The 115343-nt window shown below is 46.5% G+C and carries 83 protein-coding genes, 1 pseudogene and 1 riboswitch (2 of these 85 running past the window's edge); of the genes and pseudogenes, 39 read left to right on the plus strand and 45 right to left on the minus strand.

What is annotated here, in order from left to right; all coding sequences use genetic code 11:
* Together FBF61_RS15855 and FBF61_RS15860 are read right to left on the minus strand one after the other, a co-directional pair.
* Nucleotides 1-820, minus strand: partial view of a FecR family protein gene (locus FBF61_RS15855; protein ID WP_138478901.1) — the 5' portion only. 281 nt of this gene lie to the left of the window's left edge; only the first 820 of its 1101 coding nucleotides appear in the window; the start codon lies at nucleotides 818-820; its stop codon lies off the left edge, out of view.
* A gap of 178 nt (nucleotides 821-998) precedes the next feature.
* Complete coding sequence (locus tag FBF61_RS15860) at nucleotides 999-1619, minus strand: RNA polymerase sigma factor (protein WP_138478903.1); 621 nt, start codon at nucleotides 1617-1619, stop codon at nucleotides 999-1001.
* Nucleotides 1620-2300: 681 nt separating this feature from the next.
* Between FBF61_RS15860 and FBF61_RS15865 the strand changes: the two genes are divergently transcribed.
* From FBF61_RS15865 to FBF61_RS15895, 7 genes and pseudogenes are all read left to right on the plus strand, one after another.
* Complete coding sequence (locus tag FBF61_RS15865; protein WP_229215071.1) at nucleotides 2301-5366, plus strand: SusC/RagA family TonB-linked outer membrane protein; 3066 nt, start codon at nucleotides 2301-2303, stop codon at nucleotides 5364-5366.
* A 6-nt stretch (nucleotides 5367-5372) separates the two neighbouring features.
* On the plus strand, nucleotides 5373-6899 hold the full coding sequence (locus tag FBF61_RS15870) for a SusD/RagB family nutrient-binding outer membrane lipoprotein (RefSeq protein WP_138478907.1): 1527 nt from the start codon (nucleotides 5373-5375) through the stop codon (nucleotides 6897-6899).
* Nucleotides 6900-6949: 50 nt separating this feature from the next.
* Nucleotides 6950-8647, plus strand: coding sequence for a gamma-glutamyltransferase (gene ggt, locus FBF61_RS15875; protein ID WP_374756617.1), 1698 nt, complete (start codon nucleotides 6950-6952; stop codon nucleotides 8645-8647).
* Between the two features lie 189 nt (nucleotides 8648-8836).
* Nucleotides 8837-9451 carry a TetR/AcrR family transcriptional regulator gene (locus tag FBF61_RS15880; RefSeq protein WP_138478909.1) on the plus strand — a complete coding sequence of 205 codons (615 nt, stop codon included), beginning with the start codon at nucleotides 8837-8839 and terminating at the stop codon, nucleotides 9449-9451.
* Nucleotides 9452-9502: 51 nt separating this feature from the next.
* Entirely contained in the window at nucleotides 9503-10867 is a 1365-nt protein-coding gene (locus FBF61_RS15885) for a TolC family protein (protein WP_138478911.1), read from the plus strand.
* A 9-nt stretch (nucleotides 10868-10876) separates the two neighbouring features.
* Nucleotides 10877-11920: an efflux RND transporter periplasmic adaptor subunit gene (locus tag FBF61_RS15890; RefSeq protein WP_205748289.1), complete on the plus strand. Its 1044-nt coding sequence runs from the start codon at nucleotides 10877-10879 to the stop codon at nucleotides 11918-11920.
* A gap of 18 nt (nucleotides 11921-11938) precedes the next feature.
* Nucleotides 11939-15019, plus strand: a pseudogene (locus FBF61_RS15895) (efflux RND transporter permease subunit).
* Nucleotides 15020-15425: 406 nt separating this feature from the next.
* Here the strand turns inward: FBF61_RS15895 and FBF61_RS15900 are convergent.
* Entirely contained in the window at nucleotides 15426-17765 is a 2340-nt protein-coding gene (locus FBF61_RS15900; protein WP_138478913.1) for a GAF domain-containing protein, read from the minus strand.
* 462 nt (nucleotides 17766-18227) lie between these two features.
* Here FBF61_RS15900 and FBF61_RS15905 point away from each other — a divergent pair, with 462 nt between their 5' ends.
* The 11 genes from FBF61_RS15905 (at nucleotide 18228) to FBF61_RS15955 (ending at nucleotide 36096) form a co-directional block, all read left to right on the plus strand.
* On the plus strand, nucleotides 18228-18785 hold the full coding sequence (locus tag FBF61_RS15905; protein ID WP_262712819.1) for an RNA polymerase sigma-70 factor: 558 nt from the start codon (nucleotides 18228-18230) through the stop codon (nucleotides 18783-18785).
* Nucleotides 18786-18869: 84 nt separating this feature from the next.
* On the plus strand, nucleotides 18870-19856 hold the full coding sequence (locus FBF61_RS15910) for a FecR family protein (RefSeq protein ID WP_138478917.1): 987 nt from the start codon (nucleotides 18870-18872) through the stop codon (nucleotides 19854-19856).
* 308 nt (nucleotides 19857-20164) lie between these two features.
* Nucleotides 20165-23695 (plus strand): SusC/RagA family TonB-linked outer membrane protein, encoded by a 3531-nt coding sequence (locus FBF61_RS15915; protein WP_138478919.1) that lies wholly within the window; start codon nucleotides 20165-20167, stop codon nucleotides 23693-23695.
* Between the two features lie 35 nt (nucleotides 23696-23730).
* Complete coding sequence (locus FBF61_RS15920; protein ID WP_229215072.1) at nucleotides 23731-25332, plus strand: RagB/SusD family nutrient uptake outer membrane protein; 1602 nt, start codon at nucleotides 23731-23733, stop codon at nucleotides 25330-25332.
* 63 nt (nucleotides 25333-25395) lie between these two features.
* Nucleotides 25396-28074: a PQQ-dependent sugar dehydrogenase gene (locus FBF61_RS15925; protein WP_229215073.1), complete on the plus strand. Its 2679-nt coding sequence runs from the start codon at nucleotides 25396-25398 to the stop codon at nucleotides 28072-28074.
* Between the two features lie 63 nt (nucleotides 28075-28137).
* Nucleotides 28138-29325, plus strand: coding sequence for a n-acyl-d-glucosamine 2-epimerase (locus tag FBF61_RS15930; RefSeq protein WP_138478923.1), 1188 nt, complete (start codon nucleotides 28138-28140; stop codon nucleotides 29323-29325).
* A 3-nt stretch (nucleotides 29326-29328) separates the two neighbouring features.
* Nucleotides 29329-30573: a sugar MFS transporter gene (locus FBF61_RS15935; RefSeq protein ID WP_138478925.1), complete on the plus strand. Its 1245-nt coding sequence runs from the start codon at nucleotides 29329-29331 to the stop codon at nucleotides 30571-30573.
* 161 nt (nucleotides 30574-30734) lie between these two features.
* On the plus strand, nucleotides 30735-31931 hold the full coding sequence (locus FBF61_RS15940) for an ROK family transcriptional regulator (RefSeq protein WP_138478927.1): 1197 nt from the start codon (nucleotides 30735-30737) through the stop codon (nucleotides 31929-31931).
* 209 nt (nucleotides 31932-32140) lie between these two features.
* Complete coding sequence (locus tag FBF61_RS15945; RefSeq protein ID WP_138478929.1) at nucleotides 32141-32614, plus strand: low affinity iron permease family protein; 474 nt, start codon at nucleotides 32141-32143, stop codon at nucleotides 32612-32614.
* 140 nt (nucleotides 32615-32754) lie between these two features.
* Entirely contained in the window at nucleotides 32755-35316 is a 2562-nt protein-coding gene (locus tag FBF61_RS15950) for a TonB-dependent receptor (protein ID WP_138478931.1), read from the plus strand.
* A gap of 63 nt (nucleotides 35317-35379) precedes the next feature.
* Nucleotides 35380-36096, plus strand: a complete 717-nt coding sequence (locus tag FBF61_RS15955) for an outer membrane lipoprotein-sorting protein (RefSeq protein WP_138478932.1) — start codon at nucleotides 35380-35382, stop codon at nucleotides 36094-36096.
* Nucleotide 36097: 1 nt separating this feature from the next.
* Here the strand turns inward: FBF61_RS15955 and FBF61_RS15960 are convergent, their stop codons facing one another.
* The 3 genes from FBF61_RS15960 to FBF61_RS15970 all read right to left on the minus strand — a co-directional run bounded on the left by FBF61_RS15960 (nucleotide 36098) and on the right by FBF61_RS15970 (nucleotide 42462).
* Nucleotides 36098-38788, minus strand: a complete 2691-nt coding sequence (locus FBF61_RS15960; protein WP_138478934.1) for a PAS domain-containing protein — start codon at nucleotides 38786-38788, stop codon at nucleotides 36098-36100.
* A 595-nt stretch (nucleotides 38789-39383) separates the two neighbouring features.
* Entirely contained in the window at nucleotides 39384-41009 is a 1626-nt protein-coding gene (locus FBF61_RS15965; protein ID WP_138478936.1) for an NADP-dependent glyceraldehyde-3-phosphate dehydrogenase, read from the minus strand.
* Nucleotides 41010-41109: 100 nt separating this feature from the next.
* Nucleotides 41110-42462 carry an MATE family efflux transporter gene (locus FBF61_RS15970; protein ID WP_138478938.1) on the minus strand — a complete coding sequence of 451 codons (1353 nt, stop codon included), beginning with the start codon at nucleotides 42460-42462 and terminating at the stop codon, nucleotides 41110-41112.
* A gap of 179 nt (nucleotides 42463-42641) precedes the next feature.
* Between FBF61_RS15970 and FBF61_RS15975 the strand changes: the two genes are divergently transcribed.
* The 3 genes from FBF61_RS15975 to FBF61_RS15985 all read left to right on the plus strand — a co-directional run bounded on the left by FBF61_RS15975 (nucleotide 42642) and on the right by FBF61_RS15985 (nucleotide 48985).
* A complete protein-coding gene (locus tag FBF61_RS15975; RefSeq protein WP_138478940.1) occupies nucleotides 42642-45116 on the plus strand; it encodes a TonB-dependent receptor domain-containing protein in 2475 nt (824 codons plus the stop codon).
* A gap of 140 nt (nucleotides 45117-45256) precedes the next feature.
* A complete protein-coding gene (locus FBF61_RS15980) occupies nucleotides 45257-45706 on the plus strand; it encodes a response regulator (RefSeq protein WP_138478942.1) in 450 nt (149 codons plus the stop codon).
* 75 nt (nucleotides 45707-45781) lie between these two features.
* Nucleotides 45782-48985 carry a PAS domain S-box protein gene (locus tag FBF61_RS15985; RefSeq protein ID WP_138478944.1) on the plus strand — a complete coding sequence of 1068 codons (3204 nt, stop codon included), beginning with the start codon at nucleotides 45782-45784 and terminating at the stop codon, nucleotides 48983-48985.
* Here FBF61_RS15985 and FBF61_RS15990 read toward each other — a convergent pair.
* Nucleotides 48960-49847, minus strand: coding sequence for a DMT family transporter (locus tag FBF61_RS15990; protein ID WP_138478946.1), 888 nt, complete (start codon nucleotides 49845-49847; stop codon nucleotides 48960-48962). The genes FBF61_RS15985 and FBF61_RS15990 overlap by 26 nt on opposite strands.
* 36 nt (nucleotides 49848-49883) lie before the next feature.
* Here FBF61_RS15990 and FBF61_RS15995 point away from each other — a divergent pair, with 36 nt between their 5' ends.
* Nucleotides 49884-50231: a DUF1801 domain-containing protein gene (locus tag FBF61_RS15995; RefSeq protein ID WP_138478948.1), complete on the plus strand. Its 348-nt coding sequence runs from the start codon at nucleotides 49884-49886 to the stop codon at nucleotides 50229-50231.
* An 11-nt stretch (nucleotides 50232-50242) separates the two neighbouring features.
* Here the strand turns inward: FBF61_RS15995 and namA are convergent, their stop codons facing one another.
* Genes namA through FBF61_RS16010 form a run of 3 tightly spaced genes read right to left on the minus strand, consistent with a single transcriptional unit; the run spans nucleotide 50243 to nucleotide 53866 of the window.
* Entirely contained in the window at nucleotides 50243-51316 is a 1074-nt protein-coding gene (namA, locus tag FBF61_RS16000) for an NADPH dehydrogenase NamA (protein ID WP_138478950.1), read from the minus strand.
* A 55-nt stretch (nucleotides 51317-51371) separates the two neighbouring features.
* Complete coding sequence (locus FBF61_RS16005; protein ID WP_310590277.1) at nucleotides 51372-51584, minus strand: YwbE family protein; 213 nt, start codon at nucleotides 51582-51584, stop codon at nucleotides 51372-51374.
* Nucleotides 51585-51628: 44 nt separating this feature from the next.
* Nucleotides 51629-53866: an FUSC family protein gene (locus tag FBF61_RS16010; RefSeq protein ID WP_138478952.1), complete on the minus strand. Its 2238-nt coding sequence runs from the start codon at nucleotides 53864-53866 to the stop codon at nucleotides 51629-51631.
* A 178-nt stretch (nucleotides 53867-54044) separates the two neighbouring features.
* Here FBF61_RS16010 and FBF61_RS16015 point away from each other — a divergent pair, with 178 nt between their 5' ends.
* From FBF61_RS16015 to FBF61_RS16025, 3 genes are all read left to right on the plus strand, one after another.
* The gene (locus FBF61_RS16015; RefSeq protein WP_138478955.1) at nucleotides 54045-54626 is read left to right on the plus strand and encodes an HPP family protein; all 582 of its coding nucleotides are present in this window, start codon (nucleotides 54045-54047) and stop codon (nucleotides 54624-54626) included.
* 90 nt (nucleotides 54627-54716) lie between these two features.
* Entirely contained in the window at nucleotides 54717-55028 is a 312-nt protein-coding gene (locus FBF61_RS16020) for a chloride channel protein (protein ID WP_166444548.1), read from the plus strand.
* Nucleotides 55029-55030: 2 nt separating this feature from the next.
* Nucleotides 55031-55585, plus strand: a complete 555-nt coding sequence (locus FBF61_RS16025) for a GNAT family N-acetyltransferase (RefSeq protein WP_138478959.1) — start codon at nucleotides 55031-55033, stop codon at nucleotides 55583-55585.
* Between the two features lie 69 nt (nucleotides 55586-55654).
* Here FBF61_RS16025 and FBF61_RS16030 read toward each other — a convergent pair whose 3' ends face one another.
* The 3 genes from FBF61_RS16030 to FBF61_RS16040 form a co-directional block, all read right to left on the minus strand.
* Nucleotides 55655-56179, minus strand: a complete 525-nt coding sequence (locus tag FBF61_RS16030; protein ID WP_138478961.1) for a ferritin — start codon at nucleotides 56177-56179, stop codon at nucleotides 55655-55657.
* Nucleotides 56180-56290: 111 nt separating this feature from the next.
* Nucleotides 56291-56638, minus strand: coding sequence for a hypothetical protein (locus tag FBF61_RS16035; protein WP_229215074.1), 348 nt, complete (start codon nucleotides 56636-56638; stop codon nucleotides 56291-56293).
* Nucleotides 56639-56791: 153 nt separating this feature from the next.
* On the minus strand, nucleotides 56792-58468 hold the full coding sequence (locus FBF61_RS16040) for a glutamine--tRNA ligase/YqeY domain fusion protein (RefSeq protein ID WP_138478963.1): 1677 nt from the start codon (nucleotides 58466-58468) through the stop codon (nucleotides 56792-56794).
* A 109-nt stretch (nucleotides 58469-58577) separates the two neighbouring features.
* On the opposite strand from FBF61_RS16040, the gene truA reads away from it, so the two are divergent.
* The gene (gene truA, locus FBF61_RS16045) at nucleotides 58578-59336 is read left to right on the plus strand and encodes a tRNA pseudouridine(38-40) synthase TruA (RefSeq protein ID WP_138478966.1); all 759 of its coding nucleotides are present in this window, start codon (nucleotides 58578-58580) and stop codon (nucleotides 59334-59336) included.
* On the opposite strand, the gene FBF61_RS16050 is transcribed toward truA, so the two are convergent.
* The 3 genes from FBF61_RS16050 to FBF61_RS16060 all read right to left on the minus strand — a co-directional run bounded on the left by FBF61_RS16050 (nucleotide 59317) and on the right by FBF61_RS16060 (nucleotide 64101).
* Entirely contained in the window at nucleotides 59317-60279 is a 963-nt protein-coding gene (locus FBF61_RS16050; RefSeq protein WP_138478968.1) for an AAA family ATPase, read from the minus strand. The two genes, truA and FBF61_RS16050, sit on opposite strands and share 20 nt — an antisense overlap.
* Before the next feature lie 65 nt (nucleotides 60280-60344).
* Nucleotides 60345-61715 carry a peptidylprolyl isomerase gene (locus FBF61_RS16055; protein ID WP_138478970.1) on the minus strand — a complete coding sequence of 457 codons (1371 nt, stop codon included), beginning with the start codon at nucleotides 61713-61715 and terminating at the stop codon, nucleotides 60345-60347.
* A 94-nt stretch (nucleotides 61716-61809) separates the two neighbouring features.
* Nucleotides 61810-64101 (minus strand): peptidylprolyl isomerase, encoded by a 2292-nt coding sequence (locus FBF61_RS16060; protein ID WP_138478972.1) that lies wholly within the window; start codon nucleotides 64099-64101, stop codon nucleotides 61810-61812.
* A 355-nt stretch (nucleotides 64102-64456) separates the two neighbouring features.
* On the opposite strand from FBF61_RS16060, the gene FBF61_RS16065 reads away from it, so the two are divergent.
* Nucleotides 64457-64939: a hypothetical protein gene (locus FBF61_RS16065; RefSeq protein WP_138478974.1), complete on the plus strand. Its 483-nt coding sequence runs from the start codon at nucleotides 64457-64459 to the stop codon at nucleotides 64937-64939.
* 11 nt (nucleotides 64940-64950) lie between these two features.
* Here the strand turns inward: FBF61_RS16065 and gloA2 are convergent, their stop codons facing one another.
* The 5 genes from gloA2 to FBF61_RS16090 all read right to left on the minus strand — a co-directional run bounded on the left by gloA2 (nucleotide 64951) and on the right by FBF61_RS16090 (nucleotide 70294).
* Nucleotides 64951-65337: an SMU1112c/YaeR family gloxylase I-like metalloprotein gene (gene gloA2, locus FBF61_RS16070; protein ID WP_138478976.1), complete on the minus strand. Its 387-nt coding sequence runs from the start codon at nucleotides 65335-65337 to the stop codon at nucleotides 64951-64953.
* Between the two features lie 41 nt (nucleotides 65338-65378).
* Nucleotides 65379-66569, minus strand: coding sequence for an acyltransferase family protein (locus tag FBF61_RS16075; RefSeq protein WP_374756618.1), 1191 nt, complete (start codon nucleotides 66567-66569; stop codon nucleotides 65379-65381).
* A 112-nt stretch (nucleotides 66570-66681) separates the two neighbouring features.
* Nucleotides 66682-68400, minus strand: coding sequence for a GMC oxidoreductase (locus FBF61_RS16080; RefSeq protein ID WP_138478978.1), 1719 nt, complete (start codon nucleotides 68398-68400; stop codon nucleotides 66682-66684).
* A gap of 68 nt (nucleotides 68401-68468) precedes the next feature.
* On the minus strand, nucleotides 68469-69068 hold the full coding sequence (locus tag FBF61_RS16085) for a gluconate 2-dehydrogenase subunit 3 family protein (RefSeq protein WP_138478980.1): 600 nt from the start codon (nucleotides 69066-69068) through the stop codon (nucleotides 68469-68471).
* Between the two features lie 230 nt (nucleotides 69069-69298).
* Nucleotides 69299-70294 (minus strand): acyl transferase, encoded by a 996-nt coding sequence (locus FBF61_RS16090; protein ID WP_229215075.1) that lies wholly within the window; start codon nucleotides 70292-70294, stop codon nucleotides 69299-69301.
* A gap of 192 nt (nucleotides 70295-70486) precedes the next feature.
* Between FBF61_RS16090 and FBF61_RS16095 the strand changes: the two genes are divergently transcribed.
* Nucleotides 70487-71011 carry a hypothetical protein gene (locus tag FBF61_RS16095; RefSeq protein ID WP_138478984.1) on the plus strand — a complete coding sequence of 175 codons (525 nt, stop codon included), beginning with the start codon at nucleotides 70487-70489 and terminating at the stop codon, nucleotides 71009-71011.
* 34 nt (nucleotides 71012-71045) lie between these two features.
* Here the strand turns inward: FBF61_RS16095 and FBF61_RS16100 are convergent, their stop codons facing one another.
* Nucleotides 71046-72323: a sensor histidine kinase gene (locus FBF61_RS16100; RefSeq protein ID WP_138478986.1), complete on the minus strand. Its 1278-nt coding sequence runs from the start codon at nucleotides 72321-72323 to the stop codon at nucleotides 71046-71048.
* A 268-nt stretch (nucleotides 72324-72591) separates the two neighbouring features.
* On the opposite strand from FBF61_RS16100, the gene hemA reads away from it, so the two are divergent.
* Nucleotides 72592-73851: a glutamyl-tRNA reductase gene (hemA, locus tag FBF61_RS16105; RefSeq protein ID WP_138478989.1), complete on the plus strand. Its 1260-nt coding sequence runs from the start codon at nucleotides 72592-72594 to the stop codon at nucleotides 73849-73851.
* A 600-nt stretch (nucleotides 73852-74451) separates the two neighbouring features.
* Here hemA and FBF61_RS16110 read toward each other — a convergent pair.
* The 7 genes from FBF61_RS16110 to FBF61_RS16140 form a co-directional block, all read right to left on the minus strand.
* On the minus strand, nucleotides 74452-75780 hold the full coding sequence (locus FBF61_RS16110; RefSeq protein WP_138478991.1) for a DEAD/DEAH box helicase: 1329 nt from the start codon (nucleotides 75778-75780) through the stop codon (nucleotides 74452-74454).
* A 119-nt stretch (nucleotides 75781-75899) separates the two neighbouring features.
* Nucleotides 75900-76535 carry a porin family protein gene (locus FBF61_RS16115; RefSeq protein ID WP_138478993.1) on the minus strand — a complete coding sequence of 212 codons (636 nt, stop codon included), beginning with the start codon at nucleotides 76533-76535 and terminating at the stop codon, nucleotides 75900-75902.
* A 169-nt stretch (nucleotides 76536-76704) separates the two neighbouring features.
* On the minus strand, nucleotides 76705-77781 hold the full coding sequence (locus tag FBF61_RS16120) for a hypothetical protein (RefSeq protein WP_138478995.1): 1077 nt from the start codon (nucleotides 77779-77781) through the stop codon (nucleotides 76705-76707).
* A gap of 29 nt (nucleotides 77782-77810) precedes the next feature.
* Nucleotides 77811-78725 carry a hypothetical protein gene (locus FBF61_RS16125; protein ID WP_138478997.1) on the minus strand — a complete coding sequence of 305 codons (915 nt, stop codon included), beginning with the start codon at nucleotides 78723-78725 and terminating at the stop codon, nucleotides 77811-77813.
* Between the two features lie 5 nt (nucleotides 78726-78730).
* Nucleotides 78731-79303: a phosphoribosylglycinamide formyltransferase gene (gene purN, locus FBF61_RS16130; protein ID WP_138478999.1), complete on the minus strand. Its 573-nt coding sequence runs from the start codon at nucleotides 79301-79303 to the stop codon at nucleotides 78731-78733.
* 138 nt (nucleotides 79304-79441) lie between these two features.
* Entirely contained in the window at nucleotides 79442-80137 is a 696-nt protein-coding gene (locus tag FBF61_RS16135; RefSeq protein ID WP_138479001.1) for a TapB family protein, read from the minus strand.
* 104 nt (nucleotides 80138-80241) lie between these two features.
* Nucleotides 80242-81123 carry a geranylgeranylglycerol-phosphate geranylgeranyltransferase gene (locus FBF61_RS16140; protein WP_138479003.1) on the minus strand — a complete coding sequence of 294 codons (882 nt, stop codon included), beginning with the start codon at nucleotides 81121-81123 and terminating at the stop codon, nucleotides 80242-80244.
* A gap of 179 nt (nucleotides 81124-81302) precedes the next feature.
* Between FBF61_RS16140 and bshA the strand changes: the two genes are divergently transcribed.
* The 3 genes from bshA (at nucleotide 81303) to FBF61_RS16155 (ending at nucleotide 84176) form a co-directional block, all read left to right on the plus strand.
* The gene (bshA, locus tag FBF61_RS16145; protein ID WP_138479005.1) at nucleotides 81303-82439 is read left to right on the plus strand and encodes an N-acetyl-alpha-D-glucosaminyl L-malate synthase BshA; all 1137 of its coding nucleotides are present in this window, start codon (nucleotides 81303-81305) and stop codon (nucleotides 82437-82439) included.
* Nucleotides 82440-82492: 53 nt separating this feature from the next.
* Nucleotides 82493-83800 (plus strand): NAD(P)/FAD-dependent oxidoreductase, encoded by a 1308-nt coding sequence (locus tag FBF61_RS16150; protein WP_138479008.1) that lies wholly within the window; start codon nucleotides 82493-82495, stop codon nucleotides 83798-83800.
* A gap of 127 nt (nucleotides 83801-83927) precedes the next feature.
* Nucleotides 83928-84176 carry a DUF4834 domain-containing protein gene (locus FBF61_RS16155; protein WP_138479010.1) on the plus strand — a complete coding sequence of 83 codons (249 nt, stop codon included), beginning with the start codon at nucleotides 83928-83930 and terminating at the stop codon, nucleotides 84174-84176.
* Nucleotides 84177-84254: 78 nt separating this feature from the next.
* Here FBF61_RS16155 and carB read toward each other — a convergent pair whose 3' ends face one another.
* The 5 genes from carB to nuoB all read right to left on the minus strand — a co-directional run bounded on the left by carB (nucleotide 84255) and on the right by nuoB (nucleotide 92226).
* The gene (carB, locus tag FBF61_RS16160; RefSeq protein WP_138479012.1) at nucleotides 84255-87098 is read right to left on the minus strand and encodes a carbamoyl-phosphate synthase large subunit; all 2844 of its coding nucleotides are present in this window, start codon (nucleotides 87096-87098) and stop codon (nucleotides 84255-84257) included.
* A gap of 268 nt (nucleotides 87099-87366) precedes the next feature.
* On the minus strand, nucleotides 87367-89208 hold the full coding sequence (locus tag FBF61_RS16165; RefSeq protein ID WP_138479014.1) for a BamA/TamA family outer membrane protein: 1842 nt from the start codon (nucleotides 89206-89208) through the stop codon (nucleotides 87367-87369).
* 114 nt (nucleotides 89209-89322) lie between these two features.
* Nucleotides 89323-91002: a hypothetical protein gene (locus FBF61_RS16170; protein ID WP_229215076.1), complete on the minus strand. Its 1680-nt coding sequence runs from the start codon at nucleotides 91000-91002 to the stop codon at nucleotides 89323-89325.
* Between the two features lie 105 nt (nucleotides 91003-91107).
* A complete protein-coding gene (locus FBF61_RS16175; protein ID WP_138479017.1) occupies nucleotides 91108-91680 on the minus strand; it encodes an NADH-quinone oxidoreductase subunit C in 573 nt (190 codons plus the stop codon).
* 21 nt (nucleotides 91681-91701) lie between these two features.
* On the minus strand, nucleotides 91702-92226 hold the full coding sequence (gene nuoB / locus FBF61_RS16180; RefSeq protein WP_138479019.1) for an NADH-quinone oxidoreductase subunit NuoB: 525 nt from the start codon (nucleotides 92224-92226) through the stop codon (nucleotides 91702-91704).
* Between the two features lie 317 nt (nucleotides 92227-92543).
* On the opposite strand from nuoB, the gene FBF61_RS16185 reads away from it, so the two are divergent.
* The 5 genes from FBF61_RS16185 (at nucleotide 92544) to FBF61_RS16205 (ending at nucleotide 101421) form a co-directional block, all read left to right on the plus strand.
* Complete coding sequence (locus FBF61_RS16185) at nucleotides 92544-93284, plus strand: hypothetical protein (RefSeq protein WP_138479021.1); 741 nt, start codon at nucleotides 92544-92546, stop codon at nucleotides 93282-93284.
* A 158-nt stretch (nucleotides 93285-93442) separates the two neighbouring features.
* A complete protein-coding gene (locus FBF61_RS16190; protein ID WP_138479024.1) occupies nucleotides 93443-99550 on the plus strand; it encodes an FG-GAP-like repeat-containing protein in 6108 nt (2035 codons plus the stop codon).
* A 1-nt stretch (nucleotide 99551) separates the two neighbouring features.
* Nucleotides 99552-100055, plus strand: a complete 504-nt coding sequence (locus FBF61_RS16195; protein WP_138479026.1) for a DUF3997 domain-containing protein — start codon at nucleotides 99552-99554, stop codon at nucleotides 100053-100055.
* A 20-nt stretch (nucleotides 100056-100075) separates the two neighbouring features.
* Entirely contained in the window at nucleotides 100076-100609 is a 534-nt protein-coding gene (locus FBF61_RS16200; RefSeq protein WP_138479028.1) for a DUF3997 domain-containing protein, read from the plus strand.
* Nucleotides 100610-100851: 242 nt separating this feature from the next.
* Complete coding sequence (locus FBF61_RS16205) at nucleotides 100852-101421, plus strand: T9SS type B sorting domain-containing protein (protein WP_138479030.1); 570 nt, start codon at nucleotides 100852-100854, stop codon at nucleotides 101419-101421.
* On the opposite strand, the gene FBF61_RS16210 is transcribed toward FBF61_RS16205, so the two are convergent.
* The 8 genes from FBF61_RS16210 to thiS form a co-directional block, all read right to left on the minus strand.
* Nucleotides 101418-101894, minus strand: coding sequence for an NADH-quinone oxidoreductase subunit A (locus FBF61_RS16210; RefSeq protein WP_138479032.1), 477 nt, complete (start codon nucleotides 101892-101894; stop codon nucleotides 101418-101420). The two genes, FBF61_RS16205 and FBF61_RS16210, sit on opposite strands and share 4 nt — an antisense overlap.
* 66 nt (nucleotides 101895-101960) lie before the next feature.
* Nucleotides 101961-102845: a sulfite exporter TauE/SafE family protein gene (locus tag FBF61_RS16215; protein ID WP_138479034.1), complete on the minus strand. Its 885-nt coding sequence runs from the start codon at nucleotides 102843-102845 to the stop codon at nucleotides 101961-101963.
* Nucleotides 102846-103206: 361 nt separating this feature from the next.
* Entirely contained in the window at nucleotides 103207-104262 is a 1056-nt protein-coding gene (gene moeB / locus FBF61_RS16220) for a HesA/MoeB/ThiF family protein (protein WP_138479036.1), read from the minus strand.
* Between the two features lie 64 nt (nucleotides 104263-104326).
* Entirely contained in the window at nucleotides 104327-105439 is a 1113-nt protein-coding gene (gene thiH / locus FBF61_RS16225) for a 2-iminoacetate synthase ThiH (RefSeq protein ID WP_138479038.1), read from the minus strand.
* A complete protein-coding gene (locus FBF61_RS16230; RefSeq protein WP_138479040.1) occupies nucleotides 105429-106196 on the minus strand; it encodes a thiazole synthase in 768 nt (255 codons plus the stop codon). The genes thiH and FBF61_RS16230 overlap by 11 nt, the downstream gene beginning before the upstream one ends.
* Nucleotides 106190-107548 (minus strand): thiamine phosphate synthase, encoded by a 1359-nt coding sequence (locus FBF61_RS16235; protein WP_138479042.1) that lies wholly within the window; start codon nucleotides 107546-107548, stop codon nucleotides 106190-106192. Before FBF61_RS16235 ends, FBF61_RS16230 begins: the two co-directional genes overlap by 7 nt.
* A gap of 9 nt (nucleotides 107549-107557) precedes the next feature.
* Nucleotides 107558-109441, minus strand: coding sequence for a phosphomethylpyrimidine synthase ThiC (gene thiC, locus FBF61_RS16240; protein ID WP_138479044.1), 1884 nt, complete (start codon nucleotides 109439-109441; stop codon nucleotides 107558-107560).
* Nucleotides 109442-109519: 78 nt separating this feature from the next.
* Entirely contained in the window at nucleotides 109520-109723 is a 204-nt protein-coding gene (gene thiS / locus FBF61_RS16245) for a sulfur carrier protein ThiS (protein WP_138479046.1), read from the minus strand.
* A gap of 70 nt (nucleotides 109724-109793) precedes the next feature.
* A riboswitch (TPP riboswitch) is annotated at nucleotides 109794-109889 on the minus strand.
* Between the two features lie 137 nt (nucleotides 109890-110026).
* Between thiS and FBF61_RS16250 the strand changes: the two genes are divergently transcribed.
* On the plus strand, nucleotides 110027-110530 hold the full coding sequence (locus FBF61_RS16250) for a GNAT family N-acetyltransferase (RefSeq protein ID WP_138479048.1): 504 nt from the start codon (nucleotides 110027-110029) through the stop codon (nucleotides 110528-110530).
* A gap of 91 nt (nucleotides 110531-110621) precedes the next feature.
* On the plus strand, nucleotides 110622-112541 hold the full coding sequence (locus FBF61_RS16255; protein WP_138479050.1) for an acyltransferase family protein: 1920 nt from the start codon (nucleotides 110622-110624) through the stop codon (nucleotides 112539-112541).
* A gap of 8 nt (nucleotides 112542-112549) precedes the next feature.
* On the opposite strand, the gene FBF61_RS16260 is transcribed toward FBF61_RS16255, so the two are convergent.
* From FBF61_RS16260 to FBF61_RS16270, 3 genes are all read right to left on the minus strand, one after another.
* Complete coding sequence (locus FBF61_RS16260) at nucleotides 112550-113656, minus strand: bile acid:sodium symporter family protein (RefSeq protein ID WP_138479052.1); 1107 nt, start codon at nucleotides 113654-113656, stop codon at nucleotides 112550-112552.
* Between the two features lie 21 nt (nucleotides 113657-113677).
* Entirely contained in the window at nucleotides 113678-114565 is an 888-nt protein-coding gene (locus FBF61_RS16265; protein WP_486273064.1) for an RraA family protein, read from the minus strand.
* A gap of 310 nt (nucleotides 114566-114875) precedes the next feature.
* Nucleotides 114876-115343, minus strand: the 3' end of a protein-coding gene (locus tag FBF61_RS16270) for a CocE/NonD family hydrolase (protein ID WP_138479056.1). 1329 nt of this gene lie beyond the right edge of the window; only the last 468 of its 1797 coding nucleotides appear in the window; its start codon lies beyond the right edge, outside the window; it ends in the stop codon at nucleotides 114876-114878.

Consider the following 115343-nt stretch of genomic DNA (forward strand, 5'->3'; position numbering starts at 1 on the left):
TCTTCATTTTTTGTTCTTCACGGTAATAAACCATCTGCTGGTTCGGAAGCAGTACAAGCTCATCTGCTTCGTTTTTCTGTTCCGCGTTGGGGCCGGGCGCTGTGGCTACGGTTACCTTTCCGGTTTTCACCACCACGCTTACATCACGGTCTTTTTCAAATGCCTTGACGGTAAAACTGGTCCCAAGCACCGTGGTCACGATTTCGCTGGTATAGACTTTAAAAGGACTTTTCGGGTTTTTGGTAACCTCGAAAAAAGCTTCCCCGCTCAGGAAAACTTCGCGTTCTTTTTTTACAAATGAATCGGGGTAACTGATGCGGCTGTCAGGGGACAGTCTTATCCTGCTGCCGTCCTGCAGAAGGATGGTTTTGATCGCTGTACCATTGTTGACAATCTCAACCAGTTTTTTCTGCTCGTTTTTCAGTGATTTGAAATCGGTGTATCCGTTGGTCAGCTGTTTTTGTCCCGGGTAAAAATGATATAAAACCATTGCACAGGCCATGATAACCATAAACACTGTGAGCTTGCCAAACCATGTGTTTTCCGTTTCCGCGTATTCTGTTTCAGGCGTTTCTGCCTTTCTTGCTTCGGAGAGACGGGCAAGTTCATGCCGGAGTTCTTCATCGGACAGGTAGTTCTGGGCGTGCTGGATTTCCACCACCAGATCCCTGGCTGCTGCGACGATCGTTGCCCGGTCGGGATTTTTCCGGATCCAGTTTTCCCAGAATGCGTTGTCTCCGGCCTGCTGGTGTAAAACCCACCTGCAAAATGCCTCATCCGCCAGAAAATCCTTAATATCATAGTTGCTGTAATCCTGCATGTGTACTTTCCATCTTGAAGTATAAAATGAAATAGTACGTGCCGGAGAAGCAATACTCTTTTTGTAAGAAAAATTTTAGAAATAATTTAAAGAAAAGAGGAATCGGGTTGCAATAGTGTGCTTGACCGGCCGGAGGCCTTGGAATAGCTGGCACGAAGCGGAGCTTCGCGCCGACCGCTCAGGAAAGGAAAAAGTAAATGAGCTGGGGAATGATGCGTGAAAATACCGGAAGGTCGTTTTTGAGCTGCCCGATGGCCCTGTACAGAAAATTGGCTACCGTCTGCCGCTCGATTTCCATCACGTTCGAAATTTCATCGTTGGACATCCCTTCATAAAATTTGAGAAAAATTACTTCCTGCTGCCGTTTAGGAAGGCGGCTGATTGCGCTGCGGATCTCCCGCTCCCTTTCCGTCATGGATTCGGAGCTGATCAGAATGGTTTCGACGGTAAGGTTATCGGTAAAGCGCTCACAGCTCTCTGTAATGTCTGCTGAACTGTCGAGCCGGCTATTGATCCTGATCTTGCGCAGGAGGTTGTTTTGGAGCGATTTTACCAGATACACAGTTACATATGGTGTTTCTGTCAGGCTGGCCCGGCGGTACCATAATTCCAGGAAAAGATCCTGAATACAATCCTTGATCAGTTCGGTATTTTTGGTAAACCGGGTCGCGTAGTTAAAGAGAAGCCTGTACCTGCGTTTGGTCAATTCGTCGAAAGCTTCCTCGTCACCCTGCCTGAAACGGCCCCACAAATCACTTAATAGTGGTTCGTCTTCCGGAAGATTTGCGGTTTTCCCCATTAGAGATCAGGTTGAGTAAAGGCTACTTATTGATAAATCAACAAATTATATTCGAATTTTATCAATCTTCAATATTTTCACTTAGATCTGAAAATAGTATCCTGTACCGTCCTGTAATGGCGATTTTTGTCCGGACCTTACGGAATTCCGATAAAAACCGGAAAGCAAGCGGCAGCCCATCTGTAATTTTTGTGCTCCGATTCCCCGGGAAAGCATTTTTTTGTATGTCACCGATCGGGCTTGATAAAAATATTTAAGTTTTATTATTTGTAAACTGCATATTTTCATTTGTAATCCTTCAACGGATGTTAAAGGTGTTTAAAATCGGGCATTTACATCTTTTTCATTAAAATTTGGTTAGTATTTCAAAAATCTGAATGTTCATTATTTGTCAACTTTTCATTTTAAACTTTCCTTTAAATTAACCCTTCCACATTTAACGGATTGATAATACAGGAAGCCGCACGGCGATGGTCTGCTTGTATACCTTTGTTTTGAGCTCAATGAAATAACCAGCTGACTTTACATTTTGAAACCTACCCATCCGGAGCAGGGTATGTGTGCTTGTGCCTAAGAAAAAACTATCTAATCCCTAATTTAACTTATGATCTTTTTTTAGTTATGAAAAAAATCTCGTCCAGGAGGGAACCCCGTTCAAGGCCTCTTTTAATTCGATCTATCATGGTGCTGGCGGCGGTTTTTCTGCTGTCAGGCTCAGGCTATGCGCAAATAAGGGTCACCGGTAAAGTGACTTCCAGTGAAGATTCTTCGCCGATGCCGGGCGTGAATGTGCTGATCAAAGGCACATCTGTCGGAACGATCTCGGACGGCAGCGGAAACTACGCCATTGAAGTACCCGGAGAAGGCACAGCGCTTTTGTTTTCTTCGGTAGGTTTTAATGCGCAGGAAATACTGGTCGGCAAAGCGGCCGTCATCCATGTGAGCCTCTCAGCCGATCCGAGGCAGCTTTCGGAGGTGGTAGTGACTGCCTTGGGTTTTTCCCGCGAGAAAAAAGCTTTGGGATACACGGTGCAGGAAATCAAGGGAAGCCAGCTCGACCAGGCGCGGGAAACCAACCTGATCAGTTCGCTGGCAGGGAAAGTGGCCGGCGTGAACATTACCGGCGGTTCCAATGCGCTCGGCGGCTCTGCCAGGGTGGTGATCCGGGGCGAAACTTCCCTGACGGGTAACAACCAGCCGCTTTTTGTAGTCGACGGTGTGCCGATCGATAATTCCTCACAAGGCAGCGGGCAGCGTGGAGCTACGATCGACTATGGTAATGCTGCTTCGGAGATCAATCCTGATGATATTCAGACAATTACCGTACTGAAAGGGCCCAATGCCGCGGCGCTTTACGGTTCAAGGGCTGCGAATGGGGTGATCCTGATCACGACAAAATCCGGAAAAGACAAGGCCGGTTTGGGCATTTCCGTGAATTCTACAACATCTTTTGAAAACCCTTTGAGACTGCCTGATCTTCAGAACAGGTACGGGCAAGGCCGCGGAGGCGTATACAATATAGGTGATGGTGGCCGGAGCTGGGGCCCTGCGCTCGACGGACAGATGATCGCGATCCCGGTCAATACCGAGTGGCCTCCCAAAAACGGCGAGCAGGCTCCGTGGCTGCCTTATCCGGACAATGTGAAGGAATTTTACGAAACGGGCCGCACTTTGAACAACAACATATCTGTTTCAACATCCAATGAAAACGGGAATGTGCGGCTGTCGTATACCAACCTCGACCAGACCGGTATGGTGCCCAATACCGACCTGAAAAGAAACACTTTTGCCATGAACGGGAGTTACAAACTGGGCAAAAAGCTGACTGTCACAAGTTCGATGAACTATGTCAATTCGTCCAGTGACAACCGTACTGTGGTGGGATATGGAAACGAAAGCATTGTGTATACCTGGCTATGGGAAGGCAGGCAGGTCAGGACCGACAAAATGCGGGACTACTGGGTAAAGGGCCTGGAAGGCAGGCAGCCGTTTACCTACAATTACAGCTTCAACGACAATCCTTATTACACCGTTTACGAGAATACCAACGGCATGAACCGCAACCGCGTGGTCGGCAATATTGCGGCTACCTATAATTTTACCAAAGAACTGAGCCTGATGGTGCGCAGCGGGATGGATTTCAGCAATGAAAGAAGAGACAGCCGCAGGACTTACGGAAGCAATGCTTTTCCGCTGGGCATGTACCGTCAGGAGCAGGTTTATTTCCAGGAACGGAACTCCGATTTCCTGCTTTCCTATGACAAAACGGTGAACAAAGACTGGTCGCTGAAAATATCGGCGGGTGGAAACCAGATGGACCAGCGCAGGGACTTTCTCAGTAACCAGGCGAACGAACTCAGCATTCCCGGAATTTACAATCTCGGAAACTCACGTATCCCGATCGTAGTCAACCAGTTTGACTCAAAATACCGGATCAGCAGCTTGTATGCATTGGGCCAGGTTGCTTTTCAGAACTCTGTTTTCCTGGACCTTACTGCCAGAAATGACTGGTCGAGCACGCTTCCTGTGAAAAACAATTCCTATTTCTATCCTTCGGTTTCACTCAGTACCGTTTTGACCAATTTCCTGCCGGTGCCCGATAAAGACATTCTTTCTTTTGCCAAACTTAGGCTGAGCTGGGCGCAGGTCGGAAACGACACAGATCCTTACAGACTGCGTAACGTTTATAACTATGCGTCACCGTGGCAGAGCCTTCAGGCGGTTACAGAGCCTGCATCCATTCCCAATTCGGGCCTGGTGCCGGAGGCTATCAATACTTTTGAGATCGGGGCCGATGTCCGTTTTTTCAAAAATCGTTTAGGTCTCGATGTGGCTTACTATGATACCCGGAGCAAAAACCAGATCCTGAATATCCCGATCGACGCGACCAGTGGTTATTCTTCCCGCTTTTTGAATGCAGGGGAGATCCGCAGCCGTGGACTTGAAATCGTACTGAATGCCACGCCGGTAAAACTGGATGCCGGTTTCCAATGGAATATCGACCTGAACTGGTCGGCCAACCGTGCCAAAGTGGTGAGCCTGGTGGACGGTATCGATACTTACGTGTTGAACAGCCGATATATTTCCAGCCAGGCCAGGGTAGGGGAACGCATGGGCGATATGTATGGACGCGGCACGCGCAGAGATCCTGCGGGGAATCCTGTGTACGTAAACGGCCTTCCGCAACAAACGACCGACCTTGTTAAGCTCGGTAATTACAATCCGGACTGGAGTGCAGGTTTGTCCAATACTTTTTCATACAAAGGGCTGATACTGGCAGGTTTGCTGGATTTCCGCAAGGGCGGTGCGATTTATACTTACACCCAGGTGCGTGGCAATGTGGCAGGTCAGCTGGTAGAGTCGCTCGACGGACGTGAAGGAAAGATATGGCCGGGGGTTATCGCCAATCCGGACGGTACCTATCGTCCCAACGACGTGAAAGTGACAGCCGAGCGTTACTATGAAGTTTTTTACAATGCCGAAGAAGCTACGCATGATGCTACTTATCTGAAGCTGAGAGAGCTGAAACTGGGCTACAAATTTCCTAACAGCCTCATGAAAAAATTCCCTGTACGCGACCTGACCGTTCAGATCGTAGGCCGGAATCTCGCGCTATGGACAAAGGTGCCGCACATTGATCCCGATACTTCCGGGTACACCAGCGGAGGGGATTTTCTGCCAGGGATCGAGGATATGTCGCTGCCTACGCCCAGAAGTCTTGGGTTCAATATCAACTTTAAATTATAAGAACTTATGAAAAACATACGCATGAATTTCATATGCAAGCTGCATGCATGGAGGCATTTTTTTCTGTGTGCACTTCTTTTGGTCGCTGTGTCCGGATGTGATAATACCCTGGAAGAAATCAACCGCAATCCCAATAACCCCGAAGATATCGAACCTGAACTGCTGATGGTGACAATCATCCGCGGGACGGTGAACCAGATGGTGGACGAAGGCTACAACACCGGAAATATTGTGGCGCAATTCTCCGCCCAGATCCGGGAACCGGGTACGGACCGTTACGTCTGGGGTTCGTTCAATACGTGGAGCAATGGTTATACCGTACTCCGCGACGTGATGAACCTGTACCATATCGCCGACGAGCGAGGTCTTAACAATTACAAAGGCATTGCGTTGGTGATGCGTGCGCTGATCTTTTCCCGTATGACGGATGCTTATGGAGACCTGCCATATCTGGAGGCATTGAAAGGCAAAGACGACTCACCGACCTATGCGCCGAAATACGATACCCAGCAGGAAATCTATGCGGGCCTATTGAAGGAATTGGAAGAGGCAAATCAATTGTTATCAGCGGATGGCGGCGCGATCCGGAATGATATCCTGTACGGAAATGAAAGTTTTGCAGGTGATCCCATCAAATGGAAGAAACTTGCCAACTCGCTGAAACTTCGTCTGCTGGTGCGGCAAAGCAACAAGATCGATCCCTCGCAGCAACTCGCTGAAATCCTGAACAATCCTGCGAAATACCCGATTTTCGAAAGTAATGCAGACCAGGCGACGTTGAAATACACGCAGTCGCCCAACCTTTTTCCGGTCACCGGCAACCGCATTGGGCACTGGCGCGACAGAAGGCTGAGTAAAACCGTGTCCGACTGGCTGAACAATACCAAAGATCCGCGCCTGAAAGTGCTGGCGATGCCGACTGTTGAATCCCAGGAAGCGTTCGCGGCTGGTACCGGACCGCTGGTCTGGGCAGGCGTGCGAAACGGGGAAGAAGACAAAAACCTGGGTAGTAATATCGATGACCGGGTGTCAGCTTTGGGGGAGATTTTTTACAAAGATCTGCTCGTGCCCGTGCTGGCACATGGATTGGTGATGACGTATGCCGAAGTCCAGTTTATCCTGGCCGAGGCTGCTGCAAAAGGCTGGATCACTGGTAACCCGGAGACACATTACCTGGCTGGTATCAAATCTTCGGTTGATTTTTACCGCACGGTTTCCGGGGTGAATATCGAGGCAACGGAGGATTTTCTCAAAATGCCGGGCGTGAAATTTGAAGCCGCCAATGCACTGACTTTAATTGGTACACAAAAATGGGTATCCCTGTTTTTCCATGACATGCAGGCCTGGCACGAGTGGAAAAGGACTGGTATCCCGGATATCAAACCGTCGATCGTGAACAATAATAACAACAGGATCCCGGTGCGGTTCCAGTATCCGGCAGCCCAGCAGGAAACCAATCGCGCAAACTACGAAGAGGCGGTAAAAAGGCAGGGAACGGACGATATCAATACCAGACTCTGGTGGCAGAAGTAAATCTTGCGATCCGATGAGCTGGTTTGTAAACTTTTATATTTCAATTGATTATGATAAAATTAAATAACTTAAAGCTGCTGCTTGTCTTTTTAATGGCAGGCAATATGGCAGCTGCACAGTTCCGGTTTACGGGGAGAAGTTTTGCGACCCGGTCGGAGACCATCGCCCGAAATGGCATGGCTGCCACAAGTCAGCCGCTTGCATCACAGGTAGCTATCGATATTTTGAAAAAAGGAGGATCTGCGGTGGACGCCGCTATCGCTGCCAATGCGGTTCTGGGGCTGGTAGAACCGACCGGAAACGGCATCGGGGGCGACCTTTTCGCGATTGTGTGGGATGCAAAAGCAGGCAAACTTGTCGGGCTGAACGCTTCGGGAAGATCGCCGAAATCCATGACCCTGGATTATTTAAAAGAAAAGGGAATGAAAAACATTCCCGGGTCGGGTGCATTGTCTGTTTCTGTTCCCGGATGTGTGGACGGCTGGTATGAGCTGCATGCGAAATATGGAAAACTTCCGATGAAAGACCTGCTGACCCCGGCGATCCAGTATGCGCGGGAAGGTTTCCCGGTTTCCGAAGTGATAGCGGCAGCCTGGCGCGGATATGCTTCTCGCCTGCACGTTTATGAGAATTACAAAAAGCTCTATATGCCCGGGGGAAACACCCCGGCAAAAGGGGAAATTTTCCAAAACCCGGACCTTGCCAATACGCTTGAAAAAATAATGAAGGAGGGAAAAGATGCTTTTTACAAAGGCGCTTTTGCCAAAACCATTGAAGCTACGGTCAAAAAGGAAGGCGGATTTCTGAGCGCAGCCGATCTGGCAGCGCACCGTTCCGACTGGGTACAGCCGGTATCGACCAATTACAGGGGCTATGATGTGTGGGAATTGCCGCCAAACGGTCAGGGAATCGCGGTTCTTCAGATGCTGAACATATTGGAAGGGTACGATCTCGCAGCTTACGGTTTCGGCAGCGCCGAGCACATTCATTTGCTGACCGAGGCCAAGAAACTGGCTTTTGAAGACCGTTCCGAATACATTGCCGACCCTGCTTTCGGAGAATTGCCGGTAGCTGAACTGATCTCGAAAAAGTATGCGGCCGAACGCCGGAAGCTCATCGATATGAACCGCGCCGGAAGTTACACGCCGGGCGTTATGGAGGTAGGAAGCAACACGATTTACCTTACCACGGCCGATAAAGATGGCAATATGGTTTCGTTTATCCAGAGCAATTTTGCCGGTATGGGATCGGGAATTGTGCCTGAGGGGCTTGGATTCAGTCTTCAGAACCGGGGTTCGTCTTTTAATCTTGAACCCGGCCATCCCAATTCATACGTTCCAGGAAAACGCCCGTTCCATACGCTGATCCCTGCTTTTATCACCAAAGACGGGAAACCTTTTGTGAGTTTCGGCGTGATGGGAGCAGATATGCAGCCGCAGGGACATGTCCAGATCGTAGTGAACCTGATCGATTTCAAAATGAACCTGCAGGAAGCCGGTGACGCTCCCCGGGTAAGTCATGCCGGTTCGTCGTCGCCAACCGGCGGCAAGTCGGGCGGCAGCGGAAACCTTCGCCTCGAAAACGGATTTTCGCCGGATACGATTCTGAAACTGCTTCGTATGGGGCATAAAACAGGTTATGATATGGGCGGCTTCGGAGGTTACCAGGCTATTATGTTTGACGAAAAGAACAAGGTTTACTACGGAGCTTCGGAATCGAGGAAAGACGGGTACGCGGCGGGGTATTGATTGTCATCCTGAGCGCAGGTCGAAGGATTTAGCGATATGCTACTGCCCTTCGGCTGCGTTTCAGGGTGACTTATTTTGTTGAATTTCAATTGCTTAATCTTATTTTGTATTCCAAAAAATAATAAAACATCAAAAATATTTGTTTTTACTAAACAGTGTTCATTATATTTACAATGTAATCATAATGTCATGGCGATCAAGGAAAGGAAAGAGCGGGAAAAGCAGGATATGAGAAACCTGATCATAGATTCGGCGACCGGGCTGTTTCTTAAACTGGGTTATGATAAAACGTCGATACGAACCATTGCAGAGGACATTGAGTACAGTCCTGCAACGATTTACCTGTATTTTAAGGATAAGGATGAGATTTTCTATGTGATCCACGAAAATGCTTTCGCGCTGCTTGACAAAGAGTTCAGGAAGCATGATGTGATTGAGAACCACTTTGAACGTCTGGCTGCGATATGTAGTACTTACATTAATTTCGCACTGAAGAACCCTGATTATTACGACCTTATGTTTATCATGAGGGCACCTTTGTCGCAGATCGCCTGCGAAGAAACCTGGACGGCCGGGAATTGCGCTTTTGATTATCTGCTTGATACCATGTCCGGTTGTGTGGATGAAAAGCTGATCAAAGGCGGAGATAAGTTTTTACTGGCGATGTCGGTCTGGTCGTTTGGGCACGGGCTGGTTTCTTTGTACGTCAGAGGCCGTTTCGATGTGATGAATATGCCGGAGGACGTAGTGAAGGATATGCTTGACAAGGCTGTTGCCAATTTTTTGAACAATCTAAAAGCCTGAATTTTTTTTGCCTGTTACTAAACACTGTTCACTAAGTAAACATCATTTACGATGACAATATTTTTTTCGTATTTACGAAGATGGCTTCCGGTTATCTTCTTCACCGCTGGTGTGCCCGGCATTCTGGCTGCGCAGGACACACTTTTACAGTCTTATATCGACCTTGGACTGCAAAATAACCAGGGCCTGCGACAGCAGGGTTTTATCCTGCAAAAGAGCATGTATGCACTCAAAGAGGCGAAGTCGTTTTTTCTTCCCGAAGTGAATTTCAACACTACTTACCTTGACTCGCGGGGTGGACGGAAGATCAGTATCCCGATAGGGGACCTGCTCAATCCGGTTTATACTTCTCTGAATCATCTGACCAATTCAACGGCTTTTCCTCAGGTGGAAAATGTAAACCAGACATTCAATCCCAACAATTATTACGATGCCAAATTCAGGACGTCGCTGCCGCTCTACAATGCCGAGATTACATACAATACACGGATCAGGAAGGAGCAGATCAATCTGCAACGGGCTGAAATGGAAGTGTATAAACGGGAACTCGTCAAGGACATCAAGCTGGGATATTATGGTTTTCTGCAGGCCAGAGAGTCGATTCAGATACTGGAAAATGCAGTGGCGCTGGCCCGGGAGAACCTGCGGTTTAATCAGGTACTTGTGAAAAATGATAAGGCGATCCGTACAGTTGTCAGCCGGTCGGAGAATGAACTCATCGGACTGGAAGCCAGGCTGGAAGATGCGAAGTATCAGCTGGTGAACGCGGGGGCCTATCTCAATTTTCTGCTGAACAGACCGCTGAATACAACCATAGAGGCGCAGCCAGCCGCGCAGGCTATTTTTCAGACGGAAATTTCGGCTTCATCCAGGCGGGAAGAACTTTTGAAACTGGAATCCGTGGAGCGGATCAATGTACTTTCAGGGCAACTGGCGAAGGCGGCTTCGCTTCCCAAACTGGCAACGTTTATTGACCTGGGTTCGCAGGGTGATTTCCTGAATTTTAACAATGATACCCGTTATTATCTGTTTGGCTTAACCCTCGACTGGCGGGTTTTTGCAGGGAACAGGACGCAGTACCGGATCAAACAGGCCGCACTCGACAGCAAGGCGACGGCCGAGCAGATCAGCCAGGTGGAACAGCAACTCGAATTACAGGCAGAAACGGCATCCAACAAGCTGAACGCGGCTTTGCAGATTTATCAGGCTTCCAAAAGCCAGACAGCATTATCGCAGCAATATTACCTCGACCAGCAGAAATTGTACCGGGAAGGGCAGCTTCTTTACATCGAATTGCTCGATGCGCAAAACAGGCTGATCAGCGACCAGTTGCAGCAAAGTATTTCCTATCTCAGTGTTCAGACCCGGGCAGCCGAGCTGGAACGGGCAAAAGCAGGTTATGTATTTTCTAACTAAAAAAATGAAATGAAAACTACTTTTAAAATAAGTTTATACACGCTTTCCCTGATTGCCACCATGCTGGTAATCAGCTGCAAGCAAGAGAAAAAAGTGGAGGAAACCGACAAGACGATCCCCGTTAAAGTGATCAGTTCGTCGGCCCTGAGCCAATCACAGGCTGTTGAAACATCCGGGCTGCTGGCATCGGAAAACGAGGCACGGTTGTCGTTCAAAATTGGAGGGATCGTCAGGGAGGTATTGGTGAAAGAAGGAGACCAGGTGCGGAAAGGTCAGCTGCTGGCGACATTGAACACCACCGAAATCTCTGCCCAGCTGAACCAGGCCGAGGAGAATTTTCTGAAAGCTCAGAGAGATGCAAAACGTACGGAAAATTTGTACCGCGACAGTGTGAATACAAAAGAACAGCTCGAAAACAGCCAGACTGTTCTTCGGGTAGCCGAAAAACAGCTGGAAATACTGAAATACAACCTGTCGCAAACACGTATTGTGGCCACCACCAACGGTGCCGTGATCCAGAAACTGGTGAATACCGGCGAGCAGGTGGAAGGCGGCAAGCCGGTACTGTTCATCAGTGGCACCAACAGCGCAGACTGGGTAGTGAAATGCGGGTTAACAGACAAAGATTGGGCGCGTTTGAAAGGCGGGGAAAAAGCAGAGATCGTTTTTGATGCTTTTCCGCAGACATTTACCGGCAGCGTAAAAAGCCTTTCACAGGGCAGTGATGTGACTTCCGGTTTGTACCAGGCCGAGATCCGTATCGACAGGCATGAGGCCAGACTGGCCAATGGATTGTTTGCCAAAGTCAGCATTTTCCCGCGCGAAAAAACAGACATGGTTTCGATTCCGGTGGATGCACTGATCGAAGGAGAGAACGACAGCGCATTTGTATTTGTGGCCCGCGGTAATATGGCGCAAAAGAAACAGGTGAAAATCGCCTATCTCGAGGGTGACAAAGCCTTTATACTTTCGGGCGTGGATGCCAGTTCAAAGGTGATCCGGGAAGGTTCTGCATACCTTGCTGACGGTTCGGTGATTAAAATAGTTCAGTAATCTTTCAAAGACATTATCATGAAATTACCTGAATTTGCAGTGAAAAATTACCAGTTTACGCTGGTCGTTTTTATGGGTGTGCTGGCCCTGGGCCTTTATTCACTTTTTACCATGCCCCGAAGCGAAGACCCCGACATACATCCGCCTCAGTTTACCGTCGTGGTCATTTATCCCGGAACCAATCCGAAAGATATGGAGCAGCTGGTGGTGGACCCGATGGAGAAGAAAATCAATGAGCTGGACGATATCAAACATGTAATTACCGACGTGAGCGACGGACTAGCCGTGATGCAGGTGCAATACAAATACAGTTCCGACCCGGACGACAAATACCAGGAGCTGGTGCGGGAAATCAATGCGCTCAGGAATAATCTGCCCGCTGATATCAACGACATCCGCATCAACAAACAGATACCTTCCGATGTGAGCATTTACCAGTATGCGCTCATCAGTGAAAATGCCAGCTATGCCCAGCTCAAAAAGTTTTCGAAAGCATTTAAGGAACGTCTTGAAAAAATAAAAACCTTAAAGAAAGTCGAATACTCCGGAGTACCGGAACGGCAGGTCCACGTTAACCTGAACCTGCAAAAGATCGCACAGCAGAATCTGACGCAAAATCAGGTGATAGCGGCCCTGCAAAGTGAAAACGTCAATATTCCGGGCGGGAGCATCACCATGGCGACCAAAAAGCTGAACATTAAAACGAGCGGCAATTACCGGACGCTTGATGAAATCGCCAATACGGTTGTGTCTGCCTCGGCGGGGAAAATTGTCTTACTGAAAGATGTAGCCGACATCAAAATGGGTTACGAAGATGAAACGCATATCACACGTCTGAATGGTTTCCGGTGCAGTTTTGTAAACCTCAGCCAGAAAGAAGGCGAGAATATCATTGCGGTCCAGGGACAGGTGGAGCCGGTGGTAGCGGCCTTTGAAAAAGAACTTCCGGCCAATATTGAGTTGGTCAAAGTATTTGATCAGGCCAAAAGCGTTGACATCCGGTTGTCGCATTTTGCACGTGATTTCGGGATCGCTATACTCCTGGTTTTGCTGACGTTGCTGCCGCTGGGTACGCGCGCATCGGTAGTGGTGATGATCTCCATTCCGCTTTCGCTGGCAATCGGGCTTACGATGATGAATTTGCTGGGCTATAACATCAACCAGCTGAGCATAGTAGGTATGATCGTCGCACTGGGGATCCTGGTGGATGACAGTATTGTGGTCGTGGAAAACATAGAGCGCTATCTGCGAATGGGTTACAATAGGGTGGAGGCATCGATAAAAGCATCTTCACAGATCGGGATGGCGGTGGTCGGCTGTACGATCCTGTTGATTTTTGCCTTTTTGCCGCTGGTGTTTTTGCCGGAAGGAGCGGGGGATTTTATCAGGAGTCTGCCGCTTTCGGTGATTACTACGGTGTTTGCGTCCATGCTGGTTTCACTTACTATTGTTCCTTTTTTATCAAGTGTGATATTAAAACGCCATGCGAGCGAAGAAGGTAATTTTTTGCTGAGAGGCATGAAAAGAGGCATTCACAAAACTTACGGAAGCCTTCTGGACAAAGCTTTGAAAAGGCCCGTCTGGACGCTGGTCATTGCCGGGCTGATCTTCGCCGGTTCGCTGGGCCTGGTGCCGCTGATCGGGAACAGTCTTTTCCCTAAATCGGAAAAACCAATGTTCCTGATCGATATTGAAACCCCTCAGGGGACCAACATCAAAAAGACAAACCAGGTAACCCGGTATGTGGAGGATATTTTGAAAAAAGAGCCGCTGATCACCTCCTTCGCTACAAACGTAGGAAAAGGAAATCCGAGAGTGTATTACAATGTGATCCAGCGGAATGAAAGTGAAAATTTTGCAGAGATCTTTGTACAGGTGGAAGGGCTGGAGACGCATGAAAAAGTGGAGGTGATTGAGCGGCTGAGGAAAAAACTGGAAAGGTATCCAGGAGCTGAAATCAAGGTAAAAGACTTTGAGCAGGGACCGCTGGTAGAGGCACCGCTGGCATACCGCATTTACGGGGAAGACCTGGAAGATCTCAGGAAAACAGCCTTCAAAGTCGCGGCTTTACTGGATAAAGTGGAAGGTACTATCTATGTCAATAATCCTTTGCAGGTGCAGCCGACGGATCTGAAGGTGAACGTCAACAAACAGAAAGCCGGTACGCTGGGAATTTCATCCGCGGATATCGACCGCACCGTGCGGCTTGGGGCTGCGGGTCTCAATGTGGCTACTTTTCGTGAAGATGTGGGCAAGGCGGATAATTACAATGTCAACGTTTCGGTGTCACGCAATGCTGCCACCCAGGACTATAGTGTTTTTGATAAATTGTATGTTCCTTCGGCTTCCGGGGCCAGTATACCGCTTAAAAATGTAGCCAAAATTGAGTTCGAAAGCTCGCCAAACTAGATCAGGCATTATGACAAAGACAGGTATGTGACCGTCTCGGCATTTGTGAAGCCGGGATACAACGTACAGCGGTTAAACGAAGGAATTACCGCCCAGCTGCAGCAGTTTAAATTCGAAGAAGGCCAAACCTTCAAAGTAGCGGGGGAGAAAGAAAGCCAGGAAGAAAGCTTTGGCGGCCTCGGGCTGATTATCCTGATCACCATATTTGGTTTTCTGGGCGTGCTGATCCTGGAATTCAAGACTTTTAAAAGTATACTGATCGTGCTTTCCGTTATTCCGCTGGGTATCGTCGGCGGACTCCTGATGCTTTTCCTGACGGGCGAAACATTGTCTTTTACAGCCACAATCGGCTTTATTGCATTGGTGGGTATAGAAGTGAAAAACTCCTTGCTGGTTGTGGATTTTACCAATCAGCTGCGGGAACAGGGCAAGGGAATTGAAGAAGCGATCATCGAGGCGGGCGAAATCCGGTTTGTACCCATTTTGCTAACCTCGCTTACAGCCATCGGCGGGCTGCTTCCGCTGGTAATTGAGTACAGCGCGCTTTATTCGCCGCTGGCCCTCGTACTCATCGGCGGATTGATCAGCTCCACGTTATTGTCAAGGTTGGTAACGCCGGTAATGTATAAGCTCCTGCCACCTGCGGTAGAGCGAAAGGATGTGGAGGTGCTGGAGGAGGCGATGGCGTGACTTTGTTTTGAATGAGTGATTGAGTGAATGATTGAATGAGTGAATGATTGAATGATTGAATGATTGAATGATTGAATGATTGAATGATTGAATGATTGAATGATTGAATGATTGAATGAGTGGAGGAAGGGGAGGAGGTTAGGGGTTGAAAGCAAATTCGCTGACAGCCCCTAACCAAATTTCCCAACGTCAATTATGATTATCCTTTCTGCCCCGAATATCCATAATCACCATAATCATCTTACTTGCTTGCGAGATTAGGAACCCCAGCCCGACGGGCTGCAATGCACCTAGCCATGGGCATCGCCCATGGGTATCTAGCCATAGGCATCGCGCATGGGTATCCGAGAGTAGGGAACCCCAGCCCGACGGGCTGTAATATACCCAGCCGTGGCATCGCCAGCGGCTAATGTAGCAATTTCACCCCCAGCCGTATCGCTTTCAGCCCTGTAAGTCCCTGTAAATCTTCCAGGTCCAGGTTTTCGTATTCGTATTCCAGGATCTCCGTTTCCTGAAGATACTGGATGTACGGCAGATAATCTTCTATGTCCTTTTTGTTAAAATAGACCAATGCGATCATGTCGGGCTGGGTCAGCCGTTCCTGTGAATTGCGGATACGCACTTTATCAATCCGTTTTTTGATCATCTGATAACGGATATTATATGCGCCCTCCACGTCGAATTTTCGCTCGTCGGTCCTGAAACTGATGTCGATTGTGTTGTTGTGGACAAATATCAGTTGGGTGGTCCGAAGCTCGACCGGCATTCCGGGCAGCAGCGAGTGGGTAAGCCGCGCAATAGCGGCCATAGACGACAGCTGCCAGAGCCGGACGTTCCTGAGGTGAAAATGGCTGAAAGGTTTATCGGGCGCAATAGACTGACCGATGTAAATATCATATTCCACACCATCTGTCCTGAATTTTTCAAAATAGCACGGGTATGACAACTGAAGTTCCTGCTGCTCTGCCTCCAGATAGTTGTTAATTGCATTGTTGAGCAGCTGCATCGAAGTTTCCAGAGCCTGCTCACGGCTTACGGCATCCCTGACCGTGTTGAAATAGGTCTGAATAATTTCTTCGGTTCTTGGTTCTGCCCCGGCAAGATGATCCAGATATTTGCCGGCTTCATTGTTCAGAAAAACACCCAGATTGTTTTCTTCCGTCGTAGTCAGCTGATCCTGTTCCGTCACTTTCTGCCAGGTTTTACAGCTGAAATTCATCTGTTCCAGCAGGGACGATTTATGAATAGCCCTTAACGCTGACAGTGTCTCTGCGAGTAGCCCGAGGCGATGGTCGATGTCGTGCTTGATAGCCTGGTTACGTTCAATGGTAGAGTTCCGGATATCTACTGCACCATACAAAGGATACATGTGACTGAAATGAACGGGTTCCGTTTCCATGATGGGTAAATTCTTCTTTTTTGCCCTCAGGTAATGCCAGGCCGCTTCATTGAATTTCCACTGTACCGATGGTTGTATCGAAGTGAATTTTTCCTTCACGATCTTCTCGATTTCCAGGTTAAATTCGTCGATATACACCTGCATCAGCAACGCAATCGGTTGAATAGCAGGTTCCAGCATTGCCATGGTGCCCACTTCAAACACATCCTCTCCCCAGGTATGGATCGCCACTATACCTACCACCGTCTGATTTCGAAATAATGGGAGCAATGCCAGTGAAGTCACATTTTGTGTAATAAAGCTGGCCAGAAATGAATATTGGGTCAAATCCTCCTGCCGGATATCCCTCGAATAAAATGACTGCGGGTCTATGGAATAGCTGTGCGCCCGCTGCTGGAATTCTTCCGGGCTCAGTGTTTTTTCACCCCACACATTGTACAAAACGCCGGTCCCGCCTTTTTCATAGCCAAAAACAAATTTGTCGTTCACCCGGACGAAAGGGAAAAAATCAAATTCGATTTTATCATTGCAAAGCAGCATTTTAAGCGAACGCGTAACAGTTCTGTACGTGGTTTCTTCGTTTCCGGGAGTCCTGGTCAGTCTTATTTTTTTGATGTTTTCAACCGCCTGTCTGCCCGTTACGTCGGTAACCGTGATCATGGCTAAGCCACGGAACCGGAACATATCCAGTGGCAGCAGGCTTTGCAGCATTTCAAAGCCCATGTTTTCACTGATGTATTCTTTCAGCTGCCTGAACTTGATCACCGGCAGTTCCCGCAGGGGTATGATCTCAATGAAATCCGTATTGATACTCGCTTCCAGGTACCTTTCCGCAGCAGTACCGGGATCTGTATGAATGTGGTATAGTTCCTTTCTGAGCACCGACTCAAAATGATACAATCTTTTAAGAATGAAACCGTAAATGACCCGAAGCCTTTCGTTAGTATAATCTTCAATGCTTTTGGTGACAGGTTTTTGTTTGTCTTTTTCGACCAGGCCAATCATCAGATCGTGCAGGGTATCGGTGCTGTAAACGATCAGCGGTTGCATGGGTTTGCACAAGCCCCATATCACCTCGTCCGCCCCCGACATTGTGGGCGACTGGCAGGCGTAGACCAGTTCGAGCAAGTGTTCGTACGCGTGGAGGTTGTTTTCAGTAAGCTCCTTGTTTTCCAGATCGGCTTTCGCAAACTCTTGGAGCACGATATCGAAGAACTGTTTTTTGGCAGTTTTTTCTTCGTTAGCTCTTTTTCTGAGGGAGTCGATAAAAGGCTTAAAAGAGAACGCCGTGTTGATCACCGGTGCGGAGCAATTGTTTCCGGAAACGTCAATAATTGCCTTTTTCATGTTTACGGAACGTAAGGAAGGGGGTGTTGAGAAGCCTTGGTTTTGACAAAAATAACAAAAGCAGGAGTAAAAATGCAAGCACCGTATTTAGTCTTAATAGTTCTGATTTTCAGTTATTTATAAATGTTTTTAGTAACCTCTTGCCGACTTCATCGTCTGTAAGAGTGCCAGGCTCCTGCATGCTCTGGTTTTTCAGAAATTGGTCCTGCCGCCGCCGCTCACCATATCGGGGTTATCTTAACGGAGTGACTGTTTTTTTGCCGGCGAAATTAGGAAGTAATGGTTTTGGGCCAGGGTTACAGTGCTGTCCTATCCGAAAACGAAGGTTTTGGTTTCAAAATATAGCCTTCGGGTTCTGTATTCCGCAATGCGGCACCGTAATACTGGTAATATTTGCTAAAATTGCAGTTTCTAAACCCATAAGCCATTCATTCCGCAGCCTCACACCAGGACGACCATCAGATCCTTTTCCGTCTCAGGGAAGGGGACAGGGAAGCTTTTGAGCAGTTGTACCGGAAACACTGGCGCGACCTTTTTAACTCTGCCTACAAAAGGCTTCTGCTGAGAGAGGAAGCAGAGGAAATTATTCAGGATCTGTTTGTGCAGCTGTGGGTGAAAAGGGAGTTGCTGGTTATTACTTCCACGCTGGAAGCCTACCTCTTCGGCGCACTACGGTACAGCATTTATAATTTTATCCGAAATCGCAAGGTACAGCAGGCCTATCTCGACCATCTGGCACATTCGTCAGAAATTGATCAGAATTATATTGAGGATTCGCTCTACTACGAGGAACTCTCCGAGGCGCTGGCAAAGAGCATCGAGAAGCTGCCCGAAAAGTATAAGAAGGTTTACCTGCTCAGCCGGTACGAGAATTTTACATACAGGGAAATTGCAAAACATCTCAACATCCCGCTGGATACCGTTGAAAAGCACATGGGAAAGGCATTGAAACTACTCCGGGACAGCCTCCGGGATTTTGCCGTCATTCTTTGCATCTGGGCCGGGAATTACTGGAATTGATTTAAAATTTGTGAAAATTTTGGCGGAGACAAACATGAAAAGGTACTTTATTATAATGGCGATCCGCAATGCCTTCTAAGAACAATGACAAACGAGCGATTACAATATCTGCTGGATCAACAGCATACCGGCAACATTTCGGAGCTGGAAGCAGCCGAACTAGACAGCTGGTACAGCCAGACGGAAGCCAGGGAAAACCTCACGGCCAGGCTGTCGGAAAATGCGGCCAGTGCGCTTGAAGTAAGGCTTTTAAGCAGGATCAATCATGAGATTGACAACACCGAAAATCCGGTGGAAAATTTGGAACCTTCCAAAAAGCTGTGGGAACCCGCGCGGCTTTACCGGATAGCGGCTGTTTTTCTGGGATTGCTCGTGGTAGGGGCAGGATTGTACATATATGATCCTTTCGCAGCGAAGCAGGTCAGTGAGGTAACCAAATACGGAGAAATCCGCACGGTACTTTTACCCGATGGTTCGGAGGTGATACTGAATGGGAATTCAGCAATTACCTACGCGGGAGATTGGAAAAATGATGATACCCGGGAAGTGCGGTTGAAAGGAGAAGCTTACTTCAAAGTGGTGCATACCAGCGATAACCGGAAGTTCAGTGTGAGTACCGATGAACATTTCAGTGTGGATGTACTCGGGACACAGTTTTCTGTGAACAGCCGGGAGAGCGGTACAAGGGTAGTGCTCAACGAAGGCAAGGTGCAATGCAACCTCGGAAAAGAACAAGGTGATGCGCTGATTTTAAAGCCGGGTGAACTGATCGAGTTCGATACCAAACCTTCAAAATATATCCGTAAAAGTGTGGAAGCAGATCAGTACTCCGCCTGGAAAGACCGCAAGCTGATCCTGAAAAATACCACATTGCGTGAAATCTCGGATATGCTGACCGAAACTTACGGGTTACACATCACCACCGAAAATCCCGACTTGCTGGGGCGCGAAGTTTCCGGATCCGTTCCGCTGGATAACGTGGAAACTTTGCTGGAAGGATTGGCGGAAGCCTGCGACCTGAACGTGCGGCGGGAAGGGGAAAATGTTTCTTTTGCACCACGCAAACGCTGAGCCGCCAGCGAATTTTAATAGCGCACATTTTATAACGGTTTGCTGTCTGATCAGCTTAAACTATATCTGTCAACTTAATATTTTAAATTATTATGTTGTGCATTAATTTATTTTAAATTTATAAATAACAGATAATAAGCACACTAGTGAATATTATATCGACCGATTTTTTATACCTTAATAAAAATATTTGCCGAAAGTTGGCGGAGGGTTTACGGAAAGGGTACTGTAGGGATAGATGACGAAATATAATATTACCATTTCACAAAAATGACCCATTTATTCCAACCCAATCTCAACAGTTGCCTATGAAACGAATCATCATTACCGTATGCATCATTGCACTGTGTTGTTACGGCGGTCTGACCGCGTCGGCCCAGGAGCTTGCAATGTCAAAACCGGACAGATCCCGCCCGAAAAGCATGGAGCCACGGCAGACCAAGTCACTCGAAAGTAAATTGCAGGATCTGGAAAAACAGTTTAAAGTCTCTTTCCTGTACAATTCGGGCTATGTGGATGGTAAAACTGTGAAAGAACCGCTGAAAAGTACGTCTCTCGAAAACTCGCTACGGCAGATCCTGGAACCGAACAATCTTGCTTTCAAAAAATTGCGCGAGAATTTCTATGTGATCTTCCTCAAAGAAGAAGGGAGCGAAAAACAGCCGGTGAAAGACGAGGAAAGAAAAACTTCTCAAAATTTCGGAGGGCATGAAAACACGCTTTCCGATGGCGTGAACAATGCACTGCCCATGTTGTCAGCTTCACTGGTGCGTGAGAAAGGCATCGCCGCCGCTGTTTCCCTTTCCGGTACTGTCACGGATTCCAACACCGGTGAGGCGTTGCCGGGTGCAAGTGTGATCGTGAAAGGCACTGAAAACGGTACTACTACGGATAACGACGGCAAATATCAGTTGCTGAACGTAGCTGAGAATGCAACCCTCGTGTTTTCATTTATCGGATACCTGCCTACCGAAGTGCCTGTGGATAAACGTTCGGTGGTCGACGTAAAACTGACGCTCGATTCGAAATCACTTTCGGAAGTTGTAGTCGTTGGTTATGGTACAGTAAGCAAAAAAAATGTGACGGGTGCCGTATCGTCCGTAGGTGGTGACGAGATCAAAAACATGCCCCTGCGTACGGCATCTGACGCTTTGCAGGGAAAAGCAGCCGGGGTTATGGTAACCCAGAGCAGCGGTAGCCCGGGTTCGGCTGGCGTGGTTCGGATCAGGGGGATCGGCTCGATCAACAACTCCAACGAGCCTCTTTACATCGTGGACGGACTTCCGCAGAGCAATATCGGCTGGCTGAACCCCAACGATATTGAAACCATGGACATTCATAAGGATGCTTCTGCGGCAGCTATTTACGGCTCGCGCGCGTCCAACGGTCTGGTGATCATTACTACGAAAAAAGGCAGTAAAAAAGATGCGATCAGCGTGTCGTTTGATGCTTATTATGGTCTGCAGTCGCCCTGGAAGCGGCCTCAGATGCTGAATGCAGAAGAATTTATCACTTACAAAAACCGCGCTGCCGAAGCCGCCGGGGCTACATTGCCGATCTCAGCTGCGATGAAAGACGAAGCGCTCCGTTTCGTAACTGCCAATACAGGCGCAGCCGGCACCGACTGGTGGAAACAGATCACGGATTCCAACGCACCGGTGCAGAGCTACAACGTGAACGTGTCGGGAGGCAGCAAAAAAGTGGATTTCGCTTCTTCGGTAGGGTATATGGATCAGAAAGGGATTATCAAGGGGTCGGATTATCGCCGTATTTCATGGAGAAATAACGTGAACGCGGAGATCAGCAACCGGGTCAAACTGGGCACGAATATGGCAGTGATCTATGAAAGCCGCCGGAATATCGATGAAAACAATCCCTATTCCGGAACGATATTCAGCGCAATGACCGCCGACCCGATCACGCCTGTATACCGCAATAACCTGACGGGGATTCCTTCTTTTTACCAAACCGTTATGACTGGCTACGATGCCAGTAACCCGTTCTCACAATATGCAGGAATACTTTATTCCAACAAACCGAATCCGGTTGCGCAGATCGAACGCATGCGCCAGAGCATCTGGGAAGGTATTGGTCTCAAAGGCGGGGCAAATCTTGAAGTGAAGATCATTGAGCCGCTGAAATTCCGGAGCAGCCTCGGTGTTGACATCAACCGAAGCATTTCCAAGGGTTTTACACCACAGTATTATCTCAACGGTTATGACTACGCAACATATAATACGGTAAGCAACTATTCGTATTGGTCAAACTATTTCGTCTGGGAGAACACCCTGGCATTTGATGAGACCTGGGGCAACCACCATGTTACCGGGCTGGCAGGCATGTCGGCTGAGCTCACAAAAGGGCTGGAATACGGAGCATCCAAGCAGGGAGTTGTGAACAACGATGATGACATGCGGATCATTAACGCGGCGACGATCAATCCGGGCGCGTCGGGTTATACTTATTCCAATGCACTGAACTCCTATTTTGGAAGGGTAAGTTATTCTTATGCAGGTAAATATGTGCTGACTGCCAATGTGCGCCGTGACGGTACTTCCCGTTTTGCCAAAGATTACCGTTGGGGAACATTCCCGTCCGTTTCGGCTGCATGGAATTTTACGCAGGAAGAATTTACCAAAAATGCCAATCTGAAGTGGTTATCGGAAGGAAAGCTTCGCGTGAGCTACGGGCTTATCGGCAACCAGAATGTCGGCAACGGAGCCTATCTGTCGACTTATGGAAATAACGGCCGCTATCTTTTCGGGAACAATTCTACCGGCTACATAGGCGCGGGCCGGTCGAGCATTGGTAACCCGCTGCTTCAATGGGAAACTTCAACACAAACCGACATCGGTCTGGATCTTGGATTTCTGGAAAATAAGCTGAGCCTGACGGTGGATTATTTCAACAAGGAAATTGATAACATGCTGCTGATCGTGCCATTGCCATCGACGCTCGGTTACCCGAATTCCCCTTGGTCGAACGCCGGAAAAATGGTCAACAAAGGCTGGGAATTTGCAGTCGGATATGATCATGCAGTTGGTGATTTCCAGTACAGTGCCAAAGCGACACTCTCTACTTTTACCAATACGGTAAGCACTCTGGGAGGCGGAGAGCCTATTTATGCTACTGCCCACCTGGGTGAAACCATTACCAAAACAGAGGAAGGAATGCCTGTGGGCTACTATTTCGGATGGCTGACAGACGGGATTTTCCAAACTCCGGACGAGGTGAACAACAGCGTACAGAAAGGACTTTCGACCGCAGGTGATATCCGTTTCAAGAACATCAACGGCGATAACCTTCTGAATGCTGACGACCGCACCAAGATCGGTAACCCATGGCCGGACTTCATCTATGGACTTACCCTGAACGCGAGCTACAAAGGTTTTGATCTCAGTGCTTTTATGCAAGGATCGCAGGGCAACGACGTCATGAACATTCTCCGCTATGATACCGAATCCGGAACGGGCTGGTACAATGCACCGAAAGGATTTCTTGACAAAGCATGGAACGGACCCGGCAGTACCAATGAATATTATAAAATCTCCCAGAATGCGGGTCTGAATACCAATGTTTCAAAATATTTTGTGGAAGACGGTTCTTACATGCGCATGAAAAATTTGCAGCTCGGTTACAGTCTGCCGCCTTCTATTCTGGAAAAAGCCAAGATCAAGCAGGTAAGGTTTTACGTGGGAGCGCAAAATCTCTTCACAATCACCAAGTACAGCGGCCTCGATCCTGAAATGGGTTCAACGGATCCGAAATTGATGGGCATCGACCAGGGATATTTCCCTCAGGCGCGCACCTGGCTGTTTGGTATCAATGCAAAATTCTAAGACCCTTTCCATCAAATTCTAAAATGCGGAATACAATGAAAAAACTTACCTATATCCTGTTGGTCTCGGTGCTGACGCTGATGGGAACATCCTGTTCGGAGGAATTTCTGGATCGTACCCCGCCGGGGAATCTTACCGATGAAACCTTTTACAAATCGCCTGACGCGGGTTTTAAATCCTTAATTACTTGTTATCGTGGATTTTACGATTTCTGGGGGTATGAAGCAGCACGCGCCGAGTTGGGCAATATGGCTACCGACGACGCCGACAAAGGCGGCTCCGATGCTGGTGACCGCCCGTTTGTGACCGACCTGGGTTTCGGAAGGACCATTTCTTCCAACGAAACTTTGCAGGGTTACTGGACCGCCCGCTACAATGCGATCGGAAACTGCAATGTGGCACTGGAACGTCTGCCGGATGCACCGCTGATCGACGCCGCTGGTTCGCCCCTGGCACCTGCGCTGAAAAACCGCTACCTCGCCGAAATCCGTTTTCTGCGTGCCCTGTTCTATTTTGAGCTGGCAAAAGTGTATGGCGGAGTTCCCCTGGTAACGCAGACATTAACCGTCGACGACCGTACCAAGCTCAACCGCGTTTCCAGCAAGGAAATGTTTGAGTTTATAGAAAAAGAACTTCTCGCAGCTGCGAATGATCCGGATATGCTTTCGGCAACGAACATTCAGGCCACTGAACTGGGCCGGGCTACCAAAGAGGCGGCCTGGGCAATGCTTGCACGTACCTATCTGTTTTTTGCCAAAGACGATCAGACGCTATTTGCAAAAGCAAAAGATGCGGCCAAAAAAGTGATCGACTCCAATGCTTTCGCCCTGCACCCGCAGTTTCAGGAGATTTTCCTGGAAAATGGTTACAAAACCAAAGAAGCTGTTTTCTCGATCATTATGGGTGACGATCCTGCGATACCGATTTATGGAAGTACTACGCCGGTTTACTGTTCCCCAAGAGGCGCGACCGGCGGCTGGGGATTTGATCTGCCAACGCAGGATCTCGTTAGTGAATTCGAGCCGGGCGATCCGCGACTTTTGTTCACAATCCTGCAATCGGGCGACATTTTTCCCAAGGTGAATGCTACCCAGGAAGTGTTGGATTTTTCAACTTATCCGAATACGGGTTATCATAACAGAAAAGTGTATTTACCCGAGTCACGCCGTGGCCAGGGCTGGGGGAATGATGCCTGGACTTACCATCCGATCCGGTATGCAGATGTGCTGCTGATGTATGCGGAAGGGCTGATCGAAAGCGGAGGTGACAAAGCCGAGGCGGCGACTTACATTAATATGGTACGTAAACGGGCATCCAATAGCTCGAAAAAAGACGTGGAGGCCGTGTCGCGCATTACAAAAATTGCCGAAACGCCGCTGTCAGATGTGAAAGCAACTGACGATCTTCGCAAAGCGGTGCGTCACGAGCGCCGGGTGGAACTGGCTATGGAATACCACCGCCTGTTTGACCTCATCCGCTGGAATTCATTGGTAGAAACGATGAAAGCCTATTCGCTGAAACCGCTTTCAAACGGAAAAGGCGGCAATTTCACCGCAGGTAAAAATGAAGTATTCCCGATCCCGCAGACAGAAATTGACAGGTCGGGAGGTTCCATCGTGCAAAACCCGAATTATTGAGAGAGCATTGTTCCCCTGAGCGCAGTTTTTTAATTTGTACCCAATACCAAGATTAACATTACAGTGAACTACATCAAATCCTTTTTCTGGCTGGCGTTCATGGGCGCGGCATCGGCGGTAACGCCATCGGAAAGACCTGTTTTCAGGCAAGTTGCGGCCGATAGTACGGGCGTCGATTCGAGCAGGTTTACCTATACCACCCTGGTTTCGGGGCTGGACGAACCGATGGGGATGGCGATCCTGCCGGATTACGACATTGTCGTTGCAGAAAGAAAAGGTGCGGTGCGTTATTATGACAATGAATCCAAAGAACTGAAAACCATTGCCCAGTTCAATGTGTTCAGCGGGATTGAGGACGGTTTGCTGGGTGTTGCCGCAGATCCGGGTTTTAAGGAAAACAACTGGATCTACTTTTATTACGGCGTAGGAGGTACTGAAAACATAAGCCATCTTTCACGTTTTGAACTGAAAGATGGCCAATTGATACAATCTTCGGAAAAGGTTATGCTCAAAGTCCCGACGCAGCGCACATACTGCTGTCACTCTGCGGGTTACCTCACTTTTGGGTCGGACGGACTGCTTTATTTGTCGATCGGGGACAATACCAATGCGGAAGAAATCGAAGGCCATAATCCCACCGACGAACGTCCGGGCAGGCATTTATCCGACGACCAGGGGACGACAGCCAACAGCAACGATTACCGTGGCAAAATACTCAGGATCAGGCCGGAAGCCGACGGCGGTTACAGCATTCCCGACGGAAACCTTTTTCCAAAAGACGGATCGCTGGGCAAGCCTGAAATTTTTGCAATGGGTTTGCGGAATCCTTTCCGGGTTTCGGTAGATCCCAAAACGCAGTATGTGTATTGGGGAGACGTAGGGCCGGATACGGAGATCAAAGCATCGGAAGGTAAGCTGAGCTATGACGAGATCAATCAGGCCCGGAAGCCGGGTTTTTTCGGATATCCGTATTTTCTGGGCGACAATGAGGTTTTTCCCAAATATGACTTTGAAACAAAAAAAGAAGGCCCCGGCAAAGACCCGCTCAGGCCGATCAACAATTCCCCGAATAATACGGGTGTAAAAGAGCTGCCGCCGGCACAGCCCGCATTCATCTGGTACGGAAAAGTGCCGTCCAAAAAATGGCCGTTGGTGGGAAAAGGCGGGGCTAGTGCTATGGCCGGTCCGGTTTACTACAGCGATCTGTACCCGAATGCCCCCTACAAGCTCCCGGAATATTACAACGGAAAGCTCTTCATTTACGAGTGGATCCGCAAGTGGATCATTGCCGTGACGATGGATGCCAATGGAAATTATGTGAGCATGGAGCCGTTTTTGCCCCAACTGAAAGTGGTCGCACCTATGGATATGCAGATCGCGAAGGACGGGGCGGTGTACCTGCTCGCTTATGGTACCAACTGGTTTGCCCGTAATACCGACTCGGGAATTATCCGGGTGGAATATTCGGAAGGCAACCGGAACCCGGTCGCGGCGGCAAAAGTCAGCAAAACGGTGGGCGCGGCTCCGCTGGCGGTGACATTGTCGGCAAAGGGATCGAAGGATTATGACCCTGGCGACAAGCTGAGCTATGAATGGAAGATCGGGGAGAAAAAACTGAATGGGGAGGAGCTTAAATATAGTTTCACCAAACCCGGCATTTACAATGTTGTGCTCACCGTCACCGATCAAAATGGCGGGAAAGGCTCCGCGACCACGCAAGTGAAAGTGGGTAACACGCCTCCTGCCGTTACGATCAGTTCGCAATCCAATAAGAGTTTTTACTGGGATAAGTCGTCTCTCGATTACCAGGTCAAAGTGCAGGACAAAGAAGATAAAGTGATTGACCCGAAAAAACTGAAAGTTAGTTTTAACTACCTCGCTTTCGGAAAAGACCTGGCGAGTGTGCTGTCTTCGGGTGAGCCGGGTAACCTGCAGTATGCCAATACTGAAAAACTTTACACTTCCTTGGACTGCAAGGCTTGCCATACATTGGAAACCAAATCCATAGGGCCGGCTTTGAAAGAGATTTCGAAAAGGTACGCGGAGAAAGCAGGAGCGCAGGAAACTTTGGCCGATAAGATCATCAAAGGCGGAAGCGGAAGCTGGGGCAGTTACCCTATGCCGCCGCATGCCGACCTGCCGAAAAAAGACGCTCAGGAAATTGCAGGCTATATATTGTCTCTTGGAAAACAGGAGGAAAATATTCCTTTGACAGGTAAAATTGCGCTGACAAATCACGTAGGCGAAGGAACCGAAGGGGCGTATGTTTTGCAGGCAGCCTACACCGACAAAGGGGCCAACGGGATCGCGCCGATTAAGAGCAGCAGCAACATTATCCTCAGAAATCCATTGATCCAGATGGAAGATTATGAAGAAGGAAACGTGGGCGTGGTGATCGCTACGTTGAATACAGGCTACATTTCGCACATCGCCAACATTACCGACGGGAAGTATACGCGCTTCAACCACATCGACCTCACGCGTATCAGAGGGATCAAATTTCAGGTGCAGGAAGCAGGTGCAGGCGGCACTATCGAACTCCGGCTCGACAGCAAGGATGGCCCGCTGGCGGGGTCTTTGGAGGTGAAAGCAGGGAAAGTGCAAAATCCCAAAACCGACTGGAAGGAAATGACACTGGCCGTTCAGCCTACTTCCGGTTTCCATGATCTTTATTTTGTATATAAGAATCCAACTGCAAAAGGCGCCCTGTTCCACCTGGACTGGATGTATTTTGAAAGGTAGCGGCTTACTATGGCCATATTAACGACTATTCCTAAATCCTTTAAACTGAAAGTACTGTAAAGAATGAAGCCGGAAGATTATATTGACTTATACAAAAATGCCCTGTTGAATGACGTTATCCCTTTCTGGCTTCAAAACTCCGGAGATTTCGAGGCGGGTGGCTATTTCACTTGCCTCGACCGGACGGGCAAAGTATATGATACCGATAAATTTATCTGGCTGCAATGCCGGCAGGTGTGGTGTTTTTCAATGCTTTACAATAAAGTAGAGCAAAAACAGGAGTGGCTGGATTTTGCAATCCACGGTGCGGAATTTCTTAAATCCCACGGACGCGACGGGCAGGGAAACTGGTACTTTTCATTGGAGCGTTCGGGTGCGCCGCTGGTGCAGCCGTATAATATTTTCTCCGATTGTTTTGCGGCTATGGGCTTCGGGCAATTGTATACTGCTACCCGGAACGAAGAATACGGAAAGATCGCGCTGGACACTTTTCATAATATATTAGGTAAGAAAAATAACCCGAAAGGGATTTACAACAAAGCAGTAGCAGGCACGCGGCCGCTGGAAAGCTTCGCATTGCCGATGATCCTGTGTAACCTGGTTCTTGAAATCGAGGAACTGCTGGATCAGGAGCTTGTTGAAAGGACGATTCGGGAAGGTGTTGATGCGGTGCTCAACAAATTTTACCAGCCGGATCGGGGCTTGATCCTTGAAAACATTTCACCGGACGGGTCATTTTCTGATTCTTTCGAAGGTCGGCTGGTCAATCCTGGACATGGACTGGAATCGATGTGGTTTATGATGGACCTGGCGGAACGGTCGGGGGATGGGGCGATGATGCGGCGGTCGGTAGATATTGCTTTGCAGATCCTTGAATACGGGTGGGACGAGGAATTTGGCGGTATTTTTTATTTTATGGATGTAAAAGGCGCACCGCCTCAGCAGCTGGAATGGGATCAGAAACTGTGGTGGGTGCACATGGAAACGCTGATTACCTTGCTGAAAGGGTACAGGCATACGGGCGACGAGCGTTGCTGGACCTGGTTTGAACGCGTGCACAACTACACCTGGAAACATTTTCCAGATCCGGAAAACGGAGAGTGGTTTGGTTACCTGACCCGTCAGGGAAATCCCCTGCTGACTTTGAAAGGCGGAAAATGGAAAGGTTGTTTTCATGTGCCGCGTGGACTGTACCAATGCTGGAATACCCTGCAAGCTATTGCACAGAAAAATGAAATTTTACAAAAATAACACATGGCCCAGATCCCCGTCAGTCAGATAGCTACTTCGGAAAACCCGGGCGCCGCACGCAATTATCTGCCGGCGCTGTTGTCGCTCGCGGCACTTTATTTCATGATGGGTTTTATAACCTGTCTGAACGATACGCTTGTTCCGTTTTTTAAAAATGGCTTTCATCTCACGTATACCCGGTCAGCGTTAGTTCAGTTCTATTTTTTCCTGACCTACGGGATCATGTCCGTACCGGCCGGGAGGATAGTGGAGAAAACTGGCTACAAGCGTGGCATGGTTACCGGTTTTCTGGTTGCTTCGGGCGGGGCTTTTCTGTTTTTCCCGGCGTCGGTTATGCATGAATATTATCTTTTTCTGGCTGCTCTTTTTATCCTGGCTATCGGGATCGTAATTCTTCAGGTGGCAGCCAATCCTTACATTACCATTCTGGGACCTGCGGACACAGCGTCTTCCAGGTTTACGCTCATACAGGGTGTAGGTTCTATCGGTACCACGGTAGCGCCGATATTCGGGACATGGTTTATTCTGTCTCCCCTGGGAAATTCTGAGGCATCGAGTGATGCGGTGAGGTTGCCTTATCTGGGCATTGCCGCTCTGCTGATCCTGATCGCCTGGGTTGTGAACAGTCTGCGGCTTCCCGAGATCAAACCCGTCGGAGATGTTGAAAAAGTGGAGGAGAACAGGAAGATATTTTCTTTCCGGAACCTTAAACTGGGCGTCTGGGCTTTGTTTTTTTACGTGGGCGCGGAAGTTGCGATCGGCTCGTTCCTGACCAATTATATTGCCGATACCCTTTCTGTTTCCGAACAATCAGCAAACAGCTATGTAGCTTTTTACTGGGGAAGTATGCTGGTGGGGCGGTTGGCGGGCTCGGTTTTGCTGAAATCCGTCAGGCCTCCGCTGGTACTTGCATTTTGTGCGGTGGCTGCGATGGTATTGATCGGAATCTCAATCGGTACGTCGGGTTACCTGGCAGTTTGGACGATGATCGGCGTCGGGCTTTTTAATTCGGTGATGTTCGCTACTATTTTTTCCTTGTCTGTAAATGGTTTGGGTAAATTCACCACCCAGGCGTCCGGATTGTTATCGACGGCGATCGTCGGCGGAGCTATTATTTCTTACGGACAGGGCTGGCTGATCGACCGTTTTACATGGCAGGTGGCTTTTACACTTCCGCTGTTGTGTTATCTGTATATCGTTTTTTACGGATTAGATGGATATAAGACAAAACCAATTTTAAATTCCTGAAAAGAAATTTTCGGGCATTTTATTTAATAAGTGTTTGAAAAAATGCCTGACTTAATGAATGGTCAGGTATTTTTCTATCGGCCGATAGTCTTTTTGACCCACAACCGGCTAAACTATTTAAAGGAAGTATGTAAGTTTGGGATCAAACACGCATTCTTTCTATGACCAGGCCCCTTCATATTTCCGGCAAAAAAAATACCGACCCGAAAAAAACTTTGCTCGGGCATTTCGTGAGGACCGGAGACATTACCATTCCCGAACTGAGCAAAGAAGCCAATATCAGCGTTCCGAAAGTGACTGTGCTGGTGAATGAACTGATCCGGGATGGGCTCATCCGCGACTACGGAAAAATAGAATCTTCCGGCGGCCGAAGGCCCAATCTGTATGGAGCTGTTCCGGAATCTGCTTTTTTCATTGGTGTTGACGTCAAGCAAAACCATATCAATCTGGGTTTATCGGATCTCCGGCAAAAGCTGGTGACTGTGTCTGAAAAAGTGCCGTATATGCTTGAAAACACACCGGAATCCCTGCAGGCACTGTGCAACCAGATCATTACTTTTATAAACGGGTTGAGTGTTCCGCGGGAACGGATACTGGGTGTCGGTATCAACCTTTCGGGCCGGATCAACTATGCTACGGGCCATAGCTACAGTTATTTTCATTTTGACGAGCGACCGCTGAGCAGCATCGTGGAGGCGGAAGTGGGCATCCCGGTTTATCTGGAAAATGATTCCAGGGCGATGGCTTTCGGGGAATTTTCGATGGGTGTTGTGGAAAATGAAAAGGATGTGTTGTTCCTGAACCTCGACTACGGAATTGCCGTGGGCATTCTGATGAACGGTCAACTGTATTATGGTAAGTCGGGGTATGCCGGTGAATTCGGCCACATGCCGATCTTTAATAATGAACTGATCTGCCGCTGCGGGAAAAAAGGCTGCCTGGAGACGCGGGCGTCAGGCTGGGCGCTGACCAGGATGTTCAGGGAAAAATTACGGGAAGGATCTTCTTCAGCCCTGTCGTCGAGAATTGTCAATCCCGACGAAGTGGAAATGGAAGATATCATCCAGGCTGCCCTGGCCGACGATGTACTTGCGATTGAGCTGATTGCCGAAATAGGTGAAAACCTGGGCCGCGGAATTGCCGCGCTGATCAACGTTTTTAACCCGGAGCTGGTGGTATTTGGCGGCAGCCTGATGGCGACCGGAGAGTATATCTGGCTGCCGATCAAGACTTCTGTTAACAAATATTCGCTGAGCCTCGTCAACAACGATACCCAGCTGAAAATCTCCAAGCTAGGTGAACATGCCGGCATTCTGGGCGCCTGCCTGCTTGTCCGAAACCGTGTGCTCGGACTTTGATATTGTGATCGGCATGCCCGCAGATACCAGCCGGAACGAAGGTTTTAAGTAAAATAGTCCCGATTGTTCTTTTTAATGTTTATCAGCTTATTGCTCCGCCTGGACAAGTTATTTCAAAGAAAATTCATTGTAGTTTTGGTAAAGGGGAAGGCATTTTGCTTTTCTCTTTCTTTATACATCAGGACTAACAATATTCAGGGCGCAAAACGATGAAGACCAAGAACCTTTTTGAGAAAATAGCTACAAAAATAACAGCCTGGACAGGTAGTTCCACCGCTTTTGCCGTGGCGTTTGGGGTAATTCTGGTCTGGGGGATCAGCGGGCCTGTATTCGGGTATTCCGATACCTGGCAACTGGTGATCAATACCAGCACGACCATCATCACATTTTTAATGGTGTTTCTGATTCAGAAATCTCAAAATAAGGACTCCAAGGCTATTCAGTTAAAACTCAATGAATTGATCGCTGCCAACAAGTATGCCAGCAACCGTATGGTGGATATAGAAGATCTCAGCGAAGCTGAACTGGATATATTGCATAAGTTTTACCAGCAGCTGGCCGACATCTCCAAGAAGGATCAGGACATCCATCAATCACATTCTATCGACGCTGCGCGGAAGCTTCACGAGCAAAAGAGCAGTTTGAAGAAACTGAAAGATTCCGGCAGGCTTTCAGGCGAATAGCAATTCATCTTCTGATAGAATTCGGGGTCTATCAGGGGATATTATACGCTTATCCTCCGAATTACAGACTTTGTCATATTTTCATTCCCGGTGATTTATTTCTGTCGCAATTTTATAGTGATAAAAATAAAACTCCTGCAATGAATAAAATTCTGCTTTTCATCATCATCCTGCTTTTTTGCCAGATTTCTCCGGTATCGGCCCAGTTTCCCGCGACTGGCGGAGCGGCAAAAACCAAAGCACTTCCCGGAACGGCGGGCGATCAGACCCCGAAAGGAAATTCGAAAATATCCGGTACCATTGTGGATTCTACCTCGCAGAAAGAAATAGAGTTTGCGAGTATTGCGCTTTATAAAAGTTCAGGACAGGCCGTTGACGGCACTGTTGCCGACGAAAAAGGTAAATTTGTTTTGAACAAAGTGGTGGCAGGTGATTACAAAATCCTGATCACATTCATTGGTTATGCGAATAAAACCATCACTGACATTGCGCTTGCCAAAGGTCAGGAACTGGATCTTGGCGCGATAAAACTGAGCTCCAATACCAAAACGCTGGACGAGCTCACGGTAACAGGCCAGGCCGCGCTGATTGAAGAAAAAGTGGACCGGCTTGTCTACAATGCCGAAAAAGATCTGACAGCCAAAGGTGGCGATGCTTCGGACGTTTTGCGCAAAGTTCCCATGCTTACTGTCGATCTGGACGGAAATGTTTCCCTGCGCGGAAGCCAGAATATCAGGGTTTTGATCAATAACAAACCCAGTACGATCATCGCCAGCAGTGTGGCGGATGCTTTGAAACAAATCCCTGCCGACCAGATCAAAACCGTTGAAGTGATCACGAGTCCTTCTGCCAAATATGATGCGGAGGGATCGGGCGGTATCATCAACATTATTACAAAAAAGAACAGCTTACAGGGTCTTAACCTGAATGTGGACGCGGGAGTTGGTAATCGCGGCTCGTCGTTGTCGCTGAACGGAAGCTACCGGAAAGGTAAGGCAGGGTTTAACCTGGGCGGTTTTGGGCGCGGCAACTACAATACCATTACCCGCACAGCCCTCGACCAGACCAGTATTGTCAATGACGTTTCCACACTTACGCGCCAAACCGGCGATGGAAGCAGCAAGGGGATATTTGGCCAGTATAATCTCGGGTTCGATTACGATCTTGCCAAAAATCAGAGTATCACAGCAGGGGTGCGATACGGGCTCCGCAACTTTGTCAGCCAGCAGGACCTGGTGACCAGATTATTCAACAATGGTGTGGCCGGAGAAGCGTCGGGGCGTAATGTGGAAGCAAAGAACCTTTCGGGCACGCTGGATGCCAATGTGGATTATTTGCATACGTTCAAGCCGCAGCAGGAGTGGAGCATTTCTACTTTGTACAGCAGGAACGATCTTACCAATAATTTCGATGCCGACCTGCTGACCAACACCGGGGAGCTGCGTAACCGCCAGCGGAACATCAACCTCAATGTCAATCAGGAATTTACGCTGCAAAGTGACTACCAGACTCCGATCAAGAAAAACCAGCTGCTGGAATTTGGCGGGAAAGGTATTTTCCGAGAAGTAACGAGCAACTACAAATACGAAATAGCCGAAGCAACGGGTGATTACAGGCCGGAAACCAATCAGCCTTCAGGGGAGCTGACCTATCATCAGAACATTGCCGCTGCTTACAGTTCTTATACTTATACCACCACAAAAAGGTATACTTTCAAAGGGGGCCTTCGTTACGAGCATACCTTTATCGATGCAAGTACGAAAGAGGACGGCATGATCGGGGTAGGCGATTATGGTGTATTGGTTCCGAGTCTGAATGCATCAAAGACTTTCAAGGGGACTACCGTGAAGCTGGGTTACAACAGACGTATCCAGCGGCCGGGATTGCAACAGCTGAACCCTAACTTCAACGCTGCCAACCCGCAGAACATAACCATCGGGAATCCGGAGCTGAGACCTGAGCTTACCAATAATTTTGAACTCGGTTTAAGTAAAAACATCAAGAAGACATTTGTGAACGCGACGTTCTTCGGACGTGTGACCAATAACGCGATTTCGCAGGTAAGGCAACCTTCGGATACGCTTGCAGGCGCAATCGTGACGACTTTTGAGAACGTAGGCCGCCAGCATGCTTATGGTGCGAATATTTTTGCCAATGTGGCTGTAACTTCGAAGATCAATGTTGGTATTTTTTCCAATGTGTTTTACACATCGCTCACCGGTAGGACAACCGGTGAGAACGGTCGGCAGCAAGAAATAACCAATACCGGAATGAATATCAGCGGAGGCTTATTTTCGCAGGCCCAGTTCAAAAACGGATGGGGTGCGCAGGCATTCGGTTTCATGCAGGGACAACAGGTGCAGCTGCAGGGGATCCAGGGCGGGTTCGCTTTTTATACTGTGGGTGTAAAGAAAGAATTCAAAAACAAAAAGGCAAGCTTGGGGTTGGCTGGCGAGAATTTTTTCAGCAAACGTTACAAGATCCATACGAAACTCAACAGTTTTCAGTTTGACCAGGTCAATGATGTGTATCTGTATAACAGAGGCGTGAGGCTTACTTTTACATATAAGATCGGGAAAATGACGATGGAAGCTCCGAGAAAGAAAGCGCGGTCGGTAAGCAATGACGATGTGAAAAGTGATGGCAACGGACAGGCACCGGCTGGTGGCGCGCCTGCCGGCGGTGGGGCGCAGCCCAGGTAGTTCTCTGTTTAAATAGCATAATATTTTCAGTAACAGGTTATTAACTCTAAATTAAATCGTAAAATGAAAACAAACAGGTTTTTAACAGTTGCGGCAGCGGCATTTCTGTCGGTCAGCGCTTATGCTCAGACGGTTGACGAAATCGTTGACAAACATGTCGCTGCGATGGGCGGCTTGGATAAGCTGAAATCAGTGAATACAATCATTACAGAGCGCTCTATTGCCGTACAGGGAATGGAGATTCCCAGCAAATCGACGCTGGTAGTGGGTAAATTCCTGAGAAGCGAGTCGACAATAATGGGCAATGCCATGGTGCAGGTGGTGGACGGAAAGACGGGTTGGATGATCCGACCGACCCAGATGGGCGGAACCGGCGAGCCGGAGGATATGCCTGCAGATCAGGTGAAACAGCAGGCGAGCCAGCTGGATCCTTTTGGTTCTCTGGTGAACTACAAAGAAAAGGGCAACAAGGTTGAGCTGGTTGGGAAGGAAAAGGTTGACAAGAAAGATAATTATCATCTTAAGGTCACTGGTTCGGACGGACAGTTGTCGGATCAGTTCATTGACGCGGAAACCTATCTGATCAGCAAAGTTAAAATGGACATGGGCGGAGAAACCGGAGAGATCGATTTTTCAAATTACAAGGAAGTAGACGGGATCAAATTCGCAAATACCCTTGAGATGTCCAATGCGCAAATGGGCCTCATTACGCTGCTTACCAACAAGGTTGTGATCAATGCGCAGGTGGATGAAGCACTTTTTAAAAAACCTGCGAAGTGATTTATAGTGCGACTCGGTGTTTTCCATGCAAGGCCATCTTGGCATGTAGTTCGGTCGGGTTAAAAGGCTTGGAGATATAATCGTTCATTCCTACCTGATATGCTATGTCTTTGATGTCCAGCATCGCCGATGCGGTAAGTGCAACAATGGGAAGCTCAGCATATTTTTTACCAGGCAATTTCCGGATTTCGGCAGTTGCCTGGTATCCGTCCATTTCGGGCATCTGCAAATCCATCAATACGAGGTCGTAATCATTTTTACGGACCTTTTCACAGGCGATCAGCCCGTTTTCTGCAATATCGTATTCCACCTCCCATTGTTTCATGAAGTTTTTCATGAGCACCACATTGATGACGTTGTCTTCCACAATGAGGACTTTCAATCCTTTCAGGCTGAAAGGATTATCGGAGTTTTTTTTGTCGTGATTTCCTCCGGCGTTTTTATCGCTTGTTTTCAGGTCGAGGCTGAAATAGAAAACAGAACCCTTCCCGACGGTGCTCTGAACCTGAATCTTGCTGTTCAGCAGTTCAAGGAGTTTTTTGGTAATGGATAATCCGAGGCCTGAACCACCGAACTTTCTTGTAGTATCAGAACTGGCCTGTGTAAAGCTTTCGAAGATTGCATCGATCTTTTCAGGCGGAATGCCTATACCTGTGTCTTTTATTTCGAAATCGATCGTGACATGCTCCTTTTCCTTTTTCAGCATGGAAGCGGAAATGGTCACTTTTCCCTCTTTAGTAAATTTAACTGCGTTGCTGACCAGATTGGTGAGTATCTGGCCCAGCCTCACCGGGTCCCCGATCAGTATCATATCGAGGTCAGGATCGACCATCAATTTCAGCTGAACTCCCTTTTCTTCGGCCTTCTGAAGAGTACCGGACCGGATGTTTTCCAACAGCGAAAGGACATTAAATTCAACTTCTTCAAACTCTATTTTTCCTGCCTCGATTTTACTGAAGTCAAGTATGTCATTGATGATCACCAACAAATTTTCCGCCGAAAATTTCAGGATATTCAGGTAATCCATCTGATCGGGTCGCGGGTTTTGCTGGAGGAGTAAATGAGTGAACCCGATCACCGCATTCATCGGCGTACGGATTTCATGGCTCATGGTAGACAGAAACTGGGATTTCGCGATAGCGGCACTTTCTGCCAGTTCTTTGGCGTTGATCAGTTCCTGCTCGGCTTTTTTTCGGGAATCAATATCCATAATTGCCCCGTAAAGCTTTGCAACTCTGCCCGACTGGTCGACCAACGGCTTTCCTATGGCGTGAATGAACTTTATCTTTCCATCTGGTAACACAATCCGGAGGTCAAAACTTGCCGGTGCTTTGTTACTGATTGCATTTTTAATGTGGGATACGTAGAGTTCCACATCCTCAGGATGAATCATCCTCGAAAATGTCTCTGTATCTGGCCCTTCACCCTCGGGTTCCAGGCCGAATATCCGGAAGGTTTCTTCAGACCAGTAATTTTTGCCCGTAACAACGTCGGACTCCCAACTTCCACTGTGTGTAAGCTGCTGCGATTCGGCGAGCATCGCCTGGTTGCGACGGATCAGTTCTTCGGCGTGTTTACGATGCGTAATGTCATGCCATACTACCAGTAATACTTTCTTGTTATTGATATGGACAGGATTGAGGGTTACCTCTACCGGAAACTCTTCGCCATCCATTCTTTTGTGAATCCACTCGAAACGATTGTAACCCGTTTCGTAGGCCAGCTTATCCATAATTAGCGATTTTTCTGCGGACAACTGCCCGTCCGGCTGGAATTCCGGAGAAAAAGTGGCGGGATGCATGGATAACAATTCGACCTTATCCTTACAGCGAAGCATTTCGATCGCGGCATTATTGCAATCAATGATGCCATGTTCATCAAGCAAAAGATGAGCGTCGGTGGAATGTTCAAAAATTACTCTCAGCTTCTCCTCGACCAGTTTGCTCTCGGTGAGATCTTGCAAAACGCCGTACAATTTTATAGGCTTGCCATCCTGGGAAATCACTTTGCCAATGGTCCGAATCCAGATATCCTTCCCTTTCGCGGATTCCATCCACAATTCCAGGTCCCAGGGGGTTCCATATTTGAATGCCTTGTCGAGGGCCTCTTGTATAATCGGCTTCGACCAGGGTTTATAGTAACTTAAAGCATCCTGCAGGTCTGGTTTCAGGCTTTCGTCAAGCTCGTGAATATCATATATTTCTGAGGACCAGGTTAGGTTCATTGTTTCGAGATCCAGTTCCCACACACCTATCTTGGCCAGGCGTCCGGCTTCTTTGATCAGGCTTTCATTCTTTAAAGTTGTGTTTCTCAATACAACGCTGTCGTGGATATCCGTAACAGAACCAACCATGCGCGCGGGTTTGTCATCTTCGAAAATAACATCTCCGCTGCACTCAAAATACCGGTACCCACTGTGTTTCGTTTTTAACCTGAAATGTACCTTGTAACGGATTTTATCTTCAACTTGCTCTTTTACCGCGTTCTCTACAATTGTCCTGTCTTCCGGATGAACAAGGAATTCCAGGAAATTATCATATCCCGGAGTGATTTCCTCCCGCTCGTATTCAAGCAATTCGTAAAGCCGGTCAGACCATATCTGCTGGCCTGTTTCTAAGTCCCAGTCCCATATTCCCGCATTGATCGCTGCAATGATCTTTTCAAGCGACTCGATTGAAAACTTCTGATTCATCTGTTGTTGATTGCATTAACGGATAAATTTAAAACAATTTGTAGAATTATTTTTATGCGCATAACTATATTGATTCTCTTGTTAAATCAGGCAACCTGCAGCTTACAGGAAGATACAGGCAGTTGTAATCAGGAAGGAATTGGCAATATGAAAAAAACAGATTAGGGAGAGCTCGCTTGAAAAATACTATAGCGTTTTGGAGCAGGAGAGAGGGGGATATATGCGGAAATTTGGAAATTTCTGCCGGCGGCATTCTTAACCGATGGATGTTAGGAATTATCAAATCAGATATTGTGACTACCAACAACAGAAGAGAGAAGCCCAAAGGGCTGACATTTTTGTAAATAGAACCACCTATAAAGGAATAAATTGAAATGGCAACTTTTAGATATGATTGTCTAGAATAAATTCACCCCGTTGGGTTTTACTATGCAGGAGTAGATGAGAAGACTTTTGTAATAAATATGATCGTCAGAGGATTTCTGTATAGGTATTTTATTCATTACATTTTTAAAGAGCAAGTGATATCCGCATTTATATAAATCCTTACCAGGCAAAACAGAGACCCGGCAAGGATTATATACATTTACTAAAATCAGAATATAAACTTCGTACTCAGGAAATTTGAGCTGTCTTTATGTACGATTTCATTGATTACCTGCTTATTAGTCTCATTCATTTTAAATGCTACGAGCGAGCGGATCGAGAATGCACGGATAGCGTCGGCGACTGACAATGTCCCCTCGGCGCTGTCTTTGCGTCCCGTGAAAGGAAACACATCCGGGCCTCTCTGGCATTGTGTGTTCACATTTACACGGCTCACCTGGTTTACCAGCGGGTCAATGAGAGAAGCGATTTCGTCGGCATTGTCACTGAAAATACTAACCTGCTGACCATGCGTCGATTCTATCAAAAACTCGATGGTTTCTTCCAGATCATCAAACGGTACGACCGGTACGATCGGGCCGAACTGCTCCTCATGGTATAGCTTCATCTTACTGTTTACCGGATACACCACAGCCGGATAGAAAAACGAAGCTGCAGAGGTGCCGCCATTTTCGTTCACGATTTCGGCACCATTGGCAATGGCATCGGAAATACATTCATTCAGATACTCTATCTTGTTGGTTTCCGGTAAAGGTGTGAGCGAAACGCCCTTTTCCCACGGCATTCCATATTTCAGCTGACCAACCGCAGCGTTGAACTGCCTGAGGAATTCGTCAGCCACACTTCTGTGCACCCAAACAATCTTCAACGCCGTACAACGCTGCCCGTTAAATGAAAGCGACCCGGTAATGATCTCCTTTACGGACAAACTGATATCGGCATGAGAAGTTACTATGGCCGCGTTTTTGGCGTCAAGCCCCAGCACAGCCCGCAGGCGGTTCACTTTCGGGTGGGATTTTTTCAGTTCATTGGCTACCTTGCTTGAACCGATCAGCGTAAGCACGTTGATCTTGCCCGAATGCATCAGACCGGGCACAATCGCATTCCCGCGTCCGTAAATCACATTTACGACTCCTTTCGGAAAACAGTCCCGGAAAGCTTCCTGCAAAGGATAATGCAGTAAAGTCCCGAATTTCGGAGGTTTGAAAAGAATGGTATTGCCCATGATCAGGGCCGGAATGAGTGTCGTAAAAGTTTCGTTCAGCGGGTAGTTGAACGGCCCCATGCAAAGTACGACACCCAGCGGCGAGCGGCGCACCTGCGCAGCGATGCCATCTACAATATCAAAGCCCGATGAATCCCTGTCCAGGTTTTTAAGGGAGTCAATAGTCGCATAAATGTATTCAACGGTCCGGTCAAATTCTTTGGTTGAGTCAGCGAAGGATTTACCGATCTCCCACATGATGAGCTTCACGATCAGGTCCTTTTGCTCGATCATTTTACCTGTAAACTGCTCCACACAGTGAATTCGTTCGGCGACACCCATCGTAGGCCATTCCCCACGGCCATTGTTGTAAGCAGCAACGGCGGCATCCAGCGACTGCTGTGCTTCCGCTTCCGTACAGATCGGATAACTGCCGATCAGCTTGCGTTCCAGGCCGTTTTCTGTTTTAATACAAATCGGGGAGAAAACTTCGTGAACCTGGCCGTTCCATGGCACCATTTCACCGTTGCTGAGGTATTCGCGCTGATGGATCTGGCTGGGAAGCAGAAATTCGGCAGGAATGTCTTTTTCTTCTACAAAGATTTTTTGTAAAGTGGAAGTGAAATCCATTGATTGAATTTGTTTGTAAAAAATGTGACAAATAGTAAGTTTTTTTGACGACGATGTTTTCCTGCAATATCCCTAAAATATTTCGCGCTGCGGGATAGATTTACAGATTTAATCCGCTTTCCTGTGCCTGTATGTTTCTCCTGGTCATTTTCAAAAAACGCGTAATAAGAAACACAGATGCCAGCGTAAGCCCGATGATCAGGCCCAGCCACATGCCGACCGCGCCCATTTCAAAACGAAAAGCAAGCAGATAACCGACAGGCAGGCCAATCACCCAATAGGCAATGCCGATCAGGAAAGTAGGTACTTTCACGTCCTTGATACCGCGCAAAAGTCCTGCGCCGATAGCCTGCGTACTATCTGAAATTTGAAATATCGCTGCAAAAAGCAAGAGAAGAGCAGCCATCTGCAGTACCTCGAAATTGTCATTAAAACCTCTGGGGATAACATTCCTTAAAACTGCAAACGAAATCGCGCAGAAAACACCGTAGATCAGGGCTGTGAGAATGGTACTCTTGCCGATTACAAAAATTTTTGCCCAATCGCTTCGTCCCAATGCATTGCTAACCCGGATCGAGCCTGCCTGCGCAAGTCCCATCGAGACCATGAATGTAAAAGAGGCACTGCTCAGGGCGATCTGGTGGGCGGCCTGGGCTATGGCGCCTATGGTCCCGATCAGAATCCCCGAAACTGCAAATGCACCGGCTTCCATACCGATCTGCAGGCTGCTGGGCACACCGATATGCAACAGTTCCCGCCAGGTTTTCGCTTTGAGTTTCCATTGATTGCTGCTGACAGCAATGTATTTTCTAAAAGTTTTATGTTTCAGGATCACCGCCGCCAGTGCGAAGAATATGATGCTTCGGGTGATCAGGGTAGCCCAGCCAGCGCCCAGCAGTTCAAGTCTCGGAAACCCCCAGTTTCCGTAGATGAGGAGCCAGTTTAGCAAAATATTGATGGGCATGCCGGCCAGTGACAGGATCATGGCAGTCCGGGTATATTCCAGACCGTCCGCAAACTGTTTTAATGTCATAAAAAGCAGCATAGGGATAATGGAAAGGCCCATTAGCTCCATAAAAGGGATTGCCAGTGTTACTACTTCGGGATCCTGGCCCAGGTGATGCAGTATGTCTTTTCCGAAAACAAGTGTCAGTGAAATCAACACGGCGGTGAGTGCGCAAAGGCAGAAACCATTGAAAAGGTAGTGTGAAACCAGCTGGGCGTCTTGGCGGCCATTCGCAAGGGAAACCATCTGGGATACTGAAATCGTCATACCAATACCGATCACAAAAGGAATATTCATGGCATTGATCACGAGTGCGGCGGCAGCAAGCTGCTTGTAACTGATCGCCCCCACCATGGCGCTGTCGATTAAGTGAAGGGCAATCTGGGCTAGTTCTCCGATAATGATTGGGAAGGCAAGTTTTAAAGTTTGTGATGCTTCGTTTTTCATGGAATTTGCAGGAAATGCTAAAAAGGATGCAAAGTTAGATAACTTTACTTCAACAACTCATACATATTCCCTCCGTATTCTTTCGTCTATCCACTGGATTGGTAGAGTAAAACGGCGGGAGAAAAAGGTTTACTAAAAGTATTTTCAGAATTATTGACAGAACAGTTACCAAAATTATAATGAGTATCAGGAAAAGATTGTTAAGAAACCGTTACGGGTGGGCAAAAGGGAAACGTGCGCTTTCACGGGGCCTGATTTTCGGTTTTATCTTTTGTAATTATTTCAATTCTTACGCACAGCGTGCGGATAAACTCAAAGTAACAGGTAAAATCATAGACAGCCAGAGCAGCGATCCGCTGGGTTATGCAAGTATCAGGTTGTTCAGAGCAGGGGACAGCACTTTCGTTGCCGGTGCCATTACAGATGAAACAGGCGGGTTTGTTGTAGATATTGCGGCCGGGTCGTATTATGCATTGTCAGAGTTTATCGGATACAAGGCGCAAATCACTTCGGGGATCAGGCTCACTGCTGCCAATTCCCCGTTGAATGTCGGCACGATCAAGGTTAATGTGTCGGCCCGTACATTGGATGAGGTAACGGTACAGGCTGAGAAAAGTTCGATGGAACTGTCGCTCGACAAAAAGATCTTCAACGTTGGCAAAGACCTCGCAAATGCCGGCGGGACTGCGGTGGATATCCTCACAAACGTGCCCTCGGTCGCGGTGGATGTGGAGGGGAATGTAAGCCTCAGGGGCAGCGGAAACGTACGTATATTAATTGACGGTAAACCTTCCGGACTGGTAAGCATTAAAGGATCCAGCGGGCTGCAGCAGTTGCAGGGCAGTATGATCGAGCGGGTTGAGATCATTACCAATCCTTCCGCCAGGTATGAGGCCGAGGGAATGGGCGGGGTGATTAATATCGTTTTGAAAAAAGAAAGAAAAGAAGGCATTAACGGTTCCTTCGATATCATTACCGGACATCCTACCAATTATGGCGCAGCGGCAAATGTGAATTACCGTAAAAAGAACCTCAACTTTTTTATCAATTATACGCTATCGTACCGTAATACGCCTGGGCGCAATTTTCTGTACCAGGAGCTCTACCGAAACGATTCCACATTCATCATGGAGCGTGATATGCGGAGTAACCTCAAAGGTATGAACAACAGTGCGAGGGGCGGGATCGATTACTATTTTAACCCCAAAAACATTCTGACCGGCTCATATACCTGGCGCACCAGCCGGGGAAAACGGTTTTCCACATTGAATTACCGCGATTACCTCACCAGCACCAGCAATATGACCAGCTACACCAACCGCACTCAGGACGAGACGGAAAGGGAGCCTAATTCGGAATATTCTGTGACCTATAAAAAGACTTTCGACCGCAAGGGACGTGAATTTACTGCCGACGTGCGCTACCTCGACAACTGGGAAAAGTCGGACCAGTACTATCATGAAAATGTTTACAAGCCAGACGGAAGCCCTTCCGGTATTCCGCCGCTTCTGCAGCGGGCTGTCAATGATGAGACGGAAAAGCAGCTTCTTTTTCAGGTTGATTACGTGCACCCATTCGGGAAAGACGGGAAGTTTGAAGCCGGAGCGCGAAGCAGTTCCCGTGACATGACCAACGATTATATTGTCACTGAGCAGACCGGCGATGGCGGCTGGATTCCGCTGGAAGGCCTGACAAATGACTTTTTATACGAAGAAAACATCAATGCGGTGTATGGTATTGTGGGCAATAAAACCGGGAAATTATCTTACCAGGCCGGATTACGTGCGGAGTGGACGGGTGTCACTACAGAATTGAAGCAGACGAAAGAAGTCAATGAAAGGAAATACGCCAATCTTTTTCCGAGCGTCCATGTCACTTATGATTTTGCAAAGCAGAATGCTTTTCAGCTCAGTTTCAGCCGGCGGGTCCGCAGGCCGCAATACAATGATCTGAGCCCTTTTGCTACGTACAGCGATAACCGGAATTACTGGAGTGGTAACCCGGACCTTAACCCTGAATTTACCAATGCCTTTGAGCTCGGACATATCAAATATCTTGCAAAAGGATCGGTAACCTCATCCGTTTATTACAGACATACCAACGGGAAGATTACCAGTATCCGCCGGGTGCAGGAAGACGGAAGTTCTTATACAAGGCCGGAAAACCTTGGCACAGAGGATGCCTACGGAGTTGAAGTTACCGGCTCGTTTACCCCGTATCCCTGGTGGAAGCTCGACGGCAGCGTTAATTTTTTCCGTGCGATAACGGACGGGACCGGACTGGATGAAGATTTTCAAAGCGATACTTACAGTTGGTTTGTACGGAAAACCTCCCGCTTTACTTTGTGGAAATCAGCCGATGTGCAGCTGAGAGGTAATTATGAAGCACCGCAGCAAACGCCGCAGGGCAGAAGGAAAGCACTGGCTACCCTGGATCTTGCTGCGACCCGTGACATTCTGAAAGGCAATGGCACACTTACGCTCAGCGTGATAGATGTGTTCAATTCGCGCCGGTACCGCAGCATTACTGAAGGCTCGAATTTCTATACACTGAACAATTCTCAGGGACGTTTGCGGCAGGTTAACCTCACACTGAACTATCGGTTGAGGCAGGCAAAAAAGAAGGCGAAAGAGGGGATGGAAGGGGAATTTTAATGGCTGAAATTTCATAAAAACCTTTTTAATAATTACCTTGTATGTAAATTCTGTAACTGTTTAGAGGTTTTTGATGTTCTTACATTTGTCAAAAACGTTGCTGATGTCCATTTTCCATTGAAAAGGCTTAATTGAAGGCTATGAACACAAAAACAAATAAATCCATATTCCTGGCAGATGACGATGCGGATGACTGCATGTTGTTTGAAGATGCGCTGAGAGAAGTTAGTTTTTCCACGGATCTGACTATGGCTAGTGATGGGATTGAGCTGATCAACCTTATGGAAGCAACAGTTCCCCCTTCGCCGGATGTGATCTTCCTGGATCTGAACATGCCCAGGAGAAACGGTTTTGAATGTCTGGAATTGATCAGGAACAAAAAACAGTGGAAGGATATCCCGGTTGTTATTTTCTCTACAAGCGGACAGGAAGATATGATCAGGAAAGTTTATGAACAGGGAGCCAATTATTTCATTAGAAAACCAGGATCTTTTCTAAAACTGAAACAGGCGATCCGCCAGATACTGGATATCGACTGGACCAAACACAGATGGACACCGATGTCTGAAAATCTGAAGTATCAATATTGAATCCTATTGTTCACATATTTCATTTGTAACACAAACTTCACTGCGGAGAGATAGGTGAGGAATCCATATACGGGCATGAATCCGATTGAGCTTGAGTTTGAGCGGGCGAAAGCGCGTCATATTTTATTCCAAACAAAATTAAGGTCAATTCTCTATGGTTCCGAAATCGATGCGGGACCAGTGCTTTCATCTACACAGTCCCCGTTCGGAAAGTGGATGTATGACCATGCATTAAAAAAATACGGGCACCTGCCTGAAATGCATGATCTTGAAAGAGTCCATCTGAGAATCCACGAATCAGCAAACAACATCCTGGCGCTTTATAAAAAGGGGAGGATAGAGGAAGCCCGTGAGAGGCTTTCCGAGATAGAAATGATCGCCGGAGATCTGCTAGCGCTGCTTGCGGTTATAGAAAGGAAGTTGACGACTGAAGCCGGTTTTGAAGGATTTTCCGGGGAAGAAAAAGATCGCTGCACGGATTTTATGCAACTGAATGAAGCTTTCACGGAGCTCGAACAACAGCTCAGGCGACATTCGGAAAGATCGGCTCTTGTCCGGAAACAGGTGCTTGATACTGAAAATAAATTCAGGAGTGTGATGATGCAGGCGCCGGTCGGCATAGCGATACTGAGGGGACTGGATTTTACGGTGGAATCGGCCAATGAAGCCTATCTCGAGATCTTTGGCAGGAAAGAAGATGAGCTGGTCGGGAAAGCATTGTTCCTTTCGCTCCCGGAGATCAGGGTGTTTGTTGAGCCTATACTCACAAACGTTTATAAATCCGGCATAGCATTTCATGGAAATGAATTTGAGGTGGTTATCAGGCGTTTCGGAAAAGCTGGAAAGTGTTACTTCAATTTTGTATACCAGCCGCTTGCGGAAGATGACGGAACGGTTTCGGGGATAATCGTTGTAGCGACGGAAGTAACCCAGCAGATAATGGCCAAACATGCCCTGGAAACGAGCGAAATACAGTTCCGGGACCTGGTTACCCAGTCGCAGTTTGCCAAGGCGATTTTCAAGGGAGAGGATTTTATCATCAGTATTGCCAATGAAAGTCTGCTTAAAAATATCTGGAGAAGGGAATTACATGAAGTTCAGGGCCGGAAACTGTTCGACGTTTTCCCTGAACTCGTCGATCAGGAATTTGCACAGATATTAAAAACGGTATATCATACAGGGATGCTGCACCGGGAAAATGAGGCGCTTGCTTTTGTAGACGGGCCAGACGGCGTAAGGCAGGAGTTTTATCTTGATTACCAGTACGCGCCGATTTTTGCGATAGATGGCCGTGTGTCCGGGATCATGGTTTCGGTAAATGACGTGACGGAAAAGGTAAAGTTCAGGCAAGAGATTTCAGAAAATGCCGAACGGCTTGCACTCGCCATTGAAGCAACGAAACTGGCTACCTGGGATCTCAATATCCCGACCAGACAGATGGTTTATTCCGCGCGTCTGGCTACGATATTCGGTTATCCCGAGACCGAGGTATTAAGTCATCAGGATCTTCGCGATCATGTTCATCCAGAGGACAGGCAGAACATTGTTGAAAAGGCTTTTGCGGCAGCGCTTGAAACCGGCAGTTATTATTATGAAGCGCGTTTGATCAGGAACGACGGATCAATACGATGGATCAGGACACAGGGCAAGGTAATTTACGATGCCGATCACAATCCTCAGCGGATGCTGGGTACCATGATGGATATAACGGATCAGAAACGTTCGGGGCAGATTATAGAAGAAAGCGAAAAGCGTATCCGTGACCTGATAGAGATCATGCCTGTTGCGATTTATACCGTGGACGAAAACGGGCTGGTGAACTTGTATAACAAAGCTGCCTCTGACCTTTGGGGACTTCAGCCGGAGATTGGAAAAAGCGCATGGTGCGGGTCGTTTGAAATATATTCTCTCGACGGGGAGTTTTTACCGAAAGAGCAAAGCCCGACGGCCGAGGCGTTGCGGGAAAAACGAGCGATAACCGAGGAAGTTTTTGTTAAAAGGCCAGATGACTCAGTGAAACACGTGATCATGAGCCCGAAGCCTGTTTACGACATGCACGGTAATGTCACGGGAGCTTTGAACGTAGTTATCGACATTACCGATCGCAAAGAGGCAGAACTTGCCCTGAAAACTAGCGAAGGTAAATTCAGAACGCTTGCTGATTCGATGCCGCAGCTTGTCTGGACAAGTGACGCAGAGGGTAACCTGAACTATTTTAATCAGTCTGTGTACAATTATTCAGGATTGACGGCAGATAAAATTAGTCAGGAAGGGCTGGTGCAGATGGTCCACCCGGATGATCTGCAGGAGTATCGCCGGTTGTGGAGCTTATCGGTTGAAAATGGGGTGGATTTTGTTTTTGAACACAGGTTGAGGCGGGCGGACGGTGTTTTCAGATGGCAGCTTAGCCGCGCAATTCCGCACAAAGGCGCGGACAAAAGCATTCAGATGTGGGTGGGGACGAGTACCGATATTCACAACAGTAAAATTTTCATTGACAAGTTGGAAGGAAAGGTGCAACAGCGCACCCGGGAGCTGACGGTTGCCAACAATGAACTGATCCGGACTAATATGGAACTTGCGCAGTTCGCCTATGTTGCCAGTCATGACCTTCAGGAGCCGCTGCGTAAAATCCAGACTTTCACGACACGTATCCTGGAAACAGAAAATGAGAACCTGTCGGACAGGGGCAAGGACTATTTCAGAAGGATGCAGGCATCTTCTACCCGGATGCAGCAACTGATCGTCGACTTGCTTGCGTTCTCCAGGGCCAATGTTACCGAAGAACATCTTGAGTATACAGACCTGAACGTTGTGCTGCAAAATGTGAAAGACCAGCTAAGTGACGTGATTCATCAAAAAAGGGCTGCCATTATCTCGGAAAATTTACCTTTCAGAAATGTGATCGTCTACCAGTTTGAGCAGCTTTTTACCAATCTGATTACTAATTCTCTGAAATTTGTTGCGCCTGACCGAGACCCTGTTATCCACATCACTACCGAAAAAATATCAGGAGCGCTGATCCCTCTGCCCGGCGCTGATCACGAAGCAACATATCAGTCCATATCTTTTTCAGACAACGGAATCGGTTTTGATCCGCAGTACAAGGATAGGATTTTCCAGGTTTTCCAGCGCTTGCACAACCGGAACGCTTACGAAGGTACCGGAATAGGTCTGGCTATTTGCAAGAAAATCGTCGACAACCACCGGGGACTTATTGGTGCGATGAGCGAACCTGGAAACGGGGCAGTGTTCACCATTTATTTGAAGGAAGATTAGTTTTTGGGGTAATCGTCCTGACTGTAAAAGTAACTGCGATACCGATTAATATAATAACACCTCCTATGATCATCTGAGGGGTTATTTTCTCATCGATAAAAATCCAGGCAAAAAGCCCAGTGACAAGAGCCTGGCTTAGAAGGCTCAGTGACACCCGGTTAGCATCCAGCTTTTTTGTAGCATAGCTGATGGTGAGCCATCCCAGGAGCTGGCAGATCAGCCCGTTTACAACAAAAACGCTCCAGACTGCCGGTGTAAAATTCCATAGCGGCTGCCTGAAAGCAACGCAGACGACGAGCAGGTAAACCGAAGAAACGGCCATGCTCACTGCCATAAAACTGACAATATCTATTTTGTTCAAAACGCTTTTGCTAATGATCATGTATGCGGCATAAAGAATGCCTGAAAAGACGGCGAGCAAAAAACCTTTGTCAAAACGCATTTCAGTAAACGCCTCCGGGCCGATCAGTACAACCATACCGGCCAACGCGATCAATGTTCCGATCCAGAACGCAGGTTTAGGTTTGTCAGGTAAAAACAGGAATGCGCCCACACCGACCCACACTGGTGAAAGATTGGTCAGCAGAGTAGCCTGGGTAGCATTGGAATAGTGGATTGAAAGGTTCCAGACAGCAATATCGGTAGCGAAAATGATACCGCATATCATTACGGGAAGCCAGAGGTTTTTGGGAGGCACTGTAAATTTTCGCGAAATGAGGAGGTAAGGCAGCAAAAACAGTAGACCAATAAACATTCTGTAAAATGCAGAAGTGATGCCCGATACCGGCGTCCATTTTACCAAAACGGGGAAAATACTGATGCAAAGAATTCCGATAATAAGGCAGAGACGCGAGCTGGGCATAGTAGAAATGATTCACGCAAAGATAAGGATTTGGCTATGCTGAAAGAAGCAGATTATTTTTTCGATACGCGGGAAGAGCCGGGAAGGAGCTGCCTGCAAGCGTTACGACAGCTGATTCTGCAGTTTGATAAGGATGTTGCCGAAGTATGGAGATACAGCATGCCTTTTTATATTTTTCGGGGCAAAAGGATTTGTTATCTCTGGGCTGACAAAAAAACCGGGTGGCCCTATCTGGGAATCGTCGATGGTAAGCTGATCGAACATCCGGCGCTGATTGCAGAAAAACGTTCGCGTATGAAAATCATGTTAATGGACCCGGAAGAGGACCTGCCGGTTGACACCATTAACATGATTTTGAAATCGGCTATTTCGGTATTGAAATAGCCCGGAAAAAGTCACAACGCTGGTTTGGCACGATCGTACTGGATCGGCCAGGCAATATCCTCGCCCAGTTTGTGGGATGCATGTAATGGAAAGTACGGATCGCGTAAAAGTTCGCGCGCCATCACAATCAGATCGGCTTCCCCGTTTTGCAATATTTCTTCGGCCTGGGCTGCTTCGGTAATAAGCCCCACGGCGCCGGTGGCCGCACCGGCCTCTTTTTTAATTCTGGCCGAAAAAGGAACCTGATAGGAGGGGCCTACCTGAATTTTCGCATACGAAACAAGTCCGCCGGAAGAAACGTCGATCAGGTCTACTCCTTCATTTTTGAGGATTTCTGAAAGCTTGACGGATTGATCTGTATCCCAGCCGTTTTCTGCCCAGTCCGTGGCGGAAATTCTGACTACAAGAGGCTGCTCATCGGGGCAAACCGATTTTACTGCACTTACTATTTCCAGTAAAAGTCTGATACGGTTTTCAAAACTGCCACCGTATTCATCGGTACGCTGATTGCTGAGCGGTGACAAGAACTGATGTACCAGATAACCGTGCGCGGCATGGATTTCGATGACTTTAAAACCCGCCATTAATGATCTTTCAGCGGCAGAAGCAAAATCTCGGATCACTTTTTGAATGCCTTCCCGGTCGAGTTCGAGCGGAGCATCTTCGTTTGGAAGGAATGGAATAGCCGAGGCGCTCACTGTTTTCCAGCCGCCCTGAGCCGCCGGTACTTGTCCACGGCCTTTCCAGGCTGGAAAAGTACTCGCTTTGCGACCCGCATGCGCAAGCTGAATACCCGCTACCGAACCTTGTGCGGACACAAAGTCAGTTATTTGTTTCAGCTTTTCGATGTGTTCATCTTTCCAAATTCCGAGGTCCTGAGGAGAAATGCGGCCTTCGGGCGACACTGCCGTAGCTTCTGTGATGATCAGCCCTGCACCGCCTACCGCCCTGCTTCCCAGGTGAACCAGATGCCAGTCATTGGCGAACCCATCCTCAGATGAGTACTGGCACATGGGAGAGACGACTATTCTGTTTTTTAAACTGATATTTTTTAATTTAAACGGAGTGAATAACATTGAGGACATTGCAGGCTTTTTTAAAGATGATTGAAGACTATGCCTGAATCAACGAACCTTCGGCTTAAACAATTCCTGTTTTGATCACTTTAACACGTCCTATTTCGCCGGTTTGCAGCCTGACCTTGATTCCGTGCGTGTGATTGGGTGCTTTGGTAAGAATATCTTTCACAACGCCGTCAGTAAGTTTGCCGCTGCGCTGGTCCTTTTTCAGGACGATTGAAACTGAGAGTCCGGGAGTTATATTTTTTCTTTCTGTGCCTGTCAACGTCGTCATGCCTGGATCATTTTTAGAGATCGGATCTTAAATTTCCGGCTAAGTTAGGCACTGACAGGTTTAATTTTTTGCAAAATCTTGATTTCATCGATGGTAATCGTACTGATCAGCTCAAAAAGACCATTGATCGTTTTTAGGTCCGATAACATTTTGCGGGCGGGGGACTGATCTGCCTTTTCAATCCCCAGCTCTTTGATTTCACGTTTTCTTTTCGTGAGCAGTTCCAGCAACTGCTGATTTTGCGGAAGGGATTCCCGCGTTATTTCGACACTGTTTCCGATTTTTCCGTCTATAACATCTGTTGCCGCCTGTAACTGCCGGTCGATCTGCCGGATCATCATTTCAAATTCAATTGAGAACTGCGAATATTCTAAAGTCTGCGCATAAGTCGACAGAGAGGCAATGTAGGAAGTCAGCATGTGGCTGGTGGCTACAAACTGGTGGTACTCTTCCATGTTCATCTGCCGGCGCTTGGGCTCGGAGAGCATTTTCTGAAAGTTATCGGACAGGTTGGCCATCGCAATGATAGCGTCTTTCCGGAGAACTTTTAATTCATTGATATCCAGATTTTTGCCTGCAAATTTGGCGGCCACGACGTCAAAATACTTACGGTTGGCCAGCAGTGCTTCCTTGATGTACTGGTTGATCTGGGTATGCTCCCATACGGGTAAAATGTAGGACGAGACGAAGTAGGCAATGATGGACCCGATGATGGTATCGATCATGCGGTCCTGCAAAACATCCGTAATATGTTGTGGGTTGAGGAAATTGAATGAAAGAATGACGTATAAAGTAATGTTTGTACAGGCTATGAAATAGTTGATTTTGAGGAAACTATAAGCCAGTATCATCGAAATCATCATGATGATGAAGAGTACAGTACTGTCCTTGATGAGATACAAAACCAAAAATCCCGACACTACGCCGATTATGGTCCCCTCGATCCGGTGCAGGTTGCGTTCCTTGGTAATACTGAACGCCGGTTTCATGATCGTCACTATAGTAAGCAAAATCCAGTACCCATGACCTAATTCGAAAAACAGGGAGGCCGTATATCCGATCAGCAGGGCGATAGTGACACGCACAGCATGCCGGAAATGGCTCGATTTGAGGGAAAGGTTGTCGAGCAGTATTCTTGGATGATATTCCTGCTTGGGGATAAAATTGTCCACTTCCACCGCCAGGTTGTATCCATTGCTTACGTCCGCATCGTACGTAGTGGTCCGGTGAAGCTTTTTTACCCGCTCGGTAACATCCTGCAAACTGTTCAGGATCTGCCGCAGCATGATGAAGTCCTCCATGTTCTCATGCGTCATTTTGTTTTCGCGCATTTTTTCAAAAGCCTTCTGGCACTTATTGAATGCTTCATCGAGATCGTGCCTGGAATGGGAATGAAAACCACTTTGGACGGCAAGCCCTATTTGCTGGATTTCTTCGGATAGCCAGGTGATATAGATCCCAAAGAGCCTCAGGATTTTCGTATCGTCAAAAGCCCGGTGCAGGTTCAGATAATTCTGTTGTGAGTTGAGGATACGTTCAAAGAGGTCGATACTGTCCAGGAACATCAGCATCAGTATCCGGCTGGTATTGGTCGATTCGGTTACGATTTCCCTGGTTTTGAACAAAATTTCGCGGAGGTTTTCGTGATTTTCCCGAAGAATGACCTGCTGGTGTATCATTTTGTTGAACAGATCGTCATAGTCGGGTTTTGCAAAATAGTATCCGGCTTTTATGGAGAGCAATTTTCCCAGTTCCGTAAAATTCTCGCCCAACAGCTGCTGTATCAGTTTGTAGGGAAGAAGTCTCTGTAAAATCATAAAAAGCACAAAATACCAGATCCCGCCTGCCGCAAAAGTAACGGCAGTCCTTAGTACCAGGTCCCCGGAAAGGTGGTCATCAATGTTAAATACAAAAACAAGCAGCGCAATGAGTCCGATGCTGTTAACCCTGTTTCCATACACCCCGATCAGCGAGAAGAGCATTCCGAAAATGATAATTTCGGCAAAAATGATAAAATGGATATGCCGTAAAAAACCGGTAATACACGCTACCAGAAAGCATATTCCAATGGCTATCAGAAGCGAGTTTCTCCGCCTGTGGTGAGGTCCCGGATTGTCTGTACTTCCGATAAGCAATGTGCCGAGCGGGAAAGCGATCATGTCGCCTAGGATGCCGTAATGCTGAAATATAAGACTGGGGATGATTGCACCCAGCGTTAACCTGACGCCGGTAGAGAGGTAATGACTGGAAATAAACTTCTTGAACTCGTCGAGGTAATTCATGAAAACGTGCCAACGGTGGGTTGTTGCAATACTAGTTTTTAATCGGAGAAGAAACAAAAGGTGTACCGAAAATTACCATATCTTTATGGCATTGCAGAATTTTATTTATCCAGGCCGCGAACCTTCACAACCTGGGCAAAGTTGTATTTGCAGTGGTAGTTATTAAGTTGATGTTGTTTTGAAAAAAAGGATTAAGAGAAACGCACGCCTCGTTAAGTATGTGATTTACAAGGAAACCCTGATCGATGTCAAAGAGCATATTTGGACATTTCTGGGTTCATTTCTAGGGATAGGGTTAATAGGCTTTCTGAATGAAAAGAGCTTTACCGAATCAGATAACCTCTTTCTGATCGGTTCCTTCGGAGCTTCTTCTGTTTTGATTTACGGGATCGTCAACAGCCCGCTTGCCCAGCCGCGTAATCTGATTGGCGGGCATGTGATCTGCGCGCTGGTTGGCGTTACTGTCCAGCTGGTTTTCCCGGATCAGATCTGGCTTTCGTCCGCCTTTGCGGTTTCATTATCTATAGTTTTGATGCAGGTTACCAAAACACTCCATCCGCCTGGTGGCGCCACTGCGCTGATCGCCAATATAGGCTCCGAAAAAATTAAAAGCCTTGGCTATTGGTATGTGCTGAGCCCTGTCCTGACGGGCGTCGTCATTCTTCTGATCGTTGCAATCGTCATCAACAGAACGGCAGCACACCGTAATTATCCTGCTAACAAAAACTGGTATAAAATCTGGACACGCAGATACCGATAAAAACCACTTCATCTTAGGCATCCAAAATCATCTTACCTGACTATTTTATTCAGAAATAAGCCGAACAAAGGTATCAAAGAGGTTTCTACTGTGATCGAAGCGTCTACGGTCGTAGCAACAAGCATCCATCGGCGCCCTGTCCAGCGGGAAAGTGGCCCACCTGAAAAAATACAGGCCGATCTGATCAGTGCCGGGCTCCCGGCAGGGGTAACTGCCCTTTTCAATGCGACTGTTACAGATTTTTTGTTTGCACTTGTAGTGTTCGTGAAGCGCAGGAGCAGGCTATTATTCATTCCTGTCACGCTGGCCTGTCTGATTTCCAAATTTATTGCGCATCTTGTTTTTCCATTTACTGTATATACTTATAAAGATGCAGCTCTGATTGCGGATAAACAGATGTAGCTATGCTTGCGCTTAATTTTGATCCCTTCCCCGTTCTTGAAACTGAGCGGCTGATCCTGCGTAAGTTTACGCCGGAAGATGCTACCGACGTGTATAATCTCAGGAGTAATCCGGAGGCGATGAGGTATATCGGCAAATCGTTGCTCCGATCTGTGGAAGAAGCCGAGAAACTGATCGCCTTTTATCTGAAAAATATATCGGAAAATATAAGTATCACCTGGGGGATAAACCTAAAAGGCGAAGGCGGGAGAGTAATCGGGACAATCGGCTACCATACTATTGACAAAGATCATTACCGGGCAGAGATCGGCTACATGATCCATCCCGACCTGTGGGGAAAAGGGTACATGAACGAAGCCATATCGGTACTGCTGCAATGCGGGTTAAACGATCTTGGTTTTCACAGCATTGAGGCGAAGGTCAATCCGGAAAATGAAAAATCCTGCAAGATCCTGTTGAAGCATGGGTTTGTAAAAGAGGCCCATTTTAAAGAAAACTTTTATTTCGAGGGTAAATTTCAGGATACCGCTATCTATTCGATTGTGAAGAAAGTGTGAATGTTCTAAAATAAAAAATGGCTGCTTTCCGTGAGGAAAACAGCCAAATGTGTGTCCAATGAAATAAGCTTAATCTTCTGAATTGATCTTTCCAATCGCTTTGTCGATCAGATACAGGCCGCTGCCATCCTCGCCGATTACCTCAAAAAGTTCGATAGCACGGCGTGCATTGTCTTCTTCTTCAATCTGCTCTTTTACAAACCATTGCAGGAAGTTTTCAGTCGCGTAATCTTCTTCCCTGCGTGTCTGGGTAACGATGCGGTTGATAGATTGGGTAACCGCAATTTCGCCTTGTAATGCAGATTCAAACACACTTTTGAAAGTTGCAAATTCCTGCTTTACAGCCGCTACTTCGGGAGATATTGCTGTTCCTCCAACCGTCATCAGGTAGTTGAAGATTTTCAGCATATGTGATCTTTCTTCGTCAGATTGTTTCAGAAAATAAGACGCGCTGTGTTTGAAACCGTTGCGGTCACACCATGAAGCCATAGCCAGATATTTGGCTGAAGCTTCTGCTTCCATTTTCACCTGATTGTTTAAAAGTATCTCTATCTCCTCTTTCAGGGAAGTTCTTTGTCTTAATAGATCTCTCATGGTTTACTAGCTTTTGCTTTACATTAGTAAGTGCAAATATCACATGAAAGTTCATCATTCCAAACTGAAAGAGAAATTTGGAATTGGTCTAATATGATCGGAATGAGCTATTTAGACTAATTCTGATTCCGTGAAGAGCAATGTATGAAGTAATGAATTGAGCTCAATTGCGAAGTGTGTCCCGTTCACAAGCTCGCGTAACTGGATCAGCTGGCACAGAGTGAGTTTCTGATAAATATTGAGCTGCGGAGCCTCGATAAACTCGTAGTCAGACTCGTCGGAGAGATCAAAGATCTTACTTCTGATATCAATGTTGTTAATTACCCGGCGGAAATTGAGGAAGTCCTGAATTCTGAAAGTTGCCTGAATTTCTTCAAAATGAAGGACAATTTTGGAACTTCTATCACATTGAAAGCTGTAACCTTTCGAGGTACTGAATAATTCATTCCGGGTATTCACTGAGGCAAAGTGTTTTGATCGTGGATATTGTTCCCCAAAGATAAAGCCAAACTCAGTGCAACGCAAGTTTATTTAAAAGCAATCTAAATATATTTAGTTAGCGTTTTAAAAACGCTGAAATGTTTGGGAGGTAGTGTACGCCTCCCTACTTGATTACTTGCTTTCCGAAGCCTTGGCCCAGTTATCGCGTAAGGTTACTGTGCGGTTGAATACCGGTTTTTCAGCTGTACTCTCTGCATCTGCTGCGAAATAACCTTTACGAAGGAACTGGAAAGAATCACCTGGGTTCGAGTCCAGCAATGCCGGCTCGGCATACCCTGTGATCACATGCAGCGAATCCGGATTAAGATACTCTTTGAAATCCAGCTCTTCGGAGGAAACGTCTTCCACTGAAAACAGCCGGTCGTAAAGCCGGATTTCTACCGGTGCGGCATGTGCAGCCGATACCCAGTGCAAGGTGCCCTTCACATTGATACCGGTTGTATCCTGGCCACTCTTACTGTTTTCTATGAATGAGCAGCGGACTTCGGTGATCTCCCCACTTTCATTTTTCACAAAATCGTCACATTGAATGATGTATGCGCCTTTTAGGCGTACCATTTTACCCGGTGCAAGGCGGAAATATTTCTTGGCAGGGATTTCCATGAAATCCTCTTTCTCGATCAATATCTCTCTTGAAAAAGGTATTTCGCGGACACCCGCAGCAATATCTTCCGGGTTGTTCTCGCTATGGCACATCTCGGTAACTCCTTCGGGGAAATTGGTAATCACAACTTTGAGCGGATCCAGCACAACCATTCTTCGCAAAGCCTTTTTATTCAGATCTTCTCTCACGCAGAATTCCAGCAAGCCCACGTCAATCATATTTTCCCGACGTGCGACCCCGATCCTGTCACAGAAATCACGAATGCTCTCAGGTGTATAGCCACGTCTTCTCATACCGCTGAGTGTTGGCATACGGGGGTCGTCCCAGCCGTTCACATATCCTTCCTGCACAAGTTGCAACAACTTTCTTTTGCTGGTAACGGTGTAGTTCAGGTTGCGTCGCGCAAATTCGTATTGGCGGGACGGATATATTTCTAGTTTTTCAATGATCCAATCGTATAGCTCGCGGTGGGGGGCAAATTCCAGTGTACAGATCGAATGTGTAACAGTCTCGATCGAATCGCTTTGGCCGTGGGCAAAATCGTACATTGGATATATGCACCAATTGTTGCCTGTGCGGTGGTGATGCGCGTGTTTGATCCGGTATAAAATGGGATCACGCATGAGCATGTTCATGTGGGCCATATCAATTTTGGCACGAAGCGTCAGGCTACCATCGGGGAATTCCCCGTTTTTCATGCGTTCAAACAGTACCAGGTTTTCCTCCACGGTACGGTCGCGGAAGGGACTGTTTTTCCCGGGTTCTGTTGGAGTGCCTTTGAGGGCTGCAATTTCATCGGACGTAGAATCGTCGACGTAAGCAAGGCCTTTTGTGATAAGCGTTAATGCAAAATTGTAAAGTATATCAAAGTAGTCGGAAGCATATAATTCGTGTTCCCATTCGAAACCGAGCCAGCGTATGTCGTTTTTAATGCTCTCCACATACTCTGTATCTTCGGTGACCGGATTGGTGTCGTCGAAGCGCAGGTTAGTATAGCCGGGAAATTTTTTTGTCAGACCAAAATTCAGGCAGATACTGGAAGCATGACCAATATGCAGATATCCGTTCGGTTCAGGCGGAAAGCGCGTTATGATTTGGGTATATTTCCCTGACTGCAAGTCTGCCTCGACAATTTCCTCCAAAAAATTCAGGCTCTTCTCTTCTTTTTTCTCTTCCGTAAACATACTAGGCTGCGAAAATTTTTTAATTGTCAAAGTTAACCTTCTTCGTAAGAAAATCTGCAATCCGTGGCGGTAAATCGCAAATCCGGGTCGTTTGCGTTATTTTTGCACCATGCGTTATTTTCTCGAATTCAGCTACAAAGGAACTGCCTATAATGGTTGGCAAAAACAAAAAAACTCACTTGGCATACAGCAAGTGCTTGAAGAAGCGCTCGCAAAGGTACTGAGAACGACGGTGGAACTTACAGGCAGCAGCCGTACGGATACAGGGGTTCATGCGAGTCAGCAGTTTGCGCATTTTGATTTGGAAAATCCCATTCCTGATACCGATATGCTGATATACAAGCTGAATGGGATAATTCCTCGTGATATTGCTGTCAAAAGGATACTGGCTGTACCTGAGGACGTTAATTCAAGATTTGCAGCTACGCACAGAAAATATGAGTACCGGATCAGTCGCTTGAAAAACCCTTTTCTGATAGACGAAGTTTATTTTCTGGCTGCTCCGCTCGACGTCCCAGCCATGAACAAGGCAGCAGCTTTGCTTTTGATTCATCATGATTTTGAAAGTTTCAGTAAGGTACATACCAACGTGAATAATTTCAGATGTACTATTTCTGAGGCAGTCTGGATCGAAAGGGATGACCTGTTGGTTTTTCACGTGCAGGCCAACCGTTTTCTCAGAGGAATGGTAAGAGCGCTCGTTGGAACGCTCCTCGAAATAGGAAAAGGCAAAAAGTCAATGGCCGACTTTGAAGATATTATTTTAGCAAAAGACAGAAAAAAAGCCGGAGCTCAGGCTCCGGCGGAAGGTTTGTTTCTGGTGGAAGTCGGTTATCCCGACTCACTGATCAAACCAGACGAGCAATAATATCATCGACGGAAATACCTTCTGCCTCCGCTTTGAAGTTTCTGATAATCCTGTGGCGGAGTACAGGCAGTGAAACAGCCTTGACATCTTCAATGTCCGGAGAATACTTTCCAGACAATAATGCATTGCACTTGGCTGCCAGGATCAATGCCTGAGAGGCGCGGGGGCCGGCACCCCATTCCAGATAGTCATTCGTGTCTTTTACAGCCAATCCCGAAGACGGGCGGGTTTTGTGGACAAGTTTTACCGCATATTCGATCACATGGTCAGTGACTGGCACTCTCCGTACCAAATGCTGAAAGTCCATGATTTCTTCCGCTGTAATCACTTTTTTTACCGTATAACGGCTGTCGCTCGTCGTGCTTTTCACAATGTTGACTTCTTCGGCATAGGAAGGGTAATCGAGCTGGATCATGAACATAAAACGGTCGAGCTGAGCTTCGGGAAGAGGGTAAGTTCCTTCCTGTTCGATCGGGTTTTGTGTAGCCAAAACAAAAAATGGGCGGTCAAGGGAATGTTTGGCTCCGGCAATCGTGACCGAATATTCCTGCATGGCCTCTAAAAGGGCAGACTGTGTTTTGGGGGGAGTACGGTTAATCTCATCTGCCAGAATAATATTGGCAAAAATAGGTCCTTTGATGAATTTAAAATTCCGGTTTTGATCCAGGGTCTCAGAACCAAGAATATCGGAAGGCATAAGGTCCGGAGTAAACTGGATACGGTTGAAATTTAGATCCAGGGATGATGCAATGGTTTGAATCAGAAGGGTTTTTGCCAGTCCCGGAACACCTACCAGCAGGCAATGTCCCTGACAAAAAATAGCGGTGAGAAGTCTTTTAACAACTTCATCCTGTCCAATGATCACATTTCCTATTTCACTACGGATTTTTTCATAAGCTACTTTCATAGCTTCTGCTGCTTCTACGTCCGATGAATACTTCACAATATGTATGATTAGATTTTCAACTCTTTTGTCAGGCGGTGTATTCCGTAATCAATATCAATGCATCAACTGTCGTCGCCGGTGGCCAGTCCTAGCACTTTGCAGTTTTTGTATTCAGGCTCAATGCTTATGAATACGTCGCCCTGGGCTTTTTTGAACCACTCTTCCAGCGCATTGTTACGCTTGTTGCTTAGCACGATCTGCGAAAGTTTTTCATAATCATCGCGGAGATTGGCGGTATGAGGTTCCGATTTGCTTTTGTACCACAGGATTCGCAATGCGCTTCTGCCGTCTTCGGTACGGTATGCAACCGGGTGGCTGAGATCTCCTACTTTCATGGTGTCGATCGCAAAGTACAGCGCGGGATCCATGGACGCATCAAGTGTAAGTCTTGCCAAGCCCGTACTTCTATCCTGGATCAGGCCGCCTGATTCAGCAGTTTCTTTGTCTTCGGAATTATCCAGGGCTGCTTTTGCAAATTTCAATGTATCGATTTCTATAAGATTTCTCAGACTGTCCAAAGTACGGAGCGCGTCTGTCATGTCTGTGCCTTTGTTATAATCAGGTCGCAAGAGAATGTGCCTTGCATGGTATTCAGCACCTCTTGTTTCTATGAGCTTGATAAGGTGAAATCCAAACTGAGATTCAACGATATCAGACATTTCTCCCGGTTTCAATGCCAGGGCAGCGCCTTCAAACTCCGGTACCATTGCACCGCGTTTTGCAAAGTTGAGGTCACCACCATTTTTTGCCGAGCCAAGATCCTCAGAATACACCTGCGCAAGGGTCGCAAAATCTTCGCCTTTTTCAGCCCGCTGTTTTAATTCCAGCAACTGCTGCCTCAGCTTATCCTTTTGTTCGCGGGTAACAGTTCCAAGCCGTACAATATGGCCTATTTCAACCTCGGAAGGAATGTATGGAAGGCTGTCCTTTGGGATTGAATTGAAAAACCTCCTTACCTCGCTCGGAGTGATTTTGACGTTGCCGGATATTGTCCGCTGCATCTTTTCTACAATCTTCTGCTCCTTGACCTGCTGGCGTAGTTCGCTCTTGAGGTTGTCGATACTTTTGCCATAGGCTTCAACGATGTTCTTTTCTGATCCGAAACGCTGGATCATATAGCTCATCTTGCCGTCCAGTTCATTGTCAACTTCTTTGTCTTCTACAAGCACGGAGTCGATTTCCGCTTTTGCAAGAAGCATTTTGTTGATAATCAGAGATTCCAGGAGCTGACATTTTTCAGGAGCTCCCCGGCCTTCGGACTTGTACTGGTTGTACATATCCTCCAGTTCGGAGTTCAGGATGTAGTGGTTATCAACACGTGCAATGATTTTGTCGATACTCACACCTTGCTGCCCCTGGCCGGAACCGGTCAGATTTAATACAAGGCAAAAAACAGCGGTTATTGACGCTGTGATCAGTTTATTTATTTTCATACGATTGTTTTGTTCCACTATTTCAGACCGCAGGGTTTTCTGTTTTGTACGTTTTAATTAAAGTCCGCACTTTTCCAAAATGCTAAAATACGTTTTAACGCTTAATTTTTTCTAATTCCGTAGCATTGACTTTCACAGGGAATTTTTGCTGCAGTCCGGACACCCATTGTTTTTCCAGCTCTTTTTGAAAATCATTGATCACGCTGCCTCTCGCTTCGGCAAAAGTTTTTCCTCTGGCAGGCTCTATTTTTTTAACATCGATCCAAAAAACCAGATTATTACCGGTAGAATTCTGAGTGCCGGTCTGCCATTTAAAACCGTTTGCAGCAAGTTTTTCTTTTGAGAAATAACCATCGTCAATCATAACGGAGCCGCCCGTTTCTGAATTATAAACCCTCTCTACATCTTTCCTCGACGAACTGTAAAATTGAAAGCTCACACGATGATTACGCTCAGATTCGGCGGATTGACGAAAAGAACCGTAATCTTTTTCAATGATACGCAGGATCGGGATGTTTTGTGCATTCAGATATTTGATAACATTCCTGATCCTGTTCGCAGAAGTAGCTTCGGTTTCGTCAGCCGACCGGTATCCCGCGATTTCAACAATGTAGTCAGGATTCTTTTCCATAACAATATAAAGATCGGAAAGGATGCCGGACTGCTCTTTGCTGATTTCTGTGACATTGACGGGGAACAGCAACTCTTTCGCTTTTCTTTCCAGTTTGTAAGGGCTGACAGCCAGTGTTTTTACAACCGCATTTAAAGTCTGTGTGTCAGGAGCTGAAACCATGGTTCCCAAGGCTCTTTCCGGGAATTTATATTTGTCTTTATACCTATCGTACAGGTTCTTTTGACCGACCGAATCGGACAATGAGCGCTGCCATACATTTTCTTCCATTACCTGAGAGAGCAAAACACCTTCCCGGATTTCATTCATCAGGCTGCGGAAGGCCGGACTGGTTTCTTCCAGATGCTCTTTTTCATAATTGGACAGCGATTCGGTGATAAATTCATTGTAATAACGGCGAAAAACAATCGAAGGGGAAGCATCCTTCGAGCGGGGCTGCTGCTTTCTCTTTACGTACTCAAGAAAAGACAACGCGGTGTAGGAACTCTGGTCAATCTTGAACAGAACACTACCAGCCCAGTCATTTGACACGGCGCGCATATAATCCCACTTGCCTGTAATAATAGTGCTGTCGCCCAAAATCGCAACGGCATTCCATTGGTCAGCGAATTCCTGCACGGCATATTTTTCTCTCAGCCTTTTAGCATTGAATTGCTCCAGTGCTTTTCCCCGGGAATCCGTTACTACTTTTTTGCTCAGTGCCGGGGCCATCACGCTGTAGGGTTCCAGGCTCTTTTTATCTACCAGCTTCAAAATATGCCAGCCGTACATAGTTAGCACGGGCTTGGAATAGGAGTTGATTTTGGTCAGACCGAAGGCCGTTTCTTCTATCTCGGGTACCATCTGGCCAGTACCGAACATGGGCAGCAACCCGTTATTTTTGCTGGATTGTTTATCATCTGAATATGCTTCCACAACACTGGCCCATTCGCTTCCGGATTGTAATTTTGCATAAGCTTCGTTGATCCGCAACTTCGCGGCTTCCTTTTTTGCTGCGGTTGCGGAGGTATCTGCCTGTACCATAATGTGTGCGATCTGGACCATCCCTCTGTTTGTCCGCTTATCGGTAACCTTGATAATATGATACCCCGATTTCGTTCGGACTGGCTGCGATATTTTCCCGACGGGCATACTGTAAGCAGCGGTTTCGAAAGGATATAGGGTCTGAAAAGCAGTGAAATAGCCGAGGTCGCCTTTGGTGACACGGGCCTGAGGATCTTTGCTGAACTTCGCAGCCATATCCCCGAAGTCAGAACCTTCTTCGAGCCGGCCTCTCAACACAGTCGCCGCGCGATAGGCCTCCAGCGTATCTGCCGGAGAAGCATCTTCGGATACCTTTATTAATATATGCGACGCCCTTAGTTCGTGTTTTAGCCGGTTGTAAGCTTCTTCGGTAAGCTTATCCACCTGGACTTTATCCACCAAGTGATTTTTTGCAAGCTGGTCGCGATAGGAGTTAATCTCTTCTTTGTAGTCGGAAGTAGTGTCCCTGCCCTCCTCTTTAGCCTGAAGGACTTTTATTTTGAGATCAGTATAAAGAGGAAGGTAGTCTTCCGGAGTCAGTGCTTTTCCTGAGTCGGACGCAAATTTGTTTTTGTTATATGACTCTTGATACTCTTCCAGTGAAAATTTTTCATTTCCTATTTCTACCAACGCAGATGCAGTTTGTTCTACCTGGGCGGGCGGAGCTGAGGTCTTGCAGGAGCTGGCAATGAAAGTAACAAAAAGACAAAACTTAAAGGGAATTTTAAACATGTTTTTAATAATTCGTATTCGTAGCGGGCAACAGGACGATGTTATTTAACCCATATAGCCTGCAAATATTGTAAGCCAACAAAGTTAGGCTGTTTCTTCCGAGTAAAAAATTTCAACTTTCAGGTATGTGATTTGTTGATTAAAATTCCCCAGCGAACCCCAAAAGTTATGGCAAATGTACCCCAATTAAATCTACGCAAGCCGGACAGTTTTCGTGACTGAAAATTTATTCAACGGCTTTTTATAATTTACGCATGGATTATTGTTGTGATAATCATAATGGTAGCCTTTGAGATACATTCGGGCACAATTGTTTTGTCTGATATTTTAAATTCAGCAATAAATGGTTCGGGAAATGGAAGACGCAAAAGCAAGTGAGTTTGTTCTCATGATCAGGGCATTATGGAATGAGCAAAAGAACAGAGAACTACTGTATCTGGAGGCGTTAAAGAAAGAGAGTATGGGTTCCTTTCGCAGGGTATTGAGCCAGGGCCATGTTAGTGCATTGCTTTTTCAAAAAGAAATACGTTGGATTTATGACTATTTCAAATGCTTTTTGAACGACCTTGAGCTTGGTGACACCAGTGCGATTGTATCCAAGAATGTATTGAGTACAATAGAAAGTGCGCATGAAAAAGAAGATATAGCGAAGTGTCTTAAAAAAACTGAAAGTGCAACGCTGCAACTGTACAAATCACTTCGTTCATACCTTGATAAAGACTCAGAGGCAAGAATTATGCTGGAAGAGCACCTTATAAGGATTTCCGAATTTTATGAGGCGCTTTCCAAACTGGAACGCGGGAACTTAAAAACGATCAGTTATACGGCTGCGGCCTGATCTGGTTGGTCCTATCGCTCGTAAAATTCAATTGGCAAGTTATCGGGATCAGCGAAAAATGTAAATTTTTTCCCGGTAAATTCATCAACTCTCACAGCTTCGGCGATTACATTTTTAGCATTTAGCTCAGAAATTGCCGCTTCAATGTTTTCAACCTGAAAAGCTATATGCCTGAGTCCGCAAGACTCAGGCATAGAAACGCGTTTGGGTGGGTTCGGGAATGAAAAAAGCTCGATACAGTAAAGTCCGTTCAGAGACAGGTCAAGCTTGTATGATTTCCTTTCTAAACGGTAAACCTCTCTTTCAATTTTGAACCCCAGCACTTCTGTATAAAAACGTTTAGATCTCTCGTAATCCGAACAAATGATCGCAATATGGTGAATGCCTCGTATCTGCATCTGGTGATTTATCTGTTAATGCATCAAATATAGCGCATTGCCTATATTTTAATAAAGATCTTTTTCTTGTACATCCAGTGCAATATCAGCCATTCGAATAGCAGGATCGTAGCTCCGCTTACCAGGGTCCGATATGGATCTCCCAAGATCAGGTCATAGTTTGGGCTGATATTGATCCGGAAAGACTGGTCGATGAAACTGTCAATGGTATGGGCGATGATATATGCGGCGATAGAGTTGGTCCCGATGACAATCAGCGGGATAAATAGTGATTTTTTTTGTAATACATCAACCAGGAAATAGAATGTTGCCAAAAGTAAAAAGCACCATCCGCCGCTAAACAAAGTCCATGCCGGTGTCCAGATTCTCTTGACGATCGGATTTACACCGGCAAAATGTAGCACCAGGGCCACTACAAACAAAATTGCAGAAGTTACAACCAGGCGTTTGATGAGCAGCATAGGTGAAGTTGAAGATTTGAGCCACTGCCCCGCAATCAGCCCGAGTATCATCGTTCCGAGTGTTGTTATAAAACTTAATGTGCTGTAACCTCCTCCATTGAAATGAAAGGCTTTCTCTCTTGGGAACAAATTCATAAACCACCTGTCGAAGGCCCAGGCGAAATTCGTGTTCTTATTCCAATGTGCTGCAAATCCTTTCAGGTTATGTTCCCAGTCAGCGGTAATACCTGTTTCGGACCAGTCGAAATAAGGGCCGGGCAACGGGTACAGCGCAAATGCGAGTCCGTAGAGAAACAAAATACTTACAAATGCGCCCCACTGAATTTTCTCAGATCCAAAACCCAGAGCAAATAGTATGGGGTAACCCAATCCGATTTGCGTAAGGGTGTCTTCAAATGTAAAATTGGTCTGGTTGGCGTGCATGGACCTCAAAAAAATACCGAGCAGGATCAGGATCAGGGAGCGTCGGATCGTATGGTACCACATTACGGAGGTGGACTGCTGTTTGCTGGCACGGCTTGCCATAGAGTAGGGCAGTGCCACACCAACCAGGAATGAAAAGGAGGGCTGTATCAGATCATGTAATGAGCATCCTATCCAGGGAACATGGCTTTGGTGGAAATCCAAAAAAGCCCAGAAAGTGCTTTCGGGAAACGCATCGGCAACTTTACCGAACCGGAGTACCTCCGCCATCATTAAAAACATTACAAATCCACGATAAGCGTCCACCGACGAAACGCGCTGGGGAGGAGGTAGGGTATAATCTTTCAAAGGGTTAGTAAATTAGATGGAGGAAAATTAATCAGATGATAAGTATAGAAAGAAAAAGCCCCGCCGGATATACCCGGAGAGGCTTTTTTCAACCAGTAACAGAAATTTTCTTCTAAATATTCATTTTCTTCAACTCCTTTACCGCGAAGTCGGCAGCACGGGCTGTCATCGCCATGTAAGTCAGCGATGGATTTACACAGGATGCCGAAGTCATGAAGGCGCCGTCTGTGACAAATACATTTTCCGCACCCCAAACCTGGTTGTTTTTATTCAAAACTGAGGTTTTAGGGTCATTACCCATGCGAGCGGTCCCCATTTCATGAATACCGATTCCGGGATGCTTAGACTCGTCATTGTATGGAGATACGTTTGTCAAACCTGCGGCTTCCAGCATTTCCGCGGCATCGTTCATCATGTCCTTCCGCATTTTTTTCTCGTTGTCGCCATAAGCAGCATCGAAAACTACGATCGGTAAGCCCCATTTATCTTTTTTCGTAGGATGCAGCGTAAACCTGTTTTTCTCATCCGGGATCATTTCTCCGAATCCACCCAGGTTCATAGTCCACGCCCCCGGTTCAGAAAGCTTTTTCTTGAAATCAGCACCGAAACCTTCAACACCGGCTCCACCGCTCCAGCTATCGCGGCTTGCCCCGCCCTGGTAACCGAAACCTCTGAGATAATCCCTTTTGTCATTGCCCCAGTTGCGGTAGCGCGGAACGTAAATGCCGTTAGCCCTGCGGCCGAAATAATATTTATCCTCAAATCCGGGCATTGTACCTCTTGCTCCCACCGCAAGGTGGTGGTCCATAATGTTACGGCCCAGCTGATCACTTTCGTTACCCAGACCATTCGGGAACCGCTTGGATTTTGAATTCATCAGAATCGACGCTGAAGGAATAGCTGACGCATTCATGAAGATGATTTTTGCATAATATTCCTTGGTCTCCATCGTGTTCTGGTTGATGATCCTTACACCGGTAACTTTGCCAAGCTTGTCATCATAAATCACCTCAGAAACAATGGAATCAGGCACAAGCGTTAAATTGCCAGTCCTTTGAGCAGCAGGAAGTGTAGCCGCCTGCGTGCTGAAATAAGCACCATAAGGACATCCTCGCATGCACATGTTGCGAAACTGGCAAGCAGCACGCCCCAGTTCTGTATGGACAGCGTTGGGCTGGCTCAAATTGGCGGTACGGCCAATGATGATATGGCGTCCACCAAACTTTTTCTCGACCTCTCCCTTCACGTGTTTTTCAACGCAGTTCATCTGCATGGGAGGAAGGAATTGACCGTCAGGAAGTACATCCAGTCCATCTCTGGCGCCACTGATACCAGCAAATTTCTCCACGTAGTCGTACCAGGGAGCGATGTCATTGTAACGGATCGGCCAGTCGATGGAGATCCCGTCTTTTGCATTGGCTTCAAAATCCATCGGATTGAGGCGATAGCTCTGGCGTCCCCATAGGAGCGAACGGCCTCCGACGTGGTATGCACGGATCCAGTCAAATTTCCTGGTTTCATCGTACATGTTTTCCTTATCGTTTTCGAATAGGTATCTATGCTCTTCATTGGCGGTATATCCCGTGCGCATACCTGCCCAGTATTCCTCCTTTGCAACCGTGGTCACCCGCCCCCGGTGTTCAAACTCCCATGGGGCCAGTGTTGCAGTTTTATAATCAGTAATGTGTTTAAGATCCCGGCCTCTTTCGAGCATAACCACTTTCAGACCTTTTTCGCACAGTTCTTTCGCGGCCCAGCCTCCGCTAATCCCCGAACCTACCACAATCGCATCGAAAGTGGCTTGTTTTGTTGCCTTAATATTTAAATTCATGATGAACGATTTTTTCAATTTTGATTAAACGATCCCGGAATATTCCTTCTTCCGATACACCGGCAAGATTACATTGCCCAGGCTTTTTGTCCTGGTTTCAGATCCACGCAGCCGTCGTACCTGCCAGGCACCGCTACATATTCCAATGCCTGTGTGGCGCCTTGCTCAGAAGTGAAATAACCCAAAAGCGTGAGTTCTTTAATCAGACGGAAAAACGGCACACCGGCTTCAGTATATTCTTTGCCGGCCTCGGTATATTTTTTCTTCTCTTCGCCTGCTTTCGCCATTTCTTCCCGGGTAGCTGTTTCCATTTCTTTAAGAATGGAAGTTTGCTCCGCTGGTGAAGCCTTAAGGAAATCCTTTTTCTCAAGCTCTTTCAATCCTTTCTCGAAGCTTTCCTGATCTTTGTTGGCGTAGCAGTCTTTCAGCATCAGTTCTATAAACTCACCCACCTTCGCATCCTTTGCGCCAGGAGTATCTGTCTTTGGAATAATGAGTTCGGCAACTTCCGAAACTATCGATTTTCTATCCGCTGAAAACGGGAAAGTCATCGCACTGGAAGTTTCATCTGCGGATCGGCAGCCTTCCAAAAAAGCCATCAAGGTAGGAGCGGAGAGTGCACCACCCATCATTAGCGCCACACGGCCTAAGGCATCACGTCTTTTCATTTGATTATATGAATAAGTTAACAATCCAAAATGTAATATTTCATTTGATAAGTGCAATTTAAATCGCTGTGCGAATTTATGAAATATTCTTTGTTGCTAAGATCTTAGAACAATTCTATATAGTAGTTTTTATGTATAAAATGTTAATACATAATTCAATAGAGGTATTAAAATGAGATTAATGTTGCGCAGGATAGTATAATCTTGCAGCGGGCGGGAAATTATTTTTACTATAAAACCATGAGATTGCAGCCTCGGATATCTGAATTGTCAAATCTGCCCATCACATAAAAGGTCCCCGACGCCTCTCCGAACCTTCCAAGATCCTGTGTTTCGATAAAAGAGCAGCTATCGAGATTTGCGAGGTCGATCACATTGATCCCGCCTGTTTTTGTAGCATTAATATTATGGTCAAAGGTCGAAAACGGATCGTTGACATCCCGCAGCAAAACACGCATGGAAAACCCAGGTTCAAATAGGCCCGAACCGTAGGAATAACCCTGTGAGAGCAATTCGGTCATTCCATATTCGGAATGTATCCGGGGTACGAAAAAGTTTTTTGTCAGAATATCATGTACTTCTTCTCTCAGAAGTTCCTGACGGCGGCCTTTCATCCCGCCTGTGTCCATTACAGTAAGGTTGGACATGCTTTTTAAAAAGGAAAGATCAGTCCCGCTTTCAGCCAAATCCAGCAAGGCGAAGGTCACACCAAGAAGAAGTACGTTTTTCCCGTCAGGATTTTTGGATAACTGTTTAAGCCTTTCCAACATTTCATCGATGTTATGCAGATAAAAACCGGATAAGTCTGAGTCTGTTTGGTCAATAAAATGTTGCATCATATACACCAGCGAAGAGTTGTTTCGTTCAAGGTATGATGGTAACAAAGCAAGAATATGGAAGTTTTTCAGATCGCCATATTTTTCATTGAAAATCCTTGAGGCAACCATTTCATACAAAGGAGCGTCATACAAGGCATGTCGGCTTGCGGAGTGACCGGTAGTGCCGCTGCTTTGAAAAATAACGGTGGGGTCAGATGGCTGCCCGGTCCTGATCTGATGGTTTTTGAAAAATTGGATGGGTAAAAATGGAATTTCGGTTAGCTCGCTGATGTTTTCGGGCTTGATGTTGAGATGAGCAAGATACTCTTTATAAACGGCATTGTACTGCGCCTGATAAATGAAGATTTTTAGTGCCAGGCTCTCAAAATCAGCAGGTTGTAAAAGCATGATTTGATTCCTGAGCCCGTCCCTTATTTCGCCGGAAGATTTGTTGTTTTGAAGTTCCAATACTGTTACTTTCGTAGAATTAAGGTGTAAAGTTATATGGTAGCTGTTTTAAATTAACGACGTATAATCAAAAAATCGATAATTGAGTAAGGCTCCAACCGTTCTGAAATCTGTTTTTAAAATAGTTTTAATATGAAATTCAAAGTTTTCCTCTTCGTGATTTTTGCGGTTACCGCGGCAGGCTGTGTGGATATTCCCGACTTCGAGGATTCACCTGTCATTTACTACAATGGTATCGACCATTATACAGGGCTCAGTGATTTGGGGGCAAAGATTGAATACGTTACGATCACCGTTGATTTCGAAGACGGTAACGGTGATTTGGGGGTATCTGCGGAAGAACGTTCGGACACGGTTTTTACCTTACCTTATGGGGGCTGGGGGAATTATGAACTTGTTACGGCGCGTCGGGGTGCCGATGGCAAATGGACGGAATCTATCCTCTCCACAGATCAGGTTATGTGGATGCCTATTTTAAAACCAGATGGCAAACCAGGACCAATAAAGGGGAAGCTTGATCTCAACACCAAATTCCCTTACTCGAACAGCTCGGTACAAAGTTGGGTGCGGTTTAAGGTAAGGATCAGGGATCGGGCGTTGAACGTGAGTAACCAGATTTCCACGGACAGTATTTTGGTTCCCATATCCGCTCGGTAAAAATTGGAGTTGATAATCTTATAAAGAGGTACTGCTATTCGATGATCTGTGCATTCAGCACGATCCTGAATGTGGTACCTTTTCCTATTTCTGAGCTTTTGACGAAGAGTTTCCCCGAGTGATAATTTTCTATAATCCTTTTAGCCAGTGTCAAACCCAACCCCCAGCCTCTTTTTTTCGTGCTGAACCCAGGGTTGAAAATTTTATTGATATTGGCCTTGCTCATTCCTTTCCCTGTATCGGAGATATCAATCCAGATTTCCTTGGCCATAGGAGGTGCCTGCAGGGTAACATTAATCTCTCCGATACCTCCCATTGCATCCACTGCGTTTTTACAAATGTTCTCAATAACCCATTCGAACAGATTTTTATTCAGAAGTGCGGTTTGCTGTTCTGCAAGTTGATTGAAGACATGAAATTTCACTTTTGATGAAACCCGTTTTTCCAGGTAGCTGATAAAATTGGTAAGGACTTCCGAAACAGGTTCGTCTCTCAATGTCGGAACAGAACCGATATTTGAAAAACGGGTAGTGATCATTTCCAGCCTGATTACATCTTTTTCAATTTCCTCCGCTATTGATGGGTCAATAGTGGGATCGCTGCGGAAATATTCTACCCAGGCCATCAGTGACGACAATGGTGTTCCGAGCTGGTGAGCGGTTTCCTTAGCCAGGCCAACCCAGACTCGGTTTTGCTCCGCCTTACGCGCCGAACTGAATGCCAGATAAGCGAGATAGCCGATCAAAAGCATGACAGACAGCTGCAAAAAAGGATAATACCTCAACTGGGTAAGCAGGAAAGAATTGCTGTAGTAGATATAGCCGGTTTTTCCTTTGCCTAGCTCAACCGGAATTGCAGGGTGTTCGGTTTTCATGATTTCCAGCTTTTCCTGAATGATCCGTTCCCGTTCCTGAGGACGAATACCTTCCGGAAATTTGATGTTATTGTTCGGATTTGCCAGATTGTTCTCATTTACATAGATAACCGGTATCTGGTAAAAAGTGACGGCGTCCTGGATAACCTCGTATATTACATTAAAATTTTCGTCAAGCGGGCTGTTGAAAATGTAGCGAAGCCCCTCCGCATATAGTTGTACTTCCCGTTCTTCCCGCTGCTCGAGTTCTTCTACAAGTTTATCGGTATAGTAAAGTGATCCTATACTTAGTAAAAGCAGTATCAGGCCGATTACATATTTATAAAAGCTTTTCTGGTCATAAGTATCCATAAGCGACCTGCGAAGTCGCTGGCTGTTCAGTATGGCGACCGGATGCAGACGAAATCGGGGCTTTTGTTTTGGGGTGTCGCTGATCATTTGGTTAAGCAGGCACTCGTCACCTGAAATTGATGTTGTTGCCTACAAATAACGTAAAATATTTGTGCTTAGTCGCTTTGGGTTCAATTCAATGTAAATACTGGGTGGAAAGCCTGCAAAAAGCCTTATTTCGTAATTCCTGCTCGGCGAGATGGCCGGTTTATAGTTTTAATTATTTATATGATTTCTAAATAGCAAACATGCCTTTCATTCACTTTCCTATTGTAGATTTTGTAGAGTATTTTTGTTGATCGAATTAGACCTAGTGATGTATAATCAGTTCAAATCAATAAGTTTATCACATCGGAATGCTCCTCTGGCAATAAGGGAACAACTTGCATTGAATGAGGCGGGCGCGAAGAGTATGATGCTCCGGCTGAAAGATTTTTTTGATGTTTCCGATGTTTTGGTCGTCTCCACCTGTAACCGTACAGAAATATATTATTCTTCATCAACCGATCTCAATGAAGACATTATAAAAATGCTTCTGATCGAAAAAGGAATTTCTGACATAGAGTCCTTTACGAGTTATTTTGAAAGATTTTCTGAGGGAGAAAATGCTGTTCAGCATTTATTCCAGGTAGCTACCGGGTTGCATTCCCAGGTAGTCGGGGACATGCAGATCCCGAATCAAATTAAGCACGCTTACCAGTGGTCTGCGGATCTCAACATGGCGGGGCCGTTCTTGCACAGGCTTTTACATACGATATTTTTTGCAAACAAAAAGGTCGCCCAGGAGACGTTTTTCCGGGATGGTGCCGCGTCTGTTTCCTATGCTTCGGTCGAATTGCTCGAAAGCCTTATGCCGAACCCGAAAGTGTTGATCGTGGGCCTTGGTGAAATAGGGACAGATGTCTGCCGTAATCTTGAACAGTCATCTACAGCCGATGTGACCATCATTAACCGCACGCGAAGCAAATCCGATAAGCTTGCCGCCGAGCTCGGTTTCAAGGTTGCCGATTTTGCCGACATCGAGGCTGAAATCGCCCATGCTGATGTAATTGTTTCTTCAATTACCCGCGACGAGCCTTTCTTCACGAAGGAAATGATGGTGCGTTTGCGAGGTATGTCATTCAAATATTTTATTGATCTTTCTGTTCCCCGCAGTGTTTCGCCTGAGGTAGAGGAAATACCGGGTGTGATGCTTTATACCATTGACTCCATCAGGTCGAAAGCAGACGAAGCGCTTCAGCGCCGACTGGAGGCCGTTCCTCACGTTCAGGGGATTATTGATGAAGCGGTTACGGAATTTAATGACTGGTCCAAAGAAATGATCGTTTCGCCAACCATTCAGAAGCTGAAAGGGGCACTCGAGCAGATCCGTAAAGAAGAATTGACCAGGTTTACCAAAAGTCTTAGTGATTCGGAACTTGAAAAAGTGGAGCGTATTACTACCAGTATGATGCAGAAAATACTTAAGTTGCCCGTATTGCAATTGAAAGCAGCCTGCAAGAGGGGAGAAGCAGAAACTTTGATAGATGTGTTGAACGATCTTTTCAATCTGGAAGCCGATAAAACGACCCATTGACGTAAATCATATCATATAAAGAGCCCCGGAGTCATCGAATTCCGGGGCTCTTTTTTATTGCTGCCTGAATGAGACTGGGCTACAAAAAAGATCGGATGGCTTTGGCCATCCGATCTATGTATTACCTTACCCTCCACAATAATTAATTGTTTCTTATTATATCGCTATAAATTCTTTAAGTCACGTTTTTCAGTCCTTTTTTAAAATTCCGTTCCACCGTTTTTAGCAATGTTTCCGGCAATACCCGGATATTTTTAAGTACATACGATGGCGGCTCGTGTTTGGATTCATTGATTTAAAAAATATTTTGACAAAAATGATATCCAGTTTTTTAATAATTGTACTTAATATGTAAAATAACGTCTTTTTTGGTCGTAATGTTGAATTATTCAACGAATAATAACTTAGAATTTTTTTTTATTTTTCTTTAAATTTTTAGATCCCCGCAGATTTTAGGTTAAAATATAACTGATAAAAAATAGGCGTATTCGGGATGCCTGACGTGCTGTTGTATATAAAACTGCTCTTCGGAATTATTATAAAAAAACTGTGGGAAATAATTGCCACAGTTTTAAATCGGTTGGGTTCAGACAGGCTAGCCTACTTTTTCCCTGAGCGTTTGATCGGTCTGCCGTACTTCTGCATTTTCTCTTGCGCGTGATTTCTTCTTACGTTGACTTTTTTGTTTTTATCCAGCTTCTCATGAAATGCAGCACCCACAGAATCTCTCTTTGGAAGCTTTACATCGATGCTCTTCATGAAAATTTTCGGTTCTTCGTCCGGTGTGAGTATTTCTGAAATTTTCAAATTGTCAGGAAGCGGCAGCTTTGGGATCTGATAGTTCATCAACCCCTCGATTTCTTCCAGAAAATCGTGCTCTTTTTCAGTAATAAAAGATATTGCAATTCCCCGCTTATCGGCACGGCCGGTCCGTCCAATCCGGTGGATATAATTTTCCGGGATCTCCGGAATATCGAAATTGATAACATGGGACACTTCTGCAACATCCAATCCCCGTGCAATGATATCAGTGGCGATCAGGATTCTGTAAGTTCCTTCATGGAATTGCTTGACGGAATTAAAACGATGATTTTGTTCCTTGTTGGAATGAATAACCCCGATTTTATTGAGATATCCCAGCTCAAGTTGTGCATAGAGCTGGTCAGCAAGCTTCTTCGTAGCAACGAAAATCAGTACCTTATTCATATCTTCGTTCTGATCGAACAGAAGATCAAGCAAATTGACCTTGGTATAAAAGTTCGGAACGAAATAGGCCTGCTGTTCGATATTTTCAAGAGGCGTACCCACCGGCGCTGCTTCTATCCTCACCGGATTGTTGAAGTATGTCTTCATCAAATTCTCCACTTCCTCCGTAATCGTGGCAGAAAAAAGCAGGTTTTGTCTTTTTTGCGGTATGAGGTCAAGGATGTTTCTTAGCTGCGTCCGAAATCCGAGATTCAGCATTTCATCCACCTCGTCGATAACAAGCTTCTTTATGGCTTTGGTTTTCAGAGATCCGTTTAATGCAAGGTCAAGAAGTCTTCCAGGTGTGGCGATAACGATATCAGCACCATTTTTGAGTTCGGCCATTTGTACCTTGATATTCCCTCCGCCGTAAACGCCCACTACTTCGAGAGTCATGTAGGCACTCAGCTTTTTGACTTCCTCTACAACCTGGACAACAAGCTCGCGCGTTGGAACGAGCACAAGAAGTTGAGGGAGCCGGTCTTTGGAGAATTCAATCTGGCGGAGTGTAGGCAAAAGATATGCGAATGTTTTTCCGGTTCCGGTCTGTGCAATCCCGCACACATCTTTACCCGACATCATCACAGAAAATACCTTTTGCTGAATGGTCGTTGGGGTAGTATATCCCAGATCGGCCAGCGCATTTAGCAAAGGTTTGTTGAGATTTAATTCTTCAAAAGTCATGTTACAAGTTCCTTATAAATGACAAAGGTACTTTTAATCTCGAAGCCAAGGGCTCTTGTGATCAAAAATACCAATGTGGTTTGTCTCGGAACGCTAATCCGAACGGTCGCTTTCTACATTCAGCGCGTTCTTAGCCTGCCGGTGTTTTTATCGAACGTTCCCAGTGGGAAGCTGAGACCGGCGTTAAAGCCCCAGTTGTTGTTTTTGATATTCTGGTTGTTAGCGCGCGTTATATCCAGCAATCCCAATCCATAGCGGACATCCAGATTAAGCCATATTTTTCGCTGTAACCTATAATTGAGCCCACCCCCGAAAGTGAGTCCGAGATCAAACGGATTATAGACCCGGTTGTTGGTATCGCCGTTAATATTGTTGCCATTTTTATCCCTCGCACCAACCAAAAAATTCAGACTCGGTCCCAGGAAGATTTTCGGGCGCAGTTTGTCTCCGAAACGGCCAAAGAAAAAAGTGGCCAGAAGAGGCGCCTGAATGTAATTGAGGTTGGTTTCAGCGGTTTTATTTGAATTTTGGGCACCCATTTGTGTAAAAAGAAGTTGTCCGGAAAAACCAAAACCTGTTTTAGCGCTGTAATTATAGAAGCCACCAATGGTCAATCCGGGTTTCCATTTTGTATCCGAAACGTCTCCTCTAAAATTAGCCAGCGAAAGTCCCGCGATGGGGCCGATAGATACATTTTCCTGAGCATGTGCGAAAGAGGAACATAGTGCGATCAACAGAATAATACAATTTTTCATTTTAATGATTTGAATAAAGTTCGCTAGCCAGACTACAAATTACATTCCTGTGTGACAATCTGGGCGTCTGTTCTGCTAAACCTCTATCTGGTAGTTCTCTTGTTGGTTTTATTCGTTAATTTATATTTACGAATATCGGGGCGAAACGTGGAAATTTGTCTACAACCGATCACTGCCCTTCATCTTCCTCAAACGGCTGATTGGGAATCTGGTATGTTTTCAGATACGCTTTTAGCTGGGATGGCACCTTCCAGTGTTTCAGGAGGTTTTTGATGTTTTTGATCTCGGTTTTCATTTCATTCACATTTGTATTGAATTTTACAATAACTGTCGTAAGTGAATTTGCGTGCTGGTAGGGAAGTCCGCAAATTGCTGAGATCTCCTTCTGGATTTTTTCCTTTTCCGTTTCAAGGTCTTCTACCTGCTGCCGGAGGATTTTGTTGTAATAATTTAGCTGATTTTTAGTGAGGTTCTCCAGATGGTCCTGGTCTATTCTTTCAAATTCGATCTGAAGTTTCAACAACTGCAACATATTGTTTTCCTGATATGCTTGCGTAACACGCTGCATGATTTCCGTTTTACGCAGTTTTTCGGTTTCATCCTTTTCGCGATCCGGGTGAAATGCCTTGACAAGGTCCATATATACATTTCGGACAGACTTAGTGATTTTCTGCATATCCTTGCGTTCCTTTCCCTCGGCAATTTGCTGTCTCACACGCTCATTTCGTTGTTCTTCCCTGATACGCTGCTGATCTTCAACCGGAAGTTCGTGAAAAGGTCGGTTTAGGTCTGGTTCTTTTCCGGCTTCATCTTCAAGCAGGAAGGCAGGGTCTGTTATTTTTTGACCATCTACTGCTCGTTCCTGTGCCAGGATAGTTTCAATATCGACCTCGCTGTATTTATTAAAAACCGGCTTCAGTTCTGCAAATCCATGGTTTGAGATCAAATCTAGCGCACTTTCCGTGATCAGATAAGCCAGCTTGGTCTGATATGCTTTGCGAAAAAGATCACCGGAATAAGTCCGGTCCATGAGAAGTACGATTTCTGCCCGGTAGGTCTGATATTCTCTGATCAGTGGATTAAGGTCTGTTGGGATGCGGCTGATCATTTGCTCGCAGGCAGCTTGCAGCTCAGGTATCAGGCGGTCAAGCTGTTCGATTTTTTCAGAAAGCTGATTAAATTCTTTCTGTCGTTTGTTGAGAACGGAGGCAGATTCACCAATATATAATACAGATGTTTGAGACATAAGGGGGAGATGTGAATTGTGGTGTAAAGTTATAACCCCAATTCCTGATAAGAAATTAAAATGATCGCGACAACGGCGAGAATAAGGCCAAGCTTGTTGAGTTTGCTAAGCTGCTCTTTGTATATAAGCCAGGCGGCGAACGCGGAAACAAGCATGGTTAGGATGTTATAAATCGGAAACACATAGGCTGCGCTGTTTCCGAAAGAAGCCAATGCGAGCAACAAAAAATACAACGAAAGGAAATTGGGTATCCCCAGAATCATCCCTCCGACAACGCCGCGCACCTGTATTGTCTCACCGTTAAAGATAAGTTTGTAAAGCAATAACGTAGAGCCTATTATGACTGCACCGATACAGGCAATAATCATGAAAACCGTGGTTTGTCCGGGCAGGTAATATTTTACAGACAAATAATTGATCAGGGTATTGTTGGTGCCTGAAGCCAGAAAAGTGAGTGCAGGGAGAATCAAGAGCCAGTTAGCCGGGGAGGTTGTCCCATTTTGGGCTGTACTTGTTTTTTCTTTTTTATGGATAGCACCTAATGCCAGTGCTGCCAGAGCCAGTATCAAGCCTGCATAGTTGACTGCGGTGAAGTTTTTATTGTTATTTTTAAACACAAAAAGCCCGAAGATAACCGGTATTACCAGCGACATATTCCCGGCAAGCGACGCTGCTGTCACGCTCACTTTCTGAGCTGAAAGCCCTATGAGCATGAATGCTGTAACAAACATGCTGCCGAGTGCGAGCGTAAGTAATGTACCTTCTGAATGCCAGGAAACATGACTGAAAGCGTCTAAATCAGGTGTCAGGACCAGGCCGGTGAGTACGCATGAATAATAGTTGAAAACAACGGCATGAAAAGAATTTACCTGATAACGCGGATATGCACGCATGATCAGGTAAAGAGTTACGGTGAAAAAAACCGACAACAGAAAATATAACATATTAATTAAGGCTGACCGGAAAGGATCTGGTCTATGACACGTGGATAGTTTTCGTGTTCCAATTTATGAATTTTATTGGCTACATCATCCGGAGTGTCCGAAGGGTCGATGTCACAGGATGCCTGGAAAATGATATCCCCTTCGTCGTAGTGATGGTTAACATAATGAATGCTGATGCCCGATTCTTTTTCTCCGGCTTTCACGACCGCTTCGTGCACGTGATGGCCGTACATACCTTTACCGCCATATTTGGGTAACAATGCAGGATGAATATTGATCATACGTTTCGGGAAGGCATCCACAAGAAAGGGAGGTACTAGCATCATAAACCCAGCAAGCACAACCAGATCTATACCCTCGTTCTGTAAAATCTGCTGGATCTTCCCGGTTTCGTAAAATGTCTTTTTATCAAAAAAAACTACCGGTATCTGTAACTTACAAGCTCTTTTAATGACGCCGGCCTGCGGATTATTGGTAAAAATGAGTGATACTTCCACATCATCCCGGTGTAAAAAGTACAAGCAGATTTGTTCTGCGTTTGAACCGGATCCTGAGGCAAAAATGGCAAGTCTTTTCATTATGATTGGATGTAGTATTAGAATAAATTTTATTTCAAGTAATATTTGTTCTACAAAGCTATAAAAAAGAACGACTTTCGGCGTGCAAACGAAAGTCGTTCCTGTCATTTATTGTAAAATCAGGCGCTAATTCATCTATTAGTAGATTTTGGTGAGCTCGCTGTAACCCATCAGCTTTCCTTTCCGGTAGGTTTCAGTTTTTAAATCCCATATCACACCAGGCGCACGGTAAGATACACTGGACATTTCCATCTTTACCGGAAAACCCATTACCATCTCCATATTCAGATCTGAATTGATTTTATATGCATCAAACGTCCCGGCCGGAATAGTTAGTTTTTCCTGGCTTGCTACGTTCCGATTTTTAATATACATATTAAAGTTAACAGCCATCGGTCCCGACGTACCAGTGCCTTTTACAGATGCATCTTTTAATTTTTCGCCTACCGTATATTGGGCAGGAAACTCGATATTATCATAAGTGAACTTCATCTCCATGTTCTGGAATGATTTAAGTTGTTCCTGGCTGATCAACGAATTGGCATCCAGGATCAGTGTTTTGCCGTCACATATCATTTTGTAGGTATTCTTGATTTCCGACTTTCCTTTGTTATTAAACGATTCCATATCAATCGTAATAACCGTGTTGCTTCCCTGCGTTTCTACTTTTGCGATCTTGTAATCCAGTTTTCCGATCGATTTCCCTTTTGCATCGTAGTTGTTCATTTCGAATCCGCCGCCCTGTTTCATTTTGATCCCTGCGCATTCCTGGGCCGCAACCTGCATGCTCGTGATGATCAAAAGAAGGAAACTTAATAGTGTATGCTTTTTCATAGTGCTTGTGATTGATTTTATTGTTAAGAGTAAAGATACCTTTTCGGGTCAGTATTTTTTACCGCCGGTTACGTAAATTGATTAAACGGAAAACACGGGTTTTTCTACGTCCAGATCATCGTAATGAGGCCCAGCAGCATAATGACCTTGCATAAGTTGCTGATTTGCCGGAAGTCCTTTCGCGTGTCGGCCCGTATCAGTTTGACAGCCAGCCAGGAAACAGGGATAAGCAGCAGCGAGAAGAGTAAAACCAGGAGATTATTGTCGAGCGCACGCGCCATGATGAACAGTGTCATGACAAAAAGTGCAAGTACTGCATAAAGGAAATTTTTTGTACGGCGGATACCCCAAACAATCGGAAGTGTCCGGCAGCCGTGGGCAGAATCCCCTTTTATATCCTCCATATCTTTGACAATTTCACGGATAAGCGATATGAAAAAGGAGAAAACCGCATAAATGAAAACGAGGTGGCGGTTCGCAGGGTATTCCACCGTCAGGATCAGGAGTGTGAAGCCGGTTAACAATGACACGATAAGATTCCCGATGAAGGGCAGGCGTTTGTACCGCTCGGAATAAAACCAGAGCAAGGTGATCGAAAATACATTGATAATAAATATATAAGGACTCACAAACAAACCCATAATGGCGCCCAGGACATTTAGTACCTGATGTGCGCCCATTGCCCACCTTCGTTTGAGGTACCGGCCTACCACTACACGTTCCGGTTTGTTGACAATATCAATTTTGATGTCGAAATAATCATTGATAATATACCCCGCCGCTGCGATGCAAACGGTGGATAAGGATAAGACAAACATATCTGCATCGGTGATAATGCTGCGCCAGTCCTGTCTTGGGCCAATCAGGAGAATGCGTGTAAGATATTGTGTAAGTGCAACAATGACAAGGTTCGACATGCGTACCAGTCGTGCACTTCCGGCAATATAATCCCGCAATCTGATTTTTGGTCTGGAAGACACATTCATGGAGGTTATTCAAAATAGAAGGTTGGGACGATAAAATTATTCATTTAAAAGCATTAACGATAATTCTTGACATCTTTATCCATTTGTGTGGGATAAAAAAGAGGCATTTGTTGTTAGCTGTTTACGATCTGTAAATCGCAGATCTGTCTGACGTGACTTTCAACTATCAAAATAAAATTATGAAAATTGGTATTGTATGCTATCCTACCTTCGGAGGAAGCGGTGTGGTAGCTACCGAACTTGGGAAAGCACTTGCAAAAGCTGGTCATCAGGTTCATTTTATTACGTACTCCCAACCTCAGAGACTCGACTTTTTTAATGAAAACCTTTATTACCATGAAGTAAATATACCTTCATATCCACTGTTTCAATATGCTCCTTACGAGTCGGCGCTTTCCAGCGAAATGGTGCATGTGGTGACCAATGCAGGTCTTGATTTATTGCATGTGCACTACGCTATACCCCATGCTTCGTCGGCATATTTGGCCAAACAGATCCTTGCGCAGCAAGGGATCCATATTCCGGTCATCACTACTTTACATGGAACAGATATCACGCTGGTTGGAAAAGACGCATCTTTTGAACCTGTTGTGACGTTCAGCATTAACCAGTCAGATGGCATCACGGCTGTTTCTGAATCCTTGAAAGCCGATACATACGGTCATTTCAATATTACCAAGGACATCGAGGTGATTCCCAATTTTATTGATCTGGACCGTTTCAACCGTCAGAAAAAGGAACATTTTAAACTGGCCATTTGCCCGAACAATGAAAAGCTGATCGTACATACTTCCAATTTCAGGAAAGTGAAAAGGATCGATGACGTCATCATGGTATTCAGCAAGCTGAGAGAATTACTCCCAAGCAAGTTGCTTTTGGTTGGCGATGGCCCGGACCGTGCGCGTATCGAACGTTTGTGCAAAGACCTTGATATGCTTGCTGATGTAAGGTTTCTAGGAAAGCTGGATGCGATCGAAGAAGTACTTTCAGTAGCAGACCTGTTCCTGATGCCTTCAGAATCGGAAAGCTTCGGACTGGCGGCTCTGGAAGCATTAGCCTGTGAAGTTCCGCTGATCACTTCCAATGCAGGAGGTTTACCAGAACTGAACTTGCATGGCGTTACCGGGTTTTTGAGCAATGTAGGTGATGTGGACGATATGGTACGTAATGCAGCTTATGTGTTGCATGATGATAATCTGCCAAGATTCAAGGTCAACGCGCTCGCGCGGGCAAAAGAATTTGATGTTGCCAGGATATTGCCGCATTATGAGGCATATTATGAGCGTGTTGTAGAAAACAGCAAGGCCGCAATCTGAGGCGGGTATAATATTTTTAGGTCTGGCGCTTTAACACCATAAAGCGCCAGACTATGTTACCCAATATTCCGTATACCAGTTTCAAAAGAGTAGTGATAGTCGGGGCGGGATTTGGCGGCCTCTCGCTTGCCAGGGAAATCGCAAAAAGAGAAGATTTGCAGGTTGTGCTCATCGACCGAAATAACTACCATCAGTTTCAGCCACTCTATTACCAGGTTGCCATGGCCGGGCTTGAACCCAGCTCCATTTCTTTCCCGCTTCGAAAAATTTTCCAATCCAAAACAAACGTGCACATTCGTATCACGGAGGTGCATGGCGTAAATCCTGACAGGAAATCCATAGATACCAGTCTGGGTGAAATCACATACGATTACCTTGTGATAGCCACGGGCGCGTGTACCAATTATTTTGGAATGAAAGAAATCGAAGAACGGGCGATTCCAATGAAAACGGTATCCGAAGCGCTGGCCCTCAGAAACCGGATATTACAGAATTTTGAGGACGCTTTATCTGTGGATTCAGAAGATGAGCGGCAAGGTTTGATGAGCGTGGTGGTGGTAGGGGGCGGCCCTACCGGCGTTGAGCTTTCAGGTACTTTGGCTGAAATGAAACACTTTATTCTCCCGAAAGATTACCCCGAAATGGATTTCAAGGCCATGCAGATATACCTTCTGGAAGCAGCGGATGAATTGCTGGGCGCGATGTCCGATGAATCGTCAAAAAAATCGATGGAGTATCTTGAGAAAATGGGCGTAAATGTTGAGACCGGGCAGGTTGTTACTTCTTTTGACGGTAAATATGTTACCACCAAGCAGGGAATGCGGATTCGTGCAGACAATCTTGTATGGGCAGCAGGTGTAAAAGCCAATCCTTTGAAAGGATTGGATCCAAAAGTGATTGTACGCGGGGGTCGCATCAAAGTTGATACCTACAACCGGGTTGAGGGCTATGATACAATTTTTGCATTGGGCGATGTGGCCCACATGAGCGAGGGAAAATGGGAAAACGGTCATCCGCAGCTAGCTCAGCCCGCGATACAGCAGGGCAAGGCGCTCGCACGAAATGTATGGAGGGTAATGGACGGGAAGAAGGCAATTCCGTTTAGTTACAAAGATTTAGGTTCTATGGCTACAGTGGGGCGCAACAGGGCCGTTGTGGATCTGCCATTTGTTAAATTTCAGGGATTTCTTGCATGGCTGACCTGGATGTTCGTACACCTTATATCAATAGTCGGGGTAAAAAACCGGGTTCTGATCCTGATCAACTGGCTTTGGAATTATGTAACCTACGATCAGTCACTCAGGCTGATATTGCGACCGAAATCCATGGATAAAAATCTCAAGAATGAAGAAGTTGTGTGAGAAAACCGCTCGTAACATCATGAAACCTTTCCCGTGCCCGATTGGATCATTCGCTAGGTTTTAGTTATCTTCGTGTGTTATTCTTTGTTAGGTTTGCGTTATACATAGCGTATTAAACTATTGAAAAATGAAACTCGTATTCAACATAATCCTCATATTTCTGCTCCTGATAGCGTTTGTACCTTTTTTCCGGAGATTTATTTTCCATTTGCTGGTAGGACGGCAATTAATCAAGGAGCAAGAAAGGCAGTTCAAGGCACAGCAACAGCAGCGAAATACCAATCCTGGTGTGAAAGTCGATAATGTTCCGCCGGATCAGAATCCATCGTCCCGCTACCGTGGAGGTGAATATGTCGATTATGAAGAAGTGAAATAATAGATTTTAGCACCAGTATAAAGCAGAATCGCCCGGGAATTTCCCGGGCGATTCTGCTTTAATATTATATCCGGATAACTACCGGCTCAGATATAGGTTACGTTCGCCGTAAATCTTCTGAAAAAAATCATCCTGCAAGTCGTCTATGAAATAAATGGCCTCTCCGGTAGATTTCATTTCCGGGCCGAGCTCTTTGTTCACATTTGGAAACTTGTTGAAAGAGAATACCGGAATTTTAATCGCCCAGCCTTTTTTGACAGGGTTAAAAGTGAAATCTTTCACTTTTTTGGCACCCAGCATCAGTTTCGTGGCGTAGTTGACATAAGGTTCCTGGTATGCCTTACAAATAAACGGAACGGTTCTGGATGCTCTGGGATTTGCCTCAATTACGTAAACAACTCCATTTTTGACAGCAAACTGCACATTGATCAGCCCTTTAACACTCATGGCCAGTGCAATTTTTCGCGTATGCTCTTCAATCTGGCGGACTTCGTCGTCGGTCAGGTCAAAATGAGGCAGCGTTGCGTGTGAGTCTCCGGAATGGATACCAGCCGGCTCAATATGTTCCATCACACCAATGATGTAAGCATCTTCACCGTCGCAGATTGCATCGGCTTCTGCTTCAAGCGCTCCTTCCAGAAAGTGGTCAAGCAAAATGTTGTTATCCGGGATGTCATGCAGGATTTTCACTACATGCTGTTCCAGTTCTTTTTCATTGATCACAATTTTCATATTCTGTCCACCCAAAACGTAGCTCGGGCGAACCAGCAAAGGAAAACCAAGTGAGCGGGACAGTTCTACCGCCGCGTCTGAAGTCCGGACAGTACCAAATTGCGGGAATGGGATACCCAGTTCTTCCAGAAGCGAAGAGAAACGGCCCCGGTCTTCTGCCCAGTCCAGAGAATGGTAGCTGGTGCCAATGATCTTAATGCCGTATTTTTCAAGTTTCTCAGCCATTTTGAGTGCTGTCTGCCCGCCAAGCTGCACAATAACACCCTCGGGTTTTTCATGCTGAATGATGTCGAACACATGCTCCCAGAATACCGGCTCAAAGTACAGCTTATCAGAAATATCCGGGTCGGTAGAAACTGTTTCAGGATTACAATTGATCATGATCGTTTCGTAACCACACTCCTTTGCCGCCAATACTCCGTGCACACATGAATAGTCGAACTCGATTCCCTGTCCGATACGGTTAGGTCCGGAGCCAAGTACCACGACCTTTTTGCGGTCGCTGGCGATTGATTCATTGTCGGGATATTCCTGAGAAGTATTGAATGTAGAGTAGTAATAGGGGGTTTTTGCCTCAAACTCAGCAGCGCAGGTATCCACACATTTATATACACGCTTGATGCCCAGAGCTGTTCTGCGATCGTAAACCTTACTTTCCTTGGTGTTCAGCAAATGTGCAATCTGACGGTCGGCGTATCCTTTTTGTTTTGCTATTAAAAGCAGTTCTTTCGGTAGATCTTCGAGGTCAAATTTCTCGATTTCATGTTCAAGCTCGATCAGCTCTTCGATCTGGCGCAGGAACCAGGAGTCAATTTTGGTAAGATTTTGGATCGTTTTGAACGAAAGACCGATTTTGAATGCGTCATAAATGTGGAATAAACGGTCCCAGCTCGGGTGCTGCAGGCTATGTTTGATAGCTTCCTGGTCACGTAGCTCGCGACCGTCGGCACCAAGGCCATTTCTGCGGATTTCCAGTGACTGACATGCTTTTTGCAAAGCCTCCTGGAAATTACGTCCGATTCCCATCGCCTCGCCCACAGACTTCATTTGAAGACCCAGTGAGCGGTCTGCACCTTTGAACTTATCAAAATTCCAGCGCGGAACTTTTACAATAACATAATCAATTGAAGGCTCAAAAAACGCGGAAGTGCTGCCCGTAATAGGGTTGATCAGCTCGTCTAGGTTGTACCCGATCGCCATTTTCGCTGCAATTTTCGCGATGGGGTAGCCGGTAGCTTTGGAAGCAAGGGCAGAAGACCGGGATACACGCGGGTTAATTTCAATCGCAATGATCTGGTCGTCAGCAGGATTTACAGAAAACTGAACATTACAGCCGCCTGCAAATTTCCCGATACCATCCATCATTTTGATCGCCAGGTCCCGCATTTGCTGATAGAGTGTATCAGGCAACGTCATCGCCGGTGCTACGGTGATACTATCGCCGGTATGAACACCCATCGGATCGAAATTCTCGATCGAGCAGATGATGATAAAGTTTCCTTTACCGTCGCGAAGCAATTCCAGCTCGTATTCTTTCCAGCCCATCGCGCTTTGTTCAACCAAAACTTCGTGGACGGGAGAGGCGTGGAGACCATTATTGAGGGCTTTATCAAAATCTTCTTCCCTTTCAACAAATCCACCGCCGGTTCCTCCCAAAGTGTAGGAAGGCCTGATCACAAGCGGAAAACCAATTTCCTGAGCGATCTCTTTTCCTTCCAGAAACGACCTTGCGGTACGTCCCTTGCATACATTTACGTCGAGTTCCAGCATTTTAAGACGGAATTTCTCCCTGTCTTCTGTGGTTTCGATCGCTTTAATGTCTACACCTATAATATCAACATCATATTTTTTCCAGACACCGGCTTTGTCACAATCAATAGCCAGGTTCAACGCAGTCTGGCCACCCATAGTCGGAAGTACCGCATCGATAGGGCGTCCCATCGCTTTGTGTTTTTCCAGAATTTCAACAATGGATTTCTTCTCTAAAGGTAGCAGATAAACATGATCGGCGCTGATAGGGTCCGTCATAATCGTCGCCGGATTGGAGTTGATCAGAACAACTTCTATTCCTTCCTCGCGTAATGAACGTGCTGCCTGTGAGCCTGCATAGTCAAATTCGCAAGCCTGACCGATGATAATTGGACCTGAACCGATAATTAGAACGGAATTGATATTCGTATTTTTGGGCACAGTAATATGGTAATTTGTAGAAATGAAGAAAAAAACTTTAACAACTTTTGGGGTTGCCTGGTAATTTTGAGCAGGGGTACGTCCAAAAATTCCACAAAGTTAATTCACATATCGGAAAAAGAAGGGTTGGGTACTGGAAATCTGCATTAATTTTTAGTCTAAACATTAAGACCTGCTTATAAGTAATTGAATATAAGCTTATTTGTAGCAGAAGGTAAGAATGTTTCTGATACAATTTGATACGGAACCGTGGCGTCGATGTCAAAATTTATTGTAACGGAACAATAGAAGGGGCGGAAATGTCGAAATCGCGAAGCCGGAGTGGTACATTTCCACTCGCACCAAAGCGGAACGGGGCGGAGTTACCGGGGATATTGGGATAGTAACCCATCTTGATCTGAATAGTGTTGAACGTCAAACTCTCATTTCGAAGCCTGAGGCCAAGCCCATATCCCTGATAAAGCGGACCGTCCCATAAATGCAATTGGTCGCTGTTGACAAGACCGAGGTCGATAGAAACGAAATACGCGATCCGGAACCCGAGAATACTTTTATCAGAGAAAAAAACCGTTTCTGTGCCGACAGTGAATTTTTTGGTTCCTATCAACTGATCGTTATTGATTCCCCTGATCCCCTGCTCACCACTGATATTCAGGTAATCCAGCGGATCGCGGTTAATACCCCGCGTATAACGAAAACTTAAAAACTGCCTGAAAAAACTGTAACGAAAAGGGATCAGGTTGCTGATGTAGTTGATCTGCCCGCTGACAACTCCCTGCTGAGCCTTACCGTTTTTGGAATATGTACCAACATTAGCAAGCCCGTACATGTAGCCGAGGTTGTGCGGAAGGTATCGGCCTGCGGCGTACTGGATGCCGCCGTATCCCCTGGATCCAAATTCGGTATTTTCCTGCCCCAATGTAAGCGAAAAGAGGTTTCCGACCGGAACGTCCTCCGTCCGCCCGAAGCCATAGATCAATACGTCCCTTTTATAGTTCCTGTTGGAGTACCCGAAACTCACCAGGGTAGCGCTACGGTTCCAATAGAGGCGGTTGCTATCCGGCGTCACTTCCGGCCTTTGCACAAAATGGTATTTGTTATGCCGGATTGCGGCAACGATCCGGGAATTTTCGCTTAGTTTACTGTTTTTAAAGGGGAATTTGAAGGCTCGTCCAAGCCAGGCATCATAGTAGTTGAATTTTGTAGGGAAAATCAACGGCTCTTCGATGTCATTGATAAGCCGTTTATTTTGACGCACCCATACACGACCGGCATCCACGGATCCGGCATATTTGGTTTCCGTGGTTAAAAAGCGACGATAAAAGCGGATCGATTTCTCTTCCAGGTCCCGTTCATAAATAAAACTGGCCTGGCCGGTGATGAAAGTTTTGCCGATATAAGGTACGGTGTAAATGGTCCTGAACTGGAATTTTTTACCCACATTATCCAGCGCGTCCCATCGGACTCTGGTGAGCTGCGAGTGGGTGGTACCCCGCACGTTGATATCCTCAATCCCAACATTGAATTTCTTAAATGAGCTGAAACCACCAGCAAAATTCAACGACCATGAATCCTGTATCAGTACAACCACATCTGCCATCCAGGTTACATCTTTGCGGGGAATGACAATGATACGGGCATCGACAATGGTTTTGTTCGTTCTGAGCAGACGTTCATTGTCTTTCAACACCTGCGCCTGAATATCGTCACCTTCCGAAAACAGTAAAAATGATCTCCTGATGATCCCTTCGCGGGTATTGGTATGGACCCGTTTGCTGAGAAACTTTTCCAGCCGGTTTCCTTTTCTTGTTGTATCATAAACCGATTCGCCCAGTATGTCAAGCTGGCGGATAAATACTTTGCGGATCACCATTCCCTCGTACGGAGTAAACGGATTTGTTTCAATTTCCTTTACCTCAGTAACCTTTCCCTGGTTATACACATCCCGGAACAAAAGCCTGTAAACAGCCCGCGAAAATTTCGTTTTCGACATCCTGGCTTTCAGGTTCGTATAGCGGATGCTATCCCGGCTGTGTACTTCCAGGCTATCGGGATTTTGGGCCGATGCAAAGGTCGCCAGCAACAGAAAAAGCACTAAATATCTACACATGTGCACTTTTAATTCCAAATCAACAGACTTAACGTAAACGTACGGATGTCTGATATAATGAGATCGCTTAAAGGGATTTAAAGAACGGGCGTAGGCGGCTTTTTGGTAAGAAAATTATGGTCTATTCGCTTCGATAATGGCAGTGGAAGTTTTTTCGGTGTTGCTGGGAGACGGGGCACTTTTAAGCGCAAACTTTCCGTTCGGCCGGATCAGCGCGAACGTGGCGGCATCCAGCGGGTTTAGTTTAAAGAGCAGGTCCATGCTCTGGCTGCTGTCCAGAAACAGGTGTACACCTTTGAGCCTGTGCCTGACAACATATTGCTTCAGCAGCGCATCCGAAACAACTAGTTCGTCCCCCGCCAAGTGCAGGTAAATGAAGACAACATTCTGCGGGACCTGCGCCTGCAGCATAGGCATGTAGTCCAGTTCTTCCCTGCTTTTGGCGTCTTCAAAATTCCATTTCGACAGGTAAATGGTTTTTCCTTTGTAAAGATCCAGGATACGGTTCAGCCAGGACGTGCCCCGGTCATTGGAAGCAGCGATAAAATAACCGGGCAAAACTTCGGTCGGGTCTGTTTTGAGATCTTTAAACTCCACTATTCTTCGGATATCGCTGCTGTCCTTCACTTCCAGGCGTACGATTTCATCCACCGACTGCCTGAACTGCGGAATACCAATCCTGGACTGAACATGCGAATTGAGCAGGAGTTGTTGTTTATAGGTATAACGGTAAAGGTTTTTGGCAAGATACCTTGCTTTGAGAAACTCCGTCGCAGTACTGTCGAAAAGGTCGGAGTAAATCCTGCTTTCCCTTTCAAAATTGAAAAGCAGGTTCAGTACCATTTCATTTTTAGCAAAAATCTTATTCAGGAAATCAAGTTCGCCTTTTTCTGCAATCCCATTGCCTTGTATATCTGTCAAACGCTGCTTTTCCTCGGTAGTGAGCGTCGAAACATTATTTTTGATCAAGGTCGCCATCAGCCGCACAGGAAGAGAGTTGGTACGGGTGGGATTGGAATACTTCCTTTCCTCTACCCGCTGGTCCGCATATGCGCCAAAACGATTAGCCCAGAGCACGCGCTGAGCCGTAAGCGGCGGGGCAGAAAGTCGGTTCAGGCTGTCGAGCAGGTCCTTTCCAAGACTAATCTGGTTGCTCAGCGCATGTTCAAAAAGTATCTGAAGCTGTTCTTCGTCCGCGATCGACTTGGCCCAGTTAAACAAAGCCGGAGAATAGACCTGATTTTGGGATACGTTTTGGATCGCCGAGAGCCTGAGTTGCGCCCGCCTCGCAGCCAGCGCCTTGGCGTCGGATGCACTTGTCTCCCAGAAAGACCTGAAAAAATCGGTGCCTAATGATCTATTGGAATTTAAAAGTTGGTTTTCCGCAGCCACATATTGCATAAACTGGTTGTTGGCGTCGGCATTCGCACCAGCGAAATAGAACAGTTTTTTTGCTTTGCCCAGGGAGTCACCGTCGAAGGTAATCTCAACTGTCCCCTTTGAACCCAGAAATGTAGTGAAAGCTCTTCCCCCATAGTCCAGGTAAAACTCTTCGCTTGGGAAAAGTATCGGCAAAGACAGACGAAAACTGCCGTCCGCTTCCAGCGGCGCTTGTTTGCTCAGTTCTGACTGCGGCTGTAAGATATTGTTCCTGGAAAACGTAATGAATGGCGCCTGGCGGTAAAGTCTTCCGTTCAGGTTAAGGATCCGTCCTTTGATGATCAGAGAGTCAGTGGAAGCAAAAGTTTCGGATAAAAAACCGGAAAGCAGAACGGCCAGAAGGATAAAGCGCATGCACATGAAAATTAAAAATTGTAACGAAAAATAGTGAGCCTTTTTTATCGAACCAAATTTGTTCCTGTTATTTCCCCGCATTATCCCGCAGGATCTCAGGCTAAATCAGATACGGTCTTCACTGAAAGCTCCATCGCCCGGTGTATCGGCGCCCGGCGCTCCGGCGCCCGGCGCTCCGGCTTCGTAGCGGACATATATTCCGTGGTAGCGGTCCTGGACTGAATAGTCTTTCCGCAGAGGATGTCCTTCCCAATCTTCCGGCAGAAGTATCCTGCGCAGATCCGGGTGTCCCTCAAAATGGATACCCATCAGATCAAAAGCTTCGCGTTCATGCCAGTCGGCAGTCCGCCAGATGTGGCTTACAGTCGGTACCGAAGGCAGCGGATCGCCTGGGATATTTCTTGGAAAAGTTGCTTTCAGCATGAGGTCATGCCCATACGGGATGGATGTAAGGTTATAAATCACTTCCATCGTATTCAACCCCGCGCCATTGTCCATAGCTGTTATGCAAGCGAGATAATCAAAATACAGACGGTTGTCCTCATGCAGAAACTTGCAAATTTCGCCCACTTTTTCAACCGGAACAATCAGTACCGGCTGCGGCTCTTTGGCATCGGCATCAATCTCAATATCGGTAAACTGTGAAGAAATAATAGCCGTGATTTCCTGAAAAGTCATGATTGGATCAAATTAAATATGTCATTGCGCTACGGTCTCAGCGGCTTCCATTTCCAGGAACAATTCCGGGGCCAACGGGTGCTCGCCCCTGATCTTTTCCTGTAGTTTCATAAAGCCTCCGATCAGTGCCTCCGGCCGTGGAGGACAACCCGGAACGTATACGTCGACGGGTATGATCCTGTCCACACCTTTCACCACATGGTAGCCATGTTCCCAGTAAGGACCTCCACAGTTTGAGCAACTGCCCATAGAAATAACATAGCGAGGCTCCGGCATTTGTTCATACAATCTGCGGATCCGGTCGGCCATTTTAAAGGTTACCGTTCCTGCTACGATCATCACATCCGACTGGCGGGGAGACGGCCGCGGCATGATCCCGAAACGTTCCAGATCATAGTTTGAAGCGTACGCAGCCATCATTTCGATGGCACAGCATGCCAGCCCGAAACCCATCGGCCACAGCGAAGAAAGACGCGCCCAGTTCATCAGATCTTCCGCATTCGTCAGTATAATGCCGCCGTCACCGGTTTTTATTCTTTCACTCATTTTTCTTAGTAGCGTTATCTTTATTTTTTTGGGAAGATTTTCTCAGGTATTGTCACTTTTTGTCAGGTGTGGTCAGATATTGTTATTTATGGTCAGGTGTTGTTAACTTCATGACAATCCATGACAATAAATGACTTCATGATAACTCATGACCTCATAACACTCCATAACCTACTTTCCCACTTCCCAATATTTCGCTCCTTCCGTGGTACGGATATTGCTCTTAAAGAGGTATGACCGTGCCGTACAAAAGTAACCATATTTAAGAATAAACGGTTTCCATTCATTCAGAACCCATAAATTAACTACACGTCAATATGAAAATCAAACTACTTTTTTGTGCCTTGCTGGCCATGTTAGTGATCGAGGTGAAAGCGCAGCAGGATTCTACGTTCAGGACGTTCAAACAGGGGATGGCTATCTACGCCGAGTTTGGACTTTTACCTAATAACAAATCCATGAGAGACCAGCTAGACCGGTTGAATATCAAGCCATTCACATCTATGATGGGCTCATTTGTGCTGGCTCGAAGAATGGAAGGCCAAAAATGGTTTTCGGAGGGACGCATTATTTTGATGAACAGTACCAATTACACTTCAGACAAGGATGTGCCGAAGGCCTACCTGGGCGGTCTAGGCTTTGGAATGGATGGTGGGCCAAAATTGGTGAACACGAGCAGATGGAATGTACTGATCCCGATCGGGGTGGATGTTATGTTTTACCGGCTCAAAATAAGAAACAACGGTTCTGCTACCCTTTCACAGATTGTTCAGAATCCCGGAGCCTACCAACCGGTCAAGTTGTTTACCAGAAATATCAATGCCCACGCGGGTATCGGCGTCGATTATAAATTGAATACCAGGTCCAGGATCAACGATGCTGTTTACATCAGCGGGAAGGCAACATATCATTTGCCGGTTCTGGGCAGGAGAGATTGGAAAAGTGAGGATGTAACAGTCTCCGATCTTTCTAACCTGAAACTGAACCAGGTTTATCTGCAGCTGGGATTGGTGTTTTTCCCAAAAAACAGCGGTAAAATGTGGCATGGGATGCACTGAGGGAAAATAGGTTATCGCAGCATGCAAAGCGAATTCTTATGAATTCGCTTTTTTTATTTACCTCCGTTACCAAAAGATTACCGCAACGTCTAAAGGGTTCAGGAAAGTCCTGATTACGCAAGTAATGATTTACGCACGATCATACCCTAGATAAACAAATGCGGAGATTTTATGCTTTAATCTTTTTCTGTACCTGCCCGCTTTTCGCTGTAAATGCGCAGTATGTCAACTATGGCAGCTTTTATGATGATGTTACCTTCAATCGTCCTGTTGATATAAATCTTGCGGTTGGAAGCACTGTTGGAACGGGAAATGTTTCCGGCACGGGCGCATCAACCTATAATATTACGCTGCCGGTTCCGCCCGGCACCAACGGAGCGACGCCCGCAATTTCGCTGGATTATAATTCTCAGAGAGCAGGGAGTGGATTGCTGGGTTATGGGTGGGGCATTTCAGGGCTGTCTTTTATTACAAGAGTTCCGGAGACAGTTTATCACGACGGGCTTGCCGGGCCGGTGGAGCTGAACTTTAATGATAAGTTTGCCCTGGATGGCGCAAGGCTGATGTTGAAGGCAGGCAATTATGGTGCGGACGGATCGACCTACGGTACGGAGACAGAAAATTTTGCCACCGTTACGGCCAAAGGAGTGGCGGGGAACGGGCCCCAGTGGTTTGAGATGGTCACCAAAGATGGAGTGGTCATGGAATTTGGCAAAACGCTCCATTCTACGTTTGGCAAGCCTAACGGAGGGACAATCCTGATGTGGGCACTCAATAAAATTCAGTATCCCGGTGGAAACTATATTGTTTTTAATTATGCCGCTGATGATGCGGCAATCAGGATTTCAGAAATTGAATATACCGGAAATACTGCCGCAGCTTTACTACCGTATAACAAGATCAAATTTGAGTATAAGGGAAGGATCGATGCAAATGTGATGATGGAAGCCGATCTGGGTATGTCAGCCAATCAGCTGCTGGATAAAATCACCATAACAACCGAATCTGCACAAATTTTTAAAACCTTTCAGCTCAATTACGCCCATGACGAGGTCAATTCATACCTGAAAGAAATAAAGGAAACCGGGAGTGACGCCACTGCGCTGAATACCACCATCTTTAAATATGGAAATGCGCCGACTTATTTTACAACGGCCAGTTCTACTGTTGTGTTAAATGCCAATGCGGAGCATTTCACAGGAGATTTCGATGCCAATGGCGTGTCCGATCTACTCTCGGTAGAGCGGAAGATTGTCAACGATAATAACAAAAACTATCTCTACCACAAAAATTTCACGGTCTACCACAAAGACGATCCCTCCCAGGAAAACTACTACGTGGCGGCATTATACGAGCTGCCGTCCAATGCGCTGATCGTTCAACAGAAGAATATATATGTAACCGGGAACTTCATCGCAAATGATTATACCGGCGATGGAGCTGACGATATCTTATCTATAACAACATCTTATTCGGGGAATCAGCGGATGCTTAATAAGATTAGGATTTATACCAGTGTGCAAACGCCCGGAGCTACTTTTCCTATTTCCTTTGACTCCACAGAAATCGCCGTATCAAAGAGCAGGGTTCATGCCAGCGGGAATTTTATTTTTCCGGGAGACTTTAACGGTGACGGACTTCAGGATATTCTCACGCTGCTGGGTGCCAACGTTTCCGGCATATATGGTGCTCAGTTACATTCTGCGGTATTTGGCTTTACACCTTTTTTCAATGACATATATACGGTAGGTCCGGCTTTTTTTCCGGTAACAACGTGGGCGGAATGTCAGCAGGTTCATATCCTGGATTTCAATGGCGATGGTAAGAGCGATATCATGCTGATCAAAGATAACAATTGCGAGATTTTTGCTTTGGAAAAGGATCAGAATGGTTTTCCCGTTGCACAAAGGATCTATTTTTCTTCCAGCTCCCTTACCAAGAATCATATCATTTATTTCGGGGATTTCAATGGCGATCGAAAAACGGATATGCTTACCCGTGCATCGCTGACAGATAACAATGTTCCTTGGGTAAGGATTTTGTCAACCGGGACCGATCTGTTTGCCGAAACTTTTGTCTTTCAGAAAAAACCCGATATCACTGGCGTCCCCAACGACCATCATCTATCGACCGGGGATTTTAATGGGGATGGCAGGTCTGATATTTATCATGGATGGGAAATTAATGCGGCCAATTCCAACCTGGACATCTATTACAGTAAAGGCATAGCTTTTAAGTTTAACCGTACACCGTTTACAGAGCTGGGTGCAATTTTCCCATTGATCGCCGACATGAATGGGGACGGTAGATCCGATATTATCAACCGAAAATGCATTTGTGATCCGATTGACGTACTGTATTTCAAAAAGGACGGCAAAGAAAACCTCCTTCAGAAAGTTGCCAACGGAATGAACCACGTCACTGAATGGTCGTATAAAAATCTAACAGAACCGGGCAATGCTTTTTATAAACAGGGAAGTCTTACGGCTTTTCCTGTTAACAATATAAAACAGGCACTTTATGCGGTTTCCGGGGTTAAATCAAAAAACGGAATCGGTGGAAATTCTGAGGTAACCTATAGTTATGAAGAGGGGAGGCTTTACAGGTCGGGGAAGGGTTTTATGGGTTTCAAGAAGCTGGTTGCGACTGATGTTACAGCCAACATTAAAACCATTTCCGAAAACGAGTTCAACACCACTTATTATGTAGCTGCCCCTCAGAAAACGGCTATCTATCTGGCATCTACGAACACATTGCTTTCTGAGAAGACATTTTCAAACGAATTTATCCCGCAGGGGCCCAATGGCAGCAAACGCTTTTTGCACCGGGTGAAAAGCGTCACAGAAAACAATGTTTTCGAAGGCCGGACGGTAACCAGCACCAACAATACCTTCGATAATTTCGGTAACGTGACCCAGAACACGGTCAATAACAGCAATGTGGAAACCACGGTGACCAATACTGTATTCGGCGCATACCCGGGCATAATCCCCAACAAACCAACCTCGGTAACGGTTATTAAAACGCGCACCGGGCAGCCCGCTTTCAGTGTTACGACGGGCACGGGGTACAATGCGGTTGGCCAGCTGACTTCAAAAACAGATTTTTCGGGCCTGCCTAAAAGTGTAAGCACGGCTTATGAATATTTCCCGCTGGGGAACCTAAAAAAGACCACGGTCACGCCCTCAGGCCTGCCCGCAAGGACAACTTCTGCGGTCTATGATGCCAAAGGCCGCTACGCCACCTCGACAGTCAATGAACTTGGGCAAACCTCGTCGGCAACTTACGACGCCAAATGGGGCAAACCTTTGACGGTGACGGGCATAGACGGGCTGACGACGACCATGGAATATGATGGTTTTGGAAGGGAAAAGAAAACGACTTTCCAGCAGGGGTATTCAATAACCCAAACCTACGGCTGGGATATTTCGGGCAATTCGGTGTGGTATGCCAAAACAACGCACCCGGGCAAACCCGATGTAAAGACCTGGTATGACCTGCTGGGCAGGGAAATCAAAACGGAAACGGAGGGTTTTCAGGGGCAAACCATTACCCAGGCCAATACCTACGATGCCAAAGGCAACCTTTCCACTTCGACGGCGCCCTATAAAACCGGTGAGCCGGTACTGACGACCACCACCCAGTACGATGCCCACAACCGGCCTTTCAATATCAGCAGCAGCGGTCCTTTTGGCACCACCACCATTGGTTATGGCTACTCGGCGGGCAAGCTGACAACCACGACGACAACGCCCTCGGGCACCTCTTCGAAAACGACCGACGCCACAGGTCAGGTCACCAGCGCGACAGACAACGGCGGGACGCTGGGCTACACCTATTACAGCCACGGCGGATTGAAAGAAGTAAGCGACGGCTTACGGACACTGACCAGCAGCCAGTATGATGCTTACGGCAGGCAAACCTCGCTGACCGACCTGAATGCAGGCACGACAACTTACGATTACAATGCCCTGGGCCAGCTGGCTGGCCAGACCAATGCCAACAACAAAACCCATACGATGCAGTATGACCTGTTGGGGAGAAATACCAGCCGCACCGGCCCGGAAGGCATAACGACTTATGAATATTACCCGACCGGCAGCGGGGCTTCTGTCAACCAGATCAAGAAAGTGACGGGCTTTGCGGGCAACCTGGAAGAGTACACTTACGATGCTTTCGGCAGGCTGCAAACCAGCAAACAGACCGTGGACGCAGCCGCCTACACCACCACCTATGGTTACAACATGTACGATGATGTGACCTCGGTGCTTTATCCCTCGGGCTTTGGCACCAACCATGCTTATGATGCGAACGGGTTCCCGACCACCATCAAAAACACAGGCAACACCATCACCCTTTTTACCAACAATGGCATCAGCGGGCTTGGGCAGAACACCTCCTATGCATTGGGCAACGGCAAAACCTCGGCAGTCAGCTACGAATATGGTGTCCCGAAAAAATTCACGACGAGTGGCATCCAGGACCTGGAATTGAGCTGGGATTACGCCAAAGGCAACCTGACCAAAAGAAAGGATTATATCAAAAGCAAGGAAGAAAGCTTCACCTACGACAACCTCGACCGGCTGCTGACAGCTACAGTTGCAGGCAAAGCGGCGCAAACAATCACCTACCAGCCCTCTGGCAATATCAGCTCCAAGAGCGATGCCGGGCAGACATTCAGCTACCACCAGACCAAGATCCACGCCCTGACCGGGATCGTTTCACCGACCACGGCAATCCCGGTATTGACGCAGGACATTACCTACACGGCTTTCAACCAGCCGGAAAAGATCATCGAAAATGGCTCCGGCCAGCCCTACGAGCTGACTTATACCTATGGGGCCGACTACCAGCGGCTGAAAGGGACGATGAAAAAGAACAATGTGCTGATCAACACGCATTATTACTTTGGCAATGGCTATGAAAAGGACGTCACGCCCGCCATCGCCGACAAACACCTGCACTACATAGGCTCACCGGCCGGTTTGGTCGCAATCGTAATCCGGGAGAACAATGTTGACCAGTACTACTACACCTACACCGACCACCTGGGCTCGCTGCTGACGACGACCGCGGCAAACGGGACAGTACTACTCGACCAGAACTTCGACGCCTGGGGCCGCTTGCGCCACCCTGCCAACTGGGACTATGCCAACGTCCCTGCCCCGACAAGCTACCTGTACCGCGGCTTCACCGGCCACGAGCACCTGACGAATTTCAATTTGATCAACATGAACGGGCGGATGTATGATCCGGTAGTGGGGAGGGTTTTGAGTGTTGATAATTATGTGCAGGATCCGTTTGGGACGCAGGATTATAACAGGTACAGTTACGCGAAGAATAATCCGTTGAAATACAACGATCCCGACGGAAACAATCCATTAATTGGAGCACTTATTGGCGGGTTGGGCTATACAGTGGGCATTGGTTTCAGCAAAGGAGGGTTTGACAACTGGAACTGGAACGAGTTCGGAATATCGGTGGCCATGGGCTTTATATCATCCGGATTTTCTGCTGGGATCGGAAGCGCTACGGCAGGGATTTCGAGCGGTTTGGTAAAAGCGGGCGTTCAAATGGCGGCCCACGGTGCTTTTAGCGGAGCAATGTCGATGGCGCAGGGGGGAAGTTTTGGGACAGGGCTACTTACGGGAGCGGCAGGTTCTGCTATGGGATCCGCGACAGCCGGTTTCGGGCCCGGTTTACAAATTGGAGCATCGGCAGCATTTGGTGGCGTCGTCTCGGAATTAAGCGGAGGGAACTTCTGGAAAGGTGCTGCCCAGGCGGGGATTGTCGCTGGGTTTAATCATGCTGCGCATGCATTGGATGACCGTGCCGCCGCTAGATTACAGAGACGTATTTTAGCGGATGGGAGGCTTAGTTTAGGAGAAGCGAATCTTTGGGCTCGGAAAGGTGGTGGCAGGGATTTGACCGTTGATGCTAGTAAACTGGATTTAGGGTGGGTTGATGATGAGGGTTGGAATAGTGAAAATGGCAAACACGTTCAGACGCTCTTTAATTCAGAAGACGGATTAGTGCATGGAAGAATTTATCTGGAGAGAGTTAGTGCTCAAAGAGCTACTATACAAGACGCAGCATATGATTTCGATCAAAAAGGAAAGTACTTTGATAATTTCCTTAGAAACTCCTTTAACACATGGGGAAGGTGGAATGCGACTCATCTTGGTCTCTCCAACATAATAAAATACACTATACATTACAATGGCGCGGCAATTATAAACCAATATAGATTATACAAACCTTATTAAGATGAGAAACTTAAAGCTAATTATTATGATAATATGTGCAAGCTGTGGGGGTGGCATCTCTAATTATATTGAAGAACTCAGTGGCGATTTTATATACGTCAATTACGGAGGAGCTTTCAATATTATTCAATCACCAAATTCGAGTTATCCGAGTATCTACGGTGAAGTCATTGACCACTCATACGACGATAACTTTATCATTGTCGCCCAACATCCAAGTAAAAAAGGGTATCAATCTAAAATATCTTCAAGGCTCCGAAATGAAGATCACAAACGATACCCTAACAATTCTGAGGAAGAAAGGCTAAAGACTGACCGTATAGCTGATAGTATAATTACCAATGATCCATACTATCAAAAAATCTTTGCACGCAAACTTAATTACTGGATCATGTCCCACAAGAATAAAAAAATGTATGGGCCTTTGTCTGAGATTGAGTATTTGAAAAAGAGAAAAGAATTGAGGGTGCCGGAGGAATTGCAAGTACACAATGAAAAACATTAAAATCTTAAACAGATCCATTAATGAATACGAACTACAAAAGACTTATTAAAATGAAGAAATATTTCATGCTCTTTTCATCTATTCTCCTTTTAAAATGCTGGGGAATATCTGATTATTCGGAAGATCTTGGAAACGGATTTAGCTACGAAAGCTCCGGACAGGAATTCAAAAATATACGAACACCAATTCATGGTCAAAAGGACATCTATGGAAAAGTTACGGAATATAAGTTCAACGCAGACTTCATACTAGCTATCCAGCAACCAAGTAGAGAGGTATACCAAGGTTCAATTGCATACGAATTAAGAAATGCCGATCGCGTGAAGTATAAAAACAACTCAACAAATGACAGGATAGAAAGTGAACGGGTAGCTGACAGTCTCATCTTAAATGACCATTACTATAAAAGAGTTTTTGCACATCCGACCAACTACTGGATCATTTCGCATCACAGCAAAACAATGTTCGGGCCATTAACCAAAGGAGAATATTTTCAAAAAAGGAAGGAATTGAAAGTACCAGACAAATTGAAGTTGGACGAAGAAAAGTTATAAAAAGACCATCAGGAATGAGATATTCAGATAATAGACTATAGATATTTAAGCCATACTAAAAATGAAAAAATATTATATGATTTTATTCTTGATTGTATTTCAGTCTTGCGGTGGAATTTCTAATACAAGTGAGGAGCTAGGTAGACGATCCGACCGGGCGGCCTGTATTGACAAAAATTGAATGAACACATTGAATCAGCTACTTTTTTAACCAATCAATCACACCTAAATTAAAAAACAAAATGAAAATCAAAAGCACACTTGTTAATGCCTTTCTGTTAGTAATGTTTGTGATCCTGCAAAATTGTAATGCGCAGGAGAATCCTGCGGCGGGGGATAAGATTTATGAAGGTTGTTGTGGGACTGCTCCGGTGGAATTTCCCCTGGACGACAAGAGGTACATTTATATTCCTAACGTTTTTACTCCTAACGGTGATGGGATTAATGACCATTTTATGCCTTTTATGAGAAGTAAGGAATTGATGGAAATTCAGAAATTGACGGTAGTCAGTGCGGTAGGGGATACTGTTCTCTGGCAAATGGAACGAATTCACCCAGGTGATGACGCTAAAAATTATGGTTGGAGCGGCTACAGAGCCGATGGCAGCAGATATAGGGGAAAGTTTAAATATGTAATGGCGGTATGCGCTGTGGGTTTCAACCAGTTTGTGAGTGGGGAAGCATGCTCGGTAATTTGTGAGCCGGGAAATAAGGTAATGAAATCCAGATCGGGCTGTTACTACGCTTCCCAGGCGGGTCCGGACGGGACGCTGGAGAAATCAAAGGTTAATCAGGAACAGGATTGTTTTTAGGCATTCTTAGCCCTATACTTTTCATTCACTTTCGCATATAAATCCACTGGAACCGGCGAGTTCACCTGCGGTATTTTCGGAGCGGGCCTTACCCAATCCAGATAACCTTTGGCCCAGGCGTAGGCGAGGCCAAGGATGAGAATGCCGATAAAAACTGTCATTTCTGCCATCGCAAACCAGCCCCACGCGCCGTTGGTTTGCGCGATGAGATCTTCGTTGCCGAACACCACTGCCCAGGGGAACAGAAATAAAAGTTCTACTTCAAACAAAACAAAGATTAACGCAACTACATAAAACCGTACGTTGAACTGGATATTTGCATTGCCGGTGGGGTCTTCACCCGATTCATAAGTGGTGAGTTTTTCTTCGTTCGGACGGTCCGGACGGAGAATTTTTGCGACAGTGAGCACTACGCCCAATAGGACGAGGCCGGCAATAACAAACAGTAATATATATCCAAAATCGGTAAGCATATTCCGGTAGGTGTTTCTGCAAAGCTACTGATTTTAGGTCAGGGCAGAAGAGCGGAAAAACGAAAATTAAATAATACTGAGTATGATTGTACGCAGGCTTAATCCGATCACCAGTATACCGACGATCAGCATAAGTGGTTTTCTTTTGATTTTACCAACCACCATAGCACCGAACGGAGCTGCGATGACGCCGCCAATGATCAGCCCCAGCACCACCTGCCAGCTGTTGACGCCGTGAAAAATAAGAAATGTAAGCCCGCTTGCAAAAGTCACTACAAATTCGGCTGCATTAACGGAGCCAATCGTGTAACGCGGGTCGCGTCCCTGGCCCAGCAGGGTGGAAGTCACGATCGGTCCCCAGCCTCCGCCGCCAATAGAATCCAGAAATCCGCCGGTTGCAGCCAATACTCCAATCCTTTTGGTTTTGTTTTTGACAAAGCTTTTCTGAATCGCCTTCCGGATGATGATGAGGCCCAAAACAAGCATGTAAAATGCAATGTAAGGTTTTATAAAATCCCCGTCGATGACATCGGAGAGCAGATAAGCTCCGGTTACAGCCCCCAAAACACCCGGGATGAGCAGACTTTTGAAGAGCTTTTTATTGATATTTTTGAACCTGAAATGGGAAATAGCAGAAGCCCCAGTGGTGAACATCTCGGCAACATGCACGCTCGCACTGCTTATCGCCGGCGTTACGCCAAGGCTTAACAGGAAAGAAGTTGAAGTTACGCCATATGCCATTCCCAATGCTCCGTCGACCAACTGGGCCGCCAGACCGACCAACAGATACAATGCAAAATCGCTGCTGATAAAAGTATTGATTTCCTCTGCTCCGATGGAAATTGTGCCGTTTAAAAAAAGGACACCGGAAATGATAACCAGAATGCCAATCGGCAAAATATACCAGTAAGAAGAGGGTGGAAGTTTTAGCGAGAGCACTTTTGCGAGCATTACCGTTCGTTTTTTTGAAGTTGAGAATTCTGGAATAGCAGGCAAATGTAATAAAACTATTTAATCTACTAGGTTGATAGATTATTAAATTTTACTTAAATTTTTAAATTCCGGGATCTGCAAATTTCAGAAGAATGGTATTTGAGTGACAGGAAGGTTTGTTAATCAGGGAGTTATCGTCGGCAAATTACCCCTGGGCTCGGCTAAGTTAAATGAAGTTGTTGGTGTATATGGTTGCGGGAAGCACATTCCCCAAATGTCCTGTTACCTTCAATGCCAAACGGTCACAATAGTAGCGTACATATTTCATCCGGCTCTTTTGTTTCAGTCCTTACTTTGTCTTCGATTTACTTTTCTCCCTTCAATCTCCTTCTTTCATCCAAAAGCTCCTTCCTTCAAAACCAGTTTTGGATAACAATCTGGCAGCCGTTTTGCTGCGAATCCCACTACGGCAGTAAAAGACAACGGTTTTGTCCGCAGGCATAGTCGTGAGGTTTTCGGGTATTTCGGAGAGAGGGATGTTAATGCCGCCTATACTGTCTGCTTCAAATTCATAATCTTCCCGTACGTCGACAAGAAAGATTTGATCGGGACCGGTTTCCTGTAATTTTTCCCAATCTTCGAACAGCATTTCCGGCAGGTCAATTTCTGCAATAAGAGGCTTCATCTGCAGTTTCGCATCGTCCTGTTCCAGTGCGTTAATATGAGGGTTCCTTGCAAACTGAAAGAAGCTGGTATTGTTCGTCAAAGCATTCAACACCATCAGTTTGCCAGATAATGGTTCGCCAATTTCACAAATGATCTTGATGGCTTCATTGGCCATATAAGTACCGATCATACCAGGCAGAATCCCTATCACACCAGCTTCCGCACAATTGTCACCTTCTTCAGCATCCGGGAAAAGGCAGCGGTAAGTAGGCCCGCCTTTGTAATTAAATACCGAAACCTGACCCTCAAAACGCAGAATAGAACCGAACACCATCGGTCTATCAAGTGCGACACAGGTATCGTTGGCCAGGTATCGCGTAGGGAAATTGTCGGAGCCGTCTATGACCAGGTCGTAATCTTTCACAATGTCAGCGGCATTTTCGGCAGTGAGTCGCTCGGGAATGATATTGAATTCGACAAAAGGATTGAGTACTGCCAGTTTTTTTCCTGCAACTTCTGCCTTCCCCTTACCGACATCTTCGGCAGTATACAGGATCTGTCTGTGCAGATTGGTAATATCCACCACATCATCATCCACAATTCCTATAGTGCCAACGCCTGCCGCAACAAGGTATTGCAGTACCGGACAGCCCAAACCGCCAGCCCCGATCACCAAAACCCTGGCAGACCGAAGCCGTTCCTGCCCCGCCAATCCCATTTCCGGCAAAAGAATCTGCCGGCTATACCGCCTACGCTCCAAAGGTTCCATAAAAAAAATATTCAATCATTCAATCATTCCCCGCTCCACGACGGATCATTCACCCATTCCAAATTCACATGTTCAAAATCGCATCCCAATCCTTCCAAACCACCTCATACCCTTTGCTCCTGATCATTTCCGCTATTTCTCCCGGCGTTCGTTCGTCTGAGATTTCAAACTGTTCCAAAGATCCTGGTTCCACCGAGTAGCCTCCCGGATTGGTTTTTGAACCTGCGCTGATTGAAGTAATACCCAAAGGAATACAATGATTTCTGAACCTTTCCGACTCTCGGGTCGAAAGCGAAATCTCCAATTCTTCGTTCATGATCCGGTATGCGCATATTAACTGAACAAGTTCTTTATCCTTCATTTCTACCTTTGGTTCGAGTCCGCCGGAAAATGGGCGCAGTCTTGGGAAAGATAAACTATAACGCGTTTGCCAGTAGGTTCGTTCGAGGTAATCTAGGTGCAGCGCGGTAAAAAAGCTGTCTGTCCGCCAGTCTTCCAGGCCGATCAGCACACCAAGTCCCATTTTGTGAATCCCTGCTTTTCCGAGTCGGTCAGGTGTGTCGAGCCGGTAGTTAAAATTGGATTTTTTACCTTTCGGATGATGCTTTTTGTAATCTTCACGATGGTAGGTTTCCTGATATACCAAAACAGAATTCAGTCCCATGGGTATCAGCTCCTGGTATTCCTCTGTATCAAGCGGCTGCACTTCCATTGAAATCATAGCAAAGTGCGGCCGGATCAGTTCCAGGACTTTTTTGAAATACGGAACATGAACAGTCTGATTTGCCTCACCGGTTACCAGCAGGATATGCTCGTACCCCATTTTTTTAATAACGGCTATTTCTCTTAAAATCTCCTCGTTAGTCAGCGTCCGGCGTCGCATTTTATTATCCAGGCTAAACCCACAATACGTACAGATATTTGTACATTCATTGGAGAGGTAAAGCGGGATGTACATCTGTATGGTTTTACCAAAACGCTTTTGAGTCAGTTTCTGGCTGAGCCGGGCCATGGGTTCCAGGTATGCGGCTGCGGGGGGTGATACCAGCGCTTTGAAGTCTTCCAGCGTTCTTTTGGAAGCATTAAGTGCCTTTTCTACGTCGGATGAGGTTTTTGCATATATTCCGGCCCTCACCTCGTCCCAATTGTATTGGTCAAATTCTGTTTTAAAGCTCATCCAGAAATGCTGTTAATGGACTACTGGCGACCGCCCGGTTTACCTGATTGCCCAATTTTGCTTCAAAAGCGATGCGCCCGGCTTCCACTGCCATCCTGAAAGCACTTGCCATCGCCACCGGATCGCCAGCCACAGCGATAGCCGTATTGACCAGGACCGCATCTGCACCTATTTCCATTGCTTTGGCCGCATCGGTAGGTGCCCCGATCCCCGCATCGATAATCACAGGAATGTTGCTCTGATCGATGATGATTTCCAGGAAATCAATCGTTTTTAACCCTTTGTTACTACCAATGGGTGAGCCAAGGGGCATGACGGCCGCAGCACCGGCTGCTTCGAGTCGTTTGCACAATACGGGGTCCGCATGCACATAGGGTAAAATGACAAAGCCCAGTTTCGCGAGTTCTTCGGTGGCGAGAAGGGTTTCGATGGCGTCGGGCATGAGGTATTTGGGATCCGGATGTATTTCCAGTTTCAGCCAGTTTGTTTCCAGCGCTTCCCGCGCCAGTTGTGCCGCGAAAACGGCTTCTTTGGCTGTTCGTACTCCTGACGTGTTGGGCAAAAGATGTATACCGGGATGATTGAGATGTGTTAAAATATCATCCTGACTGCTGCGCATATCTACCCTTCGCAGTGCTACTGTTACCAGCTCGGAACCCGAAGCGATCAAAGCTTTTTCCATGACCTGGGATGAACTGAATTTTCCTGTTCCCGTAAAAAGCCGGGAGTTGAAGGTTTTATCTGCTATTGTTAACATAGTGTTTTCTGAATTTTTATGACTTTTTCTTTCAGGTTTTTGGAATTGATCAATGCGGATGACATAGCCACTCCATACACGCCTGTGCCCAGCAAACCGGAAATATCGTCTTCTCCGACGCTACCGATGGCTATCACCGGAATGGTATGGCCAAGCGCACCGAGTTTTTTCATAATCTTGCTATAACCCTCCAAACCGAGAATGGGGCTGAGGTTTTGCTTGGTAGAGGTAAACCGGAAAGGGCCTAATCCGATATAATCTGCACTTTCGTCGATTCTCCGGATGATGTCTTCCAGTGTGTTGGCTGTACCGCCGATGATCATCTTGCTGCCGACGATTTTGCGCGCTTCCCGCAAAGGCATATCATTAAGCCCCAGGTGCAGTCCATAGGCATTGATTTCTCTGGCGATAGATGGAAAGTCGTTGATAATCAGTTTCGCTTCATAGTGCTCGCAAAGGCTTTTAGATTCGCGGGCGATCTCCATAACTTCCTCTTCCGGACGGTCTTTGATCCGAAGCTGTATCCAGCGGCAGCCTGCGTCCAGCGCGAGTCGGACGCTGTCTATATGGGTCATGCCAGCAGCATGGTTCGACACGAAGTGCAGCCGCGAGATATCCCTGTCCATCCCCCGCCCACCCATCCCGATCCCCAGCCCAGGGTTTAAACCTTGGGTTAACAATGATGGCGACGATGATGACGCCGCCGATGATGACGACGCCGCCGCCACCCGCGGCGATCCCGGGTCCTCCGCCTCCCTCCCCATCTCCATCCGGGTCCCTAGCCCAGGGTTTAAACGCTGGGTTACCGATGCGGGCCATATCGCCCCCAGGACAGCAACCCCATCGAAGTTCATAACCGGGATTTTTGTGATGTTCGAGAGATCAATTCCTCCTATTGCAATGACTTTGACTGTTTTCAGATCATTGCTCAAAACGAAATCATCGTGCAACGTACTTTTGTACCCTCGTTTCGAAATGCTGTCGAAAACAGGCCCGAAAAATGCGTAACTGAAAACAGGGGATATGGTTTTCAACTGAGCCAGATCATGCACGGAGGTACTTAACCTGAAACCATTATCAACCAGACTTTTCCAGAGCTCCTCAGTCGTCAGTGCGTAATGTTTTTCGGAAAAATGAAGGCGCGAAATACCGAATTCCCCGGCCAGTTCATGGTGCTGGTGCAGGGAAATCCGGTCGTAGAACGCAGGATTAATTGCCTGGATAAGCCTTCTTACCTCTTCCTTTTCGGAAAAAGGTTTTCTCAAATGAAAATATTTCATTCCTTCCTCAAAAAAACGGTTGATAGAACCCGCCTCGTCCGGAAGGAAATCAGGACTGGATATGACGATCATCTTCATAGGTTACAGGTAAATCTCGCTTCCTTTCTCCGCGAATTCCTTCGCTTTTTCCTCCATACCTTTGGTAATCACAGATTCTTCCATCAACCCATTTTCTTCCGCATAATCCCGCACATCCTGGGTGATTTTCATGGAACAGAAATTCGGCCCGCACATGGAGCAGAAATGCGCGATTTTCGCGCCCTCTGCCGGTAAAGTTTCGTCATGAAATTCCCTGGCCGTATCCGGGTCCAGCGAGAGGTTAAACTGGTCTTCCCACCGGAATTCAAACCGGGCTTTGCTCAATGCATTGTCGCGGTATTGCGCACCCGGATGTCCTTTGGCAAGGTCTGCTGCGTGTGCGGCAATTTTGTAAGTGATCACCCCGTCCTTTACATCCTTTTTATTGGGCAGCCCAAGATGTTCCTTCGGAGTGACATAGCAAAGCATGGCCGTTCCAAACCAGCCGATCATGGCAGCGCCGATGGCGGAAGTAATGTGGTCGTAACCAGGAGCAATATCAGTTGTTAGTGGTCCAAGGGTGTAAAAAGGAGCTTCCTGGCAATGCTGGAGCTGTTTTTCCATATTTTCCTTGATCAGGTGCATAGGGACGTGGCCCGGACCTTCTATGATGGTCTGCACATCGTGTTTCCAGGCTATTTTCGTCAGCTCTCCCAGCGTTTCCAGTTCTGCAAACTGGGCGGCATCATTGGCGTCCGCTATGGAGCCGGGGCGCAGGCCGTCGCCGAGCGAGAACGCCACATCGTAAGCTTTCATGATCTCGCAGATATCCTCGAAATGGGTGTACAGGAAGTTCTCCTTATGATGGGCCAGGCACCATTTGGCCATAATCGAACCTCCCCGCGACACAATACCCGTGATCCTTTTGGCGGTCAGAGGGATGTAACGGAGCAAAACCCCTGCATGGATCGTGAAATAATCTACACCCTGCTCGGCCTGCTCGATCAATGTATCCCGGAACAATTCCCAGGTAAGCTCCTCAGCTTTTCCGTTCACTTTTTCCAGAGCCTGGTAGATCGGGACGGTACCGATCGGAACGGGTGAATTACGGATAATCCACTCGCGGGTTTCATGGATGTTTTTGCCGGTCGACAGATCCATGATCGTATCCGCACCCCAGCGGCAGGCCCAGACAGCCTTTTCGACCTCTTCCTCAATGCTTGATGAAACCGCGGAGTTACCAATATTGGCATTGATCTTGACCAAAAAATTCCTGCCGATGATCATCGGCTCGCTTTCCGGGTGATTGATATTGACAGGTATGACAGCCCGCCCCGCTGCTACCTCCTGACGGACAAATTCAGGTGTAATGAAAGACTTTGGTGTATTTGCGCCAAAACTGTGTCCTGCGTGCTGGTGAGCAAGGGTTCCTGCTTTGCCGTTTAGTTCTTTTATCTGCTGGTCAATACGCTGGTTTTCGCGAATGGCGATATATTCCATTTCTGCTGTGATGATCCCCTTTTTGGCATAGTGCAGCTGCGAAACGTTCTGCCCGGGTTTCGCACGGAGCGGCTTGCTGATATGGGCGAAACGCAGGTGGGCCAGGTTTGGGTCGGATAATCTTTGTTTTCCATATTCAGAAGAAATGGTTTCCTGCTGGTCTACGTCCTGCCGCGCTTTGATCCACGATGACCGGAGCTGGGGGAGACCTTTTTTTACATCTATTTCAAAATCAGGATCGGTGAACGGGCCGCTGGTATCATACACGGTTATCGGCGCATTGGGCTCTGACGCCCCTGATCGTCCGTGTACTTTCGTGTCGTTCAAAGAAATCTCGCGCATAGCGACAGATATCTCATGAAGCTCCCCCGGGACGTAAATTTTACGGGAGTTCGGGAAGGGAGTTCGGGTAATGATGCCGCTTTCCGGTGTTTTTTCAATTTTCATATAGGTTCAAGGTTTGCACTGCCGGTCTCCGGCATTTCGGGTGGATAATTGAAATGGGAAAAGTTTGGAATTTTGAAGCTAGCCGCCCTGGGTAGCTTTGATGAGCATGATCCGGTCTTGTGGGCGGAGTATATAAGCCGGCCATTCCGATCGCGGGAGGACGTACTGGTTTACAGCCACGGCGATTCCTTTTGAAGAATCAGGAAAAAGGGTAGCTAACAGTTGCTGGACCGAATGATGTTCGGGTATTTCTGTGGATTGGTCGTTGACGGTAATTTCCATTCTGAAAAACGTTTTGTGAGAAAAACTTCAGGAATGGACCTTTTTCGGAAAGATACATTGAGACACCATAGCGGTATCTCTTACTTTTCCCTTCGGCAGTACTAGCTGCATCAGGTTCAAAGGGTATTATCTCAGTCCGCATATCGGGACACCCCTAAAGTTTGGGTAAAGCTATTTCAAAATTCCGGTTTTTAAAACAAAGCTGCCAAATGAATATGCTGTAACGGAATTCAGGACTGATTTTTTAAGAATTATGATAACTTTGATCGTTAATCAACCCACATTATCGAACCTGACTATTTGATGCATCTCATTATCAGAAGCGCCACACCAAAAGATTTGCCTGCACTTTTGGAAATCATCAATCACGCCATTCTCAATACCACTGCTATTTATGATTACGAGCCCAGGGAGTACGACCAGCAAAAGGCTTGGCTTGACCAGATGTTCAACGACGGTATGCCGGTGGTGGTAGCGGAAGTGGACGGGGAGGTGATCGGGTATGGTTCCTATAATATGTTCAGGCCCAAGATCGGATACAAATTCAGCGTGGAGCATTCCATTTACCTCAATGAAAAATCAAGAGGAATGGGGGTAGGGAGCAGGATTCTTGAAAGCCTGATCCAACGCGCGCGCGAGTCAGGCATCCATACGATGATAGCCGGAATCGACGCGGCAAACCGCGGCAGCATTGAATTCCATAAAAAGTATGGTTTCATTGAAAAGGGCTATTTGAAAGAGGTAGGCTATAAATTTGACCAATGGCTGGACCTGGTTTTCATGCAGCTGTTGCTGGATGAAGATTGAATATATTTCTACTTTTGTTTGTAGTGTCGGAACATATTGATAATTTAAGTAGTTCTACAAAAAACTACGAAAATTTACTCAATCGGATAAGATGTCTACCCCCACAGGAAGTAAATCGGTCTTTCGACTCGATATCAATGCATTGCGAGCAGTGGCCGTTGTCGGCGTAATACTTTTTCATTATAAAGTCCCTTTTTTCGACGGCGGATTCAGCGGAGTCGATATATTCTTCGTGATTTCAGGCTATCTGATGACAAAAATTATCATCAGCGGACTGGCTAAAGATACTTTTTCCCTGGCCGATTTTTACGGACGCCGGGTTCAACGCATCATCCCGGCCCTTCTTTTTGTAGTTTCAATTTTGGTCGCCGTCACTTTTTTCTTCTACCTCCCTACGGAATTTACGCTGATTGCTGAAAATGCGGTAGCCAGTGTCCTTTTTTACTCCAATATGTTGTATCAGAAGAGTAATTATTTTGATGCTTCTTCTGATACAAATATGTTTCTTCATACCTGGTCTCTTTCTGTAGAGTGGCAGTTTTATCTGATCCTGCCCTTGGTACTGATGTTTTTCAAGCGGTTTTTCGGTAAGGACAAGGTGAAATATTTGCTTCTTTTCATCGGATCGGTGGCCGTAATTTTCGTTGCCGCTACGGTTTTGACCTGGTATAAGCCTACCTATTCCTTCTATATGCTGCCAACCAGGTCGTGGGAGATGCTGATGGGCGGAATTGCTTTTTTAGCTGAGGATTTCGTGGGTCGGCGCGGTTCCAGGCTTCTGGCGCTCATTGGCTACGGAGTTCTGGCAATATGTATGGTAGGGCTGACCAGTGAGATGAAGTGGCCGGGCATCTATACCCTTGTACCTGTACTGGCGACTTTTATGATCATTTTGTCCAACGATAACAGCCTGCTTTTCCTCAAATCGTCCGTGATTCAGTTTATCGGAAAAATATCCTATTCACTTTATCTCTGGCACTGGCCTGTGTATGTCATTGCGGGTTATCTGGGTATTGTGTTAACACCGCTTTCCGTGTTGGGGATGATATCGGTTTCTCTGATCATGGCTTACATATCATTCAGGTACATCGAGTCGATCCGGTTTGAAACCAGTAAGCGGGTATTAATAGCAACGGCCTTCAGTGCAGCAGTTGTTTTTGTGCTTTCTACAAAAAGCATGAATGATGTAGTGTTTGAAAAAAAGACACTTGAAATTTCAGGTTATTCCAAAATTCATAAAGCGGAGCACGATAAGCAGTTCAACTATGCCTGTTTTATCACTACGATTAATCCTGATATCGACCGGGAGAAATGTTTGAAGATAGACGAAAACGGCAGGAATTTTGTGCTTTTCGGGGACAGCCATTCTGCGCATTTATCGCAATCGTTGCGCGAGGATTTTGCAAAGATGAACATAAAATTGGTACAGGCCTCTGCCAGCGGCTGTCTGCCGGTACTGAGAAAAGATAAGAAAAACAGATGTACGGAACTGATCGATTACATTTATCTGGACTATCTGCCGAAAAATGCACATAAAATAGACGGTGTTATCATCAGTGCCAACTGGATTACCTGTAATTCTCCAAAAGAACTGGTGAGGGACCTTCATGAAACGATTGCATATCTTGAAAAGCTGAAGATCAAGGTTATATTAATTGGCCAGAATGAGACCTATACCATACCGTATGCATCCATTGCAGCCAGGGAGAACGAATATGACTATGACGCGTCGGAACAGTTTAGCAACAGATTTCTGGTGCCCTTGTCCGACACGATCAACAATACGCTGCGGCGACATTTCCAATCGAAATACGTGGATATTTATAATATCAGTTCGATCCCGAAGGTTTCAGAAAACAATATTCCTTACATGTCTGACCAGAACCATTTTACAAAATATGGGGCTGATCTGGTTGCAAAAAAAATCCTGTCAAGCAGGGAATTTGCAGATTTTCTTGAAGCCAGGGATGATTCGGTGAACCGGTTCACCCTGACTTCAAGATCCGAATAAAGATGCTATTAATGCGCCCTGCCGGTTTCTACATAAGTATCTTCGTCACCGGTAGGCTTGCCTTGCCACCAGGAAGCCAGGATCGATCCGGTAATATTCATCAGGGGGCCGAAAATGGCGGGAGCTAGACCTACAGTCGCCATTTTTCCCATTTCTTTGGCGATACCCGAGGCTAATCCTCCGTTTTGCATTCCAACTTCGATGGCGATGGTGCGGCAATCACGTTCACTCATTTTAAATAACCTGCCCGACCAGTATCCGAGGATATAGCCCGAAAGGTTGTGGATCAATACGAGTAACAGCAAAGCCGGCCCGATGGTCAGCAGGCTGTCGCGGCCGGCCGCGGTGATGATCACGATAATAAATGCGATCCCGCCCATGGACACCAGGGGCATAGCGGCGTCGAGCCACTTCACTTTTCCGGTGAAAAGCTTGTTGAACAGCAGTCCGGCACCGATCGGAATAATCACCATTTTGATGATATCCCACATCATGTGCAGGGTATCGATCTTTACAAAAGCACCTGCCAGGAAACTCATCAGAAGCGGTGTTACAAGCGGCGCAAGCATCGTCGAGATCGCGGTGATCGTGATCGAAAGCGCGAGGTTTGCTTTGGCCAGGTAGGAGATGACATTGGATGCCATTCCATTGGGCGAGCAGCCGATCAGGATGATACCTGCTGCAATTTCAGGAGGGAAACCGCTGATGCTTGCCAGCGTATAGCCGATCGAAGGCATGATAATAAAATGGCTCACCACGCCGATCAAAACACCTTTTGGCATTTTAACAACACCTACAAAGTCGCCGAAACTCATGGAAGTACCCATCCCGAACATGATGATCTGGATGAGAGGTGTAATGAGGACAGCAAGTTTGAAGCCATTGAACTCCTGGAAATACTGAGGATAGTAGAGCGCGGTAGTTACCGCTGCGAATATCACCGTGGTATAAGTAAATCCTTTCAGTTTCTCATATCCGCGAAAACTGACGGCCAGCAAAAGAAAAAACGCGATGAAAAACGGACCGGCCTGGGGCAGGTTTCCAGAAAGGGCAAAGTAAAGGGCAACCAGTAAACACAAAGCGGCAACACCGGAGAGGGCCTTATAAATATTCATAATCAGGGATCTAGAATGCGGTTACCAGGTTCTTTTTTTCATATACTCATCCAACTCAGATCGCTTCATCGGAATTTCCTTCGGGTTTTTGTCAAGCCATTTCAGGAAATCGGATTTCAGGGTGTCGCTCCATTGGCTGTCGATCTGGCCCGGGGTATACTTACCTTCTTTGAGCATCTGGATACCAAATTTGTCACGTATTGCAATAAATTCCGCTGTCAGGATCACCTTTTCGGCAAGGTGGGCAGGAATGAAAATAACACCTTCACGTTTGGCAAGCACAAGGTCGCCAGGCAAAACGATCGCGCGACCGATACGGATTGGTGTGTTCAAACCGGAGAGGAAAACATCTTTGAGGTAGGAAGGATCCCAGTCCCTTACAAATGCGTTGAAGCCCTCAATTTTGGAAAGTCCTTCAAGATCGCGGGACGACGCATCGAAAATCACGCCGTTACCCGATTTGGCAAAAATAGAGTTTCCAAGATTATCGCCGATCAGTGTCCCCTGCGCAATTTTCCCGAAACCGTCCGCTACATATACATCACCCTTTGAAAGCTGGTCGATTGGCCACGAATTGGTATTCCCGATCCTTCCGTTTTTTGCACCCCGGTCTTTGATGTTTTTTTCAACATCCGGGCGGGAGGGCATGAACTGAGCAGTAAGGGCACGTCCTGCAATGGGCACATCCTGGTGTATCATTTTCCAGTTTCCGTCAAACTGGCAGTTGTAGCCTTCATTTTGTAATACTACCCAGGCTTCCTCAATGGCAATTTCCTTCACCCGCCTGATCAGGTCGTCCGGTACCTTGGGGCGTCCGTCCGGAAATCGCTCACCTTTCCATTCAGAGGTAAGGAAGATCAATTCATCTTTGGATATGGTCTGTGCACCGGCAGGCTGGTAAGCAGCCATGCCCATAGATATTACTGTGGAAAATAAACCTAAGAATTTTAATCTCATAAATTCAAAAAAAATTTAGCGGCTGGAAATAGATAAAAGTCTAAAATTAAGAATGGTTTAACTAATTCGGTTCTTCAAAATGTTATTTTTCATGTCAAATCAGTTACTTTTTAAAGAAAAGATCAGAATGAAAGCGATCAAGATGTAAGCCTGAAAGCCAATCAGCTGGGCGAACATCAATATTTGACGACATGGTATTTGTCTTTATTTCAATACATTGAATAAAAACTCAATGCGGCAACATCATCAATCAAAAACAGCATCATTTATCACCGAAATCACTTACCACCGGTAAAACGATCCTGCTTATTTTGGGCCCGCCGTGGTGAATGGTCTGTTGCGCAATGCGTGTTTTGGTGCTGCTGCCCAAGGGCTCGCCGGTGTTGGGGTTTCTGTCAAACTGCGGGAAATTGCTGGACGTGATATCCACCCGGATGCGGTGGCCGGGCTGGAAGACGTTAGCCGTTCCGGTCATTTCGATTTCGTATTCGTAAACCTGATTAGGTGTGAGCAGCTTTATTTTGTCCAGTCCTTCGCGGAATTTAGCTCTGATAATCCCTTCCGAAACCGGCATCGCAAAGCCACTTGGGTAAACATCCACCAATTTGATCATCCAATCGGTGTCAGGTCCGTCTGTGGTGGCATGTAACTTCATTTTCACCGGACCGGCTATGGTCAGCGGTTTTTCGAGAAATTCACTGGTGTAAACGAGTACGTCCTCCCTTTGTTC

The sequence above is a fragment of the Dyadobacter bucti genome (assembly GCF_005869225.1).
In the GTDB taxonomy this organism is placed as follows: Bacteria; Bacteroidota; Bacteroidia; order Cytophagales; family Spirosomataceae; genus Dyadobacter; species Dyadobacter bucti.

Excerpts from the sequence above, each read along its gene's own strand:
- FBF61_RS15860 (WP_138478903.1), bottom strand. The coding sequence starts at position 1,619 with ATGGGGAAAACCGCAAATCTTCCGGAAGACGAACCACTATTAAGTGAT.
- FBF61_RS15865 (WP_229215071.1), top strand. The coding sequence starts at position 2,301 with ATGGTGCTGGCGGCGGTTTTTCTGCTGTCAGGCTCAGGCTATGCGCAA.
- FBF61_RS15870 (WP_138478907.1), top strand. The coding sequence starts at position 5,373 with ATGAAAAACATACGCATGAATTTCATATGCAAGCTGCATGCATGGAGG.
- ggt (WP_374756617.1), top strand. The coding sequence starts at position 6,950 with ATGATAAAATTAAATAACTTAAAGCTGCTGCTTGTCTTTTTAATGGCA.
- FBF61_RS15880 (WP_138478909.1), top strand. The coding sequence starts at position 8,837 with ATGGCGATCAAGGAAAGGAAAGAGCGGGAAAAGCAGGATATGAGAAAC.
- FBF61_RS15885 (WP_138478911.1), top strand. The coding sequence starts at position 9,503 with ATGACAATATTTTTTTCGTATTTACGAAGATGGCTTCCGGTTATCTTC.
- FBF61_RS15890 (WP_205748289.1), top strand. The coding sequence starts at position 10,877 with ATGAAAACTACTTTTAAAATAAGTTTATACACGCTTTCCCTGATTGCC.
- FBF61_RS15900 (WP_138478913.1), bottom strand. The coding sequence starts at position 17,765 with ATGAAAAAGGCAATTATTGACGTTTCCGGAAACAATTGCTCCGCACCG.
- FBF61_RS15910 (WP_138478917.1), top strand. The coding sequence starts at position 18,870 with ATGACAAACGAGCGATTACAATATCTGCTGGATCAACAGCATACCGGC.
- FBF61_RS15915 (WP_138478919.1), top strand. The coding sequence starts at position 20,165 with ATGAAACGAATCATCATTACCGTATGCATCATTGCACTGTGTTGTTAC.
- FBF61_RS15920 (WP_229215072.1), top strand. The coding sequence starts at position 23,731 with ATGAAAAAACTTACCTATATCCTGTTGGTCTCGGTGCTGACGCTGATG.
- FBF61_RS15930 (WP_138478923.1), top strand. The coding sequence starts at position 28,138 with ATGAAGCCGGAAGATTATATTGACTTATACAAAAATGCCCTGTTGAAT.
- FBF61_RS15935 (WP_138478925.1), top strand. The coding sequence starts at position 29,329 with ATGGCCCAGATCCCCGTCAGTCAGATAGCTACTTCGGAAAACCCGGGC.
- FBF61_RS15940 (WP_138478927.1), top strand. The coding sequence starts at position 30,735 with ATGACCAGGCCCCTTCATATTTCCGGCAAAAAAAATACCGACCCGAAA.
- FBF61_RS15945 (WP_138478929.1), top strand. The coding sequence starts at position 32,141 with ATGAAGACCAAGAACCTTTTTGAGAAAATAGCTACAAAAATAACAGCC.
- FBF61_RS15950 (WP_138478931.1), top strand. The coding sequence starts at position 32,755 with ATGAATAAAATTCTGCTTTTCATCATCATCCTGCTTTTTTGCCAGATT.
- FBF61_RS15955 (WP_138478932.1), top strand. The coding sequence starts at position 35,380 with ATGAAAACAAACAGGTTTTTAACAGTTGCGGCAGCGGCATTTCTGTCG.
- FBF61_RS15960 (WP_138478934.1), bottom strand. The coding sequence starts at position 38,788 with ATGAATCAGAAGTTTTCAATCGAGTCGCTTGAAAAGATCATTGCAGCG.
- FBF61_RS15965 (WP_138478936.1), bottom strand. The coding sequence starts at position 41,009 with ATGGATTTCACTTCCACTTTACAAAAAATCTTTGTAGAAGAAAAAGAC.
- FBF61_RS15970 (WP_138478938.1), bottom strand. The coding sequence starts at position 42,462 with ATGAAAAACGAAGCATCACAAACTTTAAAACTTGCCTTCCCAATCATT.
- FBF61_RS15975 (WP_138478940.1), top strand. The coding sequence starts at position 42,642 with ATGAGTATCAGGAAAAGATTGTTAAGAAACCGTTACGGGTGGGCAAAA.
- FBF61_RS15980 (WP_138478942.1), top strand. The coding sequence starts at position 45,257 with ATGAACACAAAAACAAATAAATCCATATTCCTGGCAGATGACGATGCG.
- FBF61_RS15985 (WP_138478944.1), top strand. The coding sequence starts at position 45,782 with ATGAATCCGATTGAGCTTGAGTTTGAGCGGGCGAAAGCGCGTCATATT.
- FBF61_RS15990 (WP_138478946.1), bottom strand. The coding sequence starts at position 49,847 with ATGCCCAGCTCGCGTCTCTGCCTTATTATCGGAATTCTTTGCATCAGT.
- FBF61_RS15995 (WP_138478948.1), top strand. The coding sequence starts at position 49,884 with ATGCTGAAAGAAGCAGATTATTTTTTCGATACGCGGGAAGAGCCGGGA.
- namA (WP_138478950.1), bottom strand. The coding sequence starts at position 51,316 with ATGTCCTCAATGTTATTCACTCCGTTTAAATTAAAAAATATCAGTTTA.
- FBF61_RS16005 (WP_310590277.1), bottom strand. The coding sequence starts at position 51,584 with ATGACGACGTTGACAGGCACAGAAAGAAAAAATATAACTCCCGGACTC.
- FBF61_RS16010 (WP_138478952.1), bottom strand. The coding sequence starts at position 53,866 with ATGAATTACCTCGACGAGTTCAAGAAGTTTATTTCCAGTCATTACCTC.
- FBF61_RS16025 (WP_138478959.1), top strand. The coding sequence starts at position 55,031 with ATGCTTGCGCTTAATTTTGATCCCTTCCCCGTTCTTGAAACTGAGCGG.
- FBF61_RS16030 (WP_138478961.1), bottom strand. The coding sequence starts at position 56,179 with ATGAGAGATCTATTAAGACAAAGAACTTCCCTGAAAGAGGAGATAGAG.
- FBF61_RS16040 (WP_138478963.1), bottom strand. The coding sequence starts at position 58,468 with ATGTTTACGGAAGAGAAAAAAGAAGAGAAGAGCCTGAATTTTTTGGAG.
- truA (WP_138478966.1), top strand. The coding sequence starts at position 58,578 with ATGCGTTATTTTCTCGAATTCAGCTACAAAGGAACTGCCTATAATGGT.
- FBF61_RS16055 (WP_138478970.1), bottom strand. The coding sequence starts at position 61,715 with ATGAAAATAAATAAACTGATCACAGCGTCAATAACCGCTGTTTTTTGC.
- FBF61_RS16060 (WP_138478972.1), bottom strand. The coding sequence starts at position 64,101 with ATGTTTAAAATTCCCTTTAAGTTTTGTCTTTTTGTTACTTTCATTGCC.
- FBF61_RS16065 (WP_138478974.1), top strand. The coding sequence starts at position 64,457 with ATGGAAGACGCAAAAGCAAGTGAGTTTGTTCTCATGATCAGGGCATTA.
- gloA2 (WP_138478976.1), bottom strand. The coding sequence starts at position 65,337 with ATGCAGATACGAGGCATTCACCATATTGCGATCATTTGTTCGGATTAC.
- FBF61_RS16080 (WP_138478978.1), bottom strand. The coding sequence starts at position 68,400 with ATGAATTTAAATATTAAGGCAACAAAACAAGCCACTTTCGATGCGATT.
- FBF61_RS16085 (WP_138478980.1), bottom strand. The coding sequence starts at position 69,068 with ATGAAAAGACGTGATGCCTTAGGCCGTGTGGCGCTAATGATGGGTGGT.
- FBF61_RS16090 (WP_229215075.1), bottom strand. The coding sequence starts at position 70,294 with ATGCTTTTACAACCTGCTGATTTTGAGAGCCTGGCACTAAAAATCTTC.
- FBF61_RS16095 (WP_138478984.1), top strand. The coding sequence starts at position 70,487 with ATGAAATTCAAAGTTTTCCTCTTCGTGATTTTTGCGGTTACCGCGGCA.
- FBF61_RS16100 (WP_138478986.1), bottom strand. The coding sequence starts at position 72,323 with ATGATCAGCGACACCCCAAAACAAAAGCCCCGATTTCGTCTGCATCCG.
- hemA (WP_138478989.1), top strand. The coding sequence starts at position 72,592 with ATGTATAATCAGTTCAAATCAATAAGTTTATCACATCGGAATGCTCCT.
- FBF61_RS16110 (WP_138478991.1), bottom strand. The coding sequence starts at position 75,780 with ATGACTTTTGAAGAATTAAATCTCAACAAACCTTTGCTAAATGCGCTG.
- FBF61_RS16115 (WP_138478993.1), bottom strand. The coding sequence starts at position 76,535 with ATGAAAAATTGTATTATTCTGTTGATCGCACTATGTTCCTCTTTCGCA.
- FBF61_RS16120 (WP_138478995.1), bottom strand. The coding sequence starts at position 77,781 with ATGTCTCAAACATCTGTATTATATATTGGTGAATCTGCCTCCGTTCTC.
- FBF61_RS16125 (WP_138478997.1), bottom strand. The coding sequence starts at position 78,725 with ATGTTATATTTTCTGTTGTCGGTTTTTTTCACCGTAACTCTTTACCTG.
- purN (WP_138478999.1), bottom strand. The coding sequence starts at position 79,303 with ATGAAAAGACTTGCCATTTTTGCCTCAGGATCCGGTTCAAACGCAGAA.
- FBF61_RS16135 (WP_138479001.1), bottom strand. The coding sequence starts at position 80,137 with ATGAAAAAGCATACACTATTAAGTTTCCTTCTTTTGATCATCACGAGC.
- FBF61_RS16140 (WP_138479003.1), bottom strand. The coding sequence starts at position 81,123 with ATGAATGTGTCTTCCAGACCAAAAATCAGATTGCGGGATTATATTGCC.
- bshA (WP_138479005.1), top strand. The coding sequence starts at position 81,303 with ATGAAAATTGGTATTGTATGCTATCCTACCTTCGGAGGAAGCGGTGTG.
- FBF61_RS16150 (WP_138479008.1), top strand. The coding sequence starts at position 82,493 with ATGTTACCCAATATTCCGTATACCAGTTTCAAAAGAGTAGTGATAGTC.
- FBF61_RS16155 (WP_138479010.1), top strand. The coding sequence starts at position 83,928 with ATGAAACTCGTATTCAACATAATCCTCATATTTCTGCTCCTGATAGCG.
- FBF61_RS16165 (WP_138479014.1), bottom strand. The coding sequence starts at position 89,208 with ATGTGTAGATATTTAGTGCTTTTTCTGTTGCTGGCGACCTTTGCATCG.
- FBF61_RS16170 (WP_229215076.1), bottom strand. The coding sequence starts at position 91,002 with ATGCGCTTTATCCTTCTGGCCGTTCTGCTTTCCGGTTTTTTATCCGAA.
- FBF61_RS16175 (WP_138479017.1), bottom strand. The coding sequence starts at position 91,680 with ATGACTTTTCAGGAAATCACGGCTATTATTTCTTCACAGTTTACCGAT.
- nuoB (WP_138479019.1), bottom strand. The coding sequence starts at position 92,226 with ATGAGTGAAAGAATAAAAACCGGTGACGGCGGCATTATACTGACGAAT.
- FBF61_RS16185 (WP_138479021.1), top strand. The coding sequence starts at position 92,544 with ATGAAAATCAAACTACTTTTTTGTGCCTTGCTGGCCATGTTAGTGATC.
- FBF61_RS16190 (WP_138479024.1), top strand. The coding sequence starts at position 93,443 with ATGCGGAGATTTTATGCTTTAATCTTTTTCTGTACCTGCCCGCTTTTC.
- FBF61_RS16195 (WP_138479026.1), top strand. The coding sequence starts at position 99,552 with ATGAGAAACTTAAAGCTAATTATTATGATAATATGTGCAAGCTGTGGG.
- FBF61_RS16200 (WP_138479028.1), top strand. The coding sequence starts at position 100,076 with ATGAATACGAACTACAAAAGACTTATTAAAATGAAGAAATATTTCATG.
- FBF61_RS16205 (WP_138479030.1), top strand. The coding sequence starts at position 100,852 with ATGAAAATCAAAAGCACACTTGTTAATGCCTTTCTGTTAGTAATGTTT.
- FBF61_RS16210 (WP_138479032.1), bottom strand. The coding sequence starts at position 101,894 with ATGCTTACCGATTTTGGATATATATTACTGTTTGTTATTGCCGGCCTC.
- FBF61_RS16215 (WP_138479034.1), bottom strand. The coding sequence starts at position 102,845 with ATGCTCGCAAAAGTGCTCTCGCTAAAACTTCCACCCTCTTCTTACTGG.
- moeB (WP_138479036.1), bottom strand. The coding sequence starts at position 104,262 with ATGGAACCTTTGGAGCGTAGGCGGTATAGCCGGCAGATTCTTTTGCCG.
- thiH (WP_138479038.1), bottom strand. The coding sequence starts at position 105,439 with ATGAGCTTTAAAACAGAATTTGACCAATACAATTGGGACGAGGTGAGG.
- FBF61_RS16230 (WP_138479040.1), bottom strand. The coding sequence starts at position 106,196 with ATGTTAACAATAGCAGATAAAACCTTCAACTCCCGGCTTTTTACGGGA.
- FBF61_RS16235 (WP_138479042.1), bottom strand. The coding sequence starts at position 107,548 with ATGATCGTCATATCCAGTCCTGATTTCCTTCCGGACGAGGCGGGTTCT.
- thiC (WP_138479044.1), bottom strand. The coding sequence starts at position 109,441 with ATGAAAATTGAAAAAACACCGGAAAGCGGCATCATTACCCGAACTCCC.
- thiS (WP_138479046.1), bottom strand. The coding sequence starts at position 109,723 with ATGGAAATTACCGTCAACGACCAATCCACAGAAATACCCGAACATCAT.
- FBF61_RS16250 (WP_138479048.1), top strand. The coding sequence starts at position 110,027 with ATGCATCTCATTATCAGAAGCGCCACACCAAAAGATTTGCCTGCACTT.
- FBF61_RS16255 (WP_138479050.1), top strand. The coding sequence starts at position 110,622 with ATGTCTACCCCCACAGGAAGTAAATCGGTCTTTCGACTCGATATCAAT.
- FBF61_RS16260 (WP_138479052.1), bottom strand. The coding sequence starts at position 113,656 with ATGAATATTTATAAGGCCCTCTCCGGTGTTGCCGCTTTGTGTTTACTG.
- FBF61_RS16265 (WP_486273064.1), bottom strand. The coding sequence starts at position 114,565 with ATGGCTGCTTACCAGCCTGCCGGTGCACAGACCATATCCAAAGATGAA.